Source organism: Arthrobacter sp. YAF34 (genome assembly GCF_052113245.1).
GTDB lineage: Bacteria > Actinomycetota > Actinomycetes > Actinomycetales > Micrococcaceae > Arthrobacter.
Map to the genome: position 1 here is coordinate 1 of NZ_JBFRCV010000010.1, position 113408 is coordinate 113408.

At 67.8% G+C, this 113408-nt stretch carries 106 protein-coding genes and 1 riboswitch (1 of these 107 running past the window's edge); of the genes, 58 read left to right on the plus strand and 48 right to left on the minus strand.

All coding sequences use genetic code 11. The annotated features are described in order from the left end of the window. Together AB4Y72_RS13150 and nboR are read left to right on the plus strand one after the other, a co-directional pair. Positions 1-912 (plus strand): transketolase-like TK C-terminal-containing protein (locus AB4Y72_RS13150; protein WP_441426601.1); only part of this gene is annotated, 912 nt, incomplete at its 5' end. A 34-nt stretch (positions 913-946) separates the two neighbouring features. Beyond that, positions 947-1555: a nicotine blue oxidoreductase gene (gene nboR, locus AB4Y72_RS13155; RefSeq protein ID WP_441426602.1), complete on the plus strand. Its 609-nt coding sequence runs from the start codon at positions 947-949 to the stop codon at positions 1553-1555. A 29-nt stretch (positions 1556-1584) separates the two neighbouring features. Here nboR and AB4Y72_RS13160 read toward each other — a convergent pair whose 3' ends face one another. Next, complete coding sequence (locus tag AB4Y72_RS13160) at positions 1585-2229, minus strand: uracil-DNA glycosylase (protein ID WP_441426603.1); 645 nt, start codon at positions 2227-2229, stop codon at positions 1585-1587. A 95-nt stretch (positions 2230-2324) separates the two neighbouring features. On the opposite strand from AB4Y72_RS13160, the gene AB4Y72_RS13165 reads away from it, so the two are divergent. Continuing rightward, positions 2325-2849 (plus strand): DUF488 domain-containing protein, encoded by a 525-nt coding sequence (locus AB4Y72_RS13165; protein ID WP_441426604.1) that lies wholly within the window; start codon positions 2325-2327, stop codon positions 2847-2849. A gap of 24 nt (positions 2850-2873) precedes the next feature. Here AB4Y72_RS13165 and AB4Y72_RS13170 read toward each other — a convergent pair whose 3' ends face one another. The 5 genes from AB4Y72_RS13170 to AB4Y72_RS13190 form a co-directional block, all read right to left on the minus strand. Continuing rightward, a complete protein-coding gene (locus AB4Y72_RS13170) occupies positions 2874-3857 on the minus strand; it encodes an aldo/keto reductase (RefSeq protein WP_441426605.1) in 984 nt (327 codons plus the stop codon). Between the two features lie 7 nt (positions 3858-3864). Further along, on the minus strand, positions 3865-6765 hold the full coding sequence (locus AB4Y72_RS13175) for a molybdopterin-dependent oxidoreductase (protein ID WP_441426606.1): 2901 nt from the start codon (positions 6763-6765) through the stop codon (positions 3865-3867). A 2-nt stretch (positions 6766-6767) separates the two neighbouring features. Continuing rightward, positions 6768-7766, minus strand: a complete 999-nt coding sequence (locus AB4Y72_RS13180; protein WP_441426607.1) for an FAD binding domain-containing protein — start codon at positions 7764-7766, stop codon at positions 6768-6770. After that, on the minus strand, positions 7757-9121 hold the full coding sequence (locus AB4Y72_RS13185; RefSeq protein WP_441426608.1) for an XdhC family protein: 1365 nt from the start codon (positions 9119-9121) through the stop codon (positions 7757-7759). The genes AB4Y72_RS13180 and AB4Y72_RS13185 overlap by 10 nt, the downstream gene beginning before the upstream one ends. A 72-nt stretch (positions 9122-9193) precedes the next feature. Further along, positions 9194-9688 carry a nucleoside deaminase gene (locus tag AB4Y72_RS13190; protein ID WP_441426609.1) on the minus strand — a complete coding sequence of 165 codons (495 nt, stop codon included), beginning with the start codon at positions 9686-9688 and terminating at the stop codon, positions 9194-9196. A gap of 375 nt (positions 9689-10063) precedes the next feature. Here AB4Y72_RS13190 and AB4Y72_RS13195 point away from each other — a divergent pair, with 375 nt between their 5' ends. Then, entirely contained in the window at positions 10064-11428 is a 1365-nt protein-coding gene (locus AB4Y72_RS13195; RefSeq protein WP_441426610.1) for an 8-oxoguanine deaminase, read from the plus strand. A 46-nt stretch (positions 11429-11474) separates the two neighbouring features. Here AB4Y72_RS13195 and AB4Y72_RS13200 read toward each other — a convergent pair whose 3' ends face one another. Further along, positions 11475-11651: a hypothetical protein gene (locus tag AB4Y72_RS13200; protein WP_441426611.1), complete on the minus strand. Its 177-nt coding sequence runs from the start codon at positions 11649-11651 to the stop codon at positions 11475-11477. Between the two features lie 398 nt (positions 11652-12049). Here AB4Y72_RS13200 and pucL point away from each other — a divergent pair, with 398 nt between their 5' ends. Continuing rightward, positions 12050-12958, plus strand: coding sequence for a factor-independent urate hydroxylase (gene pucL / locus AB4Y72_RS13205; RefSeq protein ID WP_441426612.1), 909 nt, complete (start codon positions 12050-12052; stop codon positions 12956-12958). A gap of 186 nt (positions 12959-13144) precedes the next feature. Beyond that, a complete protein-coding gene (locus AB4Y72_RS13210; RefSeq protein ID WP_441426613.1) occupies positions 13145-14650 on the plus strand; it encodes a nucleobase:cation symporter-2 family protein in 1506 nt (501 codons plus the stop codon). A 103-nt stretch (positions 14651-14753) separates the two neighbouring features. On the opposite strand, the gene AB4Y72_RS13215 is transcribed toward AB4Y72_RS13210, so the two are convergent. Next, the gene (locus tag AB4Y72_RS13215; protein ID WP_116767191.1) at positions 14754-15509 is read right to left on the minus strand and encodes an IclR family transcriptional regulator; all 756 of its coding nucleotides are present in this window, start codon (positions 15507-15509) and stop codon (positions 14754-14756) included. 203 nt (positions 15510-15712) lie between these two features. On the opposite strand from AB4Y72_RS13215, the gene AB4Y72_RS13220 reads away from it, so the two are divergent. From AB4Y72_RS13220 to AB4Y72_RS13275, 12 genes are all read left to right on the plus strand, one after another. Then, on the plus strand, positions 15713-17137 hold the full coding sequence (locus tag AB4Y72_RS13220; protein ID WP_441426614.1) for an NAD-dependent malic enzyme: 1425 nt from the start codon (positions 15713-15715) through the stop codon (positions 17135-17137). A 35-nt stretch (positions 17138-17172) separates the two neighbouring features. After that, positions 17173-18771 (plus strand): malate synthase A, encoded by a 1599-nt coding sequence (gene aceB / locus AB4Y72_RS13225; protein ID WP_441426615.1) that lies wholly within the window; start codon positions 17173-17175, stop codon positions 18769-18771. A gap of 66 nt (positions 18772-18837) precedes the next feature. Continuing rightward, a complete protein-coding gene (locus AB4Y72_RS13230) occupies positions 18838-20124 on the plus strand; it encodes a DUF6986 family protein (RefSeq protein WP_441426616.1) in 1287 nt (428 codons plus the stop codon). Next, the gene (locus tag AB4Y72_RS13235; RefSeq protein WP_116767195.1) at positions 20121-20936 is read left to right on the plus strand and encodes a bifunctional allantoicase/(S)-ureidoglycine aminohydrolase; all 816 of its coding nucleotides are present in this window, start codon (positions 20121-20123) and stop codon (positions 20934-20936) included. The genes AB4Y72_RS13230 and AB4Y72_RS13235 overlap by 4 nt, the downstream gene beginning before the upstream one ends. 253 nt (positions 20937-21189) lie before the next feature. Next, positions 21190-21351, plus strand: a complete 162-nt coding sequence (locus AB4Y72_RS13240; protein ID WP_202615868.1) for a glycine zipper domain-containing protein — start codon at positions 21190-21192, stop codon at positions 21349-21351. A gap of 206 nt (positions 21352-21557) precedes the next feature. Next, positions 21558-22358 carry a hydroxypyruvate isomerase family protein gene (locus tag AB4Y72_RS13245; protein WP_441426617.1) on the plus strand — a complete coding sequence of 267 codons (801 nt, stop codon included), beginning with the start codon at positions 21558-21560 and terminating at the stop codon, positions 22356-22358. After that, positions 22294-23292, plus strand: coding sequence for a 2-hydroxy-3-oxopropionate reductase (locus tag AB4Y72_RS13250; protein WP_441426618.1), 999 nt, complete (start codon positions 22294-22296; stop codon positions 23290-23292). The genes AB4Y72_RS13245 and AB4Y72_RS13250 overlap by 65 nt, the downstream gene beginning before the upstream one ends. Positions 23293-23414: 122 nt before the next feature. Next, a complete protein-coding gene (gene gcl, locus AB4Y72_RS13255; RefSeq protein ID WP_441426619.1) occupies positions 23415-25205 on the plus strand; it encodes a glyoxylate carboligase in 1791 nt (596 codons plus the stop codon). A gap of 1 nt (position 25206) precedes the next feature. Continuing rightward, positions 25207-26418, plus strand: a complete 1212-nt coding sequence (locus AB4Y72_RS13260) for a glycerate kinase (RefSeq protein WP_441426620.1) — start codon at positions 25207-25209, stop codon at positions 26416-26418. After that, positions 26411-27754, plus strand: coding sequence for an allantoinase AllB (allB, locus tag AB4Y72_RS13265; protein ID WP_441426621.1), 1344 nt, complete (start codon positions 26411-26413; stop codon positions 27752-27754). The genes AB4Y72_RS13260 and allB overlap by 8 nt, the downstream gene beginning before the upstream one ends. After that, complete coding sequence (locus AB4Y72_RS13270) at positions 27751-28527, plus strand: winged helix-turn-helix domain-containing protein (protein ID WP_441426622.1); 777 nt, start codon at positions 27751-27753, stop codon at positions 28525-28527. The genes allB and AB4Y72_RS13270 overlap by 4 nt, the downstream gene beginning before the upstream one ends. 44 nt (positions 28528-28571) lie before the next feature. Further along, positions 28572-29069, plus strand: a complete 498-nt coding sequence (locus AB4Y72_RS13275; RefSeq protein WP_441426623.1) for a peroxiredoxin — start codon at positions 28572-28574, stop codon at positions 29067-29069. A 133-nt stretch (positions 29070-29202) separates the two neighbouring features. On the opposite strand, the gene AB4Y72_RS13280 is transcribed toward AB4Y72_RS13275, so the two are convergent. Next, positions 29203-30141: a serine hydrolase gene (locus AB4Y72_RS13280; RefSeq protein ID WP_441426624.1), complete on the minus strand. Its 939-nt coding sequence runs from the start codon at positions 30139-30141 to the stop codon at positions 29203-29205. Between the two features lie 199 nt (positions 30142-30340). Between AB4Y72_RS13280 and bcp the strand changes: the two genes are divergently transcribed. Continuing rightward, entirely contained in the window at positions 30341-30820 is a 480-nt protein-coding gene (gene bcp / locus AB4Y72_RS13285; RefSeq protein WP_441426625.1) for a thioredoxin-dependent thiol peroxidase, read from the plus strand. Positions 30821-31007: 187 nt separating this feature from the next. Beyond that, positions 31008-31958 (plus strand): hypothetical protein, encoded by a 951-nt coding sequence (locus AB4Y72_RS13290; protein ID WP_441426626.1) that lies wholly within the window; start codon positions 31008-31010, stop codon positions 31956-31958. Positions 31959-32205: 247 nt separating this feature from the next. Here AB4Y72_RS13290 and AB4Y72_RS13295 read toward each other — a convergent pair whose 3' ends face one another. Further along, a complete protein-coding gene (locus AB4Y72_RS13295; RefSeq protein WP_441426627.1) occupies positions 32206-33054 on the minus strand; it encodes a class I SAM-dependent methyltransferase in 849 nt (282 codons plus the stop codon). Between the two features lie 100 nt (positions 33055-33154). On the opposite strand from AB4Y72_RS13295, the gene AB4Y72_RS13300 reads away from it, so the two are divergent. The 3 genes from AB4Y72_RS13300 to purM all read left to right on the plus strand — a co-directional run bounded on the left by AB4Y72_RS13300 (position 33155) and on the right by purM (position 36458). Next, positions 33155-33514: a hypothetical protein gene (locus tag AB4Y72_RS13300; RefSeq protein WP_441426628.1), complete on the plus strand. Its 360-nt coding sequence runs from the start codon at positions 33155-33157 to the stop codon at positions 33512-33514. Positions 33515-33591: 77 nt separating this feature from the next. Then, positions 33592-35289, plus strand: coding sequence for an amidophosphoribosyltransferase (purF, locus tag AB4Y72_RS13305; RefSeq protein ID WP_441426629.1), 1698 nt, complete (start codon positions 33592-33594; stop codon positions 35287-35289). Next, entirely contained in the window at positions 35286-36458 is a 1173-nt protein-coding gene (purM, locus tag AB4Y72_RS13310) for a phosphoribosylformylglycinamidine cyclo-ligase (protein WP_441426630.1), read from the plus strand. The genes purF and purM overlap by 4 nt, the downstream gene beginning before the upstream one ends. 93 nt (positions 36459-36551) lie before the next feature. Here the strand turns inward: purM and AB4Y72_RS13315 are convergent, their stop codons facing one another. After that, positions 36552-37334, minus strand: coding sequence for a VOC family protein (locus AB4Y72_RS13315; RefSeq protein WP_441426631.1), 783 nt, complete (start codon positions 37332-37334; stop codon positions 36552-36554). Between the two features lie 209 nt (positions 37335-37543). Continuing rightward, the gene (locus AB4Y72_RS13320) at positions 37544-37777 is read right to left on the minus strand and encodes a DUF3073 domain-containing protein (protein WP_441426632.1); all 234 of its coding nucleotides are present in this window, start codon (positions 37775-37777) and stop codon (positions 37544-37546) included. A gap of 276 nt (positions 37778-38053) precedes the next feature. Between AB4Y72_RS13320 and AB4Y72_RS13325 the strand changes: the two genes are divergently transcribed. Then, positions 38054-38875: a septum formation family protein gene (locus tag AB4Y72_RS13325; RefSeq protein ID WP_441426633.1), complete on the plus strand. Its 822-nt coding sequence runs from the start codon at positions 38054-38056 to the stop codon at positions 38873-38875. 122 nt (positions 38876-38997) lie between these two features. Here the strand turns inward: AB4Y72_RS13325 and clpB are convergent, their stop codons facing one another. Beyond that, complete coding sequence (clpB, locus tag AB4Y72_RS13330; RefSeq protein WP_441426634.1) at positions 38998-41667, minus strand: ATP-dependent chaperone ClpB; 2670 nt, start codon at positions 41665-41667, stop codon at positions 38998-39000. Positions 41668-42355: 688 nt separating this feature from the next. On the opposite strand from clpB, the gene AB4Y72_RS13335 reads away from it, so the two are divergent. Next, the gene (locus AB4Y72_RS13335; RefSeq protein ID WP_441426635.1) at positions 42356-42847 is read left to right on the plus strand and encodes a carboxymuconolactone decarboxylase family protein; all 492 of its coding nucleotides are present in this window, start codon (positions 42356-42358) and stop codon (positions 42845-42847) included. A gap of 4 nt (positions 42848-42851) precedes the next feature. Here the strand turns inward: AB4Y72_RS13335 and AB4Y72_RS13340 are convergent, their stop codons facing one another. The 4 genes from AB4Y72_RS13340 to AB4Y72_RS13355 are packed head-to-tail and all read right to left on the minus strand — an operon-like array spanning position 42852 to position 46003. Then, positions 42852-43901 (minus strand): sulfate/molybdate ABC transporter ATP-binding protein, encoded by a 1050-nt coding sequence (locus AB4Y72_RS13340; protein WP_441426636.1) that lies wholly within the window; start codon positions 43899-43901, stop codon positions 42852-42854. Beyond that, entirely contained in the window at positions 43898-44761 is an 864-nt protein-coding gene (locus AB4Y72_RS13345) for an ABC transporter permease (protein WP_441426637.1), read from the minus strand. Before AB4Y72_RS13345 ends, AB4Y72_RS13340 begins: the two co-directional genes overlap by 4 nt. Positions 44762-44768: 7 nt before the next feature. Further along, positions 44769-45596, minus strand: a complete 828-nt coding sequence (gene modA / locus AB4Y72_RS13350; protein WP_441426638.1) for a molybdate ABC transporter substrate-binding protein — start codon at positions 45594-45596, stop codon at positions 44769-44771. Then, positions 45593-46003 (minus strand): TOBE domain-containing protein, encoded by a 411-nt coding sequence (locus AB4Y72_RS13355; protein ID WP_441426639.1) that lies wholly within the window; start codon positions 46001-46003, stop codon positions 45593-45595. Before AB4Y72_RS13355 ends, modA begins: the two co-directional genes overlap by 4 nt. A gap of 100 nt (positions 46004-46103) precedes the next feature. On the opposite strand from AB4Y72_RS13355, the gene AB4Y72_RS13360 reads away from it, so the two are divergent. After that, positions 46104-46973 carry a DUF4031 domain-containing protein gene (locus AB4Y72_RS13360; protein WP_441426640.1) on the plus strand — a complete coding sequence of 290 codons (870 nt, stop codon included), beginning with the start codon at positions 46104-46106 and terminating at the stop codon, positions 46971-46973. A gap of 36 nt (positions 46974-47009) precedes the next feature. Here the strand turns inward: AB4Y72_RS13360 and AB4Y72_RS13365 are convergent, their stop codons facing one another. The 3 genes from AB4Y72_RS13365 to AB4Y72_RS13375 form a co-directional block, all read right to left on the minus strand. After that, the gene (locus tag AB4Y72_RS13365) at positions 47010-47483 is read right to left on the minus strand and encodes an SRPBCC family protein (RefSeq protein ID WP_441426641.1); all 474 of its coding nucleotides are present in this window, start codon (positions 47481-47483) and stop codon (positions 47010-47012) included. A 58-nt stretch (positions 47484-47541) separates the two neighbouring features. Continuing rightward, positions 47542-47955: a YccF domain-containing protein gene (locus AB4Y72_RS13370; protein WP_441426642.1), complete on the minus strand. Its 414-nt coding sequence runs from the start codon at positions 47953-47955 to the stop codon at positions 47542-47544. 77 nt (positions 47956-48032) lie between these two features. Beyond that, positions 48033-48584, minus strand: a complete 552-nt coding sequence (locus AB4Y72_RS13375) for a YceI family protein (RefSeq protein WP_441426643.1) — start codon at positions 48582-48584, stop codon at positions 48033-48035. Positions 48585-48891: 307 nt separating this feature from the next. Here AB4Y72_RS13375 and AB4Y72_RS13380 point away from each other — a divergent pair, with 307 nt between their 5' ends. Continuing rightward, positions 48892-50007 carry a metallophosphoesterase gene (locus AB4Y72_RS13380; protein WP_441426644.1) on the plus strand — a complete coding sequence of 372 codons (1116 nt, stop codon included), beginning with the start codon at positions 48892-48894 and terminating at the stop codon, positions 50005-50007. A 10-nt stretch (positions 50008-50017) separates the two neighbouring features. On the opposite strand, the gene AB4Y72_RS13385 is transcribed toward AB4Y72_RS13380, so the two are convergent. After that, the gene (locus tag AB4Y72_RS13385) at positions 50018-50758 is read right to left on the minus strand and encodes a glycoside hydrolase family 16 protein (protein ID WP_441426645.1); all 741 of its coding nucleotides are present in this window, start codon (positions 50756-50758) and stop codon (positions 50018-50020) included. Here AB4Y72_RS13385 and AB4Y72_RS13390 point away from each other — a divergent pair. From AB4Y72_RS13390 to AB4Y72_RS13430, 9 genes are all read left to right on the plus strand, one after another. After that, entirely contained in the window at positions 50751-51113 is a 363-nt protein-coding gene (locus tag AB4Y72_RS13390; protein ID WP_441426646.1) for a hypothetical protein, read from the plus strand. The genes AB4Y72_RS13385 and AB4Y72_RS13390 overlap by 8 nt on opposite strands. A gap of 321 nt (positions 51114-51434) precedes the next feature. Then, positions 51435-52214: a glycosyltransferase family 2 protein gene (locus AB4Y72_RS13395; protein WP_441426647.1), complete on the plus strand. Its 780-nt coding sequence runs from the start codon at positions 51435-51437 to the stop codon at positions 52212-52214. A gap of 1 nt (position 52215) precedes the next feature. Then, positions 52216-53214 carry a glycosyltransferase family 2 protein gene (locus AB4Y72_RS13400; RefSeq protein WP_441426648.1) on the plus strand — a complete coding sequence of 333 codons (999 nt, stop codon included), beginning with the start codon at positions 52216-52218 and terminating at the stop codon, positions 53212-53214. Between the two features lie 123 nt (positions 53215-53337). Next, on the plus strand, positions 53338-54438 hold the full coding sequence (locus tag AB4Y72_RS13405) for a hypothetical protein (protein ID WP_441426649.1): 1101 nt from the start codon (positions 53338-53340) through the stop codon (positions 54436-54438). 11 nt (positions 54439-54449) lie between these two features. Further along, a complete protein-coding gene (locus AB4Y72_RS13410) occupies positions 54450-56540 on the plus strand; it encodes a glycosyltransferase (RefSeq protein WP_441426650.1) in 2091 nt (696 codons plus the stop codon). Between the two features lie 41 nt (positions 56541-56581). After that, on the plus strand, positions 56582-58438 hold the full coding sequence (locus tag AB4Y72_RS13415; RefSeq protein ID WP_441426651.1) for a hypothetical protein: 1857 nt from the start codon (positions 56582-56584) through the stop codon (positions 58436-58438). Beyond that, positions 58428-58805 carry a hypothetical protein gene (locus tag AB4Y72_RS13420; protein ID WP_441426652.1) on the plus strand — a complete coding sequence of 126 codons (378 nt, stop codon included), beginning with the start codon at positions 58428-58430 and terminating at the stop codon, positions 58803-58805. The genes AB4Y72_RS13415 and AB4Y72_RS13420 overlap by 11 nt, the downstream gene beginning before the upstream one ends. Further along, complete coding sequence (locus AB4Y72_RS13425) at positions 58802-58972, plus strand: hypothetical protein (protein WP_441426653.1); 171 nt, start codon at positions 58802-58804, stop codon at positions 58970-58972. The genes AB4Y72_RS13420 and AB4Y72_RS13425 overlap by 4 nt, the downstream gene beginning before the upstream one ends. 77 nt (positions 58973-59049) lie before the next feature. Beyond that, on the plus strand, positions 59050-59778 hold the full coding sequence (locus tag AB4Y72_RS13430; RefSeq protein ID WP_441426654.1) for a hypothetical protein: 729 nt from the start codon (positions 59050-59052) through the stop codon (positions 59776-59778). Between the two features lie 202 nt (positions 59779-59980). Here the strand turns inward: AB4Y72_RS13430 and AB4Y72_RS13435 are convergent, their stop codons facing one another. After that, positions 59981-60583, minus strand: coding sequence for a phosphoribosylanthranilate isomerase (locus AB4Y72_RS13435; protein WP_441426655.1), 603 nt, complete (start codon positions 60581-60583; stop codon positions 59981-59983). A 95-nt stretch (positions 60584-60678) separates the two neighbouring features. Here AB4Y72_RS13435 and AB4Y72_RS13440 point away from each other — a divergent pair, with 95 nt between their 5' ends. Next, positions 60679-61362, plus strand: a complete 684-nt coding sequence (locus AB4Y72_RS13440; protein WP_441426656.1) for a HutD/Ves family protein — start codon at positions 60679-60681, stop codon at positions 61360-61362. Here the strand turns inward: AB4Y72_RS13440 and AB4Y72_RS13445 are convergent. The 4 genes from AB4Y72_RS13445 to AB4Y72_RS13460 all read right to left on the minus strand — a co-directional run bounded on the left by AB4Y72_RS13445 (position 61359) and on the right by AB4Y72_RS13460 (position 65511). Then, complete coding sequence (locus AB4Y72_RS13445; protein ID WP_441426657.1) at positions 61359-62186, minus strand: ABC transporter permease; 828 nt, start codon at positions 62184-62186, stop codon at positions 61359-61361. The two genes, AB4Y72_RS13440 and AB4Y72_RS13445, sit on opposite strands and share 4 nt — an antisense overlap. 13 nt (positions 62187-62199) lie before the next feature. After that, positions 62200-63129, minus strand: a complete 930-nt coding sequence (locus AB4Y72_RS13450; RefSeq protein WP_441426658.1) for an ABC transporter permease — start codon at positions 63127-63129, stop codon at positions 62200-62202. A 68-nt stretch (positions 63130-63197) separates the two neighbouring features. After that, positions 63198-64385, minus strand: coding sequence for an ABC transporter substrate-binding protein (locus tag AB4Y72_RS13455; RefSeq protein ID WP_441426659.1), 1188 nt, complete (start codon positions 64383-64385; stop codon positions 63198-63200). 49 nt (positions 64386-64434) lie between these two features. After that, entirely contained in the window at positions 64435-65511 is a 1077-nt protein-coding gene (locus AB4Y72_RS13460) for an ABC transporter ATP-binding protein (RefSeq protein WP_441426660.1), read from the minus strand. A gap of 267 nt (positions 65512-65778) precedes the next feature. On the opposite strand from AB4Y72_RS13460, the gene AB4Y72_RS13465 reads away from it, so the two are divergent. From AB4Y72_RS13465 to AB4Y72_RS13490, 6 genes are all read left to right on the plus strand, one after another. Continuing rightward, positions 65779-66546 (plus strand): FadR/GntR family transcriptional regulator, encoded by a 768-nt coding sequence (locus AB4Y72_RS13465; protein ID WP_441426661.1) that lies wholly within the window; start codon positions 65779-65781, stop codon positions 66544-66546. A gap of 59 nt (positions 66547-66605) precedes the next feature. Continuing rightward, positions 66606-67343: a cache domain-containing protein gene (locus AB4Y72_RS13470; protein ID WP_441426662.1), complete on the plus strand. Its 738-nt coding sequence runs from the start codon at positions 66606-66608 to the stop codon at positions 67341-67343. Between the two features lie 23 nt (positions 67344-67366). Further along, positions 67367-67433: riboswitch (guanidine-III (ykkC-III) riboswitch) on the plus strand. A 9-nt stretch (positions 67434-67442) separates the two neighbouring features. Further along, complete coding sequence (locus AB4Y72_RS13475; protein WP_441426663.1) at positions 67443-67766, plus strand: DMT family transporter; 324 nt, start codon at positions 67443-67445, stop codon at positions 67764-67766. Positions 67767-67768: 2 nt separating this feature from the next. Continuing rightward, complete coding sequence (locus tag AB4Y72_RS13480; RefSeq protein ID WP_441426664.1) at positions 67769-68164, plus strand: DMT family transporter; 396 nt, start codon at positions 67769-67771, stop codon at positions 68162-68164. Between the two features lie 174 nt (positions 68165-68338). Then, positions 68339-69349: an aldo/keto reductase gene (locus AB4Y72_RS13485; RefSeq protein WP_441426665.1), complete on the plus strand. Its 1011-nt coding sequence runs from the start codon at positions 68339-68341 to the stop codon at positions 69347-69349. Between the two features lie 20 nt (positions 69350-69369). Beyond that, positions 69370-70020, plus strand: coding sequence for an MBL fold metallo-hydrolase (locus AB4Y72_RS13490; protein WP_441426666.1), 651 nt, complete (start codon positions 69370-69372; stop codon positions 70018-70020). Positions 70021-70134: 114 nt separating this feature from the next. Here the strand turns inward: AB4Y72_RS13490 and AB4Y72_RS13495 are convergent, their stop codons facing one another. After that, complete coding sequence (locus AB4Y72_RS13495; protein WP_441426667.1) at positions 70135-72045, minus strand: DEAD/DEAH box helicase; 1911 nt, start codon at positions 72043-72045, stop codon at positions 70135-70137. Positions 72046-72413: 368 nt separating this feature from the next. Next, complete coding sequence (locus AB4Y72_RS13500; RefSeq protein WP_441426668.1) at positions 72414-72761, minus strand: hypothetical protein; 348 nt, start codon at positions 72759-72761, stop codon at positions 72414-72416. 171 nt (positions 72762-72932) lie between these two features. On the opposite strand from AB4Y72_RS13500, the gene AB4Y72_RS13505 reads away from it, so the two are divergent. The 4 genes from AB4Y72_RS13505 to cycA all read left to right on the plus strand — a co-directional run bounded on the left by AB4Y72_RS13505 (position 72933) and on the right by cycA (position 76760). After that, positions 72933-73676: a class I SAM-dependent methyltransferase gene (locus tag AB4Y72_RS13505; protein ID WP_441426669.1), complete on the plus strand. Its 744-nt coding sequence runs from the start codon at positions 72933-72935 to the stop codon at positions 73674-73676. A gap of 36 nt (positions 73677-73712) precedes the next feature. Next, entirely contained in the window at positions 73713-73997 is a 285-nt protein-coding gene (locus tag AB4Y72_RS13510) for a hypothetical protein (protein WP_441426670.1), read from the plus strand. Further along, positions 73994-74692 carry a class I SAM-dependent methyltransferase gene (locus tag AB4Y72_RS13515; protein ID WP_441426671.1) on the plus strand — a complete coding sequence of 233 codons (699 nt, stop codon included), beginning with the start codon at positions 73994-73996 and terminating at the stop codon, positions 74690-74692. Before AB4Y72_RS13510 ends, AB4Y72_RS13515 begins: the two co-directional genes overlap by 4 nt. A 550-nt stretch (positions 74693-75242) precedes the next feature. After that, the gene (gene cycA, locus AB4Y72_RS13520; RefSeq protein WP_441426672.1) at positions 75243-76760 is read left to right on the plus strand and encodes a D-serine/D-alanine/glycine transporter; all 1518 of its coding nucleotides are present in this window, start codon (positions 75243-75245) and stop codon (positions 76758-76760) included. A gap of 124 nt (positions 76761-76884) precedes the next feature. On the opposite strand, the gene AB4Y72_RS13525 is transcribed toward cycA, so the two are convergent. Continuing rightward, entirely contained in the window at positions 76885-78393 is a 1509-nt protein-coding gene (locus AB4Y72_RS13525) for an MFS transporter (RefSeq protein WP_441426673.1), read from the minus strand. Between the two features lie 59 nt (positions 78394-78452). Then, entirely contained in the window at positions 78453-79484 is a 1032-nt protein-coding gene (locus tag AB4Y72_RS13530; protein ID WP_441426772.1) for an Lrp/AsnC family transcriptional regulator, read from the minus strand. A 158-nt stretch (positions 79485-79642) separates the two neighbouring features. On the opposite strand from AB4Y72_RS13530, the gene AB4Y72_RS13535 reads away from it, so the two are divergent. After that, entirely contained in the window at positions 79643-80911 is a 1269-nt protein-coding gene (locus tag AB4Y72_RS13535; protein ID WP_441426674.1) for a M20 metallopeptidase family protein, read from the plus strand. 23 nt (positions 80912-80934) lie between these two features. Continuing rightward, positions 80935-82224: an MFS transporter gene (locus AB4Y72_RS13540; RefSeq protein ID WP_441426675.1), complete on the plus strand. Its 1290-nt coding sequence runs from the start codon at positions 80935-80937 to the stop codon at positions 82222-82224. A gap of 95 nt (positions 82225-82319) precedes the next feature. Here AB4Y72_RS13540 and AB4Y72_RS13545 read toward each other — a convergent pair whose 3' ends face one another. Beyond that, positions 82320-83627 carry an MFS transporter gene (locus tag AB4Y72_RS13545; RefSeq protein ID WP_441426676.1) on the minus strand — a complete coding sequence of 436 codons (1308 nt, stop codon included), beginning with the start codon at positions 83625-83627 and terminating at the stop codon, positions 82320-82322. A gap of 98 nt (positions 83628-83725) precedes the next feature. Between AB4Y72_RS13545 and trmB the strand changes: the two genes are divergently transcribed. Both trmB and AB4Y72_RS13555 read left to right on the plus strand, forming a co-directional pair. Then, on the plus strand, positions 83726-84673 hold the full coding sequence (trmB, locus tag AB4Y72_RS13550; RefSeq protein ID WP_441426677.1) for a tRNA (guanosine(46)-N7)-methyltransferase TrmB: 948 nt from the start codon (positions 83726-83728) through the stop codon (positions 84671-84673). Positions 84674-84857: 184 nt separating this feature from the next. Then, complete coding sequence (locus AB4Y72_RS13555; RefSeq protein ID WP_441426678.1) at positions 84858-85610, plus strand: DUF1206 domain-containing protein; 753 nt, start codon at positions 84858-84860, stop codon at positions 85608-85610. Between the two features lie 28 nt (positions 85611-85638). On the opposite strand, the gene AB4Y72_RS13560 is transcribed toward AB4Y72_RS13555, so the two are convergent. The 3 genes from AB4Y72_RS13560 to AB4Y72_RS13570 all read right to left on the minus strand — a co-directional run bounded on the left by AB4Y72_RS13560 (position 85639) and on the right by AB4Y72_RS13570 (position 87066). After that, entirely contained in the window at positions 85639-86193 is a 555-nt protein-coding gene (locus AB4Y72_RS13560; protein WP_441426679.1) for a zf-HC2 domain-containing protein, read from the minus strand. Next, positions 86190-86699 carry a sigma-70 family RNA polymerase sigma factor gene (locus AB4Y72_RS13565; protein ID WP_441426680.1) on the minus strand — a complete coding sequence of 170 codons (510 nt, stop codon included), beginning with the start codon at positions 86697-86699 and terminating at the stop codon, positions 86190-86192. Before AB4Y72_RS13565 ends, AB4Y72_RS13560 begins: the two co-directional genes overlap by 4 nt. A 154-nt stretch (positions 86700-86853) precedes the next feature. Beyond that, positions 86854-87066 carry a hypothetical protein gene (locus AB4Y72_RS13570; protein ID WP_441426681.1) on the minus strand — a complete coding sequence of 71 codons (213 nt, stop codon included), beginning with the start codon at positions 87064-87066 and terminating at the stop codon, positions 86854-86856. On the opposite strand from AB4Y72_RS13570, the gene AB4Y72_RS13575 reads away from it, so the two are divergent. Next, a complete protein-coding gene (locus AB4Y72_RS13575) occupies positions 87065-87439 on the plus strand; it encodes a COG4315 family predicted lipoprotein (RefSeq protein ID WP_441426682.1) in 375 nt (124 codons plus the stop codon). The two genes, AB4Y72_RS13570 and AB4Y72_RS13575, sit on opposite strands and share 2 nt — an antisense overlap. An 18-nt stretch (positions 87440-87457) precedes the next feature. Here AB4Y72_RS13575 and AB4Y72_RS13580 read toward each other — a convergent pair whose 3' ends face one another. After that, positions 87458-88351: a DMP19 family protein gene (locus AB4Y72_RS13580; protein ID WP_441426683.1), complete on the minus strand. Its 894-nt coding sequence runs from the start codon at positions 88349-88351 to the stop codon at positions 87458-87460. Positions 88352-88546: 195 nt separating this feature from the next. On the opposite strand from AB4Y72_RS13580, the gene AB4Y72_RS13585 reads away from it, so the two are divergent. Beyond that, positions 88547-91951, plus strand: coding sequence for a DEAD/DEAH box helicase (locus AB4Y72_RS13585; protein ID WP_441426684.1), 3405 nt, complete (start codon positions 88547-88549; stop codon positions 91949-91951). 31 nt (positions 91952-91982) lie between these two features. Here the strand turns inward: AB4Y72_RS13585 and AB4Y72_RS13590 are convergent, their stop codons facing one another. Next, positions 91983-92438: a hypothetical protein gene (locus AB4Y72_RS13590; protein WP_441426685.1), complete on the minus strand. Its 456-nt coding sequence runs from the start codon at positions 92436-92438 to the stop codon at positions 91983-91985. Positions 92439-92447: 9 nt separating this feature from the next. Next, positions 92448-94376 (minus strand): primary-amine oxidase, encoded by a 1929-nt coding sequence (locus AB4Y72_RS13595; RefSeq protein WP_441426686.1) that lies wholly within the window; start codon positions 94374-94376, stop codon positions 92448-92450. A 118-nt stretch (positions 94377-94494) separates the two neighbouring features. Here AB4Y72_RS13595 and AB4Y72_RS13600 point away from each other — a divergent pair, with 118 nt between their 5' ends. Both AB4Y72_RS13600 and AB4Y72_RS13605 read left to right on the plus strand, forming a co-directional pair. Further along, complete coding sequence (locus AB4Y72_RS13600; protein WP_441426687.1) at positions 94495-95085, plus strand: TetR/AcrR family transcriptional regulator; 591 nt, start codon at positions 94495-94497, stop codon at positions 95083-95085. A 125-nt stretch (positions 95086-95210) separates the two neighbouring features. Then, a complete protein-coding gene (locus AB4Y72_RS13605; protein WP_441426688.1) occupies positions 95211-96182 on the plus strand; it encodes a helix-turn-helix domain-containing protein in 972 nt (323 codons plus the stop codon). A gap of 66 nt (positions 96183-96248) precedes the next feature. Here AB4Y72_RS13605 and AB4Y72_RS13610 read toward each other — a convergent pair whose 3' ends face one another. Together AB4Y72_RS13610 and AB4Y72_RS13615 are read right to left on the minus strand one after the other, a co-directional pair. Continuing rightward, the gene (locus AB4Y72_RS13610) at positions 96249-97262 is read right to left on the minus strand and encodes an isopenicillin N synthase family dioxygenase (RefSeq protein WP_441426689.1); all 1014 of its coding nucleotides are present in this window, start codon (positions 97260-97262) and stop codon (positions 96249-96251) included. Between the two features lie 115 nt (positions 97263-97377). Continuing rightward, complete coding sequence (locus AB4Y72_RS13615) at positions 97378-98856, minus strand: APC family permease (RefSeq protein ID WP_441426690.1); 1479 nt, start codon at positions 98854-98856, stop codon at positions 97378-97380. Positions 98857-99206: 350 nt separating this feature from the next. Here AB4Y72_RS13615 and AB4Y72_RS13620 point away from each other — a divergent pair, with 350 nt between their 5' ends. Continuing rightward, positions 99207-100616 carry an aldehyde dehydrogenase family protein gene (locus tag AB4Y72_RS13620; RefSeq protein ID WP_441426691.1) on the plus strand — a complete coding sequence of 470 codons (1410 nt, stop codon included), beginning with the start codon at positions 99207-99209 and terminating at the stop codon, positions 100614-100616. On the opposite strand, the gene AB4Y72_RS13625 is transcribed toward AB4Y72_RS13620, so the two are convergent. The 8 genes from AB4Y72_RS13625 to AB4Y72_RS13660 form a co-directional block, all read right to left on the minus strand. After that, the gene (locus AB4Y72_RS13625; RefSeq protein ID WP_441426692.1) at positions 100606-102801 is read right to left on the minus strand and encodes an elongation factor G-like protein EF-G2; all 2196 of its coding nucleotides are present in this window, start codon (positions 102799-102801) and stop codon (positions 100606-100608) included. The genes AB4Y72_RS13620 and AB4Y72_RS13625 overlap by 11 nt on opposite strands. Before the next feature lie 91 nt (positions 102802-102892). Next, positions 102893-103291: a hypothetical protein gene (locus AB4Y72_RS13630; protein ID WP_441426693.1), complete on the minus strand. Its 399-nt coding sequence runs from the start codon at positions 103289-103291 to the stop codon at positions 102893-102895. A gap of 270 nt (positions 103292-103561) precedes the next feature. Further along, entirely contained in the window at positions 103562-103984 is a 423-nt protein-coding gene (locus AB4Y72_RS13635; protein WP_441426694.1) for a heat shock protein transcriptional repressor HspR, read from the minus strand. Between the two features lie 15 nt (positions 103985-103999). Continuing rightward, on the minus strand, positions 104000-104986 hold the full coding sequence (locus AB4Y72_RS13640; protein WP_441426695.1) for a DnaJ C-terminal domain-containing protein: 987 nt from the start codon (positions 104984-104986) through the stop codon (positions 104000-104002). A gap of 174 nt (positions 104987-105160) precedes the next feature. Next, positions 105161-105823, minus strand: a complete 663-nt coding sequence (locus AB4Y72_RS13645) for a nucleotide exchange factor GrpE (protein ID WP_441426696.1) — start codon at positions 105821-105823, stop codon at positions 105161-105163. 2 nt (positions 105824-105825) lie between these two features. After that, positions 105826-107688: a molecular chaperone DnaK gene (dnaK, locus tag AB4Y72_RS13650; RefSeq protein WP_441426697.1), complete on the minus strand. Its 1863-nt coding sequence runs from the start codon at positions 107686-107688 to the stop codon at positions 105826-105828. A gap of 297 nt (positions 107689-107985) precedes the next feature. Then, positions 107986-108468, minus strand: coding sequence for a hypothetical protein (locus tag AB4Y72_RS13655; protein ID WP_441426698.1), 483 nt, complete (start codon positions 108466-108468; stop codon positions 107986-107988). A gap of 91 nt (positions 108469-108559) precedes the next feature. Continuing rightward, on the minus strand, positions 108560-109357 hold the full coding sequence (locus AB4Y72_RS13660) for a TetR/AcrR family transcriptional regulator (RefSeq protein WP_441426699.1): 798 nt from the start codon (positions 109355-109357) through the stop codon (positions 108560-108562). A 124-nt stretch (positions 109358-109481) separates the two neighbouring features. Here AB4Y72_RS13660 and AB4Y72_RS13665 point away from each other — a divergent pair, with 124 nt between their 5' ends. Continuing rightward, positions 109482-110444, plus strand: coding sequence for an NAD-dependent epimerase/dehydratase family protein (locus AB4Y72_RS13665; protein ID WP_441426700.1), 963 nt, complete (start codon positions 109482-109484; stop codon positions 110442-110444). A gap of 24 nt (positions 110445-110468) precedes the next feature. Here the strand turns inward: AB4Y72_RS13665 and AB4Y72_RS13670 are convergent, their stop codons facing one another. Continuing rightward, positions 110469-112679, minus strand: coding sequence for an MMPL family transporter (locus AB4Y72_RS13670; protein WP_441426701.1), 2211 nt, complete (start codon positions 112677-112679; stop codon positions 110469-110471). Positions 112680-112947: 268 nt separating this feature from the next. On the opposite strand from AB4Y72_RS13670, the gene AB4Y72_RS13675 reads away from it, so the two are divergent. Next, positions 112948-113408, plus strand: the 5' portion of a protein-coding gene (locus tag AB4Y72_RS13675; protein ID WP_441426702.1) for a MarR family winged helix-turn-helix transcriptional regulator. Its footprint extends 70 nt past the window's final position; 461 of the gene's 531 nt are visible here — the first part of the coding sequence; its start codon is at positions 112948-112950; its stop codon lies beyond the right edge, outside the window.

The window sequence follows — 113408 nt, forward strand, 5'->3', positions numbered from 1 at the left end:
GTCTTCTACTCGATGTTCGGGTTCCAGCGCACCGGCGATTCCTTCTGGGCCGCCGCGGACCAGATGACCCGCGGGTTCATCATCGGCGCCACCGCCGGCCGCACCACCCTGACCGGTGAAGGCCTGCAGCACGCCGACGGCCACTCCCCGATCCTCGCCGCCACCAACCCGGCCGTACTCACCTACGACCCCGCCTTCGGATACGAAATGGGCCACATCATCCGCGACGGCCTGGAACGGATGTATGGCGACACCGCCGCAGGAAGCAACGCCGACCGGAACCTGATGTACTACCTTACGGTCTACAACGAGCCGATCTTCCAGCCGGCCGAACCCGAGAACCTCGACGTCAACGGTGTACTGAAAGGCATCTACCGGGTGTCGGCGTCGGACGTGCCCGGGCCCAAGACGCAGATCCTGGCCTCCGGCGTCTCGGTGCCGTGGGCCCTCGAGGCCCAGCGCATCCTTGCCGAGGACTGGGGCGTCTCCGCCGATGTGTGGTCCGTGACGTCCTGGACCGAACTGCGCCGCGACGGGCTCGCCGCCGAGGAAGAGGCCTTCCTCAACCCCGGCCAGCCCGTCCGCGTCCCGTTCGTCACCCAGCAGCTCGCCGGTGCCACCGGTCCGATCGTCGCGGTCACCGACTACATGAAGGCCGTGCCGGACCAGATCCGGCAGTTCCTCCCGAACGAGTTCGCCTCGCTCGGCGCGGACGGCTTCGGCTTCTCCGACACCCGCGCCGCGGCCCGCCGCTTCTTCAAGAACGACATCCACTCGATCGTGGTGAAGACCCTGCAGCTGCTCGCGGCGAGGGGCGACGTCGAGGAGGGCGCGCCGTCGTACGCCATGGACCGCTACAAGCTCCTGGACGTCAACGCCGGGACCACCGGTGGAGCGGGCGGCGACTCCTGAGCATGGCTTTAGGGGCGCGCGTTAGGGTGGGCAGATGAGCGACAGCGGAGCACCGGCCACGACGGCGGTGCTGCTTGCGGCCGGCGCCGGGACGCGGCTGGGGCTCGGCCCCAAGGCGCTGCTCCGGTTCCGCGGCCGCACGCTCGTTGAAGTGCTCGCTGACGTGCTGTTGGAGGGCGGCTGCCGGGAAGTGGTGGCGGTGCTCGGCGCGGAGGCGGCAACGCTCCGCGCCGTCACCGACCTCAGGCGGCACAAGGTCATCGAAAACCCGGACTGGGAGTCCGGGATGGGCAGCTCCTTCCGGGCCGGGGTTGGCGCGGCGGCTCCGGAGGATCACGTGCTCATCGCGCTCGTGGACCAGCCCGGCCTGACCGCCGGGATCGTCGCCAGGCTGCTGGCGGCCCACCGGCCGGGCAGGGTGACGGCGGCCGCCTACCGCGGCCCGCAGGGCAAGCTGCGGCGGGGACATCCGCTGCTCCTGGATGCCAGCCTTCGCGCTGCGGCCGCGGAAACGGCGACCGGCGACGCCGGGGCGCGTGCCTTCCTGCAGGCCCACCCGGGCCTGGTGGATCTGGTAGATTGCAGTGACTTCTCCGGCGGTGAGGACCTCGACACCCCGGAACAGCTTCACCTGCTGGATTAGGATCCGGCGCGGCAACCAACGCGTTGGTCTTAGCCGGAGGTGCCCAGCAGCTCCTGCAGGCCGCGTTTGAACCCGGACCGGCCGCCATGGGCCGGATGCCTGATCTTCGGCACATCCAAGCCAGCGCGTTGCAGGCTGCGGTGCGCCACATTGCCCACCGCCACCACGGTTTCGATGGGAAACAGCTCTGTCAGCGCCTGCCAAAACGGGGTTCCGAGGGCTGCTTCGGCCAACGTCGGGGTGCGGTTGGACAGCGGCCGTCCTGGCATGTGGGTATGCCACGGGCAGGCACTCCAGAGCAGGGGAAGAAAGTCCAGCTCGGCCAGCACCTCCCACATCACCGTTGCGGTCGGCTCTGCCGCGACCCCGGCGGCCCCCGCCGGCAGCACATAGCCCTTTCCCGGCCCGAACAGCCCGAAGGCATTGGCGGGCCCCTCGAGAATCGTGCGGTTGGTGAAGGGCACGCCGGTGATCCTCATGCCTCGGAACCCGGGCGCCTCACCCACCAGCAACACCTGCGGGGAGCGGGCCAGCATTTCCTGCAGATAGAGACCCAGGTTCTGCCGGCGCTGCGCGTTCTCCGGGATGGCGTGATCGAAGAAGTTGTTGCACCAGGGCCCTGTTTCCACCGAAGCGAGCAGGTCAATGAAGGCATTGATGGAGGATGAAGTCATTCCATGCCCGTTCTCTTAACTGCTGGTGGGTCAATCAGAATATCCGAGCCGCTTCGCCGCCGGCATAGGCTTCCTTGCCGCCTTAGCATGGGGACATGACGGACACGACCATCTTCACGGTGGGGCACTCCACGCATCCCATCGACGAATTCATCGGCATCCTGAAGGCCCACGGCATCAGGAAGCTGGTCGATGTCCGCACCGTCCCGAAGTCGCGGCACAATCCGCAGTTCAATGGGGACGCCCTGGCTGCGAGCGTGCGGGCCAGCGGGATCACCTACCGGCGCATGGCATCCCTTGGCGGCCTCCGGCATGCCCGAAAGGACAGTACCAACGGCGCCTGGCGGAACGCGTCGTTCCGGGGCTACGCGGACTACATGCAGACCGAGGAATTCTCCACGGCCATCGCCCAGCTGATGGAACGCGGGCGGACCAACAATTTGGCGGTCATGTGCGCCGAAGCCGTCCCGTGGCGCTGCCACCGCTCTCTGATCGGTGACGCGCTCCTGGTCCGGAATGTCGAGGTGCTGGACATCATGACGGAAAAGTCTGCCAAACCCCACACCCTGACCCCCTTCGCACGCGTTGAGGGAGTTCGGGTGTGGTATCCGGAAGGCTAATCCTGGTTCTCCGTACAAGAGCCGCTACCAGCGGGGGTGGATCGATTCGCGGAAGTAGCGGTCATAGATTTCCCGGACGCCGACGTCGAAAGTTGCGTCAATTCCGCTGATGCCCGCCGCAGCGGCGTTGGAGCGCGCCTGGTCCACGTTCCGGGCCCCCGGGATCACCGTGCTGACGCCGTCCTGCGCCGCGATCCAGGCAATCGCGGCCTGGGCGGTGCTGACGCCGTCGGGCACCAGTTCCTCGAACTCAGCCACCGCTTTGAGGCCCCGTTCAAAATCCACACCGGAGAAGGTCTCCCCGACGTCGAAGGCGGAACCGGAGCGGTTGTAGTTCCGGTGGTCGTTCTCCGCGAAGAACGTGTCCTTGGTGTACTTGCCGGACAGCAGCCCGGAAGCGAGCGGCACACGGGCAATGATGCCCACACCGGCTGCCTGTGCGGCAGGAAGAACCTCATCCAGGGGCTTGAGCCGGAAGGCATTGAAAATGATCTGCACCGTGGCCGTGCCCGGGTGATGGATGGCTTCCAGCGCCTCGTCGGTCCGCTCGACGCTGACGCCGTAGTTCCGGATGGCGCCGTCGGCCACGAGGGTGTCCAGTGCGTCGTAGACTTCGGCGTTGCTGTACACGGCGGTAGGCGGGCAGTGCAGCTGCACCAGATCCAGGCAGTCCATCCCCAGATTCCGCCGGGAGCGGTCCGTCCATTCGCGGAAGTTGGCCAGGTTGTAGTTTTCCGGCGTCTGTTCCACCCGCCGGCCCATCTTGGTGGCCACAGTGATGTCCAGACCGGGGTTGTCCGCCAGGAACGCTCCGATGGCCTGCTCGCTGCGCCCATCGCCGTAGACGTCGGCGGTGTCGAAGAAGGTGACGCCGGCTTCCGCCGCGGCGGCGAGAACGGCCTGCGCCTGCGCGGGGTCCACGTTGCCCCAGTCCGCGCCAAGCTGCCAGGTCCCCAACCCGACAATCGACACGTTCCGTCCGGTCTTGCCCAACATTCGCTGTTCCATCATCCGACTATAGGCCGTCAGGGCTGTCGAGGTGAGGGACCAGCCCGGCTTCCTTCAGTCCCAGGTAGATCTTGTCGCGGGAGATGGGCAGCTCGGAGAACCTCACGCCGGTGGCGTTCCGGATGGCGTTCGCCAGCGCCGGCGCCACCGGGTTAAAGGGGCTCTCGCTCATGGACTTGGCGCCGAGCGGGCCCAGCTTGTCGCTGGTGTCGGCGAAGTACACCTCGCTGCGCGGCACGTCCGCGAAGGAGGGGATGTGGTACTGCCGGAGGATGTCCGTGGTGACGCGGCCGGCGTCGTCCACCCTGACTTCCTCGTACAGCGCGGCGCCCAGGGCCTGAGCGATGCCGCCTTCGATCTGGCCGCGGCACTGGCGCGGGTTGACCACTACGCCGGCATCGGCCGCCTGGACGCTTTGCAGGATCCGCAGCTCACCAGTCCCGGTGTTCACGGCCACCCGGAAACCCTGGACGTTGAACGCCACGGAGCGCGGCGTTCCGCCCCAATGGCCCTCGGCGGCGAGTTCGACGCCGGCGCGTTCGGCGGCGGCGTAAATTTCCGTCAGCGGCACCCGGGTTCCCTCGCAGACTACGGCGTCCGTCTCCAGCACGCATCCGGCGGCGGGGATCTGCCGGAGTCCGGCGGCGAAGGCCCGGATGCGCACGGCGAGGTCCTCGGCGGCGGCGAGGGTGGCCTTCCCGGCCACCACGGTGCCTGCCGAGCCGAACGCACCGGAGTCGTGGTGGACGAGGTCGGTGTCGGACTGCCGCACAGTGACGCGGACGGCGGTGGTGGACAGGGCTGTGGCGGCGAGCTGGGCGTGGACGGTGGTGGTGCCGTTGCCGAATTCGGCCGTCCCGACGGCGGCGGCGTAGGTCCCGTCGGGCAGGAGCCGGAGCCGTGAGTGGGCAAAGTGGCCGCGCGGGGGGACGGTGTCGATCATGGACAGGGCGGAGCCCTCCCCCGTGACCCAGTCGGGGCCGAGGTCCTCGAGTCCGGCGGCCCGGTAGCGTTCCCGGCCGCGGTCCAGGGCGTCCTGCACCAGCCGGGTGCACTGGTCCAGGCCGTAGCTGCCGTAGAGCACGTCCTCTTCGGGGTCAGGGTGGGTGGAGAGCATGTCGTCGCCCTCGCGGACCATGTTGCGGCGGCGAAACTCCATGGGGTCCATGCCGATCCCGGCCGCGAGCTCGTCCATGCCGGATTCGATGGCGAAGATTACCTGGCTCAGCCCATAGCCGCGGAACGCGCCGGACGGCACCGTGTTGGTATACACGGCGTGGGCATCCACTTTCTTGTTGGCGCAGTTGTACACGGCCAGGGACTCGCCGCAGCCGTGGAACATCACGCCCACGGAATGGTTGCCATAGGCGCCGGCGTTGGTCAGCACGTCCAGTTGCAGCGCCGTCAGTTTGCCCTCGTTGCTGGCGGCGGCCTTGAGGTGGATGGTGAACGGGTGCCGGGTGGTGGCGGCCGCGAACTGCTCGGTGCGGGTGAACTCGAGCTGCACCGGGCGTCGCAGTTTCAGCGCGGCGAGGGCCACGATGTCCTCCGTGAGGACTTCCTGCTTGCCGCCGAAGCCGCCGCCAACGCGGCCGGCCACCACCCGGATCTGTTCTTCCGGCAGGCCGAAGATGCGGCCCAGGGTGCGCCGGACCAGGAAGGGCACCTGGCTGGAGGTGCGGACCTGTAGCCGTCCATCGTCATCGATCGAGGCGATGGCGGCGTGGGTCTCCAGTGCGGTGTGCTGAACCCGCTGGGTCCGGTAGGTCTGCTCGTGGATGAAGTCCGCGGTGGCGAAGGACGCGGCGACGTCGCCCAGTTCGGAGTGCAGTTCGGCCACCACGTTCCGCTCCGGCCTGCCGATGCGGGCTGTGAGGGCGTCCTTGTCCCCGTGGATCGCCGGCGCACCCGGGTGTATCGCGCCTTCGGGCGTGAAGACAGCCTGCAGGACCTCGTATTCAACGGCCAGGGCGCGGACTCCGGCTTCCGCCGCGGCAACAGAAACAGCTACGACGGCGGCGACCTTTTGCCCGATGAACCGTACGACGTCGTCGAGGACCCGGGTGTCATCCGGGTCGTCGGTGTAGTGCTCGTGCTGGGCGGTGGAATACAGCTGAGCCGGGGCGTCCTCATGGGTGAGGACGGCCACGACTCCGGGGACCTGCAACGCTGCGGACTTATCGATGGCGACCACCCGGGCGTGGGCATGCGGGGAGCGCAGCAGCTTCAGGTGCAGCAGTCCGGGCATTTCGTCGGCGGGGACGTCCAAGGTGTAGCGGGCCTGTCCCGTGACGACGGCGAGGCTGGCGGGTGCCGGAACGTCATCGCCCATTTGTCCGGGACGCGGTGCCGGCTGGCTTGGTCCGGCGACCCCGGATCCCGGACCTGCGGCGTCGGGGTGCCCTTCCCGCCCGCAGACAGCGTCTTCGATGGCGCGGTAGCCGGTGCAGCGGCACAGATTGCCCTTGAGGTTCCGCGGCAGGTTCGCCTTCTGCTCGTCGTCGAAGGTGGCCGCCGTCATCACCATGCCCGCCGTGCAGAAACCGCACTGGAAGCCCTGCCGGTCCAAGAACTGCTGCTGCATCGGGTGGAGTGCGGTGGTCCCGGCGGCGCCGCCGCCGGGGGTGTCAGGTCCGCCGGGGTCACAGGTGGCAGCCAGCCCTTCGATCGTGGTGACGGCTCGTCCCTCTGCCCGGACGGCCGGGTAGATGCAGCTGTGCACCGGGGTTCCGTCCACGTGGACCGTGCAGGCCCCGCAGTCGCCGCCGTCGCAGCCCTTCTTGACGCCGAGGGCGCCCTGTTCCCGCAGGAACGTCCGGAGGCACTGGCCCGGCCGCGGGCTGTCCGCTGCCGCAGTCCCGTTGACAACGATGCGGCTGCTGCCGGTGCGGCTGGTGTTGTTGGCCATGATCAGCGCCCCTCCTGCTGTGACTGTGCCAGTGTTGGCGTGGTGGGGCCGGGAGTGCGCCTTGGCGGCCAGAAGTCGCCGGAGACTCGGGCCGGGGCAACCCCTTCGGGCGCAGCCAGCTCCGCCCGGATTTCCTCTGCGAGCCGGTACGTCATGTCCTTCCGCCAGGCCGGCAGCCCGTGGATGTCATCGTGATAGAGCGCGTCCGGGATCGCAGCTTCGAGGGCGGCGGCCAGTGCCGCCGCGGATGGGCCTGCTCCCCGGTCCGCCGTAATGCGTAGCTGAACGGGCCGTTTGGTGGCCGCCGTGACGGTCAGGACCAGTGTGCCGTCGGCGTCGGACCGTCCGATCAGCAGCGCGCCGGACCGCCCCAGGTTGCTCAGCGAGAGCCTGCGGAAGGCCGCCCGCGAGGCCAGTGCCGACGCCGGGAGGTGGATGCTGCGGAGGAGCTCGCCGGGGGCCAGGCAGTTCTTGGCGTCCCCGGTAACGAAGTCGGCCACCGGCACGGTACGGCTGGCGCGGCCGGGGCCGGGGCCGAGAATGGTGGCCGTGCCGTCCAGCGCGGCACAAAGCGAGATCATGGGGCCGGCCGGCAGTGAGGTGCACAGGTTGCCGCCCACTGTGGACATGTTCCAGACTTTAAAGGAGGCCACAAAGGAGTCGCAGCAGGGACGGATCAGGTCCAAGGCCGGCCAGGCGGTTGCGCCGGTGACCACTTCACCCCGGTTCCTCCCTGCAACAAGGGCCAGCGCGTCCGAATCCGGCAGTGCGTACAGTTGTGCAACCGTGCACGTGGCCGCGATCTCGATGCCCGAGTCCGTCACCGTGAGGGCGGGCCAGTCGGTGGCGCTGAGGTCGAGCAGCCGCCGGAGCGGCTCCTTGCCGAAGGCGAAGCTGCCGTAAGAGAACAGGACGGTTCCGCCGGCCAGCCACGCATCGCCGTTGCGCCACTCGCCGGGATCCCCGGTGCGGACCACCGCTTCGATGGTGTTCATATCCATGGTGTCTCCTGGTGCTGCCGGGGTGAGGGGATCAGGGTTGCGGCTTGGGGGGCAGCGGGGCTGCCGCCCCGGTAATGGATCGGACCCGCACCGTCCCTCAAGGACATGCACTGGGCCGAGGGACGATTTGCCCGGGACATCCCGGCCGAAGCTGTACCGCCGCGGTCCGGGCCGTGTCCGCGGCGCGCCAGGACCTCCGCCGTGATGGAGACCGCCACCTCGGCCGGGGTGACGGCTCCGAGGTCTAGGCCGATCGGCGAATGCAGCCGGGACAGTTCCGCGGCGGGCACCCCCGCGGCGAGGAGGGACTCGGCCCGCTGCTGGTGGCTGCGCCGCGATCCCATGGCACCTACATAGGCCAGCTCGAGGCCCAGAGCGGTTTCAAGCAGCGGAATGTCGAATTTGGGGTCGTGTGTGAGGATGCAGACCACGGTCCGGGCGTCGATCCTTCGCGCCGCGGCTTCCTGCGCGAGGTAGCGGTGGGGCCACGCCGTGACCAATTGGTCGGCGCCGGCGAACCTGTCCTGGGCCGCGAAGGCCGGCCGGGCATCACACAGCGTCACGTCATATCCGAGCAGCTTGGCGGCCGGCAGCAGCGCCGCGCCGAAGTCGTTGGCGCCGAAGATCAGCAGCCGTGCCGGCGGACGCCGGCTCTGCACCAAGAGGGTTACAGGCTCGTTGTTCGTGGCCGGAGCCTCCCGGACGCCAGCCGGTCCGCATGCCCGCTCGGCTGCGGGGCCGGACAGGCAGCCGTCCTGCGGGGCGAGCCGGACCAGCCCGGTCTGTCCCCGGCGCAGCAGCGGCTCCAGCTGGGCGGCTGCGGCCTGCACGAGCACGCGGCCCGCCGGGGCATCCCCGCCGGACCGGCCCAGCATCCGGGCCAGCTCGGGGCAGGTTTCGGCCTGGTAGGCGGCGGGCTCCGGGATAACGACGGCGCCGCCGCCGTGCGCGTCGACCCGGCGGATCAGTGCCGCAGGCGTTGCGGGTCCGCGGGCTCCAAGGGCGGCCAGGCTTTCACGCTGCAAGGTGCCTGGTTCCGTACCCAGCGGTTCGATGTGGATTTCCAGTTCGCCGCCGCAGGTAAGCCCGGCTGCGAACGCGTCTTCGGCGCTGTAGCCGAAAACCTCACGGCGGGTGCCGCCGTCGCGGATGGCCTCTAACGCCAACTCCACCACGGCACCTTCCACGCATCCGCCCGACAGGCTGCCCAGGACCTCGCCGGCCTCGGACACAATCATGGACGTTCCGAGCGGCCGGGGAACGGAACCTGCCGCCCCCACCACTGTGGCCACGGCGCACCGCTGCCCGCTAACGGCGGGCTGCCATTTCTGCAAGGACGGCATCAGTTCCAGCATTGCTGCTCCTCCCTTCCCGGTGCGTCGATGGTGTCCATATTCTTGTGCCCGTCATGGGCCGTTGGAAGGCCCTTAGTAGTCAACTCGGGAATCAAGGGCATTCCATGTTGTGAACGGCTTCAGGGCGGCCGGCGCCTGCGGGTCGTGAAGTTCCAGCTTGTGCACAGGCATCAGGGCGTCGCGCTGGTCGTTTTCGAAGAATTCATAGAACACGGCGTCGTCGAAACCCACGGACGCGGCGTCATGCCGGTCCGCCGCGAAGACCACCCGCGACACCCGCGCCCACAGCGCGGACGCCAGGCACATAGGGCAGGGCTCACAGCTGCTGTAAAGGATGGCTCCGGTGAGGGCGAAGGTGCCAAGTTCGCTGCACGCGCGGCGGATCGCGGTGACTTCGGCGTGCGCGGTGGGGTCGTTCAGGGCGGTGACGCGGTTGACGCCGTCGAACGCCTGTCCATCCGCGGTGACAACGACGGCACCGAACGGTCCGCCGTTGTTCAGGACGTTGGCCGTGGCGAGATCAATAGACCTGGCCAGATATGCCTGGGCCGTGGCGGTGGCGCTCATGATGCGGCTCCCTTGTGCTGTGGAAGCCGGTCCGACGAATGGGACGCAATGACCAGTTGCGACGGTTACCAGGCTTCAGCAGCGTACTTTTGAAGGTGTACTTGCGCCTGGTAGATAGCTTCTCCGGAGACCGGGGCCCGCCTTTGGCAAAATCCAGAGTAGCAGCGAAACGTGAGCTGTGCCATAGATTTTTGGAATCTTAGTTTCGTGATGTGAAATTCTGATTTCCGAGTTGTCACACTGCGCACTGTTGACGGGCCCGCCTCCGCCGACCTAGCCTGATCTCCAACCGGCGCCTCGAGCCGGGCGCCTGGATCAGCAGACAGGCCCACACTGAGCTGGCCTTCGCCCCTACGCTCAGACAGGAAATCTGCCATGACCACGCGCCCCTCCGACTCCCGCCTTTGGATCCGCAATCCCCTTGGAGCTTTCGCCGCCAACACCCTCGACGCCTCGGGCGGAATCGTGGTGAGCGGCGGAATCATCGTGGAAGTTCTGGCCGCCGGCCAGCAGCCGTCGGCACCATGCCAGGAAACGTTCGAGGCCGGCAACCACGTCCTGCTGCCCGGCCTGATCAACACCCATCACCACTTCTACCAGACGCTCACCCGTGCCTGGGGCCCGGTGGCAAATGCCCCTTTGTTCCCTTGGCTGCAGAAGTTATACCCGGTATGGGCGCGGCTCACCCCGCGGAACCTGGAACTTGCAGCCACCGTTGCCCTGGCAGAACTCCTGCTTTCCGGCTGCACCACGGCCGCGGACCACCACTACCTCTTTCCCTCCGGCCTGGAAGACGCCATCGACATCGAGGTCTGCGCGGTGCGGAAGCTGGGAATGCGGGCGACCCTCACCCGGGGGTCGATGACCCTCGGGGAGGACGACGGCGGCCTGCCGCCGCAGTCCACCGTGCAGGCGGCGGACGTCATCCTGACGGACAGCGAAAGGCTCATCGGCGAGTACCACGAGCGGGGCAACGGCGCCGTCATCCAGATCGCCCTCGCCCCGTGTTCACCGTTTTCCGTGACGCAGGAGATTATGTCCGACAGCGCCGCCATGGCCGAGCGCCTGGATGTCCGGCTCCACACCCATCTCGCCGAGACGCTGGATGAGGAGGAGTTTTGCCGGGAGAAATTCGGACTGCGCACCGTGGAGTACCTGGAAAGTGTCGGCTGGCTCAGCGGCAGGACCTGGCTGGGGCACGGCATTCACTTCAGCGACGCCGAGATTGCGGCGCTGGGAGCCGCAGGGACCGCCGTCGCGCATTGCGCCACCTCCAATATGCGGCTGGCATCGGGCACCGCTCGGGTGATCGAGCTTGAGGATGCCGGCGTCCCGGTGGGACTGGGCGTGGATGGTTCGGCGTCGAACGACGCCTCAAATATGATCCTTGAGGCGCGGCAGGCACTGTATCTGCAGCGCCTGCGGTACGGCGCCCAGGTGCCGGTGGAACGGGCCCTGGGGTGGGCCACCCGGGGGTCGGCCGCTGCCCTCGGCCGGCCAGACCTGGGCCAACTGGCGCCAGGGATGCAGGCCGACCTGGCCCTCTTCCGGCTTGACGAACTGCGGTTCTCCGGCAGTCACGACCCGCTGGCCGCGCTCTTGCTCTGCGGGGCGGATCGGGCCGACCGCGTCATGGTGGGTGGCCAGTGGCGCGTGGTTGACGGGCAGATTCCAGGGCTGGATATCGCCGGGCTCATCGCGGAGCACTCGGCGGCCGCTCGGAAACTGGTGGGCGGCTAGGGGAACTGGCCGGACATACACCCAGGCGCGGCCGGACGGGACAGCGTCAGGGGCGCCGGCGTCCGAACACAGGCAGCATCCGGAACCAGCGGGAGATGCCGCCGGATTTCCGCTCATGGTCCGCCGGGATGTAGAAGTCCGGGTCTGTGCCGCCGAACGGCAGGTACACATCTTGGCCAGCGGCCGGAAAATCAGCGGCAGCGCCCTTATCCTGCGGGTCCATCGGTTCCTCCTCGTTCCCGGCGCGGCCCCCAGTCCCTCAAGGGCCGCGCCGGGGCTGCATCCAAATTTCCACATTTTGGAAAACTTTTATTGTTATGTGGAAATTTTAGGGAGCGCCGTGACGGCGGTCAAGGGGTGGGGCGGGACCGCCGGGAGGACTGCCAGTCACAATCCGATTTTTGCCAAAGTGATGTACACCACGGCCCGTCGGCGCTAAGGTTTAAACCAATTCGTGGCGTAGGTCACGTAACCTGGGAGCAGCAGGCAGGGTTGTAATGAGCTGACGTCACTGGACGTCGGCTCTTTTTGTTGGGTCGGCTCCATCGGAAACGCGTGCGAAACACGCGCTAATTTCAATGATGGAACCTAGGTTCCACATCACGGAAGTTGGGAATAGCCATGAGCAACAAGATCATCCTCGGCCACAACCAGTACGGAAAGGCCGGAGTCCGGGTCGTCAAAATCACCCGGGACACGGACCGCCACGAGATCGAGGACCTGAACGTCACCTCGCAGCTCCGCGGCGATTTCGCCGCCGCACACCTTGCGGGCGACAACGGTCACGTCGTCGCCACCGACACCCAGAAGAACACGATCTACGCCTTCGCCCGGGAGGGCATTGGCTCGCCGGAAGCGTTCCTTCTGCGGTTGGGCGAGCACTTCACCTCGAGCTTCGACTGGGTCTCCGGAGGCCGGTGGGAAGCTGAGTCGTACGGCTGGGACCGCATCCAGGCGCACGGCGCCGAGCACGACCACTCCTTCGTCCGCAACCGCCAGGAGGTGCGCACCGCGGTATTGGTCCGGGACGGCGCCGACGCGCACCTGATTTCCGGGCTCAAGGACCTCACGGTACTCAAGTCCACGCAGTCCGGCTTTGTGGGCTACCCGCGGGACAAATACACCACCCTGCCGGAAACCACGGACCGCATCCTTGCCACGGACGTCTCCGCCCGCTGGCGCTTCAAGACCGGCACCGACTTCAGCACCACCGATTTCAACAAGAGCTACGACGACGTCAAGAGCCTGCTACTGGAAGGGTTCAGCGAAAACTACTCCCACGCCCTGCAGCAGACCCTCTTCGACATGGGCGCCAAGGTCCTCGAGGCCCACGGAGAGATCGACGAGATCAAGTTCTCCATGCCCAACAAGCACCATTTCCTCGTCGATCTCTCACCGTTTGGCCTCGACAACCCCAACGAGGTCTTCTTTGCCGCGGACCGGCCCTACGGCCTGATCGAGGCGACGGTCCAGCGCGAGGACGCCACCCCCGCGGAGATCGCCTGGAGCGGTATCGCAGGATTCTGCTAGGCCGGTCCGGGAACCGCGCGCTTGCCCGGCGCGACCCCCCGGGTTCTTGTCCGGTCTTCCGGTGCTCCGGCACCGGAAACAGCCGGACAAGAACCCCGGGAAACGGGCCGAATTACTTTGCCACAACTGTTAGCCAGACACCGTTAGCCAGACAAAGACGTCTGCCATGAACCAAGAAAGTCTGCCATGAACACCAAGAAGAAATTAGCCGCGACAGCGGCGCGCGCCGCTCGGTCCGGTCGCCCCGAAGACCAGCGCCTGCCGCTCGGAAGCACATTCGCCTACGGCTTGCAGCACGTTCTCACCATGTACGGCGGAATCATCGCCCCGCCGCTGATCATCGGCGCGGCCGCCGGCCTGTCGTCGCAGGACATCGGCCTGCTGATCGCCGCCTGCCTCTTCGTCGGCGGCCTCGCCACCATCCTGCAGACCATCGGCATCCCGTTCTTCGGGTCCCGACTCCCGCTCGTGCAGGGCGTTTCATTTGCCGGCGTTTCCACGATGGTGGCGATCGTCCACGGCGGTGGCGGCATCCAGGCCGTGTTCGGCTCTGTCATCGCGGCATCGCTGATCGGGCTGCTCATCACGCCGCTGTTCTCGAAGATTATCCGCTTCTTTCCCCCGGTGGTGACCGGTGTGGTCATCACCACCATCGGCCTGACGCTGATGCCGGTTGCCGCCAACTGGGCCATGGGCGGCAACAGCAAGGCGCCGGACTACGGAAGCGTGGCAAACATCGGCCTCGCCGCGGTCACCATGGCGATCGTCCTGCTGCTCAGCAAGGTAGGGAATGCCGCGATCTCGAGGCTGTCGATCCTGCTCGCGATGGTTCTGGGCACCCTGATCGCCTTCGCAGTCGGCATGGCAGATTTTTCCAAGGTGGCCCAGGGCGCAATCGTCGCCTTCCCCACACCGCTTGCTTTCGGCCTTCCCACCTTTGAGGTCGCCTCGATCATTTCGATGCTGATCGTCATCCTGGTCACCCTGACCGAAACCTCGGCCGACATCATTGCCGTGGGCGACATCGTCGGCACCAAGGTTGACTCCAAGCGGATTGGCGACGGTCTCCGGGCGGACATGCTCTCCAGCGCCATCTCGCCGCTGTTCAACTCTTTCACCCAGAGCGCCTTCGCCCAGAACGTGGGCCTGGTTGCCATCACGGGTGTCAAGAGCCGTTTCGTGGTCAGCGCCGGCGGGGTGATCCTGGTGGTCCTCGGCCTGCTTCCCGTCCTGGGTCGCGTCGTGGCCTCGGTGCCGACGCCCGTCTTGGGCGGTGCCGGCGTCATCCTCTTCGGAACCGTCGCTGCAAGCGGCATCCGGACCCTCGCCAAAGTGGAATACCGCAACAACATGAACCTGATCGTCGTCGCGGCGTCACTGGGCTTCGGCATGATTCCGATCGCCGCACCGACCTTCTACGACAAGTTCCCCACCTGGTTCAGCACCATCTTCCACTCCGGCATCAGCTCCGCAGCCCTCATGGCCATCCTGCTGAACCTGCTCTTCAACCACATGAAGGCTGGGAACTCCGAGAACCAGTCGGTCTTCGTGGCCGGTACCGACAGGGTCCTCCGTCAGGAAGACCTTAAATGCCTCGCCGAGGGCGACCGCTACGAGAACGGCAAACTGTTTGACTGCGACGGCAAGGAAGTTCCCGTAGAGCCGTCCAGGATTGCAGCCGACGAGCACTAGGAGCCCATCCATCCCGCACACGGCAGCCACTTGCGGGGCCTACGACCGTAGGCCCCGCTTGTCGTGCTCCCGGATCCGGACGGCGGCGTTGTGCCCCGGCGGATCAGCCCTGCTTGAGCTCGTCCGAGATCGCGCGGGCGGCCTCCCGCAGCAGCGGCACGGCCTTGTCCGCGAACGCCTGGTCCACCCGGGACACGGGTCCGGAGACGGAGATGGCGGCCGGCGTCGGCGCATCGGGGATGGCCATCGCGAAGCACCGCACCCCGACCTCCTGCTCTTCCTCGTCAATGGAGTAGCCGCGCTGGCGGATGAGCTTCAGGTCTTCCAGCAGCGTATCGACGTCGCCAATGCTCTTCGGGGTGGGGGTCGGCATCCCCTGGCGTCCGACGATGCCGCGGACCGTGTCATCGTCCAGCTGGGCCAGGATCGCCTTGCCCATGCCGGTGGCGTGCATGTATCCGCGCTTGCCCACCTCGGTGAACATGCGCATCGAATGCAACGACGGCACCTGGGCGACGTAGATGACCATGTCGGAGTCCAGGACACCCATATTGGCCGTTTCACCCAGGCGGTCCACAAGCGACTTGAGCTGGGGCCTGGCCAGCGAGCCGAGCTGCTTGTTGGCCGCCTCACCCAGGCGGATCAGGCGCGGCCCCAGAGCGTAGCGGCGGTTTGGCAGCTGCCGGATGTACCCCAGGGCAACAAGGGTGCGCAGGAGCCGGTGAATGGTAGGAAGGGGCAGATCGGTGGAATTGGACAGCTCACTGAGGGTGACCTCGCCGCCCGCATCGGTAATCAGTTCCAGAAGTTCGAAGACGCGCTCAACGGACTGCACGCCTCCCGAGGGCTTATCAGCCATAAAGATTCTCTCCTGCGCGTCGGCGTCGACATTTCTTATCCACATCGTGAAAAACAGCTGAAAACCAAAGATACAGCACCCCGCCACCCGGCCAATGACACCACAAGGGTTGTTTTTCCACTAAGCAGATAATAATATCCATAATACGAAAACATTCATGGAAGCGTGAGCGGCCCGTCACGGGCCATACCAGGAGGAACTCAATGGCGAACCCCAGCCCCGGAAATTCGATCACCCTGCGCGTGGAAGCGCCGTCCAGCTTCACCGCCACCAGCGAACTGGCGGCGGCCGTCGGCGCGGCAGGCGCCGCCATCACCGCCCTGGACGTCACCGAATCCCACCACGACACGCTCGTCGTCGACGTCACCTGCAACACCACCGACGACGAGCACGCGGCCCGCGTCAAGGACGCCCTCAACGCGCTCGACGGCGTGAAGGTCCAGCATGTCTCGGACCGCACCTTCCTGATGCACCTGGGCGGGAAGCTCGAGGTGGTCCCGAAGGTCGCCCTGCGCAACCGCGACGACCTCTCCCGCGCCTACACCCCCGGCGTCGCCCGCGTCTGCCTGGCGATCGCGGAGGACCCCTCCGCCGCGAGGAACCTGACCATCAAGCGCAACACCATCGCCGTCGTCACCGACGGCTCCGCCGTCCTGGGCCTGGGAAACATCGGTCCGGCCGCTGCGCTCCCGGTGATGGAGGGCAAGGCCGCCCTCTTCAAGCAGTTCGCCAACGTCGATGCCTGGCCGGTCTGCCTGGACACCCAGGACACCGAGGAAATCATCCGGATCGTCAAGGCCCTCGCCCCCGTCTACGGCGGCGTGAACCTGGAAGACATCGCCGCACCGCGCTGCTTCGAGATTGAAAACCGGCTCCGTGCGGAACTGGACATCCCGGTCTTCCATGACGACCAGCACGGCACCGCGATCGTCACCCTGGCCGCCCTGGTCAATGCCCTGCGCGTGGTGGGTAAGAAGCTCGCCGATGTCAAGATCGTGGTCTCCGGCGTCGGCGCCGCGGGCTCGGCCATCATCCAGTTGCTTAAGGCCCAGGGTGCCAACCACATCATCGCGGCCGGCCGCTCCGGCGCCATCCACCACGGCGCCGAGTACGACGACGAGCACCGCTCCTGGATCGCGGCCAACACCAACGAGGCCGGCTTCTCGGGCACCCTGCACGAGGCCCTCAAGGGTGCGGACGTCTTCATCGGCGTCAGCGCCCCCAACGTGATCGGCGAGGAGCAGGTTGCCTCCATGGCCAAGGGTGCGATCGTCTTTGCCATGGCCAACCCCACACCGGAAATCGACCCGGTGATCGCGTCGAAGCACGCGGCCGTTGTGGCCACTGGCCGCAGCGACTACCCCAACCAGATCAACAACGTGCTGGCCTTCCCGGGCTTCTTCCGCGGGCTGCTCGACGCCGGCGCCTCCGACATCATCCCGGAAATGCTGGTGGCCGCCGCGAAGGCCATCGCCAACCGTGTGGCGGACGAGGAACTGAACGCCAGCTACATCATCCCCAGCGCCTTCGACCCACACGTTGCCGCCGACGTCGCCGCCGCCGTCGCCGCAGCGGCGCGCGAGAACTCCGCGCACGCCGCCACCCCCGCCGTTCCGGCCCACGCCTAATCCACAGCCTTATTCAAGCCCAGGAAGGACCAGAAATGGCTCTCACCGTCACCGATCCCCAGCCCATCGACCGGGCCGGGGAAATCCTGACCCCGGAGGCTCTCGCCTTCGTCGAGGAACTTCACCTTCGCTTTGCCGGAACCCGTGCCGAACTTCTCAAGGCCAGAGCCGTCAAGCGCGAGCACGTGGCACGGACCGGCCGCCTGGATTTCCTGCCGGATACCCAGGAGATCCGCGACGCCGACTGGAGCGTGGCTCCGGCACCGGCAGCCCTGCAGGACCGCCGGGTCGAGATGACCGGGCCGGCCGCCCCGGCCAAGATGGCCATCAACGCGCTGAACTCCGGTGCAAAGGTGTGGCTCGCCGACCTCGAGGACGCCAGCACGCCCACCTGGTCCAACGTGGTCGAATCGATCCTCAACCTCCGCGACGCCGCCGAGGGAACACTGAAGTACACCTCGCCCGAAGGCAAAGAGTACGCGCTGCGCACCGACGCCCCGCTCGCCGTCGTGGTGGCCCGGCCCCGCGGCTGGCACATGGGCGAACGGCACCTGCTGATCGGCGGGGAACACACGATCGGAGCCCTGGTGGACTTCGGCCTGCACTTCTTCCACACCGCCAAGCGGCTCCTGGAGAACGGCCACGGACCGTACTACTACCTGCCCAAGATGGAGAGCCACCTCGAGGCACGGCTGTGGAACGAGATCTTCGTCTTCGCGCAGGACTATCTCGGCATCCCGCAGGGCACCATCCGCGCCACCGTCCTGATCGAGACCATTCCGGCGGCCTTCGAGATGGATGAGATCCTCTTCGAACTCCGCGACCACGCCTCCGGCCTGAATGCCGGACGCTGGGACTACCTGTTCAGCATCATCAAGTACTTCCGGGACGCCGGCGAGAGCTTTGTCCTTCCCGACCGGGCCAGCGTCGCCATGACCGCACCGTTCATGCGGGCCTACACCGAACTCCTGGTCAAGACCTGCCACCGCCGCGGCGCCTTCGCCATGGGCGGCATGGCGGCGGTAATCCCCAACCGGCGCGAACCCGAGGTGACCGCCCAGGCCTTCGAGAAGGTCCGGGCGGACAAGACCCGCGAGGCCACCGACGGCTTCGACGGCTCCTGGGTGGCGCACCCAGACCTGGTGCCGATCTGCCGCGAGGTGTTCGACTCAGTCCTGGGTGCGCGGCCCAACCAGCTGGACAAGCAGCGGCCCGAGGTCAGCGTCACCGCCGAGCAGCTTCTGGACATCCGTTCCGCCCAGGGCCAGGTGACCGAGGCAGGCATGCGCCTGAACCTCTACGTCGCCGTGGCCTACACCGCCGTCTGGATCTCCGGAAACGGCGCCGTAGCCATCCACAACCTGATGGAGGACGCCGCCACGGCCGAAATCTCGCGCTCCCAGGTCTGGCAGCAGATCCGCAACCACTCGGTGCTCGCCGACACCGGCGGGACCGTCACCCGCGAACTGGTGTCCGCCATCCTCGCCGAGGAGACCGAGAAGCTCCGCGGCGAGGTGGGCGAGGACGCTTTTGCGAAGCACTACCTTCCGGCCAGCCGCCTGATCGGCGACATCTGCCTGTCCGAGGACTACACGGATTTCCTCACCACCCCGGCCTACGAGCTGGTGGGCTGAGGGATGGCAGCCACCTCCCCCGGCGCCGGACTACGGCCACAGGCACAGGGACGGAGCCAGGGTCCGGTGACGCCGTCCCTCTCCGGGGCCGACCTCGCCAGGATCGACGCGCAGCTCGCCGACACCGACCGGCTGCTGGAGCGCAACTACCCGGGCGACGACGGCTCCCGCCAGCCCGTGCACACCGTCTACGTTCCCGCCGACCGCTTCAGCCCGGAGTTCACCTCCGACTGGGGCGCCCAGGCCCTCGCCGCGCTGGACGCCCGCGGCGGCGTCGAAAGCCTGTGCGCACTGCAGGGCCAGGACGCCGGCCTGGCGGGAGCCGTCTCGCCCCGGGTCCGGGCCAAACTCTCAACCGAGCCCGTCGAGGACCTCCGGCTGGACTTCGAGGACGGGTTCGGGGACCGGGGCGACGACGCCGAGGACACCGCCGCTGTTGCCGCGGCGTCCGCCGTGGCCGCCGCCGTCACCGCCGGCACCGCGCCGCCGTTCATCGGAATCCGTTTCAAGTGTTTCGAAGCCGCCACCCGGGCCCGGGGACTGCGGACCCTGGACCTCTTCGTGTCGCAGCTGGCCGCGGCCGGCGAACTCCCGGATGGGCTCATCCTCACCCTGCCCAAGGTCACCACCGTGGCGCAGGTGGAGGCCATGGCCTTCGCCGTGTCCCGGCTCGAGGACGTCCACTCGCTCCCCGCGGGCCGGCTCCGGTTCGAGGTGCAGGTGGAAACGCCGCAGCTCATCCTGGGCCCGGACGGGACATCTCCGGTGACGCGCCTGCCGCACGCGGTGCCCGGCCGGATCAGCGGGCTGCACTACGGAACGTACGACTACTCCGCGTCGCTGCAGATCTCGGCCGAATACCAGTCCATGGAACATCCCGTGGCGGACTTCGCCAAGGAAGTCATGCAGCTTGCCGTGGCCGGCACCGGCATCCGGCTCTCCGACGGCTCCACCAACATCATCCCGGTGGGCGACAACGTGGAACAGGCCTGGCAGCTCCACGGGCGGCTGGTCCGCCGGTCGCTGGAACGCGGCTACTACCAGGGCTGGGACCTCCACCCCGCCCAGCTGCCCAGCCGGTTTGCCGCGACTTACGCCTTCTACCGGCAGGGGCTCCCCGCTGCCGGTGCCCGGCTCCGCAATTACGTGGAACAAACCGGCGGCGGCGTCATGGATGAGCCCGCCACCGCACGCGCCCTGGCAGCCTTTGTGCTGCGCGGCGTCCAATGTGGCGCTGTAGGCGCCGATGAAGTCCTCGCGCTGGCCGGCGTCGGACTTACGCAACTCACCGTGCTGGCCCACCCGCGGCTGGCCAACTCCTCAACCCTCTCTGCAGAAGGAACCCACCCATGAGCAACTACTTTTCCCCCGAAGGCGGCCTGCCGCCACAGACCCAGCTTCTCACCGACCGCGCCGTGGTCAAGGAGGCCTACACCGTCATCCCCAAGGGGGTGCTGCGCGACATCGTCACCAGCAACCTTCCCGGCTGGACCAACACCCGGTCCTGGATCATCGCCCGGCCCATCGCCGGCTTTGCCACGACGTTCTCGCAGCTGATTGTCGAGGTGGGCCCGGGCGGCGGCAGCGACAAGCCCGAGGCAGAGGCCGGCGTCGAAGGCGTGATCTTCCTGACCAAGGGCGAACTGACACTGACCCTCGACGGCGAAATCCACCACCTCGAGGCCGGCGGCTATGCCTACCTCGCCGCCGGCTCGGACTGGAAAGTGTCCAACGACTCCGCCGGCGAGGCCGCCAGCTTCCAGTGGATCCGCAAGGCCTACGAGCCCCTGGAAGGCTTCACGGCCAAATCCTTCGTCACCCGTGACCAGGACGTCGAGCCCCGGCCCATGCCGAACACCAACGGCGCCTGGGCCACCACCCGCTTCGTGGACCCCGACGACCTCGCCCACGACATGCACGTCAACATCGTCACGTTCCAGCCCGGGGCGTCCATCCCCTTCGCCGAAACCCACGTGATGGAACACGGACTCTTCGTCCTGGAGGGCAAAGCCGTCTACCGCCTCAACGACGACTGGGTGGAAGTCGAGGCCGGCGACTTCATGTGGCTCCGGGCCTTCTGCCCGCAGGCCTGCTACGCCGGCGGCCCGGGTCCGTTTCGCTACCTGCTCTACAAGGACGTCAACCGCCAGATCCGCCTGACCTAAGGCAGGTCCGCGCCGTACCGGTGCACGCACTGCTGGTCCGCACATTGCTGCTCCAGCGAGTGCCGTTCCGCGCTGTGCTGAAATCACCCTGTGGAGTCCGCCCCGCCTGGCGGGGCGGACTCCTTCGTGGCTCCCGACTCCTTCGTGGCTCCCGACTCTTTCGTGGCTCCGGGGCCGTGCGCGCCTCCGCACCAAATGAGGTTCCCAAGCCGGAAGCCCTTGCGGGCCGGGCGATGCTTGCTAGCCTGAGGCTGTGAAGTACGAATCCCTGTGGATCGGAATGCTCCTTGGCGCGGCCCTCGGCTTCGCCATCGGAGTCACCACCGTCGACAAGCCGTTCACAGGCCTGCTGATCGGCCTGGGCATCGGCGCGCTCGTGGGCTTGGCAGCCCGGAAAGATCCCACGAAGCGGTAGAACCACCCTTCGCCGGATCCGCAGCACCCCCGCGCCCCTCCTGGACATATGCCGCTTGACGCGCACCCCTTGACTCTCCTGCCCTACCTTCCCTACACTTTTCATAAAGCAGAATCTAAATTCCACAAAGCGGAAATCGCAAGAGACGGTCTGCAAGGCAACGAAGCCCGGGATCCAGCTCCCGCCCACACCGGAAGGAACCCACAATGACGTACACCGTGAACTGCTCCATCCTCCTGACGGAGCTCCCTCTCCTGGAACGCCCGGCCGCGGCGAAGGCCGCCGGTTTTGACGCCGTCGAATTCTGGTGGCCCTTCGAGACCTCCGTCCCTACCGACGCCCAGGTCACCCGGTTCGAGAACGCCATCACGGACGCCGGCGTGCAGCTCACCGGCCTGAACTTCAACGCCGGCGACATGCCCGCGGGAGACCGGGGCTTCGTGTCCTGGAAGGGCCGCAGCGCCGAATTCAACGACAACATCGACGTCGTCGCCGGGATCGGCGCGCGACTCGGCTGCACCGCCTTCAACGCCCTGTACGGCAACCGCCAGGAGGAGCACTCCCCCGAGGAACAGGACGAACTCGCCGTACAGAACCTGGCCGCCGCAGCCGCCGGAGTCGCCCGGATCGGCGGAACCGTCCTGCTGGAGCCGGTCAGCGGCGCACCCCGCTACCCGCTGCTGACCGCGGCGGATGCTCTCGACGTCATCGCCCGGGTCAACAACGAAACCGGCGCGGAGAACATCAAGCTCCTGGCCGACTTCTACCACCTGGCGGTCAACGGTGACGACGTCGCTGCCGTCATCGAAGGGCACGCCAAAGACTTCGGCCACATCCAGATCGCCGACAGCCCCGGCCGCGGCGCCCCCGGAACCGGGACCCTGCCGCTGGGCGAATGGATCACCCGCAGCCGCGAACTCGGCTACGAGGGCTACATCGGCCTTGAATACAAGGAACCGGCGGAAACCGCCTTCGCCTGGGCCATCCGCCAGCACGCCGCAGGCTAGTCCCCGCCCGCACGCACGCACCCGCGCTAACAAGACTTCAGTAAAGGAAAGAACAATGAGCAACGTTGCAGTGATCGGACTCGGCATCATGGGCCTGCCCATGGCCATCAACCTCGTCAAGGCCGGCCACACGGTCACCGGCTTCAACCGCAGCCAGGACAAAATCGACAAGCTCGTCTCCGAAGGCGGTCGCGGTGCCGGCAGCATTGCCGAGGCCGTCAAGGACGCCGACGTCGTCATCACCATGGTGCCGGACTCCCCCGATGTTGAAGGCGTCGTCGGCGGCGCCGACGGCGTGTTCGCCAACGCCAAGCAGGGCACGCTCTGGATCGACGCATCCAGCATCCGCCCCGACGTCGCCAAGCGTTTGGCCGACGACGCCAAAGCAGCCGGGATCCGTCCCCTCGATGCCCCCGTATCCGGCGGCGAACAGGGCGCGATCGACGCCGCGCTGTCCATCATGGTGGGCGGCGACGCCGCTGACTTCGAGGCCGCCCAGGACGTCCTGACGGCCGTCGGCAAGACCATCGTCCACGTCGGCCCGTCCGGTTCCGGCCAGACCGTCAAGGCAGCCAACCAGCTGATCGTCGCGGTCAACATCGAGGTCCTGGCCGAGGCGATTGCCTTCCTCGAGGCCTACGGCGTGGACACGGACGCCGCCCTCAAGGTCCTCGGCGGCGGACTCGCCGGCTCCAAGGTCCTGGATCAGAAGGGCCAGAAGATGCTGGACCGCAACTTCGACCCCGGATTCCGCCTGGCCCTGCACCACAAGGACCTCGGCATCGTCACCTCCGCTGCCCGCGAGGCCAACGTCGCCGTCCCCCTCGGCGCCGTCGTCGCACAGCTCGTCGCCGCCACCGTCAACCAGGGCGACGGCGGACTCGATCACTCGGGCCTCTTCAAGCAGGTCCTCCAGCTCAGCGGTCGAAAGTAACCCAGGCCGGAAGTAAGCAGCCCGGCGACAGGCCGGAACCAAGCAAAACAGGGCAACCGCCGTCGTACTTCACGACGGCGGCTCCCCCTCCACACCCAAAACAGACTTTCAAGGAGCACACCATGACGAAGATGCGCACTGTTGACGCAGCCGTCGCCATCCTGGAAAAGGAGGGCGCCACCGAGGCGTTCGGCCTGCCAGGGGCGGCAATCAACCCGTTCTATTCCGCGATGCGGGCCCACGGCGGCATCCGCCACACCCTGGCCCGTCACGTTGAGGGCGCCAGCCACATGGCCGACGGCTACTCGCGTGCAGCGGACGGCAACATCGGCATCTGCATCGGCACGTCCGGCCCCGCCGGCACGGACATGATCACGGGGCTGTACGCAGCCTGGGCAGACTCCATCCCGATGCTCTGCATCACCGGCCAAGCCCCGGTCGCCAAGCTGCACAAGGAAGACTTCCAGGCCGTGGACATCGAGTCCATCACCAAACCCGTCACCAAGATGGCCATGACCATCCTGGAGCCCGGCCAGGTTCCCGGCGCCTTCCAGAAGGCCTTCCAGCTGATGCGCTCCGGCCGTCCGGGCCCGGTGCTGCTGGACCTGCCGATCGACGTTCAGATGGCCGAGATCGAGTTCGACATCGAGACCTACGAGCCGCTGCCGGTTGAGAAGCCCAAGGCCAGCCGCAAGCAGCTGGAAAAGGCACTGGACATGCTGACGGCCGGCGAACGCCCGCTGATCGTGGCCGGCGGCGGCATCATCAACGCCGGCGCCTCCGAGCAACTGGTGGAACTGGCCGAACTGCTGGGCGTTCCGGTCATCCCCACCCTGATGGGCTGGGGCGCGATCCCGGACGGCCACGCCTTGATGGCCGGCATGGTGGGCCTGCAGACCAGCCACCGTTACGGCAACGAGAACTACCTGCGCAGCGACTTCGTGATCGGCATCGGCAACCGCTGGGCCAACCGCCACACCGGCGGCCTGGACACCTACACGGCAGGCCGGAAGTTCGTGCACATCGACATCGAGCCCACGCAGATCGGCCGCGTGTTCTCGCCGGACCTGGGCATCGCGTCCGACGCCGGCGCCGCCCTGGCCGGGCTGGTGGACCTCGTCCGTGAGCGCAAGGCTGCCGGCTCGCTGCCGGACTACAGCGCCTGGGCGGCCGAGTGCGCCGAGCGCAAGGCCAGCCTGCACCGCAAGACGCACTTCGAGAACATCCCGATCAAGCCGCAGCGCGTGTACGAGGAGATGAACAAGTCATTCGGCAAGGACACCACGTACGTCTCCACGATCGGCCTGTCCCAGATCGCCGGCGCCCAGATGCTGCACGTGTTCGGCCCGCGCAAGTGGATCAACGCCGGCCAAGCCGGCCCGCTGGGCTGGACCGCACCGGCCGCCCTGGGCGTTGTCCGCGGCAAGCCGGACCAGACCGTTGTTGCCCTGTCCGGTGACTACGATTTCCAGTTCATGATCGAGGAGCTGGCCGTGGGCGCGCAGTTCAACCTGCCGTACATCCACGTGGTGGTCAACAACTCCTACCTGGGCCTGATCCGCCAATCCCAGCGCGGCTTCAACATGGAACAGAACGTGTCCCTGGCGTTCGAGAACATCAACTCCACTGATCTCTCGGCAACGGCAAGCGGCTACGGCGTGGACCACATCAAGGTGGCCGAAGGCCTGGGCTGCAAGGCCGTCCGCGTGGAGGACCCCAACGACCTGGCGTCCGCTTTCGACAAGGCCAAGGCCCTCGCCGGCGAATTCAAGGTTCCCGTGGTGGTGGAAGTGATCCTGGAAAAGATCACCAACATCTCCATGGGTGTGGAGATCAACGCGGTCAACGAGTTCGAGGCCCTGGCCGAGACCGCTGCCGACGCCCCCACCGCCATCCTGGCGATGCAGGCCTGAGATGAAGGTGGTCATAGCGCCGGACAAGTTCAAAGGCTCGCTCTCTGCCCCGGACGTTGCCCGGCACCTTGAAACGGGGCTTCAACGCGCCTGTGGCGGCAACCTTGAGGTAGTCAGGATTCCCGTGGCCGACGGCGGCGAGGGCACCCTCGATGCCGCCGTCGGCTCCGGCTTCGCCCGCCGGAGCGCCGTCGTCAGCGGCCCCACCGGCGAGCCGGTCCGCGCGGACTTCGCCGTCCGCGGTCGCGTTGCCGTCATCGAGATGGCCACCGCCTCCGGACTCGCCGTGCTGCCGGGCAGCCGCGCCGGTGCAGTGCCGGATTCGGCGAGCGCCAGCGGCGCCAGCAGCCTGGGCACCGGCGAACTGATCCGCGCGGCGCTCGACGCCGGGTGCCGGCAGATCATCCTCGGGGTCGGCGGGAGCGCCAACACCGACGGCGGCGCCGGCGTCCTGCAGGGTCTCGGCGCCAGGTTGCTCGACGCCGACGGCCGTGAGCTGCCGCTTGGCGGGGCAGCCCTGGCCCGGCTGGCCTGGATCGACTTCTCCGGGTTCGATCCCCGCCTGGACGAGGCACGCTTCGTGCTCGCCAGCGACGTCGACAACCCGTTGCTCGGACCGTCCGGCGCCGCACGCATCTTCGGCCCGCAAAAGGGCGCCACCCCCGCCGACGTCGTGCTCCTGGATGCAGCATTGGCCCACTTCGTGCAGGTCCTGACATCCGAGATCGGCCCCCGGGCGCTCCGGGCAGCCGAGGCTCCGGGCGCGGGCGCAGCCGGCGGCGTGGGCTATGCGGCGATCGCGGCACTGGCCGCGACCCGCCGGCCGGGCATCGACGTCGTCCTCGAATTCACCGGACTGGCAGAACGGCTGTCCGGCGCGGACCTGGTGATCACCGGCGAAGGCAGCCTGGACGAACAGACTCTGCTCGGCAAGACTCCCGCGGGCGTTGCCCGGGCGGCCCGGCGCGCCGGGCTCCCCGTGGTCGCGGTCTGCGGCCGCACCACCCTGACACCGGAACAGCAGAAGGAATCCGGATTCCGGCAGGTCTACCCGCTGACTTCGCTGGAGGCCAAGGTGGAAACTTGTATAGCCGAAGCAGGTCCCCTGCTTGAACAATTGGGAAAGCGGATCGGCGCGGAACTGCCGGGCCTGGTCCCGGCCAGCACCGCACCAGCGAAAAGTGCCCGCACAAAGGAGCCCCTCAATGTCTGAAGAACGCTTTGACCTCGTCATCCGGGGCCAGCGCATCCTCACCACCGCCGGCATCGCGGCGCGTGAAGTGGGCGTGCGCGGAGGCAAGATCGTCGCGATCGAGCCCCTGGGCAACGGGCTTGCCGGCGCGGAAGTGATTGAGCTCGCCGACGACGAAACCCTGCTGCCGGGCCTCGTGGACACCCACGTCCACGTCAACGAGCCCGGACGCACCGAATGGGAAGGCTTCGCCTCCGCCACCCGGGCGGCCGCCGCCGGCGGCGTGACCACCATCATCGACATGCCGCTGAATTCCATCCCGCCCACCACCACTGTCGCAGGGCTCAAGCTCAAGCGTGAGGTGGCCGAGGACCAGGCGTTCGTGGACGTCGGGTTCTGGGGCGGTGCCGTGCCGGGGAACAAGGCCGAGCTGCGCGGCCTCCACGACGAGGGCGTGTTCGGCTTCAAGTGCTTCCTGCTGCACTCCGGCGTGGACGAGTTCCCGCACCTGGACGCTGACGAGATGGAAGAGGACATGGCCGAGCTTAAAACCTTTGACTCGCTCATGATCGTCCACGCCGAGGACTCCCACGCGATCGACCGGGCACCCCACCCTGGTGGCGACCATTACTCAACGTTCCTGGCTTCCCGCCCCCGCGGCGCCGAGAACAAGGCCATCGCCGAGGTCATCGAACGGGCCCGCTGGACCGGCGCCCGCGCCCACATCCTGCACCTCTCGTCCTCCGACGCCCTGCCCATGATCGCCAGCGCCAAGCGCGACGGCGTCCACCTCACGGTGGAGACCTGTCCGCATTACCTCACGCTCATGGCCGAGGAAATCCCCGACGGGGCCACCGCCTACAAGTGCTGCCCGCCGATCCGCGAGGCCTCCAACCGCGAACTGCTCTGGGCAGGCCTGCAGGACGGCACCATTGACTGCATCGTCTCGGACCACTCCCCGTCCACCCTTGACCTGAAAGACTTGGAAAACGGGGACTTCGCGGTGGCCTGGGGCGGCGTTTCCTCACTGCAGCTGGGCCTGTCCCTGATCTGGACCGAGGCCCGGCACCGCGGCATCCCCCTGGAACAGGTGGTCTCGTGGATGGCCGAGAAGCCGGCCGCACTGGCACGCCTCTCCAACAAGGGCCAGCTCGCACTGGGGTACGACGCCGACTTCGCCGTCTTTGCCCCGGACGAGGCGTACGTCGTGGATGTCTCCAAGCTCAAGCACAAGAACCCCATCACCCCGTATGACGGCAAGGCGCTGTCCGGCGTTGTCCGGCAGACCTACCTCCGCGGCACCCTGGTTGACTGCCGGACTCCGACCGGCAAGCTGATCCGCCGCGGCGGCGTATGAGCCAGCCGACCGCGGCCGGCCCGGCACACGCCGCTTACGGACAGCGCGGCCCGGTTGGCCGGACCGGGCTTGTCGGCCGGGCCGGACGTCCTGGACAGCTCGGACGAGCTGGCCAGGCCGGCCTCACCGCGAAGGGGCTGGCCGTCTGGGTCACCCTGCCGGACAACGCCGACTGCGACCCGGCGGTCCTGACCCGGGCGGCCGAACTCGTGCTTGGCCACGCCCTCAGATGTGCCCCAGAGGCGGAAGTCCACTTTAGGCCCGCCGCCGGGGCAGCAACGTCCGCCGTCGTCTGGTCCCCCGGCGAGGACGGCACCCCCGCGGGAACCGCACCGGAGGTTCCCGCCGGAGCCGACCTTCCCGTCCGGGCTGAACTGCTTGCCGGGGCTGAGGACGACGGCGCGGCCGCAGTCTACAGCGGGGCGCCGCTGGCGCCTGCCCCCGGCAGCATCACCCGGCTCGCCGTCGACCTCGCGGCCGGGGAGGCCAGACTCGACGGCGAGCGCGTGCCCCTGACGGACGTGGAGTTCGCCCTCCTGAGATGCCTCGTGCAGAACTGCTCCCGCACGGTAACCCGGCAGGAACTGCAGCATTGCCTCGACGCGTTCGACACCCCTGGTGCGGCCACCCGGTCTATCGATGTGTACGTCGGCCGGGTGCGCCGGAAGCTCAAGGGCTGCCGGCACGCCGTCGTCACCGTCCGCAGCGGCGGCTACCGCTTTGTCCCCGGCCCGCTGGCGACCGTCCGCGGACCGGCGGAATACACCATCTGATCCCCGCTGCTGCCACCATCCCGACCCTTGATCGAAGGAACTCCATGCCATCCACCGTGACCACCAAGCTGCACGTCACCACCAGGCTCCAGACCGGCGCTCCGGCCCCCGGGTTCACGCTGTGCGACTCTGCGGGGCGCCGGATTTCCCTGGCCGATTACCGTGGCAAGAACGTCATTGTCTACTTCTACCCCCGCGCCGCCACCCCCGGCTGTACGGCGGAGGCGTGCGACTTCCGCGACAACCTCTCTGCCCTCCAAAGCGCGGGCTACGAGGTCCTGGGCATCTCCCCCGACGCACGGGAGGCCCTGTCCGCCTTTGCCGCCGAGCATGCCCTGACCTTCCCGCTGCTCGCGGACGAAGACCACGCCACAGCCCTGGCGTACGGGGCCTGGGGCGAGAAGCTGGTGGACGGCGAAGTCCGCGAAGGAACCCTCAGGTCCACCGTGGTGGTCGGTCCCGACGGCAACGTGGTCCTGGCCCAGTACCAGGTCAGCGCGCAGGGCCACGTGCGGGCTCTCCGCGTGGAGCTGGGCGTCTAAGCGCCGGACGCCTGCTCCGCGCCGCGTTCGGTTTTCTGCCCCGGTTTCGGAGAGGGGCGCCGCGGATCCGCGGTGCGGTGGTCTGATTCCGCCGCGGATTTCCGAAGACGCTGCACGTTCTGTCACGGGCGGCCTAGAAGAGGGCGCCCGTGACGGCCTGCGTCAGCTGATGGATCACCTCGGTGCGTTCCGGGTCGTCGCTCAGATCCTGGCCCTTGGTGTAGATCACCAGGGCGTACGCGGTGTCGTCCCGGGCCAGGACGGCGGCGTCGTGCAGCTCATCGCCCAGGAGACCGTACTTGTGGAAGACCGTGATCCCGTCCGGCACTGCGGCGGGAATGAGCGTTTCGTAGTTGGTGTCCTGCATATAGGACAGCAGCTGGGCGGTGTCCGCGGGGTTAAGGAGCGATCCGGAGTAGAGGCGGGAGACTATGGTCGCCATTTCTGCCGGCGTCAGCGTGTTGTCTTCCGGGTCGTAGCTGACCCCCATCGTTGCCGCGTACTCCGTCAGCTCCTGGTGGCCCACAGCATCCATGATCAGCGACCACGAGTCGTTGTCGCTCTGCTGGACCATCTCCCGGAGCTGGAATCCGGCCGTGTAGTTCCCCAGCGGGGCGTCGAGGCTGGCCACCCCGGTTTCGACCAGGTGGTAGTACGCCGCCGCGGCCAGGACTTTGGCGGTGCTGGCCGCCACGAACTTCTCTTGGATCCCGTATTCGTGGGCCTCGGCGGAGCCTGCACCCTGGGAGAGGTCGACCAGCGCGACGCCGATTTGGTATTGGCTGTTGGCTGCGATGATCGCATCGAGCTGCGCGTCGAGCGTCGCGTCGATGGACGCCGCAGACGCCCGGGCGCTGGCCTGCGCAGCGGGCGGGGCCGTCGCCGGGGCAGTCGGCGTCGCACGGGCGGCCGAGCGGGCTTCCGCTGAGGAATAGATCCCTGCCGCCAGCGCGACCGCCAGCGCCGCGGCACAGGTCGTCAGGACCACGGCCCGGACCCGGCGAACCCTCGGCTGCCGTCCGGCGCCGCCTCGGGAGTCGAATCGTGATTGTCGCGGCGTGTAACGGTCCATAGTGGGCCTCACTTTAGCCAGCCAATCTATGCGCCAGCTATGAAGGGGCTGTCACGACCTTCGTCGATCGCACCGCCCATCCAACCGTCAATCCGGCCGTCAATGCCACCCCCACCCCACCGCCCACCCCGACGGAATACAGCCTCCGGCCCTAGTGTTGTGCACCACAGACCCGTTGTCCCCTCCACGAAGGATCACCATGAGCCCCAATCCGACCGTCAAACTCCAGCCCGGCACGCCGGCCCCGGAATTCACCCTGCCCGACGCCGAGGGCAAGCCGGTTTCCCTCGCGGACTACCGAGGCAAGAACGTCATCGTGTACTTCTACCCGCAGGCCGCGACTCCGGGCTGCACCACCGAAGCCTGCGATTTCCGTGACAACCTCGCGTCCCTGCAGGGCTCGGGCTACGAGGTCCTTGGCATTTCCCCTGACGCCCCGGACGCGCTGGCCCACTTCACCGGCGACTTCGCCCTGACCTTCCCGCTCCTGGCCGACGAGGACCATGCCGTGGCCCTCGCCTACGGCGCCTGGGGTGAGAAACTGGTCCACGGCGAGGTCACGGAGGGCATCGTCCGTTCCACCGTGGTGCTGGACCCCGAGGGCAAGGTGAAGCTCGCGCAGTACCAGGTCAAGGCCCAGGGCCACGTCGCGGCGCTGAAGGAAGAGCTGGGCGTCTAACCGGCCGCGCCCCGGGCGGTTCTCGCTGCGGTTTCGGACCGAGGTTACGGAATCGGATACAGGCAGCGCGGATCCGCGGCGCGCCAGTCCGACGTCGTCGCGCCGGTCTGAAACTGCCGCGGAAGGGTTCTCCACATCCGCCCTGGCGGTGGTTGTCCGGCCCAGCCGCACGGGCCACCATCGGGGCATGGAACTACCACCACTGATTCTTAGCAGCGACCTTGCGCGGCTCGGCCAGGACGCGCGGGGTCTTGCCCGGCAGGCGAAGTCCGGGCAGCTCCGGCGGATCCGGCAGGGCGTCTACGTCCGGGCGCAAGACTGGGAATCGCTGACGCCGTGGGACCGGTATCCGGTCCTCATCCGGGCGGCGGCCTCCACGTTGAAGAGCCGCACCATCTTCTGTCGCCAGTCTTCCGCCGCCCTGTGGGACATGCCGTTGCTGGGCCACCGCCATCTCGTCCACGCATGCACTTCCGACGGCGGCGGCGGCCGCTCGCGTGCCGGGGTCCGGCGGCACTTCGTCGATTTGGACTCGGCACAGATCGAGGAGCGTCACGGGCTCCTGGTCACGGACCGCGTCCGGACAGCCTTGGACTTGGCCGCCTTCGAATCGTTCGAACAGGGAGTCACGGTATTCGACCACGTCCTCCGGCCGCAGCCTGACGATCTGGCACCGCTCAGCCGCGAGGAACTCCACGCCGGAATCGACGGCAACTACACAAAAGCCGCAGCCCGGCGAATCCGGACCGCCCTGGATTTCGCTGATCCGGCGTCCGGCTCCCCCGGCGAATCGGTAAGCCGCGCCCTGATGCACCGGCGCGGCTTCCGGATTCCCTTCCTTCAGGTCGAAATCCGCGACGCCCGCGGGCTGGTCGCATTCACGGACTTTGACTGGCCCGAGGAGCAGCTTTGCGGCGAGTTCGACGGGCTCGTGAAGTACCGCAAGGCGGAGTTCCTGCAGGGCCGGACACCCGCTGAGGCCCTCACCGATGAGAAGCGCCGGGAGGACCGGATTCGCGCCACCGGCCGACGCGTGATCCGCTGGACGTGGTCGGAGCTGTCCAGTCCCGGGAAGTTTGAGGCATTTCTGGCCGCGGCAGGCGTTCCGCGGCGGACACTCCCGTCCTGCCGGCGCTGATCCTGCCAGGCTTCCGGGAAGGCGCTACGGAATCGGACACAGGCAGTGCGGATCCGGGCCGCGCTTCGGCGGTTTTCGCTGCGGTTTCGGACCACGGCTCCGGAAGCGGACGGATGCAGCGCGGATCCGGGCCGCATCCGTCCGATGGTGACGCGCCGGTCCGAAAACGACGCGAAAACCCGGCAAAGTGGTGCCAGGCCGGTTGCTGCGCGGGCGCCGGAAAACGGCGCGAAAATCGTCCGGCTGCCTACGGCTTGGTCCCGGCCACCACCGTGGCGGTGGACCGGAGCCGGATCGCGCCGTCGTGCTCATAGCGTCCCAGCAGCGCGAACACATCCGAGCGGATCAGCGTCCGCGAAGCCTCGTCCGCCTTGGCCAGCCCGATCGCCACGGTGGTCGCGATGTCGGTCATGAACTCCCAGTAGCTCTCCGCGGATTCGAACACCAGGTCGGTGTTGACCTGATACTCGGTCACATCCGCGAGCCCGGCCTCCTTGAACATCCGGGTCATGAACCCGGTGGGTGCGCAGCGGAACAGCCCTGGGTTCCCTGCGGGCGGAATCGGCAGTTCGCGATGGTGGGCAATCGTGCCCAGAATCAGACTGGCCCACGGGTTCTGGGCGGCGCGTCCCCAGACGACCGCACCAACCCGGGCGCCGGGCTTGGCGGTGCGCGCCATCTCGCGCATGGCCGCGGACATCACCGGAAAGAACATCAATCCGAAGCGGCAATACACGGCGTCGAAGGTGTTGTCACGGAACGGCAGGGCGGCCGCATCGCACACTTCAAAGTCCACGTTGCTCAGGTTCCGGGCCGCTGCCTTCTCTTCGGCCACCCGCAGCATTCCGGCCGAAATGTCGGTCAGGACCACACGGCCCTCCGGCGCCTGCGCGGCCACGTTGAGAGCGGGTTCGCCCGTGCCTGCCGCGACATCCAGCACCTCGGAGTCGGGGCGCAGCCGGAGCTCCCGGAGGAGGGCGTCCCCGAACGGGGCATGCCAGCCAAGCAGTTCAGGGTCCCACTTCTTCCAGCCCGCCGAGAACTCATCCCAGAGCAAGCGCTGCTCCTCACGAACACGGTCGGCCGAGGCTAGCATGGCAGTTCCTTAGCTCGTCTGTACCTGGCCCTCCCCCATCCCTAGTCTGCCCCGGGAACCGGTCACCGGCAATGAGCCGAACGGCAGTAGGCTTAACGGCATGTCTTCCCATGAAACCCCCGGCACCGCAGGCAACGACCCCCTGGGGGGTTCAGTTCCGGGCAGCACCCCCGAGCGGCGCGAGGTCACCGTCCGCCGCGCGCCAAAGTACGTGCCGTTCCTGATTCTGGGCGCGCTCGTGGGCGTGGTCGCGGCCGCCATCATCGCCTACGCTCTCCCCGGCGATGCCAGCTACGACGCCAGCTCGGTATTCGGCTTCTTCATGGTTCTTTGTGCCGCCGGCGGCGTCATCCTGGGTGCCGCCGTGGCCCTCGTGCTCGACCGGATCAGCGTCCGCCGCGCCGAGCGCGCCGTCGTCGAGTCCGCCCCGGACGCTGGCGACGGCGCGAACCGCGCCTGAGCCGCGGCTGAGTCTGCCGACAGGTCATAATCCGGCCACGGGAAAAGTCTTAGCGCACATCGTGAGATAATCGACCAGTGGCACGCGGCGATGGAACACTTTCCCATGATCTTCTCCCAGGCGAAAAAGGCCCTCAGGACGCATGCGGCGTCTTCGGGGTCTGGGCACCCGGTGAAGAAGTAGCAAAACTCACTTACTACGGGCTGTATGCACTGCAGCACCGCGGCCAGGAGTCGGCTGGTATTGCAACCAGTGACGGCAAGCGGATCAACGTCTACAAGGACATGGGACTCGTGTCCCAAGTCTTCGACGAGGCCACGCTGAACACCCTGACCGGGCACCTGGCCGTCGGCCACTGCCGCTACTCCACGACGGGTGCGAGCCACTGGGCCAACGCCCAGCCCACCCTGGGAGCGACCTCCACGGGCACCGTGGCGCTGGCCCACAACGGCAACCTGACGAACACGGCCGAGCTCAAGGCCATGATCACGGACCGCAACGGCGGAAACCTGAGCGGCGAGATGAAGCAGGGCAACACCTCGGACACCGCCCTGGTCACGGCGCTGCTGGAGGGTGAAGAGGGCAAGTCCCTCGAGCAGACCGCCATGGAGCTGCTGCCCAAGATCAAGGGCGGCTTCTGCTTCGTCTTCATGGATGAGGGAACCCTCTACGCGGCCCGCGACACCTACGGCATCCGCCCCCTGTGCCTCGGCCGGCTGGAGCGCGGCTGGGTGGTCGCCTCCGAGCAGTCAGCCCTGGCCACGGTCGGTGCGAGTTTCATCCGCGAAATCGAGCCCGGCGAGTTCATCGCGATCGACGAGGACGGCGTCCGCTCCCAGCGCTTCGCCGACGCGACCCCGGCCGGCTGCGTCTTCGAATACGTCTACCTTGCCCGCCCGGACGCCTCCATTGCCGGCCGCTCGGTCTACGAATCCCGGGTGGAGATGGGCCGCCAGCTGGCCCGCGAGAACACCCAGGACGCGGACATTGTCATTCCGGTTCCGGAGTCCGGCACCCCCGCCGCCGTCGGCTACGCGGAGGAATCCGGCATCCCCTTCGCACACGGCTTCGTCAAGAACGCCTACGTGGGCCGCACCTTCATCCAGCCGTCGCAGACCTTGCGCCAGCTCGGCATCCGGCTCAAGCTCAACGCACTGGAATCCGTGATCCGCGGCAAGCGCGTGGTGGTGGTGGACGACTCGATCGTTCGCGGCAACACCCAGCGCGCGATCGTCCGGATGCTCCGCGAGGCCGGGGCCGCCTCCGTCCACGTCAAGATCTCCTCGCCGCCGGTGCAGTGGCCGTGTTTCTACGGCATCGACTTCGCCTCCCGCGCCGAACTGATCGCCAACGGCGCCACCATCGATGAGATCTCCCAGGCCATCGGCGCCGACTCGTTGGCCTACATTTCCGAGGACGGCATGATCGCCGCTACCCGGCAGCCGCGCGAACGCCTTTGCACCGCCTGCTTCACCGGCCAGTACCCGATCGAGCTGCCCGGCGCCGACAAGCTGGGCAAGAACCTGCTCGAGCGCACCGACCTCGGCGGCCTTCCCGGCGCGGCTGTTACCGGCGAGACCGCCGCAGCGACGGTAGCGACGGCGCCGGCCGGTGAATCCGCCGCGGCCGACGCCGAACCCGGCACCTCGATCTCGGACGACCCGGCCGACAAGGCCGGCGCCACCGGCTGCGATCCGGGTCCGGACTCCGAATTCGAAGAACTGCTCACCGATGCCGACCGCGTCACCAAAGCCGACAAGAAAGAGCCAGTATGACTTCCGCCTCCCCGGCCGCTGACATGAACGCCGCCCAGAACACCGTCGGCATCACCTACGCCTCCGCCGGCGTCGACGTCGAGGCGGGAGACCGCGCCGTCGAACTCATGAAGGATGCCGTCAAGGCCACCCATAACTCCTCGGTGATTGGCGGCGTCGGCGGTTTCGCCGGCCTCTACGACGTCTCGAAGCTGCTCACCTACAAGCGGCCGCTCCTGGCCACTTCCACCGACGGCGTCGGCACCAAGGTCGCCATCGCGCAGGCCATGGACATCCATGACACCATCGGATTCGACCTTGTCGGCATGGTGGTCGATGACATCGTGGTGGTGGGCGCCGAGCCGCTGTACATGACCGACTACATCGCCTGCGGCAAGGTCGTCCCGGAGCGCATCGCGGACATCGTCCGTGGCATCGCGGCCGCCTGCTCCGTCGCCGGCACCGCGCTGGTGGGCGGCGAAACCGCCGAGCACCCGGGCCTGCTGGGCGAGCACGAGTACGACGTCGCGGGTGCCGCTACCGGTGTTGTCGAAGCCGCCGACCTGCTGGGCCCGGACCGTGTCCGCGCCGGCGACGTGGTGATCGGCATGGCCTCCTCGGGCCTGCATTCCAATGGCTACTCCCTGGTCCGCCGCGTCATCAACCACGCCGGCTGGGCCCTGGACCGCCACGTCTCCGAATTCAGCCGCACGCTGGGCGAGGAACTCCTGGAACCGACCCGCGTCTACGCCGCTGACTGCCTGGACCTGGCCCGCACGTTCCCGGTGAGCGGCTCCGCCGCCGGCCAGGCCGTGCACGGCTTCAGCCACGTGACGGGCGGCGGTCTCGCCGCCAACCTGGCCCGCGTCCTACCGCAGGGCCTGCTGGCCACCGTGGACCGCGCCACCTGGCAGCTCCCGGCCATCTTCCGGCTCGTCGCCGAACTGGGCAACGTCCCCCTGGCCGACCTGGAGCGCACGCTGAACCTGGGCGTGGGCATGGTCGCGATCGTCTCCCCCGAGGCTGCCGACGCCGCGGTGAACCGCCTCAACGAACGCGGGCTGCCGGCCTGGGTCATGGGCACCGTGGAGCAGAATTCTGACTCGATCATCAAGACCGGCCCGGACTACGTCCAGGGCGCCAAGGGCGTCGACGGCGGCGCCGTCCGGCTGGTCAACGCCTACGCCTAAACAGCCCCCACCCGACGTCGAGTGCTCCACAACCGCCGTTCCGAGACGTGAAAACGGCCGTTGGGGAGCACTCGATGTGTTTAGGCTCCGGTTCTAGACCTCCAGAAGGTTGAAGACGCCGCCCTGCGGGTCCTGGAGCGTGGCGATGGTGCCGGCTTCCTCGGCCTCCTCGGGTTCGATCAGCACGACGCCGCCAGCGGCCACCGCCGACCGGACCGCTGCCGCGACGTCGGCAACGCCGAAATAAACCTGCCACCCCGGCTGGAGCGTGTCCTGGGCATCGCCTGGGACCCGGGCGATCCCGGCCACCTCAGCGCCGTCAACCATGAGCGTGGTGTACGTGCCGCCGTCGTTCTGGGGGTATTCGGTCACCTCGTGCCCGAAGAGCTGCTGGAAGAACCCGACGGCGGCCTGCGGCTCCGGCGTCAGAAGCTCGGCCCAGGCCATGGCGCCGGCCTCCTGGCTCCGGGCCGCCCCGAGGTGGGTGCCCGCCTGCCAGGCTCCGGTAGTTCCGCCGCCGGGCGGGGCGAAGGAAACCATGACGCCGGTGTCACCCACCGGCTCCGGGCCGAATTCGAGGCGCCCGGCGGAATGCGCCAGTTCGGCAGCCAGATCACGGGCGTCGTCGACCGCGAAATACACATTCCACCGTGCCGGCTCGCCCGAGGATGCCTGCTCGGGGGTCTGCGGCGCGAGCACGGACACCAAGGCCTCACCGGCGTAGGCCTTCGCGTAGCTGCGGCCGTCCGGGGTGGGCAGATCCTCGTACCGCCAGCCGAAAACCTCCGCGTAAAAGGCCTTCGAAGCCTCCACGTCCCTGGTCTGGAGATCCGTCCAGCAGAGCTCGCCCTCGGCGAAACCTGTGCGCATGGTCATGGCGGTCCTTCCGGTCCGGCGGTGTTGGTGTCCGGGGGAATCCGGCACGATCAACCTAGCCCGCGGTCCCGCCGGTGACAACCACGCGGGGCACAAGAAAAGCCGCCGGCCACGCCTGAAACAGGTGTGGCCGGCGGCCTGAAAATCATTGACTGGCACCGCAGTGCCGGAAGGATCCCCCCGAAGAAAACGTCGGGAGGAAGCGTCGACTAACCTATCCGACGGGAGTCAACCTCGTCGTCGTCGTCTTCCACATCGTCCGCGTACTTATCCACATAGGCCGAATAATCCGGTTCGACCGGGTCATCCGCGAAGTGGTTCGTGGCACGACTTCCCGGGCCCGTGAGCTCGCGCTGAAGGGCCGAATAGTCAGTGTTCGGGGAGTAGTACTTGATGTCCCGAGCCTGCTTGGTAGCTTTTGCCTTTTGACGGCCGCGCCCCATGGCGTGACCCCCTTTTGTACTTGGACCGGAGGTGGTCACCTTTGGCGATCGGTGAGGCCCCGGAATGTTTGGTCAATTTGTCGTACACCTAGATTACATGCTTTCGGCGCCAACTGCTTGCCGGGCCGCCCCCTGTGGACAGCGTGGCGCTTCCGGCGCAGGGGCCGCGGCCCCTCACGCATGCGCCGGGCCGCGCTTCTTCGATAGAGTTTCGTGGTGTGCTCCCGGAAACGGGCCACGACGCCGGGCCTCCAGCCCCGGCCAAGATGCACGGAAGTGGTGAAGTTCTCAGTGACCGAAGAGAATCCAAGGCCCGACGCCGGGTCCATCCCGCCGCCGCCTTCGAGGCTGCCGACGTCCGCCCTGCCCGTTGTTGAAGCCGACAGGGAACCGGCCTGGACCCCTCCGCCGGCGCACTCGCCTGAGCACCCGGCCGGGAACCCGGCTGAACACCCGACAGGGACGCCCTGGGGCCTGAAACCCCCGGCCGCACGGCGCCCGGGCCTCACAGTCTCCGGCATCGTCACCGAAATCTCGGCCCGCGCCCGACCCCTGGTCCGCCGGATCCGCCGGCAGGGCCGGAAGCGGCTCGGCGCGGCTGCGGCAGGGCTCGTTGTCCTCGCACTTCTGGTGTGGTTGGCGGTGGCCTCCTTTGCCGGCAGCGCCCAGCCGTCCGGCGGCAACGACGGCGGGGCCCCCGCCGCGTCGCCGGGATCGTCAGCCACCGCGGCCAGCCGCGGAAGCCTGCCGCTGGAAGGCGTCAGCCCGATGGACTTCCAGTTGCGCGACTGCTTCAAGGACTTCGACCCGGCCGCCGATCAGTCCACCATCGTGGATTGCGCCACCGGCCACTCGGCGCAACTGGTTGCCGTGGTGAAATATGCGGCAACCGACTCCTACCCAGGCCGGGAACCGCTCAAACAGAAGGCCCTCGATGCCTGCAAGGCCGCGCCCCTGACGGACAAGGCCGGCGACTACGCCCTGAGCTACAAGCTGGCGTACCCGAGTTCCAGCAGCTGGGACAGGGGCGACCGCCGGGTCGACTGCTACGCCGTGACGGACGCCGGAAACGTCATCATGGAGTCCTTGCTCCCCTAGCCCCACCCGGCCACACGCGGCCTGGCCTCACCAGTGCCTTATGCCGCCGGAAGCCCAAGCGCGCCGGCAACCGGGATGACCCCGGCTGCCGGCGCGCGGTGCGTGCGCTCTCCCAGCGGCAGCTACTCCTTGCGCCGGACCGAAAGCCCGCTACCAGTGGAGGCGCCGCCGTCGGGCCGGTCGGTGACCTCCGGGCCGCCCATGGTGAGTTCCATCAGGTCCGGCGCCGTGTCCACCAGCACCGTGTCACCATCGGAGATGTCGCCGGCCAGGATGGCCCTGGCCAGCCGGTCGCCAATCTCACGCTGCACCAGCCGGCGCAGCGGCCGGGCGCCATACGCGGGATCGAAGCCGGTTACCGCCAGCCAGGCGCGGGCACCCTCGGTGACTTCAAGGTTCAGCCGGCGGCCCTTGAGGCGCTCGGCCAGCTCCTTGACCTGCAGCTCCACAATCCGGGACAGCTCCTCCACGCTCAGCGGATCGAACAGGACCACCTCGTCCAGCCGGTTCAGGAACTCCGGTTTGAAGGAGGCATGCACGGTGGCCATGACGGCATCCTTCTTGGCGGCCGCGTCGAGGGTGGGGTCCACGAGGAACTGGCTGCCCAGGTTGGACGTCAGCACCAGGATCACGTTGCGGAAGTCCACGGTGCGGCCCTGGCCGTCGGTGAGACGGCCGTCGTCGAGCACCTGCAGGAGGATGTCGAAGACCTCGGGGTGGGCCTTTTCCACTTCGTCAAGGAGCAGCACCGAGTACGGGCGGCGGCGGACGGCCTCGGTCAGCTGGCCGCCCTCCTCGTAACCGACGTAGCCGGGGGGCGCCCCGACAAGCCGGGCCACGGAATGCTTCTCCGAGTACTCGGACATGTCGATGCGGACCATCGCGCGCTCGTCGTCGAAGAGGAAGTCCGCGAGGGACTTGGCGAGCTCGGTCTTGCCGACGCCGGTGGGGCCGAGGAACAGGAAGGAACCGGTGGGCCGGTTGGGATCGCTGATCCCGGCACGGGCGCGGCGCACGGCATCCGAGACCGCGGCGACGGCCTTCTTCTGCCCGATCAGCCGTTCTCCCAGGACCTGCTCCATGTTCAGCAGCTTCTGGCTTTCGCCCTGCAGCATGCGCCCGGCCGGGATGCCGGTCCAGGCCGAGATCACCTCGGCGATGTCATCCGCGGTGACCTCGTCCGCCACCATGAGATCCTGCTTGGCCCCGCCGCCGGCCACCCGGGCCGATTCCGCTTCGGCGGCCGCATTGAGTTCCCGCTCAAGGGCGGGAAGTTCGCCGTAAAGGATCCGCGACGCCGCCTCGAGATCGCCTTCGCGCTGGAACTTCTCGGCGGCGGAGCGCAGTTCATCGATCCTGGCCTTGAGGTCGCCGACGCGGTTCAGGCCGGCCTTCTCGGCTTCCCAGCGGGCGTTCAGCGCGGCCAGCTCTTCATTCTTGTCCGCCTTGTCCGCCCGGATCGCGGCGAGGCGCTCCACCGACGCGGGATCGGTCTCGTTGGCCAGGGCCAGTTCCTCCATGGTCAGGCGGTCCACGGAGCGGCGCAGCTGGTCAATCTCCTCCGGGGCGGAATCGATCTCCATGCGCAGCCGGGACGCCGCCTCGTCCACGAGGTCGATCGCCTTGTCCGGCAGCTGCCGGCCGGAGATGTACCGGTTGGAGAGCGTGGCGGCGGCAACCAGGGCGGAGTCGGCGATGGCAACCTTGTGGTGCGCCTCGTAGCGCTCCTTGAGGCCGCGCAGGATGCCGATGGTGTCCTCCACGCTGGGCTCGCCGACGAAGACCTGCTGCAAGCGGCGTTCCAGTGCGGGGTCCTTCTCGATGTTCTCCCGGTACTCGTCCAACGTGGTGGCGCCGATCAGCCGCAGCTCGCCGCGGGCCAGCATGGGCTTGAGCATGTTGCCGGCGTCCATGGAGCTGTCCCCGGTGGCCCCGGCACCCACCACGGTGTGGATCTCGTCGATGAAGGTGACGATCTGGCCTTCGGAGCTCTTGATCTCCTCCAGAACGGCCTTGAGCCGTTCCTCGAACTCGCCGCGGTACTTGGCTCCGGCCACCATGGAGGCCAGGTCCAGGGCGATCAGGGTCTTGCCGCGCAGGCTCTCGGGGACGTCCCCGGCCACGATCCGCTGGGCCAGGCCTTCGACGACGGCGGTCTTGCCGACGCCGGGCTCGCCGATGATCACCGGGTTGTTCTTGGTCCGCCGGCTCAGCACCTGGATGATGCGGCGGATCTCGGCGTCGCGGCCAATCACGGGGTCCAGCTTGCCGGAACGGGCAATCGCGGTGAGGTCCGTGCCGTACTTCTCCAGCGCCTGGAAGGTGTTCTCCGGGTCGGCATTGTCCACCTTGCGGTCGCCGCGGACACCCGGCAGGGCGGCGAGCAGGGCCTCATGGGAGGCGCCGGCGTCGCGCATGAGCTTCCCGACGGCGTCGCTTCCGGAGGCGAGCCCCAGCAGCAGGTGTTCGGTGGAGACGAAGGTGTCGCCGAGCCGTTCGGCCTCGCTCTGGGCATTCTTGATGGCCTGCAGGGCGGCGCGGGACAACTGCGGCTGCTGCACCGAGCTGCCGGAGGTGGACGGAAGGGCCTTGATGGCGGTGCTGGCCTGGACGCTGACCGAATCCGGGTCCGTCCCGGTGGCGCGGAGGAGTGCGACGGCCACACCCTCACGCTGGTCCATGAGTGCCTTGAGCAGGTGGGCAGGTTCGAGCTGGGGGTTCCCCGCCGTCGAGGCGTTCATGGCGGCTGCCGCCAGAGCCTCCTGGCTCTTGGTGGTGAATTTGGCGTCCAAAGAGAGCTCCTTCCGGGAACATGCTGATACTGAAGTTGAGTCTACTCCGCTCAACTTTGCGACAGGTTCCTTTGGGTCCATGTTTGCCGACAGCGAAACGGCTGTCTAGGGCCGGGGTCCCCGCGGCGTCGCCCTCCGGCGTTCCGGGGCTCCGGGACTCCGGCGCGCGGGCACTCCGGGACTCCGGGGCTCCGGGACTCCGGGGCGCCGGCACTCCGGCACGCTGGCACTGCGGGACATGCCCTCCCCTGGCCTCGAAGCATGGACATAATCCCAGCATGCCCTTCCCTCGATGCCAGGAATGGACATGCTCCGTGCGCCTGGATGCGAAAAGTGAGCATGTCCGCCGGATCGGGCACTTGGAAAGGACATGCTCAGCGCTGCGGGCTGTGACCGCTGGACAAAATCTTCATTACCGAGAGCGACCACTGGACATGTCCCTCGGTGGCGGGCGCGAACACTGGACATGTCCAGCCCGGCCCCGGGCGATCGCCGGGAGTTGTCGCGCGGCAACCCCTGGGACTCAGCGAGCCGAAGCCCGATCCGGAAGGAGTGGCGCGACGGCCGGGTCCCCCAAGGAACCGGCCGTCGAACCAAACACTCCCACTCCGAAACTTTGTCACATGTTTGACAAAATTGTCACACGACGCTCCGGGCCGCAAAGAAGCTCGTCGGTATTGTGGAATCCATGAATGAGTCGGCGGCACCGCAGAATCCCGAGCACCGGAGCGTATTCCTGGACAAGCAGCACCCGGCGGCCTGGCGCGCACTGAACGGGCTTGGGCTGAAAGCCAAGGAAGCGGCCGAGGAGGCGGGACTGGACGGGAAGCTGATCGAGTTGCTCAATGTCCGTATTTCGCAGATCAACGGCTGCGCCTTCTGCCTGGACCTGCACGTGGGCGATGCCGTCAAGGGCGGCGAGTCGGCCCAGCGACTGGCCGTCCTCGCCGCCTGGCGCGACACCACGCTTTTCTCCGACAAGGAACGTGCCGCCCTGACGCTGGCCGAGGCCATCACCACCATCTCCGATGCCCGAACCCGCGACCACGAGGGCGCCCAGGCCCGGAAGCACCTGACGCTCGAGGAGTTCTCCGCGGTCAGTTGGCTGGCGATCACGATGAACGCGTTCAACCGGGTCTCCATCGTCAGCCAGCACCCCGTTCGCGCCGCCCAAAGCTAACCAGCTATGCCGGGTAGATGGACACCGCCGCGGCCTTGACCACGAAGTACGCCTCCAGCCCCGGCGCCAGGCCGAGGTCCGCGGAGGCGGCCGGCGTGATGTCGGCCACCAGTTCGCCGGCGCGGACCCGGATCTGGTCGCCGTGCGGCTCGAGATCGGTGATCCTCACCCGGAACGAGTTGCGCGGACTGCCGTGTGCTTCGCTCAGGAAGACGGACACGGCCGATGGCGGAAACGCTGCCACGCCGGCCTGCCCGGGGACCAGCGGATCATCATGCTGCCCGGCGATTTCCAGGCCCTCGGCCGACCGGATGCCGGCCGAGGTGACGGCTCCGGCCACGAGGTTCAGCCCGGCCAGTCCGGCGGCGAATCGGCTGCGCGGGCGCCGGAGCACCTCGCGCACGGGGCCTTCCTCGGTGATCCGGCCGCCTTCCAGCACAATCACCCGGTCGGCGAGCATGTAGGCGTCCAGGACGTCGTGGGTGACAATGACGGCGCGGCGCCCGGCGAGGACGCGCCTGAGCAGCCGGCGCAGCAGCGGCGCGGCGTGGATGTCGAGGGCCGCCATGGGTTCATCCAGCAGCAGCACGCCGGGGTCCGCCGCCAGCGCACGCGCCACGGCCACGCGCTGCGCCTGGCCGCCGGAGAGCTCCCCGGGCCGCCGGGAGGCGAGGTCCGCCGCGTCGACTTCGGCCAGCCAGTGCCGCGCGGTTTCCCGGGCCGCGGCCTTGGCCACGCCGGCGCTTCGGGGCCCGAAGGCCACGTTGTCGAGCACGCTCAGGTGCGGGAACAGCAGCGGCTCCTGGGCCAGGAGGGCGGTGCCGCGGCGGTAGGGAGCAGTCCAGGTGTTGGCCCCGGGACCGAGATGGAACAGGACCTTGCCGTCCACCTCGCCGCTGCCCGTATCCGGGCGGAGCAGGCCTGCCATGACGGAGAGCAGCGTGGACTTTCCGGCCCCGTTGGGACCGAGCACGGCCAAGGTTTCGCCCGGCGCCAGGCTCACGGAGACGTCGAAGCCGCGGGCGGCGATGGCGGCCTCAATATGGACGCTCAAGGCGCCACCCGCTCCAACGCAGCCTCGGGCATCCCCTCGCGCGGCGCGCGCTCCGCCGCCCCCGGGCCTTGCGTGCCGACCGCCCCCGCACCGCGGTAGGACAGCCCGACGACGGCGACAGCCACCGCGACAAGAAGGAGCGAAAGGGCGACGGCGGCGTCGGCGTCGGTCTCGCGCTGCAGATAGATCTCCAGCGGCAGGGTGCGGGTGACGCCCTGCAGGCTGCCGGCGAACGTGAGTGTGGCACCGAATTCGCCCAGGCTGCGAGCGAACGAGAGCACGGCGCCGGAGGCCAGCCCGGGCAGCACCAGCGGGAGGGTCACCCGGCGCAGCACCGTGGTGGGGCGGGCCCCCAGCGTCGCGGCGACGGCCTCGTACCGGCTCCCGGCCGAGCGCAGCGCGCCTTCAAGGCTCACCACTAGGAACGGGAGGGCGACGAAGGCCTGGGCCAGGACCACGGCCGTGGTCGAAAAGGCGATCTGGATGCCGGCCAGTTCCAGCGTCCGTCCGAGCAGCCCCTGCCGGCCGAAGGTGTAGAGCAGCGCGATGCCGCCGACGACGGGCGGCAGGACGAGCGGGAGGAGCACGAAAGAACGGAGCAGCCGCTGCCCGGGGAACTCTCCGCGGGCCAGGACGAGCGCCAGCGGCACGCCCAGCACGATGCACAGCGACGTGCTGGCCGCGGAGGTGCGCAGGCTCAGCCCCAGGGCGGTCAGGGACGATTCGGAGGTGACCAGCGGGAGGAACTGGGGCCAGTTGACCTTCGCGACGACGGCGGCGAGGGGCAGCAGGACGAACACGGCGCCCGCCGCGGCGGGGACATAGATCCAGCGCGGGACGCCCGGGTAGCCGTGCCTCATGCGTGCCTCACGGCGCGCCGAATCCGGCATCGCCCAGGACTTTCCTGCCTTCGGCACCGGTGACCAGCGCAACGAAGGCCGCGGCCAGTTCCTTGTTCTTGCTGGCGCCGACCGTGGCGATGGGGTAGGTATTGACGGCCTTGTCCGCTTCAGCGAACGGAATCCCCTTGACCTTGTCTCCGGCGGTCTTGACGTCCGTGACATAGACGACGCCGGCGTCGGCCTCGCCCGAGGTGACCTTGCCCAAGACGTCGGTGACGGAGGATTCCTCACTGACCGGTTTCAGCGTCACGCCCGTGGACTTCTCCACCGCGACGGTCGCGGCGCCGCACGGGACCTGCCCGGCGCAGACCACCACCCGGAGCCCGGGACGGGCAAGATCGGCGAAGGAAGCGACCGACGCCGGGTTGGCGGGCGGGACCGCGATTGCCAGGACATTGGTGGCGAAGTTCCTTGCGGCACTGTCCAGCAGCCCGGCGTCGGCCAGCTTGGCCATGTTCTTGGTGTCCGCCGAGGCAAAAACGTCCGCCGGGGCCCCCTGGCTGATCTGGGTGACGAGGTCGGAGGACCCGGCGAAGCTCAGCGCAACCTTGGTGCCCGGGTTCGCCGCCTCGAACTCGGCCGCCAGTTTGGTGAAAGTTGCCTTCAGCGAGGCCGCAGCGAAGACCGTCAAGGTTCCGGACAGCTTGCCCCCCTCCCCTGAGCCAGGGGTCGGGGCTCCAGTGCTTGATGCCGCACCCGGCCCGCTGCCGGGCGCCCCGGCCGCGCACGCAGCCAGGACGGTAGCGAGCAGGACGGCGACGATCAGCGCGGAAGGCTTGCGCGGCAGTCTCATATGAGGCTCTTTCCTTTGGGCGTTTCGATGATGACGGTGGTGGCCTTCACCACGGCGGTGGCGACGGAACCGAGCTCCAAGCCGAGATCACGCACCGCCTCGCTGCTCATCAGGGACACCACCCGGAACGGCCCGCATTGCAGCTCGACCTGCGCCATCACGGTGTCCGCCGTAATGGCCGTGACGAGTCCCACGAAGCGGTTCCGGGCCGAGCTGCCCACCCGGGCGGGGTCCTCCGGCAGCTGGGCCTGCTCCCGGGCGAGCTGTGCGAGCTCCAGCCCGTCTACGGCCAGCCGGCCCGCATCATCCTTGAGCGGAGTCAGGCTTCCTTGCTCGGTCCAGCGCCGGACGGTGTCGTCACTGACGCCGAGGAAACGGGCCGCTTCGGAAATGCGAATCTTGGGCATGCTCCCATTCTAATCCTCATTTACGGTATTTCCACGGAAAAATAGCCGCATAAGCATCCCAGGGGCGGGCGGTGTCCTCGGACGGCGCTAGACTGCCTCCATGGCCGTCTACATTGATCCGCCTCTTTGGCCTGCCCACGGAACGCGCTTTTCCCACCTTGTTTCGGACACTTCACTGGACGAACTGCACGCCTTCGCTGCAGCCGCCGACATCTCTGATCGCGCGTTCGACGGCGACCATTACGACGTCCCCGAGTCCCGGCACGCGGCCCTGGTGGCGGCCGGGGCCGTCCCGGTGGAAGGACGGGTCCTGGTCCGCAAGTTGATCGAGAGCGGTCTCCGGATCCCGGCCCGCAGGCGCGGGAAGGCCCTCAGGCTCCCGCTCCTGAACCGCTGGAATGCGACGATGCCGGGCCATGACGCCCTCTTCCTGGACCTGCTGGACCGCTGGGGCGAGGAGCACCGCAACTACCACGGCCGCACCCATCTGCTGGCCGTGCTGGAGGCTTTGGACGTGCTGTGCGAGCCGGCCGATGCGCCCCGGGACGTGGTGTTGGCCGCGTGGTTCCACGACGCCGTCTACCGCGGCGTAGCGGGCCAGGACGAGGAGGAATCGGCGCGGCTGGCCGCAGACCGGCTCCGGCAGGCAGGTCTTCCGGCCGCAGAGGTGGACGAGGTGGTGCGCCTGGTACTGCTGACGGCGGACCACAGTCCCCAGCCCGGAGACGTTGCCGGCGCCCTGCTCTGCGACGCCGATCTCTCGGTCCTGGGCGGGGAACCGGAGGCGTACGCCCGCTACCGGCGCGCCGTCCGGGAAGACTTCGCGCACATCGGGGACGCCGACTTCGCGGCCGGCCGCGCCGCCGTCGTCCGCCGGCTGCTGCAGCTTGATCCGCTCTTCCATACCGAGCGCGGCCGCGGACTCTGGCTGGCGGCCGCCCGGCGGAACCTCCAAGGCGAACTCGCGTAGACGGCATCCGGGCCGCGGACCGGCAGCCGCCGACGCTCAGGCGGCAACGCTGAGGTGATTGGCGAGCCTGTCGAACGACTCACGCCACCCTTCACCGTGGCGGTCCCGGCTGGCCGCGGAGTCGAACGGACCCTGCGTGAACGTCATCTGGGTGCCGTCGTCGATCTCATCGAGCCGGATGGTCACCTCGGTCTCGAACCCACGGGTGCCGTCCGGTTTATCCCACGCATGGGTGAACACGAACAGATGCGGCGGCTCGATGTCCGTGTGCACCCCGCTCCACCAGAATTCCTCCCCGGTGCTGTCCTGAATCATGCAGGCGCGGTACAGGCCGCCGACTTCGAGGTCGGCATCGATGCTCTCGCGCGGGACGTGGAAGCCGCGCGGACCCCACCACCGCGGAGCCTGGTCCGGGTCCGTGAGTGCGGACCACACCACCTGGACGGGTGCCCTGAACTCTCGAACGATGACCAGCACGAGGTCCGTGTCGCCGGACGCCAGTTCGCTCATGATCCTCTCCCCCGGTTCCTTGGAAGTGACGGCCGGGACCGCCGTCCGCACTGCCGCTTTAGCGCGGGCCGTGGACGTAGGTGGGCACAAACGGTGTATTGCTCGGAACAATCTGCTTGCCCAGCGGCATCAGCGACACCGGAATGAGCTTGAGATTGGCGATGGCCAGCGGAATGCCGATAATCGTGATGGCCATGGCGAACGCGGTCACGACGTGCCCGATCGCGATCCAGATCCCGGCCACAAGCAGCCAGATGACGTTTCCCAACAGGGTAAATACGCCGGTTCCGCCGGGTTTGTCCACCACCATGCGGCCGAACGGCCACAGGGTGTAGGACGCGATACGGAACGAGGCCAGCCCCCACGGAATGGTGACGATGAGCAGACAGCAGACGATGCCTGCAAAGAAGTATCCGAGGGCCAGCCACAGGCCGCCAAAAACCAGCCAGATGAGGTTCAAGAGTGTCTTCATGGATCCATTCTCGCCCGTGGGAGTGACATTGGCGCTACGGGCCGCCCCGGAATAATCCCCGGCCTTCGGGCCGGTTGCTAGGCATCTGCCTGCTTGACCATGGCGGCTTCAACGTTGATCCTGACCTTGTCGCTGACCAGCAGCCCGCCCGCTTCCAGAGCGGCGTTCCAAGTCAGGCCGAATTCCTTCCGGCTGATCTCCGCCTCGGCACTGAAGCCGGCCCGGGTGGCGCCGAAGGGGTCCACTGCGACACCCGTGTACTCGACCTCGAGCTCCACGGGCTTGGTGACGCCGCGGATCGTCAGCTCGCCGGTCAGCACATAGTCTTCCCCGTCGCCGCGGATCGCGGTGGCCCGGAACGTCATATCCGGGTACTTCTCAACGTCGAAGAAGTCCGGACCGCGGACGTGGCCGTCGCGGTTGGCGTCCCCTGAATCAAAGCTGGCCGTCTTGATCGTGGCGTGCAGGCTGGCATCCGCCAGGGACTCGCGCACCCTTGCCTCGGCGGTGGCCTCGTTGAACCGTCCGCGGACCTTGCTGATGCCCGCATGGCGGACGGTGAAACCGATTTCGCTGTGGGACATGTCCAGCGTCCACACTCCGGGGGTCAAGCCTTCGGGCAGTGTCACAACGGTCTCCTTCGAGCACGGGCGGGCCTGTCCCGCCGGGGCGATCGGGGTGTTCCCCCACCCAGCATGCTAACGAGGAAGCCGGTCCCGGGCTAGGGTCCCGCCGGCCCTTGACGCGGGGCGCTGGGTCGTCCGGCTGGCTGGACGTGGGCGCCGGACCGGAGCCTGCATCCGCAATGTGGGGGCAGCGGGTTCTCTGGCCATCGTTCCGCGGCCGGACTACTCTGGCCTGTAAATGCCGGGCAATCACCCATGTTCGCACTGCATCACCCGCTCAATCCTGTTCAACCAAATGATGTGAGGAATCGTGGCCAGGTCCCTGGGGAAACATGGCAAGGCGGGTCAAGGCGCGTGCCTGCTGGGCATCGCCCTGCTGCTCTCCGCGTGCCTGCCCGGGCCCCCGGGCCCGGCCCCGTCGTCGAGTCCCGGCACGCCGTCGTCGATCCCGGCACCGCCGTCCCCGGGTCCTGGCACGCCGTCGACCAATGCCGCGCCGTCGCCGGGAGAGTCTGTGCACTTCACCGCCCAGGGCGACATCGGCGTCAGCACGGGCGCCAAAAAGGTGCTCGACGTCGTTGCCGGCCTCGCTCCCCAGCTGAACCTCACGCTTGGCGACTTCGCGTACAAAGCCGGGCTCGAACAACAGTTCTGCGACATGGTCACGGCCCGTCTCGGTGAGGACTTCCCCTACCAGCTGGTGACCGGGAACCATGAGAGTGACGGCCACGACGGCGACATTGAGAAGTATGTGCAGTGCCTGCCCAACAAGCTGCCGGGCGTCCAGGGCGAATACGGCACCCAGTGGCGGGTGGACGTCCCCGCCCGGAATCCCGTTGTCCGCTTCATTCTGGTCTCCCCCGGCATCGAATTCCGGGACGGGCAGCCGCTGGACTATTCCCGGGACAGCGAGCGCTGGCGCTGGACCGCGGACGCCATCGACGAGGCCAAATCGCAGAAGATCCCGTGGACGGTGGTCGGCATGCACACCCCCTGCCTGAGCGTCGGCAATTACGGCTGTCTGGCCGGGCAGGACTTCACGAACATGCTGATCGAAAAGAAAGTGGACCTGGTCCTGTCCGGCCACGACCATGTCTATCAGCGGACGCATCAACTGGCCACGGGCGCGGACTGCGCGCAACTCGTCCCCGCCAGCTTCACCTCCGGATGTCTGGCCGACACGGACGGCTCCATGGTCCAAGGCTCGGGAACCGTGTTCGCCACGGTGGGAGTTGGGGGCGTCGGACTCTACAACGTGCATGCCGATGACCCGGAAATGCGGTATTTCGCCAGCACCTCCGGCAAGAACCAGGATCCTGCCTTCGGGACACTCGATGTCACGGCCACGGCGGATGAACTGGCCGCCCGGTTCGTCCCCGCAGACGGTTACGCCTTTTCGGATTCCTTCACGGTGCGCCGGCGGTAGGCCGTGCGGCTCAGGCCGGCACCCAGATGCTGATCCAGTCGAGCGAAACGTGGCCCCTCGCCGCGGGGGCCGGGCAGCCGGTCAGGCAGGACTCGGTCTGCAGGATCAGGTGCATGGGCGTCGTCGGCGCCTTGGTGCTGACCCCCAGGGACCGGCCGTCCAAGAAGAACTCAACCCGGCCGGGACTCCACTCCATCGTGGCCACATGCCACGATGTTACGGACTGGTCCGAATCCAATTTCTCGAACGCGTCCCGGCCGTTCCGGGCGAAATGCACAGCGCCGTAAATGATGCTGGCCAGGTCCCCCTCGGGGTAGTCCACCTCGCCATCCCGGGGCCAGACGCCGCTGTCCGGCCACAGAAGCCATGCGGTCTTGAACCCGGGTATGGCGTCGGCCCGGTACCGGACCGAGTACCGGCCGCGGAGCAGGCTGTTGGCGCGCGCCGGGTTGGAGCTGGTGTTGGGGAACTTCGGCATCGGCGCCGCCCCCATCGAGATCCCATTTTCGGAGTGCAGGTACCAATCCAGGGTTCCGTTGCGGACGCTGAGCACCTTCGACGGGTAGTAGCCAGACTTCCCGCCGAGGGGCTTTGGCTTTTGCCCGGCAGTGTCCGGTGTCCCGTCGGTGTAGCCGGCGCTCCACTTGGCGCTGTAGAGCGGGCCCGGGAAGCCACCGAGCGGGACATCGCCGGCGGAGAAGTCCTCGACGAAGACCTGTTTCCAGCCGGGCAGATTAGCGGACTTGGTCACATCCGTGGTCCGTGCCGAGTTCTGGGCCATCCCCGACTGCGGTGCAGTCCCATTGCCCGGGGCCGATGCGGCCGCCGACGCGGCACCGCTTGGCGGGGTCTGGCCACGCACCGCCGTCGGGGCGGCCGAGGCCTGGGATCCGGCGTCCGGCGCGGCGGACGGAACCGCTGGCGAGTCTCCAGGCGACGCCGGCGACGCAGGGGACGCCGAAACGGAGGTGAACATCGGCCGCTCGCCCGCAGGGCCCGCGTCTGCCCCGCACGCCGCCAGCGCCGGGACCACCACCACGGCGGCAACAACCATGGTCCGGAAAGAGAGGGGACGCCGGCGGCCTTCCGGCACGCGCCCCCTTTGAACGGGTGTCCACATTCGGCCAGTCTGGCACGGAGGCAACCCGCCATCAACCGCTCCGCCACAGTTTTAATTGAAGCTTCAAGTTAATCCAAGGTTAATGCAAGGTGCCGTGACCAAACTTTAAGCCCTGGGGTAATTAACTAAGTTGTCGACAATTGATCAGCGTCAGTTTGGGTCTAATTCCGGGTGCGTGGGGCCGGAAAACGCTGCAGTTGAGGCAAACAGAATACGCGATTGAGTGGTGAGGCCAGTGTCCATCCCAAATCTCAAGCCGAGCGTGCGCCCACAAACGACGCCTCCGCCGGCAAATCCGTCCGTCAGCGTGGTGATTCCCACGTTGAACGAGGCGATGAACCTGCCGTGGGTTCTGCGGCGTATGCCCTCATATGTGGATGAGGTGGTCATTGTCGACGGTCGTTCCTTGGACGCCACTGTCGACGTCGCACGCGCCCTGCGCCTGGACGTCGTGGTGGTGGCAGAAACCCGCCCGGGCAAGGGAAACGCGGTGCGCGCCGGATTTGCCGCGGCCTCCGGGGACATCATCGTCATGCTCGACGGCGACGGCAGCATGGACCCCCAGGAAATCGGCTGGCTCGTTACTCCGCTGCAGCACGAATACGACTTCGTCAAAGGATCCCGTTACGTGACGGGCGGCGGCTCGGATGACCTCACGTGGCTGCGCAGCAGCGGAAACAAGATGCTCACCGGACTGGCGAACGCCGTTCTCCACAGCGACTACTCAGACCTTTGCTACGGCTACATCGCCCTCCGCCGCGAATGCGTTGACATCCTGGAGCTGAAGTCGGACGGCTTCGAGATCGAAACGGAACTGATCGTGCGGGCCTCAAGGGCCGGCCTGCGCATCGCCGAGGTACCCAGCCACGAGCTGTCCCGCATCTCCGGTCAGTCGAATCTGCACACGTTCCGGGACGGATGGAGGGTTCTCCGCACTCTTGCCCGCGAGCGGGTGAGCTGGGAGGCGCCGACCGCCGGGGCCCGCCCCGAAGCCCTGCGACGAGTCAAGTACAAGTATCCCAACGCGGTGTTCCCGCACGTTCCTACCGATCCCAGCAGCGTTCTTGGCCTCCAGGCAGGTGAGTAGGATGTCCGAGCACTCCGGCAGTCCGTCCGTATCTGTGGTCATTTGCTCCTATTCGGAGGACCGATGGGACAGGCTGATGGGCGCCCTGGACTCGGTCAGAACCCAGAGTGTCCCGCCCAAGCAGACGATCGTCGTCGTTGATTACAACGTGGAACTGTACAAGCGGCTGATCTTTACCGTCCCGGACGCAGTGATCGTGGAGAACAACGGACCCAAGGGTCTCTCCGGGGCCCGGAACACCGGAACTGCCGTCGCCAAGGCAGAGATCGTGGCGTTTCTCGACGATGACGCCGAGGCCGCGCCCGATTGGCTCGAGCGGCTCGGCGCCCTGTACGACGACATCGACGTCTTGGCGGTGGGCGGCCGCGTTGAACCGCTCTGGGAAGCCGGGCGGCCGTCCCACTTCGCCAACGAGCTCGACTGGATCGTCGGCTGCACCTACCGGGGGATGCCCAAAGTCGCCGCCGAGGTCCGCAACGTCATCGGGGCGAACATGTCCTTCCGCGCCGATGTCCTGAACCGTGTGGGCGGGTTCAACACCGCGCTGGGACGCCAGGGCGCCGTTCCGCTGGGCTGCGAGGAGACCGAGTTGTGCATCCGTGCCGTCCTCGGGGCACCCGGATCCCGGGTGGTCTACGAGCCCGCGGCCCTGGTCCACCACCACGTTCCCCCCGGCCGCGGCACCTTGCGCTACATGCTTGAACGTTCCTGGTCGGAAGGGATCTCCAAGGCTCAGGTCAGCAAGGTGGTCGGCCACAAACGGGCGCTGGGGCCGGAACGGCGCTATGTCCGGCAGATCCTGCCCCGAGCGGTGTTTGCTGGCGTCAGCGGCTGGCTCCGCGGCGAGGACAGGGCCGGACTCGGCCGGGCCGCGGCCATCATCGCCGTGCTCGGCGCCACTGCCACCGGTTATGTCCGAGGCCGCCGGCTGCCCGCCACGCCCGCCCCGCAAAAACCGGTCCCTGTGGCGCCGGAAGAGCCATGGAGGGAAGTCCAGTGAACATTCCGGAAGAGATGCCCGGCCACAACTCCCCCGCTCACTTCTCCCTCGCTCACCGCTTGGTGCAGCGTTTGCAGCCGGATCCGCCTGACCGCAGGAACCCGAACCCAGAAAGCTTGGACTATGAGCCAGTCTGAACGCGACGTGAAACAGCCGACCAGCGCCCCCGCCGGAGCCTCCTTCGACGTCCACGGAATTGTGGGCATCGATGTGGAGCCAGGCACCCCGGGTGAGCCGCAGCTGCGGGATATGCTCGCCCCGTTCCTGGGTGAGTCGCATGCGCCACGCCGGATCAGCATCGGCGGAAAAATCTCGCAAGTCTTCGGGCAGTCGCACGCCGAGGATGCCTACCGCTTCACCGGGGAATCGCTGTACATTCCGGCAGACCGCGTCCAGATTATCGAAACGAAGGACGGGTACCGGATCGAAGGCGCCGGTGAGCTCCTGACCTCCGTGATTCCGCTCCTGGACCGTCTGTGCGTCCGGGACGAGACGGCCATGATCCATGCCGCGGTGGTGGATTTCCGCGGCTCGGGGGTGCTCTTGCCGGCCTGGGGCGGCGTCGGGAAGACGAGCACGGTGGCGAAGCTGGTCGCCATGCAGGACGTGCGGTTCATGGCCGACGACTGGGCATTCATGGGCGCCGGCGGAATGCTCATGGGCTACGCCAAACCGATGTTCATCAAACCCCACCACCGCGCCATCTACCCGGACATGTTCCGGGGGACGCGCAAGCCCCTGGCCCCCGGATGGCTGACAACCCCCGTGGCCCACCTCGCCACGGCGGTCCATCCTGTCATTGTCCGGTATCCCAAGACGGCCGCGTTCACCCGGCGCTGGTCCCCCGAGCACCGCATGGTTCAGCCGGAGCACGTCTTCGGTGCCCAGCGGATTTCCTCGGCGGCGCCAACCCAGCTGGCCATCTTCCTGGAACGTTTCGACGGGGCGGACGCACGGCTGGAAGCACGGAGCGCGGAGTGGATGACGTCCCGGATAGTCGGCAACTTCCATTCCGAGCTGCCCATGGTGTCGCGGCGGCTCGTTGAGGCCCTCGGCGCCACCAGCCTCGTCCCCTTGGAGGAGCATTTCGGGCAGAAGGCGGCTGTGGTGCGGCGGGCCCTGGAAGACGTTCCCTGCTGGCTGCTCCGGCTGCCGGCCGCCTGGTCCGCGGACCAGGCCTCTGACTACATCGCGAACCTGGTCCGCTCAAAACTGGATGAGTGAGGCGAGGCAACGTGAGCGATCTGTTGGTGTCGGTTGTTGTTCCCGCGCGCAATGCCGCGCCCTGGCTGGCTGAGTGCCTGGAATCCATCCGCAGCCAACACCCGCACGAAATGATCGTGGTCGACGGCTGCTCGACTGATGACACGGCCGCGATCGCCCGCGAATGCGGGGCAACCGTCATCTCCGACGAGGGCAGCGGCCTGCCGGCCGCACGCATGCTGGGCGCCCGGCGCGCCACGGGTGAGGTCGTCGCCCTGATCGACGCCGACGTCGTCCTTCCGCCGGATAGCCTGCGCAGCCTGCTGGCCGAATTCGAGTCCGGCGGATACGACGGCCTGCAGTTCGGGTTGGCCAGCGAGGCCGACGGCCCCGGGTACTGGGGCGCGGCGCTGGCGTGGCACCATAACCACAGCCGGGTGCGCAGCTGGTTCGGCGTCAGCGCGACGCTGATGCGCCGCGACGTGCTCCTCGCGGTCGGCTTCGACGATGACTTCCGCTCCGGGGAAGACGTGGAGCTTAGGATCCGTTTGGAACAGGCGGGCTACCACCTGGGCGTCTCGGACTCCGTCGTGGTCAGGCACCGGTTCGGCGACACGTTCGACTATGCCCGGGACCAGTGGCTCCAGGATGGGGCCGGAACGGCCCGGACCGTCCGCAAGCACCGGCGCCACGGCTGGCTCATGCTCCTGCCTCTGCTGGCCACCGTGCGGGGTGTGGGCCTGTCCCTGTTCCGCGCGCCGCGCTTCCTGCCCTATTGGATGGGATTCTTCCTCTACAATTACCGGGCCATGTTCGGGGAACTCCTGCGGCCGGCCCACAAACCCATCTCGGTCGGAGGGAATGCTGCCTGGTTAGCCGCAGCGAGGATTGCCCCCATGGTGACGGGATTCCTGTTCTGGGCGCTCGCGGCCCTCGTGCTGCCACCGGCGGAAATAGGCCTCGGCTCGGCGGTGGTTTCTGGTGCTCTCCTGACCGTGCAACTGGGGATGCTCGGCGTTGGGCCGGCCACGCTGACGCTTCTGCCCGCCGAAACCGACGGCGGACGGCGGCTCATCGCCACCAGCCTGCTCACAGTTGCCGCATTCACCCTGTTTGGCGCGGCCCTGCTGGTCATCGTTACGCACTGGCTCGGCACCGGCGTGGGCGAGGCCTGGAACGATCCCCTGGTCACCGGCCTCTTCCTGGCCACGGCGCTGCTTGCCGCGAGCGCCTACCAGCTTGACCACGTAGGGGTAGCACAGCAACGTGCCGACCGGACCCTGGTCAGGAGCCTGGCGCAAAGCCTCGTCCAGCTCGCGGTCCTGGTCGTGGCCTTCGCGGTGGGGCTCCGTGACCTGGCGGCCGTTGTGGGCGCGGTTGCGGCCGGGGCGCTGGCCAGTGTCCTCGTGGGCTTGCGCCAGCTTGGCCGGGCCAAGGTATCCCCCGACTGGAAGCATGGTTTTCGGCCCCGCCCGGCCCTGAAACTCCTGAAGCCGGGGCTTCCCAACCATGCCCTCATGCTCGCGGACCGCGCTCCCGGGTACGTGCTTCCGCTCATTGTTGCAGCCACTCTGGGCGCCGCCCCAACCGCCGCGTGGTACGTGGTGTGGATGATGGCCTCCGCGGTGTTCTTCGTGCCGCAGTCCGCCGGGTTCACGCTGCAAACGTCCTTGGCGGGAACGCGGGCGCGGCCGGGCCTCGTCGGCTCCGCGCTCCGCGCCAGTCTCCTGCTCACCGTCGTAGCCGGGCTGATCCTGCTTCTTGCCGGCCCCCTGCTTCTGGGCTTTCTCGGGTCGCAGTACGCGTCCGAGTGGGTCCTTCTTCCCGTACTCGTTCCGGCACTGCTCCTGAGCTGCGTGACCCAGGTCTACTACGGGCTGTGCCGGGCCCAAGGGCGACTTTTCGAATCCACGATCGTCGCCACCCTGGTCGCCATCCTGGTCGTGGCCCCCGCCGCGGCCGTGGCCCAGCAATACGGCCTCACGGGAGTCTCCGTGCTCTGGGCCGTTGCACAAGCGACGGCATCGCTGATCGCCGCTCGGCGGCTTATCACCCTGACCCGAGGGAAGTCCGCCGCCGCGGCGGGCGAGATTCCTTCAGCGGCGCGCCACCAGCCGACCTGAAACGAGAGATCATGACACGCGAAACGGCAGCAAGCCCCCCCGTGAACACGAACACCGCCCACCGGCATGATGCGAGCGCGCGGTATAGCGGCGCCAAACCGCCCACCCACCGCAACCTCGGGCTAACCCCGACGTGGCATATCGGTGCCTTGGCGGCGACAGCGGCGGCCGCTCTTATCCTCGGCGTCTGGAGCATGACCCAGGTCGATCCCGCTCTGATCGGCGGGGCCGGACTGATTCTTGCCCTCCCCCCGGCGTACTTCGTGGCGCTCGCGCTCAGCCTGGCCGGATTCGTTGGCTCTTTGAGCCTCCGCCGCCTCCTTCCGACGCTTCTGACCTGGCAGCTTCTGGTCACGGTGGTGATCCTGGACGGCGCCGACCCCATCATCCACGGACTCCCCCGGCTTGAGGCGAGCTTCCGTCACATGGGCATTGCCGACAACATCGCCCAATCGGGGCAACTGGATACCAGCCTGGACGCGTATTTCAACTGGCCCGGATTCTTTAACCTTTTGGCAATGGTCTCCGGCGCGACGGGAGCCAAGGACCTCATCGGCATCGCGACGTGGGCGCCGGTAGGGATTAACATCCTCATGCTGGCACCGCTTCTGGCCTTGGCCCGCAGGTTGACCGCAAATCCGCGCCACTCCTGGGCGGCTGTCTGGATCTTCTACCTGAGCAGCTGGATTGGCCAGGACTACCTGTCGCCGCAGGCATATTCGTTCGTCCTCATGCTCACCCTGCTGGCGTGCCTGTTGAGCGTCTTTGGCGGATGGGCATGGCCCACGGAACGGACGCGGTTCTCCCGATGGCTTGCCCGGAACGTCAGCAAGCTGGACGGCGCGGTGCCCAGATATGGGGTCATTGAACCGCCCAGGGCGGATGCGGCGGCCCTGGTTGTGGTCTGCGCGCTGTTCCTGCTGGCCATGACGGCTTCACATCAGCTCAGCCCCTTCGCCGTGATCCCCATCCTGGCCGCGATGCTCCTGACCGGCCGCCTCCGGTTGCGCTTCCTGCCCGTTCTTGCCGTGGTCCTGCCCGTGGGCTGGCTGCTATTTGCTGCTTCAGCGTTCCTGCAGGGGCACTTCGGCCAGCTCTTCGGTTCGCTCGGTGACATTGGTGCCAACAGCGTCGGTGCGCTGAGCGCGAGAGTCTCAGGCAGTGATGCCCATGTGTTCGTGGTCTACACCCGCATGGCCGAGGTTGCACTGGTCTGGATTCTCGCTGCCGTCGGCGCCTTTGTGGGCTACCGGCGGAAGGCGCCGTGGCTTGCCGCCGCGGCCGGAGCGGTGGCGCCGCTGCTGCTGATTCCCCTCCAGCAGTATGGCGGTGAGCTTCTCCTGCGCCTGTACCTTTTCAGCCTGCCGTTTGCAGTGTGCCTGACCGTGCTGCCGCTGATGTCAGACAAAGCCGCAGGGCTGGGCCTGAAGCGAGCCCTCGGACTGCTGCTGATGGGCGCGGTCCTGGCGACGACCACGGTTGTTACCCGGTACGGAAATGACGGCATGGAGAGCTTCAACAACGACGAACTCGCTGTGGTGGACCACCTCTATTCGACTGCGCCCAAAGGCTCAGTCCTCATCGAGGCAGTTCGCAACACCCCGTGGAGATTCCAGCACTACGCGGATTATGACTACCGGGCGCTCGTTGCTGCCGAGCCCGCTCCTAACGCCGCACCGCTCAGCTGCGACGCAGCCAACCAAATCGCCCACAAGTCGGGCGCGTACCTCATCGTCACGAACAGCCAGCAGCAGGCAGCGGAGCTTCGCGGCACGGCTCCCGCTGGCGACCTTCAACGTTTTATCGCCACATGCGCCACCGGTCCGGGTTGGACAAAGGTATTTGAAAACCCCGGCGGCGTGATCTTTCATATCGAAGGAGTTAGCAATGGCAAGTGAACGCAGCTACGTGAGCTACGCGACGGCGGCCATCGCCGTCGCGGCCATCCCGCTCTCGTTTATCGGCCCTGAGGGGCTGCGCCTGGCGGTGGTAGGGCTGCTGATGCTGGCCGGCCCGGGGACCGCACTGGTCCTGCTCCTGCGCCTCGACCCTCCGCGCTCAGCCCAGGCCACCGGCGCGCTCCCCCTCAGCATCGCCATCGCAATTGCCTTCAGCCTCGCGATGTCCACCCTCGTGGCGACGGCGATGATCTATGCGCGGCTCTGGTCGCCGCCGGCGGGCGTATGCGTCCTGTCGATCCTGACCCTCGCCTTCCTGGGCCTTGAGCTCAAGAGGCCCCAGCGCTCCCTGGTGCGTGCGAAATGATCATTTTTCTGACAGGACTGGCCACAGTGGCGGCGCTCGTGAGTTGCGATGTGCTGCGCGTGTTGAAGCCGGACAAGGCCCTGCCCCGGCCCGTGGTGATCATCACTGGAGCACTGCTGGCGGTAGTCGGCATCTCCGGGGTCGTGCAGTTGGTGCAGTTGGCGTGACGGAAGCCAGTGCGCCCGCTGCCGCGGCGCGGGCGCACTACATGAATAAGTCGAACCATTCACGGAAAGTGAAGTCAATGAGAAAACTCAAAGCACTCAGCACAGCGGGGACACTCGGATTACTCGTAGCAGGTTCCCTTGTTTTTGGCTCGGCGCCGGCTGCGAACGCCGCAAGCTGCAGCCCGGCCCCGACAAACACCTATCCCGGCACCGTTGCGATCGCCACAGGTTTTGAGTCCGGCGGCCTCTGCGGCCTCATCCCCGTGGTATCGGGGACAGGCACGGCGGCTGTTTCCAGCTCCCTGTACTACGCTGGGACGCATTCAGCCAAGCTGCACGTGACCACGGACGCCGGGTCCGTCGCAAACCTTTCCACTCCGGCGTTCCCCTCGGGCACCAAGACCTCGTACGCAGACGGCCGGTTCAATATCACCGTTGCCGGCGTCTCAGGCAATGATGTTCCGTACTTCCGCTTCTTCTCCGGGTCCACCCGGGTTGCCGACATCTACCGCTACAACAGCAACGGGCAGCTGTGGCTGCGCGTGACGGCACCGAACGGCACCTTTGTCTACACGAAGCTGATCTCAGGCAGCATTTCGCTCAGCGCCTGGCACAGCGTCAGCATGCGGGTGACGGCCAACGGCGCCGCGTCGACAATCCAGGTGTGGTTCGACGGCGTGCAGCGCTACAGCAGCACGAGCGTCAACATGCTCGGGAGCAGCTTGAGCAAGGTTCAGCTGGGGGCCGAGCACGACCGGCAAAAGGGTGACGAATACATCGATCACCTGATCATCAAGCGCTCCTAGGCAGTGACCCGACGACGACGGGTACAGGCACCGAGAGGAACGCTTGACTCCGGGAGGTCACGGGAATGGCAGCAGGGGAACCGTCCCCTGCTGCCATTCCGCTGCGTGTTTGCGGGGCCGTCCAACCCCCGGGCCGGTGACGTCCAGTCGCGCCGTGCCCTGTGCCGCACCCCTGTGCCGCACCCCTGCCTCACCCCCGGCCTCATCCCGCAGACTTGGCTGCCCGCACGAATTCCCCGATCTTGGCCAGGTCCTTGATGCCGCGTGCCGATTCGACGCCGGAGGAGACGTCGACGCCCCAGGCCCCGGCCTCCACCGCTGCCCGGGCCACATTGGCAGGATCGAGACCGCCGGCGAGGAGCCACCTCCGTCCGTGCAGGGCCAACGCCTGGACGGAGCCATAGTCCCAGGCTTCGCCGGAGCCGGGGACAGCGGCGTCGATCAGGAGCAGGTCCTCGCCCCAGTCGTCGAACGCTTCCGGGGCGGCATCCATGGTGACCGCACGGATCAGCTTCAGCCCGGCGTCGTGGGCTGTCCGGACGTCCGCGGGTGACCGGTCGCCGTGCAACTGGATCCAGACCAGGCCGGCTTGGCGGGCGATGGCCACTGCGTCGGCGGCCGGCTCGTGCCGGAACACGCCCACCGCGGGCAGCCCGTGCGGGAGGTGGCCCAGAAGGTTCCGGACCTGTTCCGGGGTGACCTCCCGGGGGCTGCGGGTCAGGACGAAGCCGACGGCGTCCGCGCCGGCGTCGGCCGCGGCACGGACCGAATCCGGGGTGCTGAGACCGCACACTTTGACAAACATTCGGGCTCCTTCCGCGCGCTTCCTGCCTCTGACGTTAGCAAGACCGGGCCGCCGCCGCCGACTTTGCGTCGGCGCCCGGAGGATAGGCTGAGGCCATGGAGATCATCCGCTATGCCGAGCTCAAAGCAATCCCCTGGCGCAACGGCGGAGGGGTGACCCGGGAACTGGCGCGGCATCCCCGGACCCCGCCCGCGCAAGCCTCCCGGCAAACCGCTGCGCCGGACGACGCGTGGGACTGGCGTGTCAGCATTGCCGAGGTTTCCAAGGCGGGCGCCTTCTCCACCTTCGCCGGGATGGACCGGGTGCTGACCGTCGTTGACGGCGAGTTGCTGCTCCTGAGCGTGGACGGCGCCGAGCACCCGCTCGAGAAGTACCGCCCGTTCCGGTTCTCCGGCGACGCGGAGTCTGCCGGGGCCCTCCCAACCGGAGACATCCGGGACCTGAACGTCATCACCCGCAACGGCTCTTTCAAGGGCTACACATCCATCATCGAGTTGTCCAAGAAGCGCGCCCATCCGGTGTTCGCGGGCCAGTTCGGCATCCTCCTGCAGGGCCAGGCGACCGTCAGCCCGGGGGCCGCGGGCGGCGTCCTGGCCGGCGCCGGCAGCGCCGGCGGGCCGACGGGACTGCCGGCCACAGACATTCCGGAGACGGAGCGCGTCGAACTGAACCGCTACGACGCCGTCGTCGGCGCCGACGCCGCGACGCCGGAAGTCCTGGGCCGCGGCTTCCTGGCGGTGGTGTCCATCGACCCTGAGGCGGAGACCGGCGCTGATTAGCCCTGGTCCGCCTTCGCACGGGCCCCGCTGACGCCTACCGCGTCCCCCGCGAGCCGCTGCGCGAGCCAGATGGGAACGATCGAGACCACGATCAGCACCACAGCCACGACGTTGACCACGGGCGCCTGGTTGGGGCGGAAGAGGTTTTGCAGGATCCAGATCGGCAGCGTGGTCTCACCGGCCCCGATCGTGAAGGTGGTGACGATGATCTCGTCGAAGCTCAGCGCGAAGGCCAGCAGGCCGCCGGCCAGCAGGGCAGAACGCATTTGCGGGAATGTCACCAGGCCGAAGGTCGTGAACACACCGGCGCCGAGATCGGCGGAGGCTTCCTCCAGGCCGGCGCTCATTCGGCGGAGCCGCGCAATGGCGTTGTTGAACACAGCCACCATGCAGAACGTTGCGTGCGCGATCACCACTGTCCACAGGCTCAGTGGAACGCCCAGGATCGTAGTGAACATGTTGTTCAGGGCGATGCCGGTGACAACCCCGGGCAGCGCGATCGGCAGGATCACCAGGAGGCTGATGACGTCTCGGCCGAAAAACGAATAGCGCTGCAGCGAAAGCGCCAGGAGCGTGCCCAGCAGCAACGAAATGAGGGTCGCAGCCACCGCCACCCAAAAGGAGGACACGACCGCCTCCCTGACCCCGGGCGAGTCAAAGGCCTTGCCCCACCACTCCAGCGTGAAGCCCTGGGGAGGCCAGCCGAAGGTCCGGTCCGCATTGAACGAATTCACCACCACCAGCATCAGCGGGATGTAGATGAACAGGAGCACGAGCCCGGAAATGACGCCGAGGACCGCTTTGGCGCTGCGGGAAAGTCTCATGGTGCGCCTTTCACTACAGGTTATTCAGGGCGCCGGTACGGCGGACGATGAAGAGATAGAACATGATGATGGCGATCGGAACCAGCGACACCGCGGCGGCAAACGGCAAGTTGTTCGCGGCGCCGACGTTGGCGTAGACCACAGTGCCGAGCATCTGGGTGGTCCCGCCGACGATCTGCGCGGTGATGTAGTCACCCAGGGACAGGGAGAACGTGAAGATGGTGCCCGCAATGATGGAGGGGACCAGCAGAGGAAGCATCACCAGGCGCATGGTGGTCAGTGGCTTCGCGCCCAGGTCCCCGGAGGCTTCCAGCAGGGAATCGGGCACCCGGTCAAAGCCCGCGTAGATCGGCAGGATCATGTACGGCAGCCAGATGTAGGACAGCGTCAGGATGACGGCAGTCTCGCCGTAGCCCGGTGACGACAGGCCGATCGGCGCTCCCAGCCACTCCAGCAGACCCCCTTCGGCCAGGACATTCCGCCAAGCGTAGGCCTTGACGAGATAGCTGGCCCACAGCGGCATCAGCACGGCCACGACGAGCAGTTTCTCCCAGCGGGCGTCAGCCACCTTGGCGATGAAGAACGCGATGGGCAATGCCAGGATCATGTCGATCACCGTGACCGCGACGGCGATCCATAATGTCCGCAGCGTGATCCGCTGATACACCGGATCCGTCAGGACCGTGACGATGTTATCGGTGGTCCAGACCGTGGACACTTCTCCGGTGAAGGTGTCCACGGTCCAAAACGCGGTGATCAGCAGCGCCGCCAGGGCGGCGATGTAGACGAGTACCAGCCAGCCGGCCGGGGCCGTGAGCAACGCGGCAAGCCTCAGCCGGGGTGAGCGGTGAAGCAGCGCCGAGAAGGCGTTGGTTTTCGCCCGGGGCACCGCCCCGTTGCTGCGGGGCGAACCGGCCGGGAGCTGTTGCGTCTGTTGTGCCATCTCGCCTGATTTTCTGCCGGCCGTGGGCCCGCGGTTGTTCCGGATTCGGTACGGCCTGAGGCCCGGAATCAGCCCTTGATCTCGGTCCAGGATTTGGTCCATTCCGAATAGTCGGTGCACCTGACGTCCGTGCGGCCATCGAGGCAGTCGGCCACCGGAGTGGTCCAGTACCAGATCTTCTCGGCGTACGCGGCATCACTGGAGTGGTACGTTTCGCAGTGCTTGGGATCCTTGGTCTGCGCGCAAGCTTTCGCGTTGGCCGGGGATTCACCAAAGTATTCCGCCACCTGGGCATTTACCTTGGGGCTGGCGATGTAGTCGAGCCACTTGTAGGCGCAGTTGATGTTCTTGGTCTTGGAACCGATCATCCAGGTGTCCGACCAGCCGGTGGCGCCCTCTTTGGGAACCAGGGTCGCAACCTTGGCACCGTCGGACGCTGCGATGTTCGCCCCCACCTGCCAGGTGGTGCCGACCACGGTGCTCCCGGAGGTAAAGGCCTGGACCTCTTTGACTACATCGCTCCAGTACTCGCCGATGTGCGTGCGCTGCTGCTTGAGCAGGTCCACGGCGGCGGCCAGCTGGTCCTTGTCCAGGGCGTAGGGGTTTTTGATGCCCAGCTCCGGTTTGTGGGCCATGAGGTACATGGCGGCATCGGCGATGTAGATGGGCGAATCGTAGGCGGTGACCTTGCCGGTGTGCTTGGCGGCGTCGTCAAACACTGCGCTCCAGGAAGTCGGCGCCGGGGTGACTTTGTTCGTGGAGTACATCAGCAGGTTGGCGCCCCAGCCATGCGGCATGCCGTAGTTAACGCCGTTGACGGTGTTCCAGGCTTTGTCCTTCAGGAACGGGTAGATATCCGGATAGTTCTTCAGCAGGCTCATGTTGACGGGCTGCACGTCGTGGCCGGCGACGAGGCGCAGCGACGCATCCCCGGAGGCCGAGATGACGTCGTACTGCCCGGTGCGCATGAGGGTCACCGCCTCGTCGGAGGTGCCGAACGGCTTGAAGCTGACCTTGCACCCGGTCTGTTGCTCGAACGGATGCACCCAGTCCACGGCAGGGTCGTTGCTGCCGTCTTCGACATACCCGGGCCACCCCAGGATGGACAGCTGGCCCTCACCGGCCCCGATTTCGGTCTTGGTCGGCTGCGCCGACGCTGGCGAACCCGACCCGCCGCTGGTTCCGCAGCCGGACAGCGCGAGTGCTGCCGCCGCAACCACCCCGATCACGAGGGAGGCCTTCGTTCTTGGTGCCATGATCCTTACCTTTCGATGGGGTGACTCGACGTTTGAGCACGGCCCGGCATCAGGAGCCGTGGGACGGCAGCCAGACGACGGCGTCGTCGTCCCAGCTGACGGTGACGGGCCGGTTCACCAGTTGTGCGTCGCTGCCGGGAAGCTTTTCCGGAACGAGAGCGACGACGGCGGGCCCGCCGTCGTCGAGCTGCACCCGCACCTGGGTGGCATGCCCGACGTACACGAACGACGTCACCGTTCCGGGCCGGGACGTGGTGCCGGAACGGCGCTCCGGTTCGCCGGTCCAGGCCACGCGCAGCCGCTCCGGCCGGATGCAAAGAGGCTCCGCCCGGCCATAGACACCCTGGGCCTGGTCGGCGTCGAAAATGTTGGAGGTGCCGACGAAATTGGCCACAAAGACGCCTCCGGGGCGCTCGTAGATGTCGTGCGCGGTGCCGATCTGTTCGATGCTGCCGTTGTTGAAGACGCCGATCCGGTCACTCATGGTCAGGGCCTCCTCCTGGTCGTGGGTGACGAAGATGAAGGTGATCCCCAGCGAGCGCTGCAATTCCTTGAGTTCGACCTGCATCTGCTGGCGGAGCTTCAGGTCCAGGGCACCGAGCGGCTCGTCCAGCAGGAGGACTTTCGGTTCCACAACGAGGGCCCGGGCCAGGGCAACGCGCTGCCGCTGGCCACCGGAGAGTTGCGCCGGTTTGCGGCCCACGAATTTGCCCAGCTGGACGCGGTCCAGGGCCTCCCTGGCCCGCTCCCGGCGCTGGTTCCCGGGCATGCCGCGGACCCGCAGCCCGTAGGCGACGTTGTCCACCAGGGAAATATGCGGGAACAACGCGTAGTCCTGAAAAACGGTGTTGACGTCCCGCTGGAAGGGCGCCATGGACGTGACGTCCTTGCCCTCGAGTTCAATGGTGCCGGACGTCGGAAGTTCGAAGCCGGCGATCAAGCGCAGGACTGTGGTCTTGCCGGAGCCGGACGGGCCGAGCATGGAGAAGAATTCCCCGTGGCGGATGTCCAGGTCCACGGCATTTACCGCGACGGTGTCCCCGAATACTTTGGTGAGCTTGCGCAGGCGGATCGCCGGAACCTCCTCGGTCCCGGTCGCAGTGCCTGCGGCCAGTGTTTCGGTCATGCGGTGCGCCTTACCTCGTTGCCGGTGCGTTGCGGTTCACCCAGGGGAGAGCCACGGAGCGTAGTGTGACCCAGGCCACATCGGACTGCTGGCCAAAATGCTATTACTTCATAGGATTTATGTATAGACCCTCCGGCAAAGCCCGGATTAGGATGTCATCAGCCCGGACGACGCACGGCGGCGCCGGTCCCGGACTTTGCACTCGGACCGGGGCGAATGCCCCCGCCGGGAGCGGTTCGTGTACCGCCGGAGGGAAGGGAGGCCCTGATGCTGTTGTCGCCCCAGGGCGCCTCCCGAAGCCTGGCGGCCGTGTTTACGCCGATCAAATCCCGCGGGCTCGTGGACGAGGTGTGCGGCCGGATCGAGCAGGCGGTGGAGACCGGGCTGCTGACCAGCGGCCAGCGGTTGCCGAACGAAACCGAACTGGCTGCTGCCCTCGGGGTATCCGCGGTGACGGCACGGGAGGCCCTGTCCCAGCTGCGGGCCTCGGGCATCATCCGGACCGCCCGCGGCCGCAGCGGCGGGAGCTTCATTGCCGACGACGTCCTGCCCTCCCGGGAAAGGGCCCTGGCGCAACTGCACGCGTTGAGCCGGCTGCAGATCCGGGACCTGGCGCTGCACTACCAGGCCATCGCCGCGGCCTGCGCGGGGGTCGCGGCCCGCCGCTCCGACGCCGCGGACATCGCCACCCTGCGCTCGTTCATTCCCGCGGCCGACGACGACTCCCTGAGCTGGCGGCTGGCGCTGTCCGAGTTCCTGCTGGAAGTCGCGGCCATTGCCCGCTCCGCCCGGCTCGCCCGGGAGCTCATCCGGCTGCAGGCTGATCTCGGCACCCTCACGCTGCTGCCCTGCGCCGACCCCGAGTACCGCGGGCGCAGCGGCATGATCCTGGAGGACGTGGCCGCCGCGATCGAGGCCCACCGGCCCGGTGCCGCCGAAACAGGTGTCAAGGCCCTGATCGCGGCCACCACCGACTGGCTGCTGACCGAGCAGGCCAACGCCATTGGCCGGACAATTTTTGACCCACCGCACTGACCGCCCCTGACCGCACGACGTTCATCTCACCGCCCGCACCTTCGATAAGGAAAGCAACCATGTCCGAACCCACCTCCATCGCAGGGCCAGCCGCAGGACCGGCCGAACCTGGCTCTGCCGAAGAGGCCGCTGCCGAGCTCCACGGCACGATCGCCGGAATCGAGCACCGCCTGGCAGCGTGGGCCGCCGAGACCGGGACAGCGCTGGCCGCCATGTCCGGGAAGGTCACCGGCACGGCCGTGGACAAGCTCATCCGGCCGGTGGTCGAGGAACTGGTCCAGCTGCCCGAGGGGTACGCGGCCGGCGCCGGATTCATCGCCAACGCCGGGCTGCTCGGGCCCGAGCGCAGCTACATCGCCTGGTGGCAGGGCCCGGACCTGGAACCCGTGGACGCACTGGCCAACTTCAGCCCCAACTCCATCAGCCGCTACGTCAAAGCTGAGTGGTTCAGGATCCCCGTGGAAACGGGCCGTGCGCATGTCACCGGTCCCTACGTGGACTTCCTCTGCACCGACGAGTACGTCCTGACCTTCACGCACCCGGTCTTCACCCGCCCGGGCGGTCCGGTCGCAGGAATCGTGGGCGTCGACGTCACCGTCCAGCGCCTCGAACGCTGGGCGATGCCGGCTCTGCGGCGCGTCGGCGCCCGGGCGGTGTTGGCCAACGCCGACGGCCGCGCCGTGGTCTCAGCGGCGTCCGACATTGATGCCGGAGACTTTGCCACGCCGGACGAGCCGTGCCGGCATTACCCGGTGGGGCGCACGTTCACGGTCTGGAGCGACGCCGTCGGGCTGTAAGCGGGACTTGCTAGACTTGGATGCCAAGGCCCCCTGTCCGGGGCCTCCGGACGACGGTTCAGTACCCGGCACGCGACAAGACTGGCCACAGGAGCTGTCATGTCGTGGCTTGTCCTCATTCTTTCCGGGGCGCTGGAAGCCGTCTGGGCTGCCGCCCTGCACCGCACCACGCAGGCCACGGGCCGCCGCCGGGTGATCCCGGGACTGGTCTTCCTCGTCTCCGTCCTCGCCAGCACGGGAGGCCTCGCCGTCGCCATGCAGACCATCCCGCCCGGCACCGGCTATGCCGTCTGGGTGGGGGTAGGCGTCGTACTGACGTCCGCCTACGCCATCATCACCAAGGTTGAACGCGCGACGGCGGCCCGGATCCTGTTACTCGGCGGGATCGCGGCGAGTGTCGTCGGCCTGAAGCTGGTGGCCTGACCATGGCATCGAACGCCCGCCCCCAAGACCGCTCCGCGCCGGCCCTGGCCTGGCTGATCCTGCTCGCGTCCGCCGTGCTCGAGGCCGTCTGGGCCACGGCTTTGGGCCTGTCGGAGGGCTTCACCCGCCCGCTGCCCACCCTCGTGTTTGCGGTGGCGGCCACGCTCAGCATGACCGGACTCGGCACGGCCGTGAAGCGTATCCCGCTCGGCACCGCCTACGCGGTCTGGGTGGGGATCGGCGCGGCCCTGACGGTCGGCTGGGCGATGGCCACCCGCGTCGAACCGGCCAGCCCGCTCAAGCTGATCTTCATTGCCGGGATTGTCGGCTGCGCCGCGGGCCTGAAACTTCTGCCGGCCGGGGATGCTGCCGGTACGCCGACGCTCCCGCCCAGTTAGTCCGGGACCAAGCCCGCGAATCGCCGGCAACACGCCCTGTCCGGGGCCGCCGTCGGGAAGCAACCGGGCAGCAACCGCGAAGCAACCGGGCAGCAACCGGGCAGGAGCGCAGGAATAGCCGCGCGCCACCGGGGGTTCTTGGCAGGGAATGAACCCCTAGCGAAGGAGATCCAGATGACGGCAGCACCAGTCCAGCTCGGCGACGGCCTTACGGTCAGTCCCCTGGGGTTCGGTGGCATGGCCCTGACGCCCGTGTATGGCGACGTGGATCCGGCCGCGGCGCTGAAAACCCTGCACCACGCCGTGGACGCCGGCGTCACATTCCTGGACACCGCGGACATCTACGGCGGCGGCAGCAATGAGGAGCTGATCGGACAGCTGCTCAAGGAGCGGCGGGATGAGGTCCAGCTGGCCACCAAGTTCGCCTTGGTGGGGAACCCGGCGGCCGGCTACACCGACATCCGTGGCGACGCGGCATACGTGAACCAGGCGGTGGACCGCAGCCTGCAGCGGCTGGGCACCGACAGCATCGACCTGTACTACATGCACCGCCGTGACCTCCGCGTTCCGATTGTGGAAACCGTGGAGGCCATGGCGAAGCTGGTGCAGGCCGGCAAGGTGCGGCACCTGGGCCTGTCCGAAGTGACGGCCGAGGAGCTGCGCGAGGCCAGCAGTGTCCACCCGATCGCCGCGGTGCAGAGCGAGTGGTCCATCTGGAGCCGCGATGTGGAACGCAACGTTGTTCCTGCCGCGGCCGGGCTGGGTGTGGGTTTTGTGCCTTACTCGCCGCTGGGCCGGGGATTCCTCACCGGCACCGTCGACGCTTCAACGCTGGGCAGCAGCGACTTCCGCCGCAACATCCCGCGCTTCGCCGCAGACGCTGCCGGCGCAAACCAGGCCGTGGTGACCGCCGTGAAGGCGGTCGCCGCCGAACTCACCGTCGCCGGGAAGCCGGCGACGCCCGCCCAGGTGGCGCTGGCCTGGCTGCTCGCACAGGGCGGGAAGTACGGGCTCCCGGTGGTCCCCATTCCCGGCACCCGCAAGGCGGACCGGATCGATGAGAACCTCGGCGCGTTGGAGCTTGTCCTGACGCCGGCGCAACTCGAGACGCTCGACGCCGCCGCGGACGACGTCGTCGGCTCCCGTTCCGCGGACCCCCGCTGGGTGTCCGAGGGCCGGGAATAGCGAGTCCTAGACTGAAGCCCATGGACTCACTCATTCACTCGCTACGGGACATCACCATCCGCCGGATATCAGTTGGCGAGATGGACAACAACGTTTACCTGCTCACGGCCAAGGCCTCCGGCGCGCAGCTCCTGATCGATGCGGCCGATGATCTGGCCGCCATCCAAGGGCTGCTCGCCGATGCCGCCGCGGATACCGACGCGACGCCGCAGCTGGCGCTGATTGCCACCACCCATCAGCACTGGGACCACGTCCGTGCGCTGCCGGGCCTGGTGGAAGCGACCGGGGCGAAGACGGCCGCCGGGACGGAAGACGCCCCCGAGCTGCCGGTGCCGGTCGATGTTCTGCTGGATCACGGCGACGTCGGGAACTTCGACGGCTTCGACGTGGCCGCTGTTCATCTGCGCGGGCATACGCCGGGCTCGGTGGCCTTGGTCTACCAGGACCCGGACGGCCCGGCACATATCTTTTCCGGCGACTCGTTGTTTCCCGGCGGCGTGGGCAACACCCAGAAGGATCCGGAGCGGTTTGCCCAGCTGATCACCGATGTCAGCGAGCGGCTGTTCGACGTCTACCCGGATGACACCGTGGTGCACCCTGGCCACGGCAACCCCACCACCCTGGGCGCGGAACGCCCGCATCTGGACGAGTGGCGCGCCCGCGGCTGGTAACCGGCGCTAGGCTTCGCGACTTGCGCTGCGCATAATGCCGGTCGCTGCGGGAATACCCGTAGCGACCGGCATTTTGCGTATCGCCAGCTGCTTTATGTAGCGAAAACCCGAACCTTAGCGGCTGCGGCGTTCGTTCGAGGCCGGAGCCGACGCGCGGCGGGGGCCGCTGCGGGCCGGACGGCCGTCACCGGAGCGGCCGTTGCCGCCGCCAGCGTAGGAGCCGCCCGAGGTGCCGCCGGTGTTTGAGGACCAGACAGCCGCGCTGCCACCGGTTTTGCTTCCACCGGACTTGGCGCCGGCTGCAGCGCGCTGGCCCGTGGCCGGGCGGCCATTGCGCTGGCCGCCCGCCGTCGAACCCGTGCGGGGTGCGCCACCGGTGCGGGGGGCACCGCTGCGGGGTGAGCCGCTGCGGGGAGCCGACGCGCCCCGTGCCTCGCCGCGTCCTTCTGCGGCGCGGCCGTCCGAACCCCGGCCCGCAGCAGCACGGCCGCCGGCGGCAGGGACATCGTTGTGGTGCCCGTAAGCAGTTACGCGGCCGCGGCCACGTGCATTCCGGCGCTCGGCGCGCTCGGCCTCGGCGCGGTCTTCGTTCTTCTCCGCGACGCGCTCTGCGGCGTTGCGGGCAGCGGCCTGGCCTTCATAGGCGACGGCGCGGCGCTCGGCGCGAGGCAGGTCGGTGCGCGGAGCCTCGGCCCCGACGCGTCCGCGTCCGCCTCGGCCGCCTCGGCCACCCGCGGTGGGTGCGGCCTGGCGGCGTGCGCGCTTGCGCTCGGCGTTGGCGCCGGTCGACGTGCCGCCACCGTGCTGAGCGGCCTTGGCGGCCAGCAGCGCGGCGCGGGTGCGCGGATCGATCTTATCGGCCATTTCGCCGACCAGTTCGGCGACCAGCGGTGAGTTGGCGGTGACGCGTTCGAAGTTGACCTCGACGCCGGCAGCCTTCATGAGCTTCTTGACGTCCGACTGCTGCTCGGGCAGCGTCAGGGTCACAACCGTGCCGTCGGAACCAGCGCGGGCCGTACGACCGGAGCGGTGCAGGTATGCCTTGTGCTCCGTGGGCGGATCCACGTGGATGACCAGCTCGACGTCGTCGACGTGGACGCCGCGCGCCGCGACGTCGGTGGCGACCAGCACGCGGACCTCACCGGAGGAGAACTCGGCCAGGTTGCGGTCACGGGCGTTCTGCGAGAGGTTGCCGTGGAGGTCGACGGCGGGGATGCCGGCGTCGGTCAGGGTCTTGGCAAGCTTGCGGGCGTGGTGCTTGGTGCGCAGGAAGAGCACACGGCGGCCGGCACCCGAGGCGAGCTCGACAATCAGCTGCTTCTTGACGGTCTGGTCGTTGACGACGAGCACGTGGTGTTCCATGGTGGTCACCGCGGCCTGTGATTCGTCCACGGCGTGAGTCAGCGGGTTGGACAGGTAACGCTGGACGATCTTGTCAACGCCGTTGTCCAGGGTGGCGGAGAAGAGCAGTCGCTGGCCCTGGCTGGGGGTCATGTCCATGAGCTTCTTGACCACCGGCAGGAAGCCGAGGTCGGCCATGTGGTCGGCCTCGTCCAGGACGGTGATCTCGACACCTTCGAGGGTCAGGATGCGCTGGCGGATCAAGTCCTCCAAGCGGCCGGGGCAGGCAATGACGATGTCGACGCCGGCGCGCAGGGCCTTTTCCTGACGGGCCTGGGAGATGCCGCCGTAGATCACGGTGGTGTTCAGGCCCATGGCCTTCGCCATCGGCTCGATGGTCGCGTTGATCTGGGTGGCCAGTTCACGGGTCGGCGCGAGGACCAGGCCCATCGGGCGGCCGGGCTTGCGGAAGTGCTTTGCTTCCCGCTCAGCGAGTCGGGCTACAAGCGGGATGGCGAAAGCGATGGTCTTGCCGGAGCCGGTGCGGCCGCGGCCGAGGACGTCGCGTCCCGCCAGGGTGTCCGGGAGGGTCTTGACCTGGATGGGGAACGGTTCAACGATTCCCTGGGCGGTGAGGGTGTCGGCAAGGGCCTTGGGCGTGCCGAGGGCAGCAAAAGTAGTCATGTGTTTCAAGGTCTTTCAGGCGGTATCCATGCGGATATCGGCCCCCGGTGCCGGTTGGCCCAGGGGTTCGCCGAAGAAAAGTCAGGTGATCAACCGGGCTGCTGCCAAACTTCGGCAAGCGGCCGCCGGGACCAAATGGAACGCGTTCATCGACGCAGGATGTGCCTCTCACATGAAAAAAACCCACTGCCTGCCGACGGATTCCCGAAGGAATCCGGCAGGGATCTGAATGACGGACCGAAGCCGGTCAAAAGCTCTTCAATAAGAGCTCATCAATCAGATCAAAGTGGGCATCACTGCACATCAAGTTTCACCAGTCTACCATCCGGCGGGTGCCGGTCCCGTATCCACGGCAGCCGGAGCCGTTCCTAACCCGCGAGGCCGGGGGCCTGGAACAGCGGCATGTTGGGCGACGCCGGGCGCGTTTGGCCGGGCGCCGGAGGCGTTTTGCCGGACGCCGTGGGCGTCCGGCCAGGCGCCGGGGACGCCGGTTTGGCCGCGCCCGGGCCCTCCGGGCGCAGGATCAGGAGGGCTCCCGCGTCGATCAGGCGGCGCGTACCCGTCCGGGAATCCAGGATCCAGAAGAGATCCACGGCCGTGACCGTCTGGGTCACTGTGCCCCGATGGAAGAGTTTGCCGTTATGCCAGGCTTCAATCTCATCGCCCACGTTCAGCTCGCCGGAGCGGCGGATGTGCCGTGCTTCGTCAACGTCCATGATCATTGCCTTCCCCAGCCTTTTAACGTCCTGCGCCCAGCATTCACGAGCCTCGTTTCGAAATCGTTTCCGGCGCGTGATTTCCATGTGTCACTTCGACACCGCGTCATTGACCACCGGTGCGTCCCGGAGGAGCATGGCGGACAGGGCGAGGAGAGGAGACCAGGCACGATGCCGGGAATAGTCGGTGCTGGCGCCTATCGGACCATCCAGGTGGTGCTGTTGCCCCTGGCGGTGGCGGCCTACGTCGCGACCGTCCCGCGGCTGCTCGCCTACAGCCGGCGCACGGGCGTTTCGGCCACCTTGTTCGCGTCCCTCTACACGCGCTACATGCAACACCGGCTGGAGACGAGGCCGGATGAGCCCGCCGTCCGGCTCATGGCAGTCATGCCGAATGTGTCCCAGGAGGGGTTTCGGCTGACGACTGCCCCCACTCTTGTGGGCCACTTGCTGACTGGCTACGTTCCCAGGATCTACCGCTACCCGTACCGGGACCGGCCCCCGATGCGCCATCAGTCGACAGCACGGACAAGCTACTACGATGCCGCCGTCCAGCGGCATCTTGACGGCGTCGAGCAGCTCGTGATCCTCGGAGCGGGCTTCGACACCCGGGTGTTCAGGCTGCCACCGGAGGAGCGCGTGCGCTGCTTTGAAATCGATATGCCCCGAACCCAGGCCTACAAGGCCTCGATGCTCGAGAAAGCGGGCCTGTCCACCCGCCTGGCCATCTACGTATCCGCAGACTTTGAGACCGAGGATTGGATGGCGAAGCTCGTGGCGGCGGGTTTCGACCCCGGCAGCCCCACATTCTTCCTCTGGGAAGGGGTGACCATGTATCTGGACCGCGCCTCGGTCGAGGCAACTTTGCGCAGGATCGCCGCCACCGCGCCTGGAAGCGTCGTGGCCTTTGACTAATTCTCCAAGGAAATCGTCGCCTCACGATCGCCGTACATGCGGTACGCCCGGGCCACGGCGAATTTCGTCGGGGAGCCGATCACCTTTGGCATCGACAACACTCCCCCGGCCAGGAAGAGCGCCGCCGACTTTGTCGGGTCCTTCGGGCTGGTCCTTGAGGAGCACAGGAATTTCGGCCGGGAGACCCGACGCCGGTCCGCGCCGGCCGGGTTCGTCACCGCCGTCGTGCCCGCCGCCGCCGGCGACGGTCCGCAGCCAGATGGCCCTCATCCAAACCGACACCAAAGCCCGGCCGACCGACGCAACGAGGGGAAACCATGACAGAACACAGCCACAGTCACGCGACCGATTCCGCCGAGCATGATTCCGCCGAGCCTGTGGCGCCCGGCACCGCGGCCCGGATGTGGGACGAAAAGTACAGCAGCCGCGCCAGGATGTGGAGCGGGGAGCCGAATCCGCAGCTCGTCGCAGAGGCGGCCCACCTGCCGCCCGGCAAAGCTCTGGACCTGGGGTGCGGGGAGGGGGCGGATGCCATTTGGCTCGCCGCCCGCGGATGGGCCGTGACCGCCCTGGACGTCTCCGCCGTCGCCCTTGAACGTGCGGCCGCGCACGCCCGGGAACGGGGCCAGGACGCCACCATCGAGTGGGTACAGCAGGATCTGGCCACGTGGGTCCCCGACCGCCTGTTCGATCTCGTCACGGCCCAGTTCCTGCATTCCACCCTGATGCCGTGGCAACAGGCGCTGCAGCTCGCGGCGGCGGCGGTGCGGACCGGCGGCACACTGCTGATCGTCGGCCACCATCCCGACGGGCTGCCGCCGTGGGGCGAGCACCACGACCATACTCCGGAGAAGTTCTTTACCGCCGAGGACCTTGCCCGTGAGCTACGGATCGAGGAACCCGAGTGGCGCATTGAGGTCTTGGACACCCGGCATCGCCTCGTCAGGGGCCCCGAAGGCGAGGCAGCGTCCCTCTCAGACGCCGTGCTCCGGGCTACCCGGCTGGCCGCCCAATAGCGTAGGCATCGATGCAGCCATGAATTCGCCGCCCTGCACGGGGCGGGGAGGCGGCCCGAGAGCTCAAGGAAGGATTCAGTAAGGACTGAGGCCCTGCGCGCTGCGGACCCGAGCCCCGCGCCCTCGGCCCGGCCGACGCCGACGCCGACGCGCAAATAATGTGACAAAGGACAGCGGACGACAACTGAAGCTAAGATGGTCGACAACTGTCGACTACAACCAAGCGCGGGAGCGCCGCACAGAGGCGGTGCCGGCGGCCGTGACCGACGAGCGTGCCGGCGTCGTATCATCCCCTAAAGCCCGCGCAAGACGCGGCTTTGGGCCGGTTCCGTCGCCGGGCGGGACCTCCTCGCCGCCGGGGCCGGCACGGCGCTTCGTGGACCGGCCGGTCCATATTCGCGGACGGCCGCGACAACAGGGGCCGCCAAATACCGGCCCTAATCTTGATCTACCCGCTAAAACTGTTACCTCCGTCACACTGTGACGGGCCTGGCGGACCGCATCGCGGAACCCCCACCGCTGTGGCCGCCCGTGACAAGGAAGAAGCCTCATGTCTGAACGCACCACCACGGCCGCTCCGGCCACTGCAGAATCTGACATTGCCCCCTCTGAAACCGCGGCCACCCACCGTGACGCCGGCGCCGGGAGCCGCGAGCCCCACCTCGCCCGGGCCCTCGGCAACCGCCACATCCAACTGCTCGCCATCGGCGGCGCAATCGGCACCGGCCTGTTCATGGGATCCGGCAAGACCATCTCCCTCGCCGGCCCGTCCGTCATCTTCGTCTACATGATCATCGGCTTCATGCTGTTCTTCGTCATGCGGGCCATGGGCGAGATCCTGCTCTCCAACCTGAACTACAAGTCCTTCAGCGACTTCGCCGGCGACCTCCTGGGCCCCTGGGCCGGATTCTTTACCGGCTGGTCCTACTGGTTCTTCTGGGTGGTCACCGGGGTGGCGGACATCGTCGCCATTTCCGGCTATGTGGACAAGCTCGCGCCCGGCACCCCCTTGTGGATCCCGGCGCTGCTCACCCCGTTGGTGCTGGTCCTCCTGAACCTCCCCACCGTGAAGGCGTTCGGTGAAGCGGAGTTCTGGTTTGCCATCATCAAGGTGGTGGCCATCGTGGCCCTGATCGCCACCGGTGCGATCATGATCGCTACCCACTTCACGTCCCCCAACGGCGCGGTAGCCAACCTCGCGAACATGTGGAACGACGGCGGCATGTTCCCGCACGGCGTGTTCGGCTTCATCCTCGGTTTCCAGATCGCCATTTTCGCGTTCGCCGGCATCGAACTGGTGGGCACTGCCGCCGCAGAGACCAAGGACCCGGAGAAGAACCTGCCGCGTGCCATCAACTCCATCCCGGTCCGCGTCCTGCTCTTCTACGTGGGCGCCCTGGTGGTCATCATGGCCGTCAATCCGTGGCGCACCATCGATCCGGCCAGCAGCCCGTTCATCGGCATGTTCACCCTCGCCGGGCTGGGGATCGCCGCCGTCGTCATCAACCTTGTGGTCCTGACCTCCGCGGCCTCCAGCGCCAACTCCGGGATCTATTCCACCTCCCGCATGATCTACGGCCTGGCCCAGGACGGGAACGCACCGAAAGCCTTCGGAAAACTGAGCAGCCGCAAGGTCCCGCAGAACGCGCTGCTGTTCTCCTGCATCTTCCTGCTGGCCGGGCTCGTCCTGCTCTATGCCGGCGACTCCGTGATCGGCGCGTTCACGATCGTCACCTCCGTGGCGTCGGTGCTGACCATGTTCGTGTGGTCCATGATCCTGGTCAGCTACATCGTCTTCCGCCGCCGCCGGCCGGCCCTGCACGCGGCGTCGAAGTTCAAGATGCCCGGCTCCGCCTTCATGCCGTACGTGGTCCTCGCGTTCTTCGTCTTCATGCTCGTGGCACTGGCCCAGGCCGACGACACCCGCCTGGCGCTCTTCGTGGCCCCCATCTGGTTCCTCCTGCTGGGTGCCGCCTGGAACTTCAACCGGAAGACACCGCTGCAGCAGGCGCGGATTGTGGAATGGAACGCCGTCCGTTCGGAGGAGGAAGCCCGCACAGCCGTCTGAGTCGCGAGCCTCACCTGAGCACAGGGCAGCTGTGATGCGCGAGCCCCGGCCGGATCATCCGGCCGGGGCTCGTTTGCGCTCCTGGGCCCCTTTGCGCTCCGGGGCCCGTGGTAGTCCGGTACCGTCAGCCGGGCGTCCTGGCGGCGGCCGGGACGACGGCGACGCGCGGCGCGACAGCCACGGCGGCGGCGCCGATCACCGCCGTGAGCGCGAAAACGCCCGCGAACGGAGACGCCGCCGTCGTCGTCGAAAACGCGGCGAAGACGATGCCGGTGCCGGCGAGCGCCAGGGCGCCGCCGAGCGAATCCGAAATGGACATCGCGGAGCTGTTGAAGCCCTCGGTGTCCTTGGTGGACAGCGCCAGGGTCATGACGCTCAGGCGCGGATACATCAGCCCCATCCCGCCGCCGGCGAAAATCCAGCCCGCGATGGCGACGGCGGCCGGCCAGGCCAGCACCGTTGTCACCAAGGCCAGGACGACGGCGCCGAGGACCAGGGCGGAGCCGATCCGCACCGCCCGGCTGTGTTCCAGCCGGGTCCCCAGCCTGCCCTGGATGGCCGAGGCCCCAGCCCAGGCGAGGGCTCCGCCGGTGAGCGTGAGGCCCGCAAAGGTCGGAGCGAAGGCGTAGCGTTCCACGAGCAGGTACGGGAGGTACACCTCGGCGCCGAAGAAGGCGGCGGACGCGAGTCCGCGGGTCAGGATGACGCTCGGCAGACCCCGCCGGGCGGTCAGCGTTCCGCGCGGCATGAGCGGGCGGACGGCCAGGAGCGCGACGGCGACGGCGGCACCTGCCAGCACGCCGCCGGCTCCGGGGACCTCGGCGGACAGGTTCAGGCCCAGGACGGCGAGCGCGGCCAGCGCGGCGAGCGCCAACTTGGCCAGGCCGCCGGGCCGCCCGGTGCCGCCTGCGGCAGTGTCCGTGACCGCCCCGGGGTCCCTTGGGCTCCGGGCGGGGTTTCCGTCCAGGCCGCGCAGGGCGGGGGCCGTCAGGAGCAGGGCCGGGACCACGAGGCCGACCACGCCCAGGAAGACCCACTGCCAGCCGGCCAGTTGCGCCACGACGCCGGCGGCAAAGGGTCCGACGAGGGACGGGATGACCCAGGCGGCGGAGAATGCGGCGAAGATCTTCGCGTGCAGCACCGGCGGGTAGACCCGGGCAATGACCACGTACAGGGCCACCGTGAGCCCGCCGCCGCCGAGCCCCTGCACGAGCCGCCCCGACACCAGAACCGTCATGGTCCCCGCGGTGCCGGCGATGAGCAGGCCGAGCGCGAACGTGCCCACGGCGGCCAGGAGCGGCCCCACGGGCCCCCTGCGGTCCGACCAGCCGCCGGCGGCCACCATGCCGATCACTCCGGTGGCAAGCGGGCCGGCAAAGGCCAGCGCGTAGAGGTCCGCGCCGTCCAGTTCCCGGCTGACGAGCGGCATGATGGTGGTCACCGCCAAGGACTCGAAGGCCGCCAGGAACACCAGCGCGCAGGCGCCAAGCGTTACCAGCAGGTAGCTCCGGTGGAAGATCCCGGCTGATTCCGGCACGGAAGCCCGGCTGGATTCCTGGCTGGACTCCTGGCGGGACTCCTGGCGGGACTCCTGGCGGGACTCCTGATGAGAATGCGGGTCTTTTCGGGGCACATGCCACAGCTTACAAGCGGGTCTGCCGCCCCGTCCCGGCCGCTGTCAGCCGTCACCGGTCAGCCGTCCGTGCCGATCCCCTGGGCGGGAACGACGACGGCGCCGCTCGCCCTTGAATCCGGGTTCAGCATCCAGCCCACGCGCTTGACAGTGCTCAGCATGACGACGCTTTCCACGAGCACGATTCCCGGCACCTTCTGCTGCAGCGCCAGCTCGATGTTCATGACATCCGCCAGGGAGTGCAGCCACATGATGATCACGAAGTTCGTCGGCCCCGTGGTGGAGGCGCTGAGCCGCACGTTCCGCATCGTCCTCAGCTCGGCAGCCGCTGCCTCGTGCCGGCCGGCGGGGACATTGACGAACCATTGGCAGGTCACGGGGAACGCCGAAAACTTCTGGGCCACCTCGCACCGGAAGGACAGGATGCCGCTGGCGAGCACCCGGTTGAGCTGCCGCTGGACGGTGGCAGGGTGCCGGCCAAGCCCGCGGGCAATGTCCGCCGCGGTGGCCCGTCCGTCCCTGGCCAGGAACGGCAGGAGCGCCAGGTGGCTCTCGGGCAACGGTTCCCGCGCGGCGGGCTGGGCGACTCCGCTGGCCTCGGGGCCGGCCGCTGCACGCACCGCGGCCTGCTGCGCGCGGCTCAACACGTTGAGCCGCCACGAGCCGCCGCTCGCGTGCAACCGGGTGCACAGGGCGGTCTGGTATTTCAGGAGGCCGTCGATCTCCTTCAGCCGCGCGATGACCTTCCTGCTGAAATCGTCCAGGGAGGGCGTAATGACGGTCAGCATGAGGTCCCGGTTGCTGGCCGCCTCCTCCACGGTGACGATTTCCGGCATGTCGGCGAGCCTGGCCGTAACCTCTTCGCGCCGGTGCATCTCGCAATCCACCGCGACGAACGCCAGGCACATCTGCTGGGGGTCGCCGATCAGGTGGGCGGTGATCCATGAAACGCCAGCGCTCCGCAGCCGTTCCCAGCGGGCGGCCAGGGTGGTGGCGTGAACGCCCAGCACCTCCGCTGCGTCGGCCCAGCTCAGGCGCGGGGCAATCTGCAGGACGTTGATCAGGGCCAGGTCATCCTCGCTGAGTTCCATCATTCTTCCCTTCATCCATGCACGAAACCTGCACCGTTCATCACTTTTTGCATTTTTTCAGGCCTTTGCGCGCATGTGAACCATGTCACTTGAGAATAGACGCAGGCAGTCCTTGCCCGACCCGCACCACACCAATATCGACAGCTGAAGGAGAACACGTGCCTATCACCGCAGACGCCCGGGACATGCAGGCGGACCTTGCCCGGTTCCGCCATGAACTGCACCGGGAGCCGGAGATCGGCCTGACGCTGCCCCGCACCCAGGAGAAGGTGCTCAAAGCCCTCGACGGGCTCGGCTATGAGATCACCCTGGGCCAGGACACGACGTCGGTCACCGCGGTACTGCGCGGCCAGGCATCCGGGGCGGCCGCCGCCGGCCGGCCGGCCGTGCTCCTGCGCGCGGACATGGACGCCCTGCCGGTGCAGGAGAAGAGCGGCGTGGACTTCACGTCCAGGATCGACGGTGCCATGCACGCCTGCGGCCACGACCTGCACACGGCCATGCTGGCAGGAGCGGCCACGCTCCTGGCCGAACACCCGAACCGGCTGGCCGGCGACGTTGTCCTGATGTTCCAGCCCGGCGAGGAAGGCTTCGACGGCGCCGGGCACATGATCCGCGAAGGCGTGCTGGATGCCCCCGGGCGGCGGGTGGACGCCGCCTACGGCATGCACGTGTTTTCCGCCCTGGAACCGCACGGCACGTTCTGCACCAAGCCCGGCGTCATGCTCAGCGCGTCCGACGGCCTGATGGTCACCGTCCTCGGCGCCGGCGGCCACGGTTCGGCCCCGCATTCGGCCAAGGACCCTGTGACGGCGGCCGCCGAAATGGTCACCGCACTCCAGGTCATGGTCACCCGCCAGTTCAACATGTTCGATCCCGTCGTCCTCTCCGTGGGGGTCCTCCAGGCCGGCACCAAGCGCAACATCATCCCGGAAACCGCCCGCATCGAGGCCACCATCAGGACCTTCTCCGAGGAAGCCCGGCAGAAAATGATGGACGCCGTTCCGAGACTGCTGAAGGGAATCGCGGCGGCGCACGGCCTCGACGTCGACGTCGACTACCAGCAGGAGTATCCGCTCACCATCACGGACGAGGACGAAACGCACACCGCGGAAAACGTCATCGAAGGCCTGTTCGGCGATTCCCGGCTCTCCCGCTGGGCCACCCCGCTAAGCGGTTCCGAAGACTTCTCCAGGGTTCTCGCCGAGGTGCCCGGCACGTTCATCGGGCTGAGCGCCGTCCCCCGGGACGCCGACCACGCCGCATCCGCGTTCAATCACTCCCCGTACGCCACGTTCGACGACGCCGTGCTGGCAGACGGCGCCGCACTCTACGCGGAGCTCGCCATCTCGAGGCTGGCCGTGCTTTCTGCAGCGCGGGGTCCCGCCGCGGGCAGCCCGGCCACCGGCGCCTCCACCCTTTCCTAGCCGCACCCCCGAGGAAGACGACCATGACTACTATCACGTCCACGCCGCCGGCAACCCGGACATCCACCCGCAAGACACTTATCGGCACCGGCATCGGCAACGCCGTCGAATGGTACGACTGGGCCATCTACGCCACGTTCACGCCGTTCATCGCCAGCCAGCTCTTCAGTAAGGCTGATCCCGCCTCGGCGGTGCTGTCCACATTGGCGATTTTCGCCGTCGGCTTCGTTGCCCGCCCCTTCGGCGGCTTCCTGTTCGGCTGGATCGGTGACCGGATCGGCCGCAAGGCCTCCATGACCCTCGCGGTGGGACTCGCGTCCGTGGGCAGCCTGATGATCGGCATCGCGCCGACCTTCGCGGCGGTGGGCGCCTGGGCCTCGCTGATGCTCCTGGTGGCACGCCTGGTCCAGGGCCTGGCGCACGGCGGTGAACTGCCGTCGTCGCAGACGTACCTGTCCGAAATGGCGCCGAAGGAACACCGCGGCTTCTGGGCCACCCTGATCTACACCTCCGGCACCGTGGGAATCCTGTTCGGCACCCTGCTGGGTGCCGTGCTGAACATGGCCCTGAGCACCGAGGTCATGAATGCCTGGGGCTGGCGCGTCCCGTTCCTGATCGGCGCCGCCATGGGCCTCTACGCGCTGATCATGCGGTCCCGGCTGCATGAAACGGACGTTTTCGCGGGCGAGGCTTCGGCGGAGAAACGCGCCCCGATCTGGCCGCAGATCGTCCGCCACCGCAGGCAGGCCCTGCAGGTGATCGGCTTGACCGTGGGCCTGACGGTGATCTACTACATCTGGGGTGTCGTCGCCCCCAGCTACGCCACCACCGCCCTGAAGATCGACCGCGGCGAGGCCTTGTGGGCCGGGGTGATCGGCAACATCGTGTTCATCGCGGCGCTGCCCTTCTGGGGCAAGCTGGCGGACCGCATCGGGCGCAAGAAGGTGCTGTGGGCCGGCGCGATCGGCGCAGGAGTCCTGCACTTTCCGATGACGGCGCTGCTCAAGGATTCCGCCTGGCAGCTGGCCGTCAGTATGTCCGTCATGCTGATCTTCATCGCCGCCAGCGCAGCGATCGTTCCCGCCGTCTACGCCGAGCTGTTCCCCACGAGCATCCGCACCGTGGGCGTCGGAGTGCCCTACTCGATCTGCGTGGCGGTATTCGGCGGCACCGCGCCCTACCTCCAGCAGTGGCTCGGCACCACCGTGCAGATGCCGGGGCTGTTCAACCTGTACGCCGTGCTTCTCCTCGCCGTCTCCGCGGTCGTCGTCTTCACCATCCCGGAAACGAAGGGCAAGGACCTCACCCTCTGATCCAGGGTTGACCCTCTGTAGCAGGGTCGACCCGAATGCGCTGGCAGTTATGGCTCTTCTGGAGGCATAACTGCCAGCGCATCGTGTTGACGGGGTCAGCCGCCGACGAAGCGGTCCCGCCCGGCCCGGTACCCGAACAAGGCGGCCAACGAACCCACCAGCAAGAAGAGTACGCCCGCCGCTGCAAAGGATCCGGTGGACTGGTGGAGCTGGCCGACCAGGAGGGTGCCGCTGGAGCCAAGCCCATAGCCCACGCCCTGCATCATGCCGGAGAGATGCGCCGCGGTGTGCCCGTCGCGGGTGCGGACCATGATCAGGGTCAGTGCGGCGGCGGTCAGGCTGCCTTGGCCCAGGCCCAGCAAGCCGGTCCACAGCCAGAGGAATTCGGTGGGACCGAAGATGCTCAGCGCGAACCCTCCCCCGGTCATGAGGGCCACCACCGTGTTGATGGCGCGCTGGTCCCGGAACCGTGTGGCCAGCGTCGGCGCGAACAGCGAGCCCAGCATCTGCAGCACAATCGAGGCCGCGACGATCAGGCCGGCGGTGCCGCCGTCGACCCCCCGTTCGCGCAGGATCGGGGCCAGCCAGGCGAAAACGCTGAAGGACATCATGGCCTGCAGGACCATGAAGAGGGTCACCTGCCACGCGACCGCCGAGCGCCACACATTTACGCCGCCGTGTGAAGTCTGGTGCCGGGCGTGCCGCTGCCTGATGGCCAGCGGCAGGAACAGGGCAAGAACGACGCCAGCGGGCAGCGCCCAGACCCAAAGCGCCGCTGTCCACTGCCCGGTTGCCCGGAAAACGGGGAAGGTGAAGCCGGCACCCAGGGCAGCCGAGGCGCAGATCGCCGTGGTGTAGAGGCCTCCCATGAGGCCCAGACGGTGTGGGAAGTCGCGCTTGACGACGCCCGGCAGCAGCACGTTGCAGAGCGAAATCGCGGCGCCGCACGCGGCGGTTCCGGCGAACAGGGCCGGCAGGTGACCGGCTCCCGGCAGCTCCACCGGCCGCAGCAGCAGCCCTCCAGTGAGAACCGCCATGGCACCGAGCAATACCAGCTCGGCGCCGAAGCGGCGAGCCAGGACAGGGGCGAGCGGGGCGAAGACCCCAAGCAGGGTCACCGGCACCGTGGTGAGGACGACGACGGCCCAGCTTGGCAGCCCGGCATCGGCTGTCACCTCGGGCAGGACCGCGGAGAAACTCGAAAACACCGTGCGGAGGTTCAGCCCGATCAGGACCAGGCACACGCCCAGGTAGGCCAGGCTGCGGCGGCTGCCGACCCGGGTGGGTTCCGCCGCGGGAACGTCGTCGATCTCGGCGTCCACCAGCAGACCAGGGCGGCCGTCGATCCCGATGCCGCTGACAGTGGGGTCCTGGGAGCTTTTCGGTACAGTCACGGACCCCATTCTGGCAGGCCCTTCGCCGACTGCCATGTCACCGTCGTCACTGTCCGACCAATCCTGCCGATCACTTCGGTCGCCGGGTCTCCACTATTCTGGAAGGGATGAGTGAATCCCCAGAATCCCCCGAAACGTCGGAGCCCGGCACCCCGGATGAGACCCAGCTGCCGCGCCCCGTAACCCCGGGCAGCCAGGCCTCGTTCGGCACGTACGGGGGCCGTCCGGTCAGCTTCGTGCGCCGCGGCACCCGCCTGCAGGGCCGCCGCCAGGCGGCGTGGGAGGAACACTCGGACCGCTGGGCGGTGGAGGTCCCCCGCCATGTCGCCAACACCTCGGTCCACCCCGACTACGTCTTCGACGCGGAGGCCGAATTCGGCCGGACGGCTCCGCTGGTCGTGGAGATCGGCTCTGGTCTGGGCGATGCCGTGTGCCACGCTGCCGAGGAAAACCCGGACAAGGACTTCCTGGCCGTGGAGGTCTACACCCCCGGCCTGGCCAACACCCTGATCAAGATCAACAGCCGCAAACTGAGCAACGTCCGGGTGGTGGAGGCCAACGCCCCCGAGGTGCTCGCCACCATGCTCCCGGCCGGCTCCGTCACCGAACTCTGGGTGTTCTTCCCGGACCCGTGGCACAAGTCCCGGCATCACAAGCGCCGCCTCATCCAGCCGGCCTTCGCCGAACTCGCCGCCCGCGCCATCAAGCCCGGCGGCATCTTCCGGATCGCAACCGACTGGTCCAACTACGCCGTCCACGTGCGCGAGGTCATGGCCGGCTCCGCGGCCTTCGAGAACCTGCACGCCGGCGAGCGCGCCGGTGCCGAAAGCCCCCTGACCCAGGTCTGGGAATCCGGTGTCGAGTCCCTCGTCGGCGGAGCACCCGTCAAGGAGGGCCGGGCGCCGGTCAGCACCGAGCACACCGGGCCCAACGAAGGCGTCGACACGACCGGCGGCTGGGCGCCACGGTTTGAGGGCCGGATTCTCACCAGCTTCGAGAACAAGGCGCACGACGCCGGCAGGCTGATCTTCGACCTCAGCTACCGACGCCGCTAGGCACCTCCGGGCCCGGGAATCTGTTCCCGAACGCCGCCGCGTGGCACGATTACGGAAGTTGAGTTACCGGGACGTCAGCTCCGGCAGGAATCCCATTGGGTAGCACTAAGGAAGCATCATCAAACGAGAACTTAAAGACGCCGCGGACGTCGCCGAAGACGTCACGAATTCGAAGCCGCTCGAAGTGGTGGCTCGGGCCGGGTTCGCCGTGTCGGGGCTCCTGCATTTCCTGATCGGGCTCGTCGCGATCCGGCTCGCCATGGGCGGCAAGGGCCAGGCCGACGTCAGCGGTGCCGTAGAACAGCTCGCCTTGGCGCCTGCGGGACCGTTGCTGCTCTGGAGTTCCTTCGCCGCCTGCGTCGCGCTGGCCATCTGGCAGGCCAGTGACGCCATTTTCGACTTCGAGCACCTGCCCACGAAGAAGAAGGTCGGCAAGAAGCTCAAGGCCGCCCTCCAGGCCGTCGTGTACACCGGGTTCGCCCTCACGCTGGCGTCCGTCGCCATCGGCGCCCGGGCTGACCACCGCCGCTCCACGAGCGACCTCACCCTGCAACTCATGCACGCGCCGGGCGGAATCCTGCTCCTGTTCATCCTCGGCGGCGCCGTGGCCGTCACCGGGGTTGTCTACGCCATCCGCGGCTTCAAGAAGTCCTTCATCAAGTACCTGCGCATGCCGTCCAACAGCCAAGCCCGGACCGCGGTGACCGTCACGGGTATCGCTGGCTACGCCGCCAAGGGCGTCGCCCTGCTGCTGACGGGGCTGCTGATCGTCATCGCCACCTGGAAAGCAGACCCGGACGAGTCAACGGGGCTCGACGGCGGCCTGAAGGCCCTGCGCGAACAACCCATGGGCGTATACATGCTGGCTGCCGTCGGTGTCGGACTGATCTGCTACGGCATCTTCATGGTAATGCGGGCCAGGCTGGCGAAAATGTAAGTCGGCTAATCGAGACGCGTAACGTGCCCTAGCCCTGCGGCACGGCGATGACAGCCACGGTCTGCTGGCGTTGGTCGCGCATCTCGACGCTGGCGATCCTGGCCAGTTGCACCGGCGTCGCCCCGGTGATCCGGACCCTGCCGGTGGGCGTGGCGGTCCACGCGCAGGCGCGGTCTTCGCCGCCGTCGCGGTCTTTCACCCAGAGCGAGAGGGTCCCGTCGACGGGCAGGCTCCGGCCGTCCACGGCCAGCTCGGTGCCCCAGGTTTTCTTGACGAGTCCCACCGTGACCTGCAGCCCGCTGCTTGCCGCCACGGAATAGCTCGCGTCCGGTTTGATGGCCGGAGCCACCAGCGGACCGGCCGCGATCCCCAGGGCCAGGCACCCGGCGGCCGCGGCGGTGAGCGCGACGGCGTCGGACACCGGGACCGCGTCGAGCAGCGCGGGGATACTGGCGACGTCGTCCAGCTCCAGGCGGCAGTCCGCACATAGGGCCAGGTGCTGGTCGAAGGCCGCGGCCTCGGCCGGTTCCAGGCCGCCGAGCAGATACGCGCCGAGAAGTTGATGCAGCCCGCTCGCGTTCACCGCTGCACCCCCATTTCGTCGAGGATGGTCCGGAGCGCCCGCACGGCGTAGAACGCCCGGGACTTCACCGTTCCGGCGGGGATCTTCAATTGGACCGATGCCTCCTGGACTGTGTACCGGCGGTAGTGAAGGGCCACCAGGACTTCGCGGTGTTCGGCGCTGAGCCGCAGGAGGGCTTCCTCCATGAGGACCTTGTTGAGCAGGTCATCGATCCGCCCGGCGGCACCTGCGCCGTCGGGGGTGTCCGCCACATCGCGTTCGCCGGTTTCCTGCGGGCGCCGCTTGGCCTTGCGGTAGTTGTCGATCATGATGTTGCGGGCCGTCCGGAACAGGTAGCTGCGCAGGCTCCCCGTGATCTGCGGCGCCTGCTGCCAGACCCTCAGCACCGTCTCCTGGACGACGTCGTCGGCGAGCTGCGCATCGCGGCAGGCACCGAGGACGAAGCGCTTCAGGGCCGTCCCGTGGTCGCGGTAAATCGCGGCGACGACGTCCTCGTCCAGCGGCATTTCCCACCTCCCGGGCGCTGTTGCCCTGCCTGAGAGGACGTACAGGTGTGCCCAATAGTCCAGTGTGCGCCACAACAGCCCCGAGATGAACCATCCGGCACCCCCCGTACGTCTTAGCGGGTAGCGCCGTCCCGGTGAGTCGGGCCGGCTCGAGTCAAGGAGCAGCAATGAAGAAGAACCTCAGCATCGGTTTGTCCGCGTTCGCCCTTGCCGCGCTGTTGTCCGGATGCGGCGGCGGCACAACAACGACGTCGACGTCGGCTGCGCCCACGTCGGCGGCCGCCTCCACGCCCGCGCAGCCGTCCAGCGGCGCGCCATCCAGCAGCGCACCGTCCAGCAGCGCACCGTCCAGCAGCGCGTCGTCCATGTCCGCGGCGGTCCTCTCGGTGGCGCAGTCCACGGCCGGTCAGATCGTGGTGGGCGCCCAGGGACTGAGCGTCTATTCCTTCGCCAAGGATACGAAGGACTCCGGGACCAGTTCGTGCACCGCCGGGTGCGCGACCACGTGGCCGCCTGTCACCTCGACGTCGGCGACCCCCACTGTCAGTGGGGTCACCGGCAAAGTCGGAACCATTCCCGCGGCCAACGGCAAATTGCAGGTGACCATTAACGGCATGCCCCTCTACTACTACTCCAAGGACCAGGCCGCGGGAGACATCACGGGCCAAGGCGTCGGCGGAGTCTGGTACCTTGTGTCGCCCTCCGGGGAGATGATCAAGTCCGCGGCAGGCGGGTACTAAGGTCGCGGGGAGGGCCGCTTATAAGTCGGCCTCTTCGAACTCGACGGCGGCAAGGATCTCCCTGCTCCGGGGGTCCAGCATGAAGGCCTCCTCGTCGTCTTCCAGCATGAGGAATTCGCCCTGGTCCGTGGTGAAGTGCCAGGCCAGGGTGGTTTCCCCGTTGTGCTCGTAGTTCGGATCACCCATGGTGATCCGCAGCAGGCTGTGCCCGGCAATGTCGCAGAGTTCTCGGATGATCTGCTCGAACTCCGGCGCATCCAGGAGGGCTTCCGCCGCAGCGGCCGACTGGCGCTCCGCGAGATCGGAAATCCGGGACACCCGTCCCGCGATGTGGGCATCGAGGTCGTCGTCGGCAAGGACCAGCAGGTCCGGCTCGCCGCGCAGCCATGCGGCATTCAGTTCCACAATGTCCTCCGTCTCGAGGACCGATTCGAACTCCCCGTCCAGCTCCTCAATGCGGCGCACGGCGTCGGAAACCCCGTCCTCTGCGCCGTCTCCCTCAAGGCCGTCTCCGGGCGCCCAGCCGCTGCCGCCGTCGAGGTAGGTCTCGACGTCGGTGTCGGACAGGGCGCCGAAGGCCGCCACGGTGCGGTTGAAGAGGTCCAGGTGCGCGGCGGCGCCCATGCCCGCCAGGCCCTCCCGGACATACGGATCGATGTCCTCGCGTTCCGGCGCGGTGAACACATACTGGGCGAAACCGCCGGCCAGCGCCTGGGCCAGGTAGAAGTCCACGTAGTAGCTGCGCAGCGCGGTCGGGGAAATCTCCTCCTCCATCAGCAACTCCCCGAACATGGCGTTGACTACCGTGACGTTCGCGTCGACAATTTCCGCGTTTCCGCCGGTGAGGCTCTCCGCGGTCAGCACGGTCGGGTAGCGGTGGGCGGACTGGGTGCTGGACGTACCGTTGGTCATGCGGAATCCTCGCTTCTGGGACTGCTGGTTCTCCGGACCTCTCCACGGTAGGCCCGTCTTCCCGGCCGGCGGCGGAGCCCCAGTTGAACGTCAAGCGAAGTTTGGGGGACGTTCGCGGGCAGGCGCGACGTTCCGGCGGCCCGCGAAGGCTCGCTAAGATGGATCAGATGACCTCCTGCCGAAAGTAGCGCGCACATGCCATCCCATCCGGACGAGAGTGCGGCACTGGCAATTCAGACCCCCGCCATCAACGACCGCTCCCTGGCGGCCGGGCTTGCTTACGCCATGGGGAGCCGCGTTTCCGGGATGTCCTTCGACGCCGCCACAGGGCTTCTGCTGGGCAAGGTGCGGGGCGGTGCCGAGGTGCCCTACTCCACGACGGCGAAGCTTGTCCGGAAGACGGGCGGCTGGAGCTGCACGGTGGGCGTCTGCAGCTGCCCGGTCCGCAAGGACTGCAAGCATGTGGCGGCCCTGCTCTTCTCTGCAGAGGACAACCCGGCCATCCGGATCCAGCTGCTGGCCCCGGCCGAGTCCACCCGGCTCTCCCGCCAGCCCGCGCCGCCAGAGCTGGCCGACTGGGAGCAGGCGCTCAGTCCGCTGATCGCCAGCCCCGGCATCACCCCGTCCGCCAACGGCACCCCGCTGGCGCTCCAGTTCGACGTCGAGGAACCCGCCCCGCACTTTTCCTACACGGGACGCCGCGACCCGCTGCGCAGCGTCCGCCAGCTCAAGGCCCGGCCCGTGATCATGGGGGCCAAGGGCAAGTGGATCCGCGGCGACGTCTCCTGGAGCACCCTGAGCTACTTGAACTACCGGCGCGAGTGCAACGAGGCGCATGTGGAGTGGATGCAGGAATTCCTCGCCTCGCACACCGCCCTGGCGAACCGCCAGCATGCCGGCACCGGGCTGTGGCTGGGGCTCAACACCTACGCCGGCAAGAACCTGTGGGGCCTGCTGTCCCAGGCCCAGAAGATCGGCCTGGCGCTGGTGCACAGCCGCGGCGCCGAACCGGTTCGGCTCGTTCAGGAGCCGGCCGCCGTCGGGCTGAACCTGGCGCGGTTCGGCGCCGGCGGGGACGACGGCGGCCTGGAGCTCGCGCCCACCATCACGGTAGAAGGCGAGGTGGTGGACCCGGCGTCGGTCGGGACCATCGGGCGCCCGGCGCACGGGATTTTCCTGCTCTCCGACCGCGGCGCCCTGCCCGGCACCGCCCCGGCCGACCCCGTCATCAGCCTCGCCCCGCTGGAAAGCGGGCTCAGCGAGGAGCTGCTGACCTTCGTCACGGGCGGAACCACCCTGCACATCCCGGCCCGGGATGAAAGCCGCTTCCTGACCGGCTTCTACCCGAAACTCAAACAGACCGCCCGGGTGACGGCGTCGGACGAGTCCGTGGAACTGCCCTCGCTGGCCGTCCCCACCTTGTCCCTGTTGGCCAACTACGGCGCTGACCACCGGGTCCGGCTGCATTGGGAATGGCACTACAAGTCCGGGAACCTCGTCACGGCGCAGCCGTTGTGGCGGCACCCGGGTGATCACGGCTACCGTGACGACCCCGCCGAGGCCCGCATCCTTGAAGGCATCGGGCAGCCGTGGGACGTGGTGGCGGCCCTGGGCGAATCCTCGACCGGCGGCTGGGGCACGCCGCGGCTTGCGGCCACGGCAGAACTGTCCGGGCTGGACACGCTGGCTTTCACCGAGGACGTGCTTCCCCGGCTCCGCGAACTTCCCGACGTTTCGGTGGACACGTCCGGCGAAATCGCGGATTACCGTGAAGCCGAAGAAGCGCCCGTGGTGGCGATCTCCACGAAGGCGACGGACAGCCGCGACTGGTTCGATCTGGGCATCGTCATCACCCTGGAGGGCCAGCCGGTTTCCTTTGCTGCCTTGTTTTCCGCCCTCGCTGCCGGCCAGACCCGCATGCTGCTGCCGAGCGGGGCTTACTTCTCGCTGGACCTGCCGGAGCTGCACCAGTTGCGGGCGCTGATCGACGAGGCCCGCTCGCTGCAGGACAACCCGGGCGACAAAGACGCCCCGCTGCAGATCAGCCGCTTCCAGGCCGGGCTGTGGGACGAGCTCGCGCACCTCGGCATCGTCGACGAGCAGGCGGCCGCGTGGCGCGAGTCCGTTGGGGGCCTGTTGGAGGGCGGCATCAAGGGCCTGCCCCTGCCCGGGTCCCTGAACGCCGAGCTGCGCCCGTATCAGCTGGAGGGCTTCAACTGGCTGAGCTTCCTGTACCGTCACGGACTCGGCGGCGTACTGGCCGACGACATGGGCCTGGGCAAGACCGTGCAGGCCCTGGCCCTGATGTGCGCCGCCAAGGATGCCGCCGCGGGCGCTGAAGCCCCGGCCGGTTCCGGGGCTGCTCCGTTCCTCGTGGTCGCCCCCACGTCCGTGGTGGGCAACTGGGAGGCAGAGGCGGCCCGGTTCGCGCCGGGGCTGAGCGTGCGCGCCATCGGAGAAACCTTCGCCAAGAGCGGCTCGGATCCGGCCGCGGCGATGGCCGGCGCGGACATCATCATCACCTCGTACGCCTTGTTCCGGATCGACTACGAGGCTTACGCCGCCCGGACCTGGGCCGGCCTGGTCCTGGACGAGGCCCAGTTCGTCAAGAACCACCAGTCCAAGGCCTACCAGTGCGCCCGCAAACTGCCGGCCGCGTTCAAGCTCGCCATCACGGGTACCCCGTTGGAGAACAATTTGATGGAGTTCTGGGCGCTGACCTCCATTGTGGCCCCAGGGCTCTTTTCCAGCCCCAAACGGTTCGCCGAGTACTACCAGAAACCGGTGGAGAAGAACGGCGACAAAGCGCAGCTGGACAAGCTCCGGCGCCGGGTGCGGCCGCTCATGATGCGGCGGACCAAGGAGCAGGTCATCCGGGATCTGCCGCCCAAACAGGAGCAGATCCTGGAAGTCGTGCTGAATCCGCGGCATCAGAAGGTCTACCAGACGCACCTGCAGCGGGAGCGCCAAAAGATCCTGGGCCTCATTGAGGATGTCAACAAGAACCGCTTCACGATTTTCCAGTCGCTGACGCTGCTCCGGCAGCTCAGCCTGGATCCCTCGTTGATCGATCCTTCGCTCTCCGGGGTCCGCTCCAGCAAGCTCGATGTCCTGTTCGAGCAGCTCGCGGACCTCGTGGCCGAGGGCCACCGGGCCCTGATCTTCAGCCAGTTCACCGGCTTCCTGGGCAAGGTACGGGAGCGGCTGGTCGAGGAGAACATCGAGTTCTGCTACCTCGACGGCAGCACGCGCAACCGCACCGACGTCGTCAACGAGTTCAAGAACGGCGCCGCGCCGGTGTTCCTCATCAGCCTCAAGGCCGGCGGCTTCGGGCTGAACTTGACCGAGGCCGACTACGTGTTCCTGCTGGACCCGTGGTGGAATCCGGCGTCGGAGGCCCAGGCCGTGGACCGCACCCACCGGATCGGCCAGGCCCGGAACGTCATGGTCTACCGGCTCGTCGCCAAGGACACGATCGAGGAGAAGGTCATGGCGCTCAAGGCGAAGAAATCCCAGCTTTTCGCCGACGTCATGGAAGGCGACGCGCTCACCGGCGGCGCGCTCACCGCCGAGGACTTGGCCGGGCTCTTCAACGACTGACGCGGTTCATCCGGGCCCCGGCCGGCTCAGCCTATGCTGCGGCGGGCTGCGCCCTGAGCCGGGCCAGGAGCGTTGCGGCGAGCAGCGCCGTCGTGATTTCCAGCGCGATGACTCCCAGCAGCGCTCCGGAGCCCGACGGCGCTGGGCCGGCAACTACGCCGTGATGGTGACCTAAACCCCCGGCGCCGCCCAGGAGCAGGACCGCGTGCACCCCGGTCATTGCCAGTGCCGCGGCCATGACCCGGCGGACGGCGCTGGCCAGGCGCAGATCGCCGTCGCGCCGGTGGCGCCAGATGTGCACGACGCACGGCAGGCACACCGCCACCATGGCGAGCATGAGCACGTTCAGAAACGTCCCGTGCTGGTTTTCGGCTACCAGCCACAGATGCGCGACGCACGACGCCGCGGTGGCGGCGGCGCAGGTCCACGAATGGAAACCGATGCCGGCGGTGACGGTCCGGCGGCCCAAACTGGCGGCGACACTCACGGCGTCAGTCTAGCTGTGGCAGTGTCCGCCGGCGACAGGCTGCGAAGCGGCCGGTACATCCAGCACAGGGCTGCGGTCGAAGAATCCCTCGGGCCGGAGCTTGAAGCCGACCGTGTCCACCGGCATGATGGGCCAATCCTCGATCCGGGGGAAGTGCGTCAGCCCGAAAGTGTGCCACACCACGATGTCCTGGCCGTCGATATCGCGATCCTGGGCGATGTAGGCCGGCAGGCCCGCTCCCCCGGCATGCTGGTTGACGAAGTCCCCCGTCGGGTACCGCTCATCCTCCGCGAACCGGGTGACCCACAGGTCCTTCGTGGCAAAAGCGGCGCGGCGGGCGATGGACGACTCCGGGTCGGCCAGCAGGGTGGGCTGGCCCTGGGCGTGCAGCTTGTAACCCACCGGTTCCCCCAGGCGGTTGCGCGATTCCGGGTTGGAAATGATCCAGGTCCGGCCGCTGCGCGCGTCGGCTTCCCGGGCTGCGTCGGACTCGCGCGCCAGGACGGTCCGCGTCCGGGAGAACGCGTTGCCCCGTTCATTGCCGTCGCCCATGGCCTGCCGCACCACGTCCTCCTCCTCCACCCGGTTCGTGAAGCCGTCGATCGCCATGTCCAGCCGCGCGCTGAAGAGGTGCTGGTGGAACGGCGCGCCCAGTCCGGGGGCGAGCTGGGAGATGTTGGCCGAGCCGCCCTCCGGGTAGGCGGAGGTGAAGACGACGCCGGTGGCCTTGGCCTCGAACTCGATGGTTCCGTCGAGGTAGAGGTACCAGTAAAAGCCGTAGTCGTAGTTGCCGATGGTGGTGAAGAAGGAGATCACCAGGCGGCGGTTGCGGCGGGTGTAGTTGATGCCCGACCAGAGGTCGCTGTGCTTGGCCAGGATTCCCCAGTCTTCCTCGTGCATGCAGATGCCGTTGCGGATCTCCCGGGGGTTGCCGAAAGCGTCGCTGATGACCGGGCTGAGGTAGGTGATCTCGCCGAGGCAGTCGCAGCCAAGTTCCAGCGAGTTGGCGTACTGGCCCACGAGGTATTCGCCGGTGTCGAAGTAGTTCTGCCAGGACCGGATCGGCGACGGGTCCCCGTACGGAACCACCATCTCGGCGATGGACGCCCGGTTGATGATGGGGCGCAGGCGGCCGCCGTCCTGGAAGGCGAGGTTGTGCAGCACCACCCCTTCGCGGACGTCGAAGCCGACGTCGACGCTCCATTTTTCCCATTCGACGTGGTTGCCGCCGGTGACCGTGAAGCTGGGCCCGTCCGGCTGGGTAATGGCGATGGGTTTCTGCGTGGTCCGCAGCGGACCGGTGAGCGCCGGATCGGTGTAGTTGCCGTGCTCTGCGGGAACCGGAACGGCGCCAGTGTCCAGAACCTGCGTCACTGTCTTGGCGACGACATCGACGTACGCCACGAGGCCGTCCACGGGATGCGCCCACGCGCTGTCCTCGGGGAAATCCTGCACGAAGGCCAGTCCGCGCAGGATCCGGCGGCCATTCTCCTCCGGGTACTCGAACACCCCGGCTGACAGCGGGGCAACGCGGACCTTGCTGACGTCCAGGCCGCGGTCGGCCAGCGCCTTAAGCCACCGCTCGTCCGTGGCCAGGAGCTCCTCGACGACCTCGAACTCCTCTTCCAGGACAGGAAGCTCGCCGGTCACTGCGGTATCCAGCTCGACGACGGAAATCACCGCGCCGCTGGACACCGAGACGGTCACGTCGGATGGACGCCCCCCAGAGACGTCGTGCACGAAGACCCGGAACCGGCGGTCCTCGGTTCCCGCCGCAGCGTTCCGGGCGGGGTCCACCAAGCCAAGGTACGCGATGCGCTTGGTCTCGCCGAGCAGGCCCGCAGCGCCCAGGATGCTTTTGACTGCGGTGATTTCGGCGTCCGCGGCCAGGCGGTAAGGGCTATGCGAGGTGCGGGTATCAGTTTGCACGGACATCATGGGGGCCTTCGTTCGGGGACCCTGGCGGGTCAGAACTTTATTTTCTATACTTGTAGAGAATACGAAAATGTAAGCTGTGCCACAAGAGTCCGACGCAAAATAATTGGAGAGCTGTCCGGTGCCAAAGATTGTCGACCACGACCAGCGGCGGCTTGAACTCGTCGACGCCACGTGGCGGATCATCGCCCGCCTCGGGATCGAAAGTGCCACCATGCGGGAAATTGCGCTGGAGGCCGGCTTTGCGAACGGCGCCCTCAAACCGTACTTTCCCACCAAGGATGACCTGCTGACCTTCGCATTCGGGCACGTCTTCAACCGCACCAACGAGCGCATCGCGGAGGTCACGGCCGGGCAGGCCGGACTCGCGGCCCTGCGGGCGTTTTGCGTCGAGGTGCTGCCGCTGGATGAGGAGCGGATCAACGAGGCGCGGATTGTCATTCCGTTCTGGCAGAAGGCCATCAATGACCCCGACAAGGCCCGGATCCACCGGGATTCGATGGAGCAATGGCTCGCGGCAATGCGGCAGCATCTTGCCGAGGCGCGGGAATCCGGCACCGTCACCACCGCCGTCGACGACGCCGCCCTGGCGGGGCAGCTGCTCAACCTCCTCCTCGGCGCACAGATCTCGGCAGCACTGGCCCCGGCGGGCCAGGTGGAGCTCGGGCTGAACGAGCAGCTGGAGGGGTTCCTGACCCTGCTGGGCTGCTAGACCCCGGAGCCAATCTTTTTTCGCCGACCGTCGAAAAAAGATGACAGCGGCTGCCGGCGGCGCTACCCTGAAAGGACTGTGTCCCATGACACAGTCCCGGAAATACGACGCCGTCAGGATCTCTTATGACCGCAGTTGCAGCTCGCCCGACGCTCAAACCCGCCGGACAGGACGTCCGCACCAGCACAGCCGAATCCTTCGAGCACTGGAGGCATCTCGTCGCGGAGTCCTTCGTTCCGCTGGCCGCCTCGAGTGCCGATGCGGACAACTTCCGCGGCCGCATGCGGGCCCGCAGGCTGGACCGTGTGGCGCTCGTCGAGGTCTCCTCCACGAGCCATGAGGTCCACCGCACGCCGGCGCTGATTGCGCAGTCCAGCCAGCGCTATTTCAAGCTCAATCTCCAGCTGCAGGGCACCGGGCTCCTCATTCAGGACAACCGCGAGGCCCTGCTGCGTCCCGGGGATCTCTCCATCTACGACACCAGCCGCCCCTATACGCTGGCTTTCGAGGGCGACGCCCGGCTCATGGTGGTGATGTTCCCCTGGGATGCGCTGTCCCTGCCGGCGGACTGCATCGCGCAGCTTTCGGCCGTGCGGATGGCCTCCGACGGCGGCCTCGCGGGGATCGTCGGGCCGTTCATCGCCCACCTCGCGGAGAATCTGGACGCCCTTAGCGGCCCCAGCGGCTCCCGCCTCGCCACGAACGCCCTCGATCTCGTCTCAACGATGCTGCATTCGGAGCTGGACATGTCCCCGGACCGGATGAGGCCCCAGGCCCTCCTGGCGGCCTCCGTCCGCGAGTACATCGACGCCCACCTGGCCGATCCGCTGCTCTCACCGGCCTCCATCGCGGCGGCGCATTTCATTTCCACGCGGCACCTGCACAATGTCTTCCACGAATCCGGTACCACCGTGGCCAGCTGGATCCGGACCCAGCGACTGGAAGGGGCGCGCCGCGAACTGCGGGATCCGCTCCTGGCCGGCATGCCGGTAGGAGCCGTGGCCGGGCGGTGGGGCTTCCTGGATGCGGCCCATTTCAGCCGCTCCTTCCGGGATGCGTTCGACGTGTCCCCCAGCGACTGGCGTCGCGGAGCCTGAGCATGAAGGTCCTTGAAGATGCCAGCCGCCAAGGATCTCCGGCCGCTTCAGAAAGGGACGCCGGCGTCAGTTCGTGAGCAGATCCGCGTGGTGAACTGCGGCGACGTTTGGGTGCGCCCGGAGCCGGTAGCGCAGGGCGTTATCCCCGTAGGTCTCCAGAATCGGGCTGTTAGTCGGGTCAACCGACAGCCCGCGGGCCTTGGCCTGAAACTCCGGGCTCACCGCGAGCTGGGGCATGGTCGCGTCCAGCGCCGGGTTGTAGAAGAACGGCAGGGAGATCCTGTCGGTGCCGCGAAGGGGCGAGATCACCCGGTGCAGGGTCGCCTTGAGGTAGCCGTTTGTGGCCAGCTCGAGCATCTCGCCGATGTTGACCACGAATGTCCCGGGCACCTGAGGTGCGTCGATCCAATTCCCCTGGTACTCGACCTGGAGTCCGCCCTTTCCGGGTTCAACGAGGAGGAGCGTCAGCACACCGCCGTCGCGGTGGGACCCGACGCCCTGCTTCGGGTCCGGGTCGGATTCCCCCGGATAACGCACAATCTTGAGCAGGGGGAACGCCCGCTCGGCGAACGCGGCATCGAACGTGTCCTCGGGCGCCCCGAGGGAGACCGCCAGCGCCCGAAGCAGGGTGAGGGAAATGGCGCTAAGGCGCTCGGTCCACTCCGAGACGACCTCCCGCATCTCGGGCAGTCCACTGGGCCACAGGTTGGGCCCCTCGAGGCGCCAGTAGTCAGCGACACCTGCACCCGGCTCCACGGCGGCTCTCTCGACGCCGATGTCGATCTGTTCACGCCAATCGACCGCTCCGTCCGTGAGTTCGCCGCCGATGCGGGTGTAACCGCGGAACTGCGGGCTGTGGACGTTCTCAACCGCGAGCTTTTGCTCGTCGGGCAGTTCGAAGAAGCGGCGGGAGACGTCGAGCATGGCGTCGGTGAGCTCCTGCGGGATGCCATGACCGGCCAGGTAGAGGAACCCGACCTCATGCATGGCATCGCGCAGGTCATCCCGGAACCGGGAGGCTTCTTCCGGTCCCGCACTCAATCGAGAGAAGTCCAGGACGGGCAATGATTCGAGAGACAAAGTGCACTAGTCCTTTACAGCGAACTTGGCAAGCCGAGGCCTGTATTGGCTCCAATGTTACGGACCGGGGTGCGGCGTCGGGGATTAACATGTCGAAATAAGACTTTCGGGCAGGTCAGTGTCCCGGGGCCGGGACCGCAGCCGCTGCGGCCCTGCGCTCCACGCCGACTTCCACCAGCACGCCGGCCGCAAACACGATCGGGACGGCGGCCAGCAGGCCCACGGCCGTTTCGGCGCTCCCGCCGATCAGCGCCGTGAAGTTGCTGACCACGAGGGACAGGACCCAGCCGAGCAGCAGGGTGGCGAGCACCGGTGCCACGACGGTCTGCCACAGCTGGCCGGGCACCTTTTCCCGCCGGAAGTAGGCGACGACGGCCAGGGAGCAGAGCATGTAGAGCACCAGGAGCGCCCCGACGGCCAGCCCGCTGAACCAGGAAAAGAGGGTCAGGACGGGGTCCAGGGACAGCACGGCGAACGGCGCCACGAGCAGGAAAGCGACCACGGTCTGGATCCGGGCGGCGATGGCGGGGGCCTTGTGCCGGTTGGTCCGGGCCACACCGCGGGGCATGGACCCGCGCAGGGCCAGCGAATGGAGGTAGCGGTTGATGCCGTTGTGGAAGGCGATGATGCCGGCCAGCAGGGAGGTCACAAGCAGCATGCCGGTGACGGTTCCGGCCCACGGCCCGAACAGCTCCACCATGGGTGTCAGCACGAAGGAGGTGGAGTCGCCCGATTCGAGAGCCGCGCCCGCTGCGTCAATGACGTGCGAGGGGCCGTAGTAGCTGACCAGCATCCACGAAATGAAGGAGAAGAACACTGAGATGACCCCCACCGAAAGATACGTGGCACGGGCCACCGTGCGGTGGGCGTCCTTGGCTTCGGCCGAGTAGATGGCCGTGGATTCGAAGCCGAACATCGAAGCGACAGCGAACATAATGGCCACTCCGGGGGCGCCTGCGCCTATCGCCGCAGGAGAGAACGATGCCGCCAGGCTGATCCCTTCCGGTCCGCCGCCGCGCACCAGCACGGTGAAGCCGAACATGAGCAGGATGGCCACCTCCAGGCCTACGAGGACTGCCAGAACGCGCGCCCCGAGTTCGATGTTGAGAGATCCCAGCACCTGCACGCCCGCCATGGTGACCACGGCCAGCAGCCACCAGGGAACCGCGATCCCGGCGGTTCCGAGGACGCCCGAGAACGCCGCGCCGTACAGCCCGTACATCGCGGCCTGGACCGTGCTGTACGCGAGGAGTGCGAGCCACGCCGCTCCTGCTCCGATCTTTCGCCCAAAGGCTGCCGTGACATAGGCGTAGAAGGCGCCGTTGGCCTGGATCTTGCGGCTCATCGCGACGAACCCGACGGCGAAGAGCACTATCACGATGCCCACCACCAGATACGCGCCGGGCGCGCCGGCGCCGTTACCCAGGGCCACGGCCAGCGGTGACGCCCCGACGATTCCGGTCAACGGCGCCTGGGCGGACAAGACAAAGAACAGAATGCCCATGACGCCGACGCTGCCGGCCCGCAGCGCGGTGGAGTGCTCCGTGCGGGGACTGTCTTTTGCGGTCCGGGACTCGGAATTTGAAATGCTCATCGGATCCTTCTTAACGGTCATGAGTCTGGGGAATAGCGGGCTGGAATATGGAGGTGCCTTGCACCGTGAAATCCAGCATGGCAGGTGACGCCGGTCACTCCTTTGTCGATCAGCGATCGGTTGTTGTTCCCCAGCGCAACGGCACTCGTGGCCGCCGCGATCCTTCGCAGCGGGTCAACGGCAGTTCGCGCAAAGACAAGACCGCGGGTCCAGCACCGGTGGACACTCGAGATGACAGTACGGCTTTGGAACCATCTTGCGCCGCGTGCAGTGCCTCTAACAATGCAGTGCTTGAACAATGCAGCTCTTCAATAACCCGTCGCCTCAACTACTCGATGTGGAGTACACCCATGGAAACCTACGACGCCCTTCTCGCCGCGATTGCCCCGACCGCCGGCGAGGGCCGGACCATCCCGGACCCCGCCACCGGCCAACCGGTCGGGGTCGCGCCCGTCCACACCGTCCAGGACCTCGAGCGGGCCATCGCCGCAGCCGCGGCCGCGCAGCCTGCCTGGGCCGCACTGGGCCACGACGCGCGTAGCGCCGCACTCCTGAGGGCCGCTGACGCCGTCGAGCGCTCCGCCGAGGAACTGGCACGCCTGCTCTCCCGCGAACAAGGCAAGCCGCTCAACGGCCCCAACGCCCGCTTCGAGGTCGGCGCCTGCGCCGCCTGGCTTCGGGCGGCCGCCGTCACGCCCCTGGACCCGGAAACCGTGGTGGACGACGGCGAAACCCGCGCCGAACTGCACTACCGGCCCATCGGCGTCGTCGGCGCGATCGGTCCCTGGAACTGGCCGATGATGATCACCGTCTGGCAGCTCGCTCCCGCCCTGCGCATGGGCAATGCCGTGGTGGTCAAACCCTCCGAGTTCACCCCGCTGTCCGTCCTGGCCCTCGTCCATGTCCTGAACCAGGAGCTCCCGGAGGGCCTCCTCACGGTCGTCTCGGGCGGGCGGGACGTCGGCGAGGCCCTGGCCGGACACCCCGCGATCGGCAAGATCATGTTCACCGGCTCCACCGCCACCGGCAAGGCGATCATTAAGTCCTCTGCGGACACCGTCAAACGTCTCACCCTGGAACTGGGCGGCAACGACGCCGGCATCGTCCTGCCGGACGCCGATCCGAAAGCCATTGCCGAGGGCCTGTTCTGGGGCGCGTTCATCAATACCGGCCAGACCTGCGCGGCCCTCAAGCGCCTCTACGTCCACGATGCCATCTACGATGCCGTCTGCGAGGAACTCACCGCGGTCGCCGCCGCCATGCCCATGGGCAACGGACTGGACGAGGCCAGCGTCCTGGGCCCGCTGCAAAACCGTCAGCAGTACGACATCGTCGCGACGCTCGTGAATGCCGCGAGGGAATCCGGGGCCCGCGTGCTCCTGGGCGGCAACCCGGATCCGGACCAGCCGGGCCACTTCTATCCCACTACCCTTGTGGCCGACGTTGACAACAACAACCCCCTCGTCACCGAGGAACAGTTCGGCCCCGCCCTGCCGATCATCCGCTACGGCACCGTCGACGAGGCCGTCACCATGGCCAACGCCCTCGACGTCGGACTCGGCGCCTCCGTCTGGTCCGCCGACGCCGCCGAAGCCCGTAAGGTCGCAGCCCGGCTCGAGGCCGGGACCGTCTGGATCAACAAGCACGGCGCTGTGGACCCCCGTATCCCCTTCGGCGGAGCCAAGCAATCCGGCTACGGTCTCGAATTCGGCGTTGAGGGTCTCAAAGCCCTCGGCGTCCCGCAGGTCGTCAACGGCTGACGCTGTTCTTAGGAGGGGCCGAGGGTGCCGCGGTGGGCGGGACGGGTTCGTGCCGCAGGTACCTGCGCCGGAACCGGCCGCTGCCGGCGGTCAAGGCCCTCAGCTCCACTGCGTACCGCAACAGTTCCTGGTCCGGGACCTCGGCGTTGATCTCGGTGCTGTCATCCCCGGCGGACGTGGTCCCGGTCAGCCGGGCCCGGCGGGAGGACAAATCGCTCATCACGGCGCCCACGTGTTCCTCAGAAACGCTGATGGTCACGGCCGAGACCGGTTCCAGGAACTGGATGCGGGTTGCCGCCGCGGCTTCGCGAAGGGCGAGTGCGCCGGCGGCCTGGAACGCCGCGTCGGAGGAGTCGACGCTGTGGGTCTTTCCGCCGAGCAGCGTCACCCGGATGTCCACCACCGGGAACCCGGCGGAAACGCCCTTCTGCATCTGAGCCCGGATGCCTTTCTCGACCGAGGTGATAAACGGCCCGGGAATCACCCCGCCCACCGTCTTGTCGACGAACTCGAACCCGGAGCCGCGGTCGAGGGGCTCCACCTCGATGTCGCAGACGGCGTACTGGCCGTGGCCGCCGGACTGTTTGACGTACCGCCCGTGGCCAGCCGCCGGCGCGGCGAACGTCTCCCGCAGCGGGGTGATCACCGGAACGGTCTGCAGGTTCACGCCTTGGTCCCGCAGCCTGCCCAGGACGACGTCGGAGTGCGCCTCGCCCATGCACCACAGGATCAGCTGGTGGGTTTCGGAGTTCCGCTCGACCCGCAGCGTAGGGTCTCCGGCGGTGACCTTCCCCAGGTTTCGGGCCAGGTTGTCCTCATCGCCGTGTGTGGCCGCTTCAACAGCAACGGGCATGAGCGGGTCCGGCATGTCCCAGGGGGCGATGAGCAGCGGCAGTTCCTTGGCCGAAATTGTATCGCCGGTCTCGGCGGTGCCCAGTTTTGTCAGCGCACAGATGTCCCCGGCCACACAGAACGGTACCGGCCGCAGGCCCGATCCCAGCGGCGAATAGAGGTGAGTGATCCGCTCGTCGCTGTCGTGATCCTCGTGGCCGCGATCGGCCATGCCGCGGCCACCCACATGGATCGCGGCGTCCTCCCGGACCGTTCCGGAGAAGACGCGCACCAGGCAGACCCGCCCAAGGAACGGGTCGATCGTCGTGCGGACCACTTCGCCGAGCAGCGGTCCTTGAGGGTCGCAGTCCAGCGGACCGGCGGCCACGCCGTCCAGGTCGGTCGCCGCCGGAACGGCATGCTCCGCCGGCGCCGGAAATCCGCGCACCAGCACATCGAGCAGTTCGGCCAGGCCGAGTCCGGAGTCCGAGGACACCGGCAGCACCGGATGAAAGGACCCTCGGGCCACGGCTGTCTCCAGGTCCGCGATGAGGACCTCGGGGGCGATGTCGCCCCCTCCGAGGTAATGGTCCATGAGGGTCTCGTCCTCGCTCTCGGCAATGATGCCTTCGATCAGGGCGCCCCGGGCGGACTCGGACCCGGTGAGTTCGGCGTCCGTCGCTGCGCGGGCGGCAGGCGCCGGTTCGTCAGGAGCGTATTCGGACACCGTCCCGGTCAGCAGCCCGAGCAGGCCGGTGAGGGCACCGTCGGCGCGAACCGGAAGGTAAAGCGGAAGGACGGATTCACCGAAGGCCAGCCGGCAGCGGGCGACGGCGGCGTCGAAATCCGCGCGCGGATGGTCCAGGCGGCTGATTACCACGGCCCGCGGCAATGCGAGCCGTTGGCATTCGCTCCAGAGCGCGGTGGTCGCGGCGTCGACGTCGTCGGTGGCGGAGACGACGAACAGCGCCGCATCCGCCGCCCGCAGTCCTGCGCGCAGCTCGCCGATGAAATCCGTATAGCCCGGGGTGTCCAGCAGATTGATCTTGACGTCCCCGGCCCACACCGGCACCACCGCCAGCGCCACGGAGCGCTGCTGCGCGATGGCGGAGGGATCCGAGTCGCTCACGGTAGTTCCGTCGGCGATCGAGCCTTTGCGCGCGATCGCCCCGGTGGCGGCAAGCAGGGCCTCGGTGAGCATGGTCTTTCCGGCACCGGAATGCCCCACGAGTGCCACATTGCGGATCTTGTCCGGCTGCTCCGGCGGCGGGGCACCGTTGGCGTCTGCCCGCCGGAGATCAGACGTGCCCCGGACGGGACCCCTCGACGGAGTTTTGGCGCCCTTCGACGGCATGAGAACCTCCTGGCGTCGCATCCACTCGTACCCTGCAGGGCCTTGTGTTAAGGATTGGACACCCTGGAACGTCCGGACGGCAAGGACTTTTTCACGCCGCCGCCGGAGCAACCAGGGATCCGGACGCCGCCCGGTTCCGGAGCCACCGGCCCAGGGCCTTTCCTTTGCCCTTCCACCAGTTGTCTTCGTCGGTGTCATGGTGCCACCGGAAGATCACGGCGACCATGACGAAGACGCCTGCGCCGACGTTTGTCCAGGAGCCGGAGGCGGCATCGAGGAGCACGCTGAACGCCATGACGAGGATGGACGGAAGGGCCAGAGTGCGGAACGCTGTGTTGGCCACATAGCGGCGGTGGGACCGCGGCACGGACACCGCGCGGACGAAGTCGAAGCACAGGCATACCACCACGAGAGTCTGCCCTAGGGACAGGAGGATGTGCCCTGGCAGCGAGCCGGCAAACAGGACGGCCGCCTGGAGTCCGGGGCTCACGGTGTGCCCGCAGACGTGGACGGATCAAACTCGGCTGACTCGTGCATGCGATGCCCCCCGGCGTCTACGCTGCTGCGCTGGCTGCGCCCGGGCTACCCGAAAGAGCTGTGAGCGTCTCATGCCAGACTTTCTGACACCCCAATTCAACGAGAGCCCAAGGCCCGAAGTCACGCGCATGCAGTACCCGACTATCGGAACGCACGTCACCCGGTTCCGTTTCGCAGTACTCAGTTCGGTGCCGCGGCTACCTGGCTTGGCGCAGCTGCTGCTCTATTCGATCCCTCGCGGCCGCCACACCATGAGCGCCTGCGACCGCGCCTGAGGACGCTTTCCGCGGGCCAGGCTGACGACGTCGCCGGCAGTCCCCGCGGCGAAAATCCGCGAGTCCAAGGGGCGGGGGCGTCGTTGGAGTTCTTCGCTCAGTTCGCTGACGCGCCGTTGCAGGGCAGCCACTTGGTTCTCGAGCTGGAGGATCCGCTTGATGCCCTCCAGCGAGACCCCCTCCTGGGAGAGCCGCTGGACCTCGCGGAGCATGTTCACGTCCCGCTGCGAGTAACGCCGCGATTTCCCCGGGGCCCGGCTGGGCGAGACGATGCCCATGCGGTCGTACTGGCGCAGGGTCTGCGGGTGCATGTCCGCGAGTTCCGCCGCAACGGAGATGACGAAGATCGGCTGATCGAAGTCGATGCCCATGGCTGGCTCCCGTTCCTAGAGCCGGGCCTTGGCTGCCAGGCCCGTGCGGACGTCCTCATCGGCGGTGGCCGCGGCGAAGGCCTTCACGGCGTCCTCCGCTTCCTTGCTCAGCCTCCGTGGAACAGCGACGTCGATTGTCACCAGCAGATCGCCGGTGGCTTTGGCGTGCTTGACGCCGCGGCCCTTGACGCGCAGCGTCCGGCCCGACGGCGTCCCTGCGGGGACCCTGACCTTGACCTTGTCCCCGTCGACCGTGGGAACCTCGATATCCGCGCCCAAAGCCGCTTCCGGGAAGGAGACGGGGACGTGGATGCGCAGGTTGTCGCCGTCGCGGACGTAGAAATCGTGGGGCTTCACCGTGACGGTTACCATGAGGTCGCCGTTGCCGGCGGGCCCGTACTGGCCCTTGCCGCGGACGCGGACCTTTTGTCCGTCCTTGATACCGGCCGGGACCCGGACGTCGATGACTTCGCCGTCGGGTTCCCGCAGGCCGATCGTGGTGCCACGGATTGACCCGGCAAATGAGATCGAGGTGGACGCGGTGCGGTCCGCCCCCTTCTGCGGAGCCCGCTGGAACGACTGGCCCCCGCCGCCGAATCCGCCGCCGCCGCCGAAGAGGTCGGCGAACTCGGGCGGAATGCCGCCCGAGGTGCTGTAGCCGCCGGAATGGCGCCCGCCGCCGCCGGTGAAGAGCCCGCCGAAGAGGTCTTCGAAGCCCGCGCCGCCGGCAGTACCGCCGCCCCCGCCGGGCGCAAAGCGTGCGCCTCCACCCATGGCGCGGATGGCGTCGTACTGCTGGCGCTCATCGGCGTCCGACAGAACAGAATAAGCCTCGGAGATGTCCTTGAACTTTTTCTCCGACGCTGTGTTGCCGGCATTGGTATCCGGGTGATGCTGCCGGGCCAGCTTCCGGTAGGCCTTCTTAATATCGGCGTCGGAAGCGTCCTTGGCGACACCAAGGATCTTGTAAAAGTCCTTGTCCACCCAATCCTGGCTAGCCAATGGCGTTTCCTTTCAAATAAAAAGCGTTTAGGCGAGACTACCGCTGAACGCCGAAGCGGATGAGGGGGCCCGGGAGTGGCATCGGGCCTGCCGGAGCGTGGAGGCAAAGTCCGTCAGGACTTTGCCTCCACGCGTAGGGGCGGGGCCCCCTCATCCGCGAAGGCGTGGAGGTGACTACGCCGGAACGGCCACGATCACTTGTGCTGCGCGGAGCACGCGGTCGCCGGACTTGTATCCCGAGCGCAGGACCTGGCTGACGGTGTCGATTTCGATATCCGTGCCGGGCTGCTGGATGAGGGCCTCGTGGATGGTCGGATCGAACTCCACGCCGGTCTCATCAATGCGGACCAGGCCGTACGTCTTCAGCGCCGTCTCCAGCTTCGCGGCGATCGCGGCGAACGGACCGTCCGCCAGATCGCCGTGCTGGCGTGCCGCGTCGACGTCGTCGAGCACCGGCAGCAGCGCGTTCAGGACGCCGATGACGGCCATCTCGCCCGCCACGGCCCGGTCGCGCTCGACCCGCTTGCGGTAGTTGACGTACTCGGCCTGCAGGCGGCGAAGGTCATTCCTGAGCTCCTCCGCCTCGGCCGCGCCAGCGGCACCCTGGGCCACCGATTCCGCGGCGGGCACCTCAACGCTGTTGAGGATGTCCTCCGCCTGGGACAGGGCGTCCCCGGACTCGGCGTGCTCCTGGCCGGGGTGGCGGGCCTGGCCGGTCTTCGGATCAACCTTGCGGTTGTCGTGGATCACCGGTTTCTGCGGCTCGTTCTCCCGCTGCTCATCGTCGCGGCGGCTCTCGGAAGAACCGTGCTCTTCTTCGTTACCGTGGTGCGGCATGATTACTTCTTCTCGTCTTCGTCAACGATTTCGGCGTCGACGATGTCCTCATCGGAACCGGCTGCCTGCTCGCCCGCGGGGGCGCCCTCCGCGCCGGTGGCGCCGTCGGGGGATCCGGCGTGGGCGTAGATGGCTTCGCCCAGCTTGCTCTGAGAAGCCTGCAGCTTCTCAAACGCGGTCTTCACGGCGGCGTCATCGGTGCCTTCGAGGGCCTTCTTGAGCGCGTCGACGTCGGCCTTGACCTCGGTCTTGACCTCTTCCGGCAGCTTGTCGGCGTTGTCCGCGATCAGCTTGTCCACGGAGTACGCGAGCTGTTCGGCCGTGTTGCGGGTGTCGGTGGCCTCGCGGCGCGCCTTGTCCTCGGCTGCGTGCTCTTCGGCGTCGTGGACCATGCGGTCGATGTCTTCCTTGGACAGTGCGGTACCGCCGGTGATGGTCATGGACTGTTCCTTGCCGGTGCCCTTGTCCTTCGCCGAGACGTGCACAATGCCATTGGCGTCGATGTCGAAGGTGACCTCGACCTGCGGGACGCCGCGGGGAGCCGGGGCGATGCCGGTCAGTTCGAACGTGCCCAGCGGCTTGTTGTCGCGGGTAAATTCACGCTCGCCCTGGAAGACCTGGATGGCCACGGACGGCTGGTTGTCATCCGCGGTGGTGAAGGTCTCGCTCCGCTTGGTGGGGATGGCCGTGTTGCGCTCGATCAGGTGCGTCATGATGCCGCCCTTGGTTTCGATGCCCAAGGACAACGGGGTGACGTCAATCAGGAGCACGTCCTTGCGCTCACCCTTGAGGACGCCGGCCTGAAGGGCGGCACCGACGGCGACGACCTCATCCGGGTTGACGCCCTTGTTGGGCTCCTTGCCGCCAGCCAGTTCCTTGACGAGGTCGTAGACGGCCGGCATACGGGTGGAGCCGCCGACGAGGACGATGTGGTCGATCTCGGAGAGCTTGATGCCAGCTTCCTTGATGACGTCCTGGAACGGCTTCTTGGTGCGGTCCAGCAGGTCCTTGGTGAGGTCCTGGAACTTGGCGCGGGTCAGCTGCTCGTCCAGGTGGACCGGGCCGTCGGGGGTGACGGACAGGTACTGGAGCGAGACGTTGGTGCTGGAGGAGGAGGAGAGTTCCTTCTTGGCCTGTTCGGCAGCCTCGCGGAGGCGCTGCAGGGCGATCTTGTCCTTGCTGAGGTCGATGCCCTTGACCTTGAGCTGGTTCAGCAGGTAGTCCACGACGCGCTGGTCCCAGTCGTCGCCGCCGAGGTGGTTGTCACCGGCAGTGGCGCGGACCTGGATGGTGGAGAAGTTGTCTTCGTCCTTGCCGACCTCAAGGAGGGACACGTCGAAGGTTCCGCCGCCGAGGTCGAAGACCAGGATGAGTTCGTCTTCCTTGCCCTTGTCCAGGCCGTAGGCCAGTGCAGCCGCGGTGGGCTCGTTGACGATGCGCAGGACGTTGAGGCCGGCGATTTCTCCGGCTTCCTTGGTGGCCTGGCGCTGGGCATCGTTGAAGTACGCCGGAACGGTGACGACGGCGTCGGTGACCTTTTCGCCGAGGTAGGACTCGGCGTCGTTCTTGAGCTTCATGAGGATGCGGGCGGAGATTTCCTGCGCCGTGTACTTCTTGTCGTCAATGGCGACGGTCCAGTCGGTGCCCATGTGGCGCTTGACGGAAGCGATGGTGCGGTCAATGTTGTTGACGGCCTGGCGCTTGGCGATCTCGCCGACAAGGACTTCACCGGACTTGGAGAAGGCAACAACCGACGGCGTGGTGCGGCCGCCCTCGGCGTTGGCAATGACGGTGGGCTCGCCACCTTCGAGAACGGAGACGACGGAGTTAGTGGTTCCGAGGTCGATACCTACTGCACGTGACATGGATTGGTTCCTTACTTTCCTGGAATCGAGAAGGCCGCGGACCAAAGGAGGTCCGACAGTTATTGAGCGATCTACACTCAACTTTACCCAGACCGGAACTTAAGTCAATCCAAAGTTGAGTGACATCGACTCAACCTTGCGTCCAGGCGACTCCGCGGCCGCCTTCCCCCGCCCGAATTCCCCGGATTTCAGCCGTTCCGCCGCCATTGCTACGGGGTTTCGCCCTGCGCGAACCCCCTCAATGAGCGCCGGCGGCGCGGCGGCGGGCCCGTTGTGGGCCCGCCGCCGCTTCCCCCGCTAGTCCTCGCGCCGCTCCGCGTCGTCCCCGGATGCCGTTCCCGCCTCCGGCCTGCCGGGGCGCCGGGGACCGGCCGATCCTGCGGTCCCGTAGTCCCCCTCGGGATATTCGCCTTCCTCGGCTCCGGCACCCGCGGAGACCGCATCCCCGGAGACGGCCTCGCCGGAGACGCCGGACCCCGCCACCCCGGCCTCGCCGTAGTCGCCCTCGGGATAGTCGCCTTCCACCTCGCCGACGGCGGCCGCTCCGGCCACGCCGGCGGTGCCGTAGTCCCCCGTCGCATATTCCCCCTCGACGGCCGTGGGCGGGACTTCGCCAGCCGCGCCCGCGGACCCGTAGTCGCCCTCGACGTACTGTCCCTCGGCCACTGCGCCTTCCACCGCACCCGCTTCAGCGCTCCCGGGGGCTGCTCTTCCGCCCCTGTTCTCGTCAGGCCTGTTCCCTTCAGGCAGGTTTTCTTCGGACAGATTTTCCTCTGACATCGATGGATCCTTCCCGCAAGCATCGGCTGCGCCCGTGCGGGCGCAGGGGCAGTCTATCGAGCGTCACCGCGGGGCAACAGGGGGACCCCGCTCAGGGGGTGGGCGCGCCTGCCGGGAGCCCGGCGACGTCGGCCAGCACCGCGAGATGGTGGTCAAAGAGCAGCTCCCGGTCGGTAAACGCTTCCGTGCCGTACTGGCCAAAGACTTCGAAGCTAACGGCGCCGAAGAGTGAGGTCCAGGCCAGGGCGCCGCGGGCCAGGAGGTCATCCGGCACGGCCAACCCGAACTCCGACCGGATGTTCGCCAGATCCCCGGCCAGCCCCGCGGCCACGGCCGGACTCCGGTCGCCGCGCACCGAGAGCTGCCCGGCGCGGAAAGCGGCGTCGAGAACCGCCATGAGGGCATAAATCACCCGGGTCCCGGGGCCGGTAGTCCGCTCGGCGGGAGCCCGGTAGCCGGGCACGGGACTGCCGAAAAGAAGGGCATAGCGGGCGGGCTCGCGCAGCGCCCAGCCCCGCACCGCGCGGCCCAGGGCCGCAAACTGGCCGGCAAAATCGCCCTCCGGCACGGCCGCGACGGCGGCATCCACTTCATCGCCGAGTTCGTTGTAGGCGTCAATCAGCAGAAGCGTCAGCAGCTCCTCCCGGCTGTCCACATAGCGGTACACCGCAGAAGACACGACGCCGAGGTCCCGGGCCACGGCGCGGAGGGACAGGGCGGCGGCCCCGTGCTGCGCCAGATGTTCCCGGCCCAGGCGCAGGATGTCGGCTATGGTCCGGGCCCGGGCCCGCTCGCGCGGTGTGCCCGGGTGGGACGCGCCAGGCCCGGCGGACTTCCCGGCGGCCCCCGAGCCGGCTTCGGCGGCGGATGTGACTCTGTCCTCTGGCATGAGACCAGCATTCCACAAACAAGAGCACTGTCAACAAATGTGAGCACCGCTCTTGACATGCCTTGTCTTGCGGCGCATCCTGAATCGAGAGAGCACCGCTCTCACTATTTCTAAGGAGATCGGAATGTCCCCAACTGGCGCCCCCGGCAACGAATCATCCCGCCTCTACGTCGTCACGGGAGCCGGCCCGGTCGGCTGGACGGTCACCGAACAACTGGCCGACGCGGGCCATCACGTGCGCATCGTGACGAGGTCAGCCAGCGGGCCGGCCCACCCGCTGGTCGAGAAAATGTCCATCGATGTCTCGGACCCGGCCGGATTGGGCACGGCCTTCCACGGCGCCGCGGCGCTCTTCCACTGCATCCACGGCTCGCGGTACAGCGCCGACGCCTGGGCCCGGGAATTGCCTGCAGCCGAGCAGAGCGTGCTGGCCGCGGCGGGCGCGGCGGGCGCCGTCGTCGTCTTCCCGGAAAGCCTGTACTCCTACAGCGCGCCGGGGCGGCCGATGGTCGAGGACGGCCCGCGCGAGGCCCAGGACGGCAAACGAGGTATCCGGACGGCACTTCTGAAGGCCCGCGCGGAGTCCGCGACGGACACCGTGAGCGTGGTGGCGGGCGATTTCTTCGGCCCCAGGGTCCGCGGGGCGCACGCCGGCGAGCGCATGGTGAAGCCGGTGCTGGCGGGCAAATCCCTGATGGTGATCGGCCGGGCGGACCAGCCCCATTCCTTCACCTATGTTCCGGACCTCGCGGCCGCCATGATTGCGGCGGCAGGCCGGCCGAAGCTGTGGAACCGGGTATGGCACGCACCCACCGGGCCCGCGCTGACCCAGCGCGAAATCGCGGGCGCCTTCGCGACGGCAGCCGGCGCCAGGGCGCCGCGTCTCACCGCCGTCCCCAGCTGGGCGCTGAAGGCGATGGGGGCGTTTTCCCCCGACATGCGGGAGCTCGCGGAGACGCTGTACCAGTTCGAGCGGCCGTTCGTGATGGAATCCTCCGCGAGCCAGGCCGCCCTGGGCCTGGCGCCGACCCCGCTGGACGAAGCAGCCGCCGCCACCGTCGCCTGGTGGGGGGACCAGGGACAGTGACGGCGGCTGCGGCTTTGGGTCCGCCTAGCGGACCCCGGCCTCTTCGCTATCCGCACGGCGGGGGGACGGGGCCCCGGCGCGGGCAGCGGCGTCGTTCTCCGGACGGCCGAGCTTGCCGGGCCACCAGATCCGCGGGCCGATGTCGTAGGCCAGCGCGGGCACCAGCAGGGAGCGGACCAGCACCGTGTCCAGCAAGACGCCGAACGCGACGATGAAGGCCAGCTGCACCAGGAACATGATCGGAATGACCCCCAGGGCCGCGAAGGTGGCCGCGAGGATCACGCCCGCGGAGGTGATGACCCCGCCCGTCACGGCGAGGCCGCGCAGGACCCCGGCCCGGGTGCCGTGCTTGATCGACTCCTCCCGGACCCGGCTCATGAGGAAGATGTTGTAGTCGACGCCCAGTGCCACGAGGAAGACGAAGCCAAACAGGGGCACCGTCGCGTCCGCTCCCGGGAAGCCGAAGATGTTGTTGAATACGAAGGCTGAAACGCCCATCGCCGCGCCGTAGGACAGGACCACGGAGGCGACCAGCAGGGCCGGCGCAAGCACCGAACGCAGCAGCAGCATGAGAATGACCAGGATGACGCCCAGGACCACCGGGATGATGGTGACGAGGTCGCGCTGGGCGGTGGTGTTGGTATCCAGGGCGGTGGCGGTGACGCCGCCGACCAGCACGCCGCTGTCAACGGTCCTGAGTTCCTGGCGGAGCGAGAGCACGACGTTCTCGGCGTCATTTGAGTCCGCGGCGTAGTTCAGCGTCGCGTTGATCAGAACCTTGCCGTCCCTGACTGCCGGGGCAGCCGGGGCGCCCGGGGCACCGGCAATAACCGGGGCGCCGCCCTCGGCCAGCAGGTAGGCGTCGCCGACGCCGTCGCTGGCCTTGGCTTTCGCCAGCACGTCCTGCGCCTTGGCCTCGTCGGCCACGATCACCGCCGGGCTGCCGGATCCGGCGTCGAAGTGCCGGCCCAGGGCTTCCTGCCCGTCGACGGCATTGGAGGCAGTGAGGATGACATCGGTCTGGGCGACGCCGTTGGCTTTGAGCTGCAGGAGGCCGGTCCCCGCGACGAGTAGCAGCAGGACCGAGGCCACCCAGACCGCGCGCGGCCGGCGGGAAACGAGCGAACCGGTGGCCCGCCAGAGTCCTTTCTGGCCCTCGAGCCCGGTGACCAGTTCCGGTTCCCGTTCGGTTTCCGGGAGGAGCTTCGGCCGGAACGGCCAGAACGCGGCCCGGCCGAAGAGCGCCATCAGGGCGGGCAGCAGGGTCAGGGCGGCGAAAAGCGCGCAGAGGATGCCCGCGGCGGCTACCGGCCCGAGCGCCTTGTTGGAGTTAAGGTCGGAGAACAGCAGGCAAAGCAGCGCGATGATCACGGTGGCGCCGGAGGCCAGGATCGGCTCCCAGGCCGCCTTCCACGCCGTGATTGCTGCAGCCGTGCGGTTGGTGGTGTGCGTCAGGGCTTCGCGGAACCGCGCAACGTACAGCAGGGCGTAGTCCGTGGCCGCGCCGATCACCAGGATGGACAGGATGCCCTGGCTTTGGCCGTTCAGCTGGATCCAGCCAGCTTTGGCCATGCTGAACACCAGCAGGATCGCGGCGCAAAGTGCGAAGACCGAGGTGAGCAGCACCAGGACGGGCAGCAGCAGGGAGCGGTAGACGATCAGCAGGATCAGGAACACGGCGCCGAGGGCCACGAGCAGCAGGATGCCGTCAATTCCGGCAAAGGCACTCGCCAGGTCCGCCGTGAGCCCGGCCGGCCCGGTGACGAAGGTCCTCATTCCCGCCGGCGCGGACGCCTGAATCTCGCTGCGCAGGTCCTTGACTACCGCCTTGACTTCAGCCGAGGAAGCGATGGGCACCACGAACTGGACCGCCTTGGCATCCGCGGACGGGATGGGGCCGATCACCGTGCTGCCGACCTGCAGGGCCTCCAGCCTGCCCTTGAGTGCGGCGGCTTCGCCGAGCTCGGCCGGGGTGAAGGCGGCATCGCTCTCGACCACGATCACGGCGGGGATTTCCTTGGAGTCACGGAACTTGGCCTGCCAGTCCTGGGCTTCGGTGGCCTCGGCGCCGGCGGGCAGGAAGGAAGCCTGGTCGTTGGATGAGACCTCACTCAGGCGCCCAAACGTCGGGCCGCCGATGCCGGCGATCGCCAGCCAGGCCACGACGAGCACTGCGGGAATCAGCCAACGCAGCCAGAACGGTACGCGCGGCGTCGGGGGCGAAGTCGTTTTCATGTGTCCTTCTAGGGTGCGATTCGGAGGGGACGAGGAATCAACTCCATAGTAGACTATCTCTATCATGGAGATAACCCCAAGGCGCACGTGCCGGAGGAGAATGGAAGGACAGTCCGGGCCGGTCTGGTTGCAGTATTCGCTGCGGTACGTACTGCTGCGGCCACTGCAGTAAACTCCCGAGGGCGCCGTCGACGACGCCGACGGGCCGCGGTCAGACCGACGCGGCCGTATTCAGGTATGCCAGATCTAGGAATAAAGGAGGTCCGCAGTGTCAGCCGAAATCCGGGGCCCATCCGAAGACACAGCGCCCCCCGACGCGGCCGGTCCGCCTCCGCTCGTCCGGCTCCTGCAGGAATTCAATCTCGAAGCCAACCGCTACGTGGACTCGGCCGGCGGCCGCAACGACATGCACCGCACCGACCTGAACGCTCTGGCCGTCATCATGCAGCACACCGCGCGGCACCAGATTGTCACTCCGGGCGTGCTCAGGAAAGAGCTGAACCTCAGCTCCCCCGCCACCACAGCACTGATCGACCGGCTCCACAGTTCCGGCCACGTGGTCCGCGAGCGCGAGGGCCCGGACCGCCGGCAGGTGCAGCTGCGCATGACACCCAAGGCGTACCGGGACGGCGGCGCCATGTTCCTTCCGCTGGCCCGGCACATGGGCGCGGCGATCGAGCACTTCACGCCGGAGGAACTGGAGATCGTCACCCGGTTCATGAACTCGAT

Excerpts from the sequence above, each read along its gene's own strand:
- nboR (WP_441426602.1), top strand. The coding sequence starts at position 947 with ATGAGCGACAGCGGAGCACCGGCCACGACGGCGGTGCTGCTTGCGGCC.
- AB4Y72_RS13160 (WP_441426603.1), bottom strand. The coding sequence starts at position 2,229 with ATGACTTCATCCTCCATCAATGCCTTCATTGACCTGCTCGCTTCGGTG.
- AB4Y72_RS13165 (WP_441426604.1), top strand. The coding sequence starts at position 2,325 with ATGACGGACACGACCATCTTCACGGTGGGGCACTCCACGCATCCCATC.
- AB4Y72_RS13170 (WP_441426605.1), bottom strand. The coding sequence starts at position 3,857 with ATGGAACAGCGAATGTTGGGCAAGACCGGACGGAACGTGTCGATTGTC.
- AB4Y72_RS13175 (WP_441426606.1), bottom strand. The coding sequence starts at position 6,765 with ATGGCCAACAACACCAGCCGCACCGGCAGCAGCCGCATCGTTGTCAAC.
- AB4Y72_RS13180 (WP_441426607.1), bottom strand. The coding sequence starts at position 7,766 with ATGGATATGAACACCATCGAAGCGGTGGTCCGCACCGGGGATCCCGGC.
- AB4Y72_RS13185 (WP_441426608.1), bottom strand. The coding sequence starts at position 9,121 with ATGCTGGAACTGATGCCGTCCTTGCAGAAATGGCAGCCCGCCGTTAGC.
- AB4Y72_RS13190 (WP_441426609.1), bottom strand. The coding sequence starts at position 9,688 with ATGAGCGCCACCGCCACGGCCCAGGCATATCTGGCCAGGTCTATTGAT.
- AB4Y72_RS13195 (WP_441426610.1), top strand. The coding sequence starts at position 10,064 with ATGACCACGCGCCCCTCCGACTCCCGCCTTTGGATCCGCAATCCCCTT.
- AB4Y72_RS13200 (WP_441426611.1), bottom strand. The coding sequence starts at position 11,651 with ATGGACCCGCAGGATAAGGGCGCTGCCGCTGATTTTCCGGCCGCTGGC.
- pucL (WP_441426612.1), top strand. The coding sequence starts at position 12,050 with ATGAGCAACAAGATCATCCTCGGCCACAACCAGTACGGAAAGGCCGGA.
- AB4Y72_RS13210 (WP_441426613.1), top strand. The coding sequence starts at position 13,145 with ATGAACACCAAGAAGAAATTAGCCGCGACAGCGGCGCGCGCCGCTCGG.
- AB4Y72_RS13215 (WP_116767191.1), bottom strand. The coding sequence starts at position 15,509 with ATGGCTGATAAGCCCTCGGGAGGCGTGCAGTCCGTTGAGCGCGTCTTC.
- AB4Y72_RS13220 (WP_441426614.1), top strand. The coding sequence starts at position 15,713 with ATGGCGAACCCCAGCCCCGGAAATTCGATCACCCTGCGCGTGGAAGCG.
- aceB (WP_441426615.1), top strand. The coding sequence starts at position 17,173 with ATGGCTCTCACCGTCACCGATCCCCAGCCCATCGACCGGGCCGGGGAA.
- AB4Y72_RS13235 (WP_116767195.1), top strand. The coding sequence starts at position 20,121 with ATGAGCAACTACTTTTCCCCCGAAGGCGGCCTGCCGCCACAGACCCAG.
- AB4Y72_RS13245 (WP_441426617.1), top strand. The coding sequence starts at position 21,558 with ATGACGTACACCGTGAACTGCTCCATCCTCCTGACGGAGCTCCCTCTC.
- gcl (WP_441426619.1), top strand. The coding sequence starts at position 23,415 with ATGACGAAGATGCGCACTGTTGACGCAGCCGTCGCCATCCTGGAAAAG.
- AB4Y72_RS13260 (WP_441426620.1), top strand. The coding sequence starts at position 25,207 with ATGAAGGTGGTCATAGCGCCGGACAAGTTCAAAGGCTCGCTCTCTGCC.
- allB (WP_441426621.1), top strand. The coding sequence starts at position 26,411 with ATGTCTGAAGAACGCTTTGACCTCGTCATCCGGGGCCAGCGCATCCTC.
- AB4Y72_RS13270 (WP_441426622.1), top strand. The coding sequence starts at position 27,751 with ATGAGCCAGCCGACCGCGGCCGGCCCGGCACACGCCGCTTACGGACAG.
- AB4Y72_RS13275 (WP_441426623.1), top strand. The coding sequence starts at position 28,572 with ATGCCATCCACCGTGACCACCAAGCTGCACGTCACCACCAGGCTCCAG.
- AB4Y72_RS13280 (WP_441426624.1), bottom strand. The coding sequence starts at position 30,141 with ATGGACCGTTACACGCCGCGACAATCACGATTCGACTCCCGAGGCGGC.
- bcp (WP_441426625.1), top strand. The coding sequence starts at position 30,341 with ATGAGCCCCAATCCGACCGTCAAACTCCAGCCCGGCACGCCGGCCCCG.
- AB4Y72_RS13290 (WP_441426626.1), top strand. The coding sequence starts at position 31,008 with ATGGAACTACCACCACTGATTCTTAGCAGCGACCTTGCGCGGCTCGGC.
- AB4Y72_RS13295 (WP_441426627.1), bottom strand. The coding sequence starts at position 33,054 with ATGCTAGCCTCGGCCGACCGTGTTCGTGAGGAGCAGCGCTTGCTCTGG.
- AB4Y72_RS13300 (WP_441426628.1), top strand. The coding sequence starts at position 33,155 with ATGTCTTCCCATGAAACCCCCGGCACCGCAGGCAACGACCCCCTGGGG.
- purM (WP_441426630.1), top strand. The coding sequence starts at position 35,286 with ATGACTTCCGCCTCCCCGGCCGCTGACATGAACGCCGCCCAGAACACC.
- AB4Y72_RS13315 (WP_441426631.1), bottom strand. The coding sequence starts at position 37,334 with ATGACCATGCGCACAGGTTTCGCCGAGGGCGAGCTCTGCTGGACGGAT.
- AB4Y72_RS13320 (WP_441426632.1), bottom strand. The coding sequence starts at position 37,777 with ATGGGGCGCGGCCGTCAAAAGGCAAAAGCTACCAAGCAGGCTCGGGAC.
- AB4Y72_RS13335 (WP_441426635.1), top strand. The coding sequence starts at position 42,356 with ATGAATGAGTCGGCGGCACCGCAGAATCCCGAGCACCGGAGCGTATTC.
- AB4Y72_RS13345 (WP_441426637.1), bottom strand. The coding sequence starts at position 44,761 with ATGAGGCACGGCTACCCGGGCGTCCCGCGCTGGATCTATGTCCCCGCC.
- modA (WP_441426638.1), bottom strand. The coding sequence starts at position 45,596 with ATGAGACTGCCGCGCAAGCCTTCCGCGCTGATCGTCGCCGTCCTGCTC.
- AB4Y72_RS13355 (WP_441426639.1), bottom strand. The coding sequence starts at position 46,003 with ATGCCCAAGATTCGCATTTCCGAAGCGGCCCGTTTCCTCGGCGTCAGT.
- AB4Y72_RS13360 (WP_441426640.1), top strand. The coding sequence starts at position 46,104 with ATGGCCGTCTACATTGATCCGCCTCTTTGGCCTGCCCACGGAACGCGC.
- AB4Y72_RS13365 (WP_441426641.1), bottom strand. The coding sequence starts at position 47,483 with ATGAGCGAACTGGCGTCCGGCGACACGGACCTCGTGCTGGTCATCGTT.
- AB4Y72_RS13370 (WP_441426642.1), bottom strand. The coding sequence starts at position 47,955 with ATGAAGACACTCTTGAACCTCATCTGGCTGGTTTTTGGCGGCCTGTGG.
- AB4Y72_RS13400 (WP_441426648.1), top strand. The coding sequence starts at position 52,216 with ATGTCCGAGCACTCCGGCAGTCCGTCCGTATCTGTGGTCATTTGCTCC.
- AB4Y72_RS13405 (WP_441426649.1), top strand. The coding sequence starts at position 53,338 with ATGAGCCAGTCTGAACGCGACGTGAAACAGCCGACCAGCGCCCCCGCC.
- AB4Y72_RS13420 (WP_441426652.1), top strand. The coding sequence starts at position 58,428 with ATGGCAAGTGAACGCAGCTACGTGAGCTACGCGACGGCGGCCATCGCC.
- AB4Y72_RS13425 (WP_441426653.1), top strand. The coding sequence starts at position 58,802 with ATGATCATTTTTCTGACAGGACTGGCCACAGTGGCGGCGCTCGTGAGT.
- AB4Y72_RS13430 (WP_441426654.1), top strand. The coding sequence starts at position 59,050 with ATGAGAAAACTCAAAGCACTCAGCACAGCGGGGACACTCGGATTACTC.
- AB4Y72_RS13435 (WP_441426655.1), bottom strand. The coding sequence starts at position 60,583 with ATGTTTGTCAAAGTGTGCGGTCTCAGCACCCCGGATTCGGTCCGTGCC.
- AB4Y72_RS13440 (WP_441426656.1), top strand. The coding sequence starts at position 60,679 with ATGGAGATCATCCGCTATGCCGAGCTCAAAGCAATCCCCTGGCGCAAC.
- AB4Y72_RS13445 (WP_441426657.1), bottom strand. The coding sequence starts at position 62,186 with ATGAGACTTTCCCGCAGCGCCAAAGCGGTCCTCGGCGTCATTTCCGGG.
- AB4Y72_RS13450 (WP_441426658.1), bottom strand. The coding sequence starts at position 63,129 with ATGGCACAACAGACGCAACAGCTCCCGGCCGGTTCGCCCCGCAGCAAC.
- AB4Y72_RS13455 (WP_441426659.1), bottom strand. The coding sequence starts at position 64,385 with ATGGCACCAAGAACGAAGGCCTCCCTCGTGATCGGGGTGGTTGCGGCG.
- AB4Y72_RS13460 (WP_441426660.1), bottom strand. The coding sequence starts at position 65,511 with ATGACCGAAACACTGGCCGCAGGCACTGCGACCGGGACCGAGGAGGTT.
- AB4Y72_RS13465 (WP_441426661.1), top strand. The coding sequence starts at position 65,779 with ATGCTGTTGTCGCCCCAGGGCGCCTCCCGAAGCCTGGCGGCCGTGTTT.
- AB4Y72_RS13470 (WP_441426662.1), top strand. The coding sequence starts at position 66,606 with ATGTCCGAACCCACCTCCATCGCAGGGCCAGCCGCAGGACCGGCCGAA.
- AB4Y72_RS13475 (WP_441426663.1), top strand. The coding sequence starts at position 67,443 with ATGTCGTGGCTTGTCCTCATTCTTTCCGGGGCGCTGGAAGCCGTCTGG.
- AB4Y72_RS13480 (WP_441426664.1), top strand. The coding sequence starts at position 67,769 with ATGGCATCGAACGCCCGCCCCCAAGACCGCTCCGCGCCGGCCCTGGCC.
- AB4Y72_RS13485 (WP_441426665.1), top strand. The coding sequence starts at position 68,339 with ATGACGGCAGCACCAGTCCAGCTCGGCGACGGCCTTACGGTCAGTCCC.
- AB4Y72_RS13490 (WP_441426666.1), top strand. The coding sequence starts at position 69,370 with ATGGACTCACTCATTCACTCGCTACGGGACATCACCATCCGCCGGATA.
- AB4Y72_RS13495 (WP_441426667.1), bottom strand. The coding sequence starts at position 72,045 with ATGACTACTTTTGCTGCCCTCGGCACGCCCAAGGCCCTTGCCGACACC.
- AB4Y72_RS13500 (WP_441426668.1), bottom strand. The coding sequence starts at position 72,761 with ATGGACGTTGACGAAGCACGGCACATCCGCCGCTCCGGCGAGCTGAAC.
- AB4Y72_RS13505 (WP_441426669.1), top strand. The coding sequence starts at position 72,933 with ATGCCGGGAATAGTCGGTGCTGGCGCCTATCGGACCATCCAGGTGGTG.
- AB4Y72_RS13510 (WP_441426670.1), top strand. The coding sequence starts at position 73,713 with ATGCGGTACGCCCGGGCCACGGCGAATTTCGTCGGGGAGCCGATCACC.
- AB4Y72_RS13515 (WP_441426671.1), top strand. The coding sequence starts at position 73,994 with ATGACAGAACACAGCCACAGTCACGCGACCGATTCCGCCGAGCATGAT.
- cycA (WP_441426672.1), top strand. The coding sequence starts at position 75,243 with ATGTCTGAACGCACCACCACGGCCGCTCCGGCCACTGCAGAATCTGAC.
- AB4Y72_RS13530 (WP_441426772.1), bottom strand. The coding sequence starts at position 79,484 with ATGGAACTCAGCGAGGATGACCTGGCCCTGATCAACGTCCTGCAGATT.
- AB4Y72_RS13540 (WP_441426675.1), top strand. The coding sequence starts at position 80,935 with ATGACTACTATCACGTCCACGCCGCCGGCAACCCGGACATCCACCCGC.
- AB4Y72_RS13545 (WP_441426676.1), bottom strand. The coding sequence starts at position 83,627 with ATGGGGTCCGTGACTGTACCGAAAAGCTCCCAGGACCCCACTGTCAGC.
- trmB (WP_441426677.1), top strand. The coding sequence starts at position 83,726 with ATGAGTGAATCCCCAGAATCCCCCGAAACGTCGGAGCCCGGCACCCCG.
- AB4Y72_RS13565 (WP_441426680.1), bottom strand. The coding sequence starts at position 86,699 with ATGCCGCTGGACGAGGACGTCGTCGCCGCGATTTACCGCGACCACGGG.
- AB4Y72_RS13575 (WP_441426682.1), top strand. The coding sequence starts at position 87,065 with ATGTCCGCGGCGGTCCTCTCGGTGGCGCAGTCCACGGCCGGTCAGATC.
- AB4Y72_RS13570 (WP_441426681.1), bottom strand. The coding sequence starts at position 87,066 with ATGGACGACGCGCTGCTGGACGGTGCGCTGCTGGACGGTGCGCTGCTG.
- AB4Y72_RS13580 (WP_441426683.1), bottom strand. The coding sequence starts at position 88,351 with ATGACCAACGGTACGTCCAGCACCCAGTCCGCCCACCGCTACCCGACC.
- AB4Y72_RS13585 (WP_441426684.1), top strand. The coding sequence starts at position 88,547 with ATGCCATCCCATCCGGACGAGAGTGCGGCACTGGCAATTCAGACCCCC.
- AB4Y72_RS13595 (WP_441426686.1), bottom strand. The coding sequence starts at position 94,376 with ATGATGTCCGTGCAAACTGATACCCGCACCTCGCATAGCCCTTACCGC.
- AB4Y72_RS13605 (WP_441426688.1), top strand. The coding sequence starts at position 95,211 with ATGACCGCAGTTGCAGCTCGCCCGACGCTCAAACCCGCCGGACAGGAC.
- AB4Y72_RS13615 (WP_441426690.1), bottom strand. The coding sequence starts at position 98,856 with ATGAGCATTTCAAATTCCGAGTCCCGGACCGCAAAAGACAGTCCCCGC.
- AB4Y72_RS13620 (WP_441426691.1), top strand. The coding sequence starts at position 99,207 with ATGGAAACCTACGACGCCCTTCTCGCCGCGATTGCCCCGACCGCCGGC.
- AB4Y72_RS13625 (WP_441426692.1), bottom strand. The coding sequence starts at position 102,801 with ATGCCGTCGAAGGGCGCCAAAACTCCGTCGAGGGGTCCCGTCCGGGGC.
- AB4Y72_RS13635 (WP_441426694.1), bottom strand. The coding sequence starts at position 103,984 with ATGGGCATCGACTTCGATCAGCCGATCTTCGTCATCTCCGTTGCGGCG.
- AB4Y72_RS13645 (WP_441426696.1), bottom strand. The coding sequence starts at position 105,823 with ATGCCGCACCACGGTAACGAAGAAGAGCACGGTTCTTCCGAGAGCCGC.
- dnaK (WP_441426697.1), bottom strand. The coding sequence starts at position 107,688 with ATGTCACGTGCAGTAGGTATCGACCTCGGAACCACTAACTCCGTCGTC.
- AB4Y72_RS13655 (WP_441426698.1), bottom strand. The coding sequence starts at position 108,468 with ATGTCAGAGGAAAATCTGTCCGAAGAAAACCTGCCTGAAGGGAACAGG.
- AB4Y72_RS13660 (WP_441426699.1), bottom strand. The coding sequence starts at position 109,357 with ATGCCAGAGGACAGAGTCACATCCGCCGCCGAAGCCGGCTCGGGGGCC.
- AB4Y72_RS13665 (WP_441426700.1), top strand. The coding sequence starts at position 109,482 with ATGTCCCCAACTGGCGCCCCCGGCAACGAATCATCCCGCCTCTACGTC.
- AB4Y72_RS13670 (WP_441426701.1), bottom strand. The coding sequence starts at position 112,679 with ATGAAAACGACTTCGCCCCCGACGCCGCGCGTACCGTTCTGGCTGCGT.